Annotated in this window: 106 protein-coding genes (2 of these 106 only partly in view); 36 read left to right on the top strand and 70 right to left on the bottom strand. The window is 38.3% G+C overall.

The window, feature by feature from the left end; all coding sequences use genetic code 11:
* The 5 genes in view from GYM62_RS07895 to GYM62_RS07875 are tightly spaced (at most 45 nt apart) and all read right to left on the bottom strand, a layout consistent with a single transcriptional unit that may run on beyond the window.
* On the bottom strand, positions 1-869 hold the 5' portion of the coding sequence (locus GYM62_RS07895; protein ID WP_219959008.1) for a competence/damage-inducible protein A. 388 nt of this gene lie to the left of the window's left edge; the window shows 869 of its 1,257 coding nt (coding positions 1-869); its start codon is at positions 867-869; its stop codon lies beyond the left edge, outside the window.
* A gap of 4 nt (positions 870-873) precedes the next feature.
* Entirely contained in the window at positions 874-1,662 is a 789-nt protein-coding gene (locus GYM62_RS07890; RefSeq protein WP_091650362.1) for an SDR family oxidoreductase, read from the bottom strand.
* Positions 1,655-2,161, bottom strand: a complete 507-nt coding sequence (locus GYM62_RS07885; RefSeq protein ID WP_219959007.1) for a dihydrofolate reductase — start codon at positions 2,159-2,161, stop codon at positions 1,655-1,657. Before GYM62_RS07885 ends, GYM62_RS07890 begins: the two co-directional genes overlap by 8 nt.
* A 45-nt stretch (positions 2,162-2,206) precedes the next feature.
* Positions 2,207-3,133: a methionyl-tRNA formyltransferase gene (gene fmt / locus GYM62_RS07880; RefSeq protein WP_217643087.1), complete on the bottom strand. Its 927-nt coding sequence runs from the start codon at positions 3,131-3,133 to the stop codon at positions 2,207-2,209.
* 31 nt (positions 3,134-3,164) lie between these two features.
* The gene (locus GYM62_RS07875) at positions 3,165-4,346 is read right to left on the bottom strand and encodes an exo-beta-N-acetylmuramidase NamZ domain-containing protein (RefSeq protein ID WP_219959006.1); all 1,182 of its coding nucleotides are present in this window, start codon (positions 4,344-4,346) and stop codon (positions 3,165-3,167) included.
* A gap of 39 nt (positions 4,347-4,385) precedes the next feature.
* Between GYM62_RS07875 and GYM62_RS07870 the strand changes: the two genes are divergently transcribed.
* Complete coding sequence (locus GYM62_RS07870; RefSeq protein WP_219959005.1) at positions 4,386-5,600, top strand: FtsX-like permease family protein; 1,215 nt, start codon at positions 4,386-4,388, stop codon at positions 5,598-5,600.
* Here the strand turns inward: GYM62_RS07870 and GYM62_RS07865 are convergent.
* Positions 5,551-6,330 (bottom strand): polyprenol monophosphomannose synthase, encoded by a 780-nt coding sequence (locus GYM62_RS07865; protein ID WP_219959004.1) that lies wholly within the window; start codon positions 6,328-6,330, stop codon positions 5,551-5,553. The two genes, GYM62_RS07870 and GYM62_RS07865, sit on opposite strands and share 50 nt — an antisense overlap.
* A 95-nt stretch (positions 6,331-6,425) precedes the next feature.
* Here GYM62_RS07865 and GYM62_RS07860 point away from each other — a divergent pair, with 95 nt between their 5' ends.
* Positions 6,426-7,304, top strand: coding sequence for a RimK family alpha-L-glutamate ligase (locus tag GYM62_RS07860; RefSeq protein ID WP_219959003.1), 879 nt, complete (start codon positions 6,426-6,428; stop codon positions 7,302-7,304).
* Here GYM62_RS07860 and GYM62_RS07855 read toward each other — a convergent pair.
* The 12 genes from GYM62_RS07855 to rocF form a co-directional block, all read right to left on the bottom strand.
* Positions 7,301-8,098 (bottom strand): tetratricopeptide repeat protein, encoded by a 798-nt coding sequence (locus GYM62_RS07855; protein ID WP_091650379.1) that lies wholly within the window; start codon positions 8,096-8,098, stop codon positions 7,301-7,303. The two genes, GYM62_RS07860 and GYM62_RS07855, sit on opposite strands and share 4 nt — an antisense overlap.
* 85 nt (positions 8,099-8,183) lie before the next feature.
* Entirely contained in the window at positions 8,184-9,281 is a 1,098-nt protein-coding gene (gene hisB / locus GYM62_RS07850; RefSeq protein WP_219959002.1) for a bifunctional histidinol-phosphatase/imidazoleglycerol-phosphate dehydratase HisB, read from the bottom strand.
* Between the two features lie 7 nt (positions 9,282-9,288).
* Complete coding sequence (gene hisC / locus GYM62_RS07845) at positions 9,289-10,341, bottom strand: histidinol-phosphate transaminase (RefSeq protein ID WP_219959001.1); 1,053 nt, start codon at positions 10,339-10,341, stop codon at positions 9,289-9,291.
* Positions 10,338-11,633 (bottom strand): histidinol dehydrogenase, encoded by a 1,296-nt coding sequence (gene hisD, locus GYM62_RS07840; protein ID WP_219959000.1) that lies wholly within the window; start codon positions 11,631-11,633, stop codon positions 10,338-10,340. Before hisD ends, hisC begins: the two co-directional genes overlap by 4 nt.
* Before the next feature lie 21 nt (positions 11,634-11,654).
* Positions 11,655-12,515, bottom strand: coding sequence for an ATP phosphoribosyltransferase (gene hisG, locus GYM62_RS07835; protein ID WP_219958999.1), 861 nt, complete (start codon positions 12,513-12,515; stop codon positions 11,655-11,657).
* A 254-nt stretch (positions 12,516-12,769) separates the two neighbouring features.
* Positions 12,770-14,038, bottom strand: coding sequence for a serine hydrolase (locus tag GYM62_RS07830; RefSeq protein WP_219958998.1), 1,269 nt, complete (start codon positions 14,036-14,038; stop codon positions 12,770-12,772).
* Positions 14,039-14,125: 87 nt separating this feature from the next.
* A complete protein-coding gene (locus GYM62_RS07825) occupies positions 14,126-14,479 on the bottom strand; it encodes a translation initiation factor (protein ID WP_144602435.1) in 354 nt (117 codons plus the stop codon).
* A 47-nt stretch (positions 14,480-14,526) separates the two neighbouring features.
* Positions 14,527-15,378, bottom strand: a complete 852-nt coding sequence (locus GYM62_RS07820; protein WP_091650395.1) for a universal stress protein — start codon at positions 15,376-15,378, stop codon at positions 14,527-14,529.
* A 74-nt stretch (positions 15,379-15,452) separates the two neighbouring features.
* Positions 15,453-16,361 carry a 1,4-dihydroxy-2-naphthoate polyprenyltransferase gene (locus tag GYM62_RS07815; protein WP_219958997.1) on the bottom strand — a complete coding sequence of 303 codons (909 nt, stop codon included), beginning with the start codon at positions 16,359-16,361 and terminating at the stop codon, positions 15,453-15,455.
* Positions 16,362-16,370: 9 nt separating this feature from the next.
* Positions 16,371-16,961, bottom strand: coding sequence for a glutathione peroxidase (locus GYM62_RS07810; protein WP_219958996.1), 591 nt, complete (start codon positions 16,959-16,961; stop codon positions 16,371-16,373).
* A gap of 1 nt (position 16,962) precedes the next feature.
* The gene (gene argS, locus GYM62_RS07805) at positions 16,963-18,753 is read right to left on the bottom strand and encodes an arginine--tRNA ligase (protein WP_219958995.1); all 1,791 of its coding nucleotides are present in this window, start codon (positions 18,751-18,753) and stop codon (positions 16,963-16,965) included.
* Positions 18,754-18,994: 241 nt separating this feature from the next.
* Positions 18,995-19,945: an arginase gene (gene rocF / locus GYM62_RS07800; RefSeq protein WP_219958994.1), complete on the bottom strand. Its 951-nt coding sequence runs from the start codon at positions 19,943-19,945 to the stop codon at positions 18,995-18,997.
* A gap of 291 nt (positions 19,946-20,236) precedes the next feature.
* On the opposite strand from rocF, the gene GYM62_RS07795 reads away from it, so the two are divergent.
* The 4 genes from GYM62_RS07795 to GYM62_RS07780 all read left to right on the top strand — a co-directional run bounded on the left by GYM62_RS07795 (position 20,237) and on the right by GYM62_RS07780 (position 25,153).
* Entirely contained in the window at positions 20,237-21,640 is a 1,404-nt protein-coding gene (locus GYM62_RS07795) for an arginine decarboxylase (RefSeq protein ID WP_219958993.1), read from the top strand.
* A gap of 264 nt (positions 21,641-21,904) precedes the next feature.
* Entirely contained in the window at positions 21,905-23,848 is a 1,944-nt protein-coding gene (locus tag GYM62_RS07790; RefSeq protein ID WP_219958992.1) for a hypothetical protein, read from the top strand.
* Between the two features lies 1 nt (position 23,849).
* Positions 23,850-24,674: a DUF2490 domain-containing protein gene (locus tag GYM62_RS07785; RefSeq protein ID WP_219958991.1), complete on the top strand. Its 825-nt coding sequence runs from the start codon at positions 23,850-23,852 to the stop codon at positions 24,672-24,674.
* A gap of 11 nt (positions 24,675-24,685) precedes the next feature.
* Positions 24,686-25,153 carry a hypothetical protein gene (locus tag GYM62_RS07780; protein WP_219958990.1) on the top strand — a complete coding sequence of 156 codons (468 nt, stop codon included), beginning with the start codon at positions 24,686-24,688 and terminating at the stop codon, positions 25,151-25,153.
* Positions 25,154-25,161: 8 nt separating this feature from the next.
* Here GYM62_RS07780 and GYM62_RS07775 read toward each other — a convergent pair whose 3' ends face one another.
* From GYM62_RS07775 to GYM62_RS07765, 3 genes are all read right to left on the bottom strand, one after another.
* Positions 25,162-25,551, bottom strand: a complete 390-nt coding sequence (locus GYM62_RS07775) for a response regulator (RefSeq protein ID WP_144602414.1) — start codon at positions 25,549-25,551, stop codon at positions 25,162-25,164.
* Between the two features lie 3 nt (positions 25,552-25,554).
* Positions 25,555-28,146, bottom strand: a complete 2,592-nt coding sequence (locus GYM62_RS07770; protein WP_219958989.1) for a PAS domain S-box protein — start codon at positions 28,144-28,146, stop codon at positions 25,555-25,557.
* A gap of 176 nt (positions 28,147-28,322) precedes the next feature.
* Entirely contained in the window at positions 28,323-29,432 is a 1,110-nt protein-coding gene (locus tag GYM62_RS07765) for an alanine racemase (protein ID WP_219958988.1), read from the bottom strand.
* Positions 29,433-29,803: 371 nt separating this feature from the next.
* Here GYM62_RS07765 and alaS point away from each other — a divergent pair, with 371 nt between their 5' ends.
* Genes alaS through GYM62_RS07750 form a run of 3 tightly spaced genes read left to right on the top strand, consistent with a single transcriptional unit; the run spans position 29,804 to position 35,020 of the window.
* Complete coding sequence (gene alaS / locus GYM62_RS07760) at positions 29,804-32,428, top strand: alanine--tRNA ligase (protein WP_219958987.1); 2,625 nt, start codon at positions 29,804-29,806, stop codon at positions 32,426-32,428.
* Between the two features lie 17 nt (positions 32,429-32,445).
* The gene (gene gatB / locus GYM62_RS07755; protein ID WP_219958986.1) at positions 32,446-33,906 is read left to right on the top strand and encodes an Asp-tRNA(Asn)/Glu-tRNA(Gln) amidotransferase subunit GatB; all 1,461 of its coding nucleotides are present in this window, start codon (positions 32,446-32,448) and stop codon (positions 33,904-33,906) included.
* A 1-nt stretch (position 33,907) separates the two neighbouring features.
* Entirely contained in the window at positions 33,908-35,020 is a 1,113-nt protein-coding gene (locus tag GYM62_RS07750) for a TlpA disulfide reductase family protein (RefSeq protein WP_091650446.1), read from the top strand.
* Between the two features lie 424 nt (positions 35,021-35,444).
* Here the strand turns inward: GYM62_RS07750 and proC are convergent, their stop codons facing one another.
* Positions 35,445-36,248, bottom strand: coding sequence for a pyrroline-5-carboxylate reductase (gene proC / locus GYM62_RS07745; RefSeq protein ID WP_219958985.1), 804 nt, complete (start codon positions 36,246-36,248; stop codon positions 35,445-35,447).
* A 258-nt stretch (positions 36,249-36,506) separates the two neighbouring features.
* Here proC and GYM62_RS07740 point away from each other — a divergent pair, with 258 nt between their 5' ends.
* The 3 genes from GYM62_RS07740 to rfbB are packed head-to-tail and all read left to right on the top strand — an operon-like array spanning position 36,507 to position 39,816.
* The gene (locus tag GYM62_RS07740; protein ID WP_219958984.1) at positions 36,507-37,667 is read left to right on the top strand and encodes a glycosyltransferase family 4 protein; all 1,161 of its coding nucleotides are present in this window, start codon (positions 36,507-36,509) and stop codon (positions 37,665-37,667) included.
* Between the two features lie 42 nt (positions 37,668-37,709).
* Positions 37,710-38,774, top strand: a complete 1,065-nt coding sequence (locus GYM62_RS07735) for an NAD-dependent epimerase (RefSeq protein ID WP_219958983.1) — start codon at positions 37,710-37,712, stop codon at positions 38,772-38,774.
* Positions 38,767-39,816: a dTDP-glucose 4,6-dehydratase gene (gene rfbB, locus GYM62_RS07730; RefSeq protein WP_219958982.1), complete on the top strand. Its 1,050-nt coding sequence runs from the start codon at positions 38,767-38,769 to the stop codon at positions 39,814-39,816. The genes GYM62_RS07735 and rfbB overlap by 8 nt, the downstream gene beginning before the upstream one ends.
* Here rfbB and GYM62_RS07725 read toward each other — a convergent pair.
* The 3 genes from GYM62_RS07725 to GYM62_RS07715 all read right to left on the bottom strand — a co-directional run bounded on the left by GYM62_RS07725 (position 39,810) and on the right by GYM62_RS07715 (position 45,536).
* On the bottom strand, positions 39,810-41,105 hold the full coding sequence (locus GYM62_RS07725) for an APC family permease (RefSeq protein ID WP_219958981.1): 1,296 nt from the start codon (positions 41,103-41,105) through the stop codon (positions 39,810-39,812). The two genes, rfbB and GYM62_RS07725, sit on opposite strands and share 7 nt — an antisense overlap.
* 12 nt (positions 41,106-41,117) lie before the next feature.
* On the bottom strand, positions 41,118-42,284 hold the full coding sequence (locus GYM62_RS07720) for a galactokinase (protein WP_219958980.1): 1,167 nt from the start codon (positions 42,282-42,284) through the stop codon (positions 41,118-41,120).
* Positions 42,285-42,407: 123 nt separating this feature from the next.
* A complete protein-coding gene (locus tag GYM62_RS07715; protein WP_219958979.1) occupies positions 42,408-45,536 on the bottom strand; it encodes a hypothetical protein in 3,129 nt (1,042 codons plus the stop codon).
* A gap of 273 nt (positions 45,537-45,809) precedes the next feature.
* Between GYM62_RS07715 and GYM62_RS07710 the strand changes: the two genes are divergently transcribed.
* A complete protein-coding gene (locus GYM62_RS07710; RefSeq protein WP_219958978.1) occupies positions 45,810-47,654 on the top strand; it encodes a M1 family metallopeptidase in 1,845 nt (614 codons plus the stop codon).
* A gap of 67 nt (positions 47,655-47,721) precedes the next feature.
* Here GYM62_RS07710 and GYM62_RS07705 read toward each other — a convergent pair whose 3' ends face one another.
* Positions 47,722-47,898 carry a histone H1 gene (locus GYM62_RS07705; protein ID WP_091650478.1) on the bottom strand — a complete coding sequence of 59 codons (177 nt, stop codon included), beginning with the start codon at positions 47,896-47,898 and terminating at the stop codon, positions 47,722-47,724.
* Between the two features lie 102 nt (positions 47,899-48,000).
* A complete protein-coding gene (locus GYM62_RS07700; RefSeq protein ID WP_219958977.1) occupies positions 48,001-49,251 on the bottom strand; it encodes an aminotransferase class I/II-fold pyridoxal phosphate-dependent enzyme in 1,251 nt (416 codons plus the stop codon).
* Positions 49,252-49,436: 185 nt separating this feature from the next.
* Between GYM62_RS07700 and accC the strand changes: the two genes are divergently transcribed.
* The 3 genes from accC to GYM62_RS07685 are packed head-to-tail and all read left to right on the top strand — an operon-like array spanning position 49,437 to position 52,807.
* On the top strand, positions 49,437-50,939 hold the full coding sequence (accC, locus tag GYM62_RS07695) for an acetyl-CoA carboxylase biotin carboxylase subunit (RefSeq protein ID WP_219958976.1): 1,503 nt from the start codon (positions 49,437-49,439) through the stop codon (positions 50,937-50,939).
* A gap of 1 nt (position 50,940) precedes the next feature.
* Positions 50,941-52,272: a DUF1015 domain-containing protein gene (locus tag GYM62_RS07690; RefSeq protein ID WP_219958975.1), complete on the top strand. Its 1,332-nt coding sequence runs from the start codon at positions 50,941-50,943 to the stop codon at positions 52,270-52,272.
* Complete coding sequence (locus GYM62_RS07685; protein ID WP_255590618.1) at positions 52,232-52,807, top strand: Maf family nucleotide pyrophosphatase; 576 nt, start codon at positions 52,232-52,234, stop codon at positions 52,805-52,807. The genes GYM62_RS07690 and GYM62_RS07685 overlap by 41 nt, the downstream gene beginning before the upstream one ends.
* A 2-nt stretch (positions 52,808-52,809) precedes the next feature.
* Here GYM62_RS07685 and GYM62_RS07680 read toward each other — a convergent pair whose 3' ends face one another.
* From GYM62_RS07680 to GYM62_RS07660, 5 genes are all read right to left on the bottom strand, one after another.
* A complete protein-coding gene (locus tag GYM62_RS07680; RefSeq protein ID WP_091650938.1) occupies positions 52,810-53,829 on the bottom strand; it encodes a hypothetical protein in 1,020 nt (339 codons plus the stop codon).
* Position 53,830: 1 nt separating this feature from the next.
* Positions 53,831-54,151, bottom strand: coding sequence for a DUF3817 domain-containing protein (locus GYM62_RS07675; RefSeq protein ID WP_091650489.1), 321 nt, complete (start codon positions 54,149-54,151; stop codon positions 53,831-53,833).
* Positions 54,148-54,732 carry a hypothetical protein gene (locus GYM62_RS07670; RefSeq protein ID WP_219958974.1) on the bottom strand — a complete coding sequence of 195 codons (585 nt, stop codon included), beginning with the start codon at positions 54,730-54,732 and terminating at the stop codon, positions 54,148-54,150. The genes GYM62_RS07675 and GYM62_RS07670 overlap by 4 nt, the downstream gene beginning before the upstream one ends.
* A 67-nt stretch (positions 54,733-54,799) precedes the next feature.
* Positions 54,800-55,327 carry an acyl-CoA thioesterase gene (locus tag GYM62_RS07665; protein WP_091650494.1) on the bottom strand — a complete coding sequence of 176 codons (528 nt, stop codon included), beginning with the start codon at positions 55,325-55,327 and terminating at the stop codon, positions 54,800-54,802.
* Between the two features lie 93 nt (positions 55,328-55,420).
* A complete protein-coding gene (locus GYM62_RS07660) occupies positions 55,421-56,077 on the bottom strand; it encodes a protein-L-isoaspartate(D-aspartate) O-methyltransferase (RefSeq protein ID WP_219959426.1) in 657 nt (218 codons plus the stop codon).
* 109 nt (positions 56,078-56,186) lie between these two features.
* Here GYM62_RS07660 and GYM62_RS07655 point away from each other — a divergent pair, with 109 nt between their 5' ends.
* Positions 56,187-56,783 carry a riboflavin synthase gene (locus tag GYM62_RS07655; protein WP_219958973.1) on the top strand — a complete coding sequence of 199 codons (597 nt, stop codon included), beginning with the start codon at positions 56,187-56,189 and terminating at the stop codon, positions 56,781-56,783.
* Here the strand turns inward: GYM62_RS07655 and GYM62_RS07650 are convergent.
* The 7 genes from GYM62_RS07650 to GYM62_RS07620 all read right to left on the bottom strand — a co-directional run bounded on the left by GYM62_RS07650 (position 56,780) and on the right by GYM62_RS07620 (position 64,138).
* Positions 56,780-57,871, bottom strand: coding sequence for a lipase family protein (locus GYM62_RS07650; protein WP_219958972.1), 1,092 nt, complete (start codon positions 57,869-57,871; stop codon positions 56,780-56,782). The two genes, GYM62_RS07655 and GYM62_RS07650, sit on opposite strands and share 4 nt — an antisense overlap.
* A 55-nt stretch (positions 57,872-57,926) precedes the next feature.
* Positions 57,927-59,024 carry a formylglycine-generating enzyme family protein gene (locus tag GYM62_RS07645; protein WP_219958971.1) on the bottom strand — a complete coding sequence of 366 codons (1,098 nt, stop codon included), beginning with the start codon at positions 59,022-59,024 and terminating at the stop codon, positions 57,927-57,929.
* A gap of 270 nt (positions 59,025-59,294) precedes the next feature.
* Positions 59,295-60,263 (bottom strand): helix-turn-helix transcriptional regulator, encoded by a 969-nt coding sequence (locus tag GYM62_RS07640; RefSeq protein WP_255590616.1) that lies wholly within the window; start codon positions 60,261-60,263, stop codon positions 59,295-59,297.
* 185 nt (positions 60,264-60,448) lie between these two features.
* Positions 60,449-61,090, bottom strand: coding sequence for a hypothetical protein (locus tag GYM62_RS07635; protein WP_219958969.1), 642 nt, complete (start codon positions 61,088-61,090; stop codon positions 60,449-60,451).
* A gap of 4 nt (positions 61,091-61,094) precedes the next feature.
* Complete coding sequence (locus GYM62_RS07630) at positions 61,095-61,715, bottom strand: sterol desaturase family protein (protein WP_219958968.1); 621 nt, start codon at positions 61,713-61,715, stop codon at positions 61,095-61,097.
* A gap of 323 nt (positions 61,716-62,038) precedes the next feature.
* Positions 62,039-62,581: a ferritin gene (locus tag GYM62_RS07625; RefSeq protein ID WP_091650506.1), complete on the bottom strand. Its 543-nt coding sequence runs from the start codon at positions 62,579-62,581 to the stop codon at positions 62,039-62,041.
* 210 nt (positions 62,582-62,791) lie between these two features.
* Positions 62,792-64,138, bottom strand: a complete 1,347-nt coding sequence (locus GYM62_RS07620; RefSeq protein WP_219958967.1) for a M28 family metallopeptidase — start codon at positions 64,136-64,138, stop codon at positions 62,792-62,794.
* A 67-nt stretch (positions 64,139-64,205) separates the two neighbouring features.
* Between GYM62_RS07620 and GYM62_RS07615 the strand changes: the two genes are divergently transcribed.
* The 4 genes from GYM62_RS07615 (at position 64,206) to GYM62_RS07600 (ending at position 67,780) form a co-directional block, all read left to right on the top strand.
* Entirely contained in the window at positions 64,206-64,721 is a 516-nt protein-coding gene (locus GYM62_RS07615) for a DinB family protein (RefSeq protein ID WP_091650513.1), read from the top strand.
* A complete protein-coding gene (locus GYM62_RS07610; protein ID WP_219958966.1) occupies positions 64,721-65,515 on the top strand; it encodes a PhzF family phenazine biosynthesis protein in 795 nt (264 codons plus the stop codon). Before GYM62_RS07615 ends, GYM62_RS07610 begins: the two co-directional genes overlap by 1 nt.
* Positions 65,515-66,228 carry a potassium channel family protein gene (locus GYM62_RS07605; protein WP_219958965.1) on the top strand — a complete coding sequence of 238 codons (714 nt, stop codon included), beginning with the start codon at positions 65,515-65,517 and terminating at the stop codon, positions 66,226-66,228. The genes GYM62_RS07610 and GYM62_RS07605 overlap by 1 nt, the downstream gene beginning before the upstream one ends.
* A 70-nt stretch (positions 66,229-66,298) precedes the next feature.
* Complete coding sequence (locus tag GYM62_RS07600) at positions 66,299-67,780, top strand: S10 family peptidase (protein ID WP_219958964.1); 1,482 nt, start codon at positions 66,299-66,301, stop codon at positions 67,778-67,780.
* A gap of 178 nt (positions 67,781-67,958) precedes the next feature.
* Here GYM62_RS07600 and GYM62_RS07595 read toward each other — a convergent pair whose 3' ends face one another.
* Entirely contained in the window at positions 67,959-68,828 is an 870-nt protein-coding gene (locus tag GYM62_RS07595) for a glutamate--tRNA ligase family protein (protein ID WP_219958963.1), read from the bottom strand.
* Between the two features lie 35 nt (positions 68,829-68,863).
* Between GYM62_RS07595 and GYM62_RS07590 the strand changes: the two genes are divergently transcribed.
* Both GYM62_RS07590 and GYM62_RS07585 read left to right on the top strand, forming a co-directional pair.
* On the top strand, positions 68,864-69,523 hold the full coding sequence (locus GYM62_RS07590) for a DUF6503 family protein (RefSeq protein ID WP_219958962.1): 660 nt from the start codon (positions 68,864-68,866) through the stop codon (positions 69,521-69,523).
* 61 nt (positions 69,524-69,584) lie between these two features.
* Entirely contained in the window at positions 69,585-70,316 is a 732-nt protein-coding gene (locus GYM62_RS07585; RefSeq protein WP_219958961.1) for a hypothetical protein, read from the top strand.
* On the opposite strand, the gene GYM62_RS07580 is transcribed toward GYM62_RS07585, so the two are convergent.
* A complete protein-coding gene (locus tag GYM62_RS07580) occupies positions 70,313-70,819 on the bottom strand; it encodes a DUF4442 domain-containing protein (protein ID WP_219958960.1) in 507 nt (168 codons plus the stop codon). The genes GYM62_RS07585 and GYM62_RS07580 overlap by 4 nt on opposite strands.
* A 93-nt stretch (positions 70,820-70,912) precedes the next feature.
* On the opposite strand from GYM62_RS07580, the gene GYM62_RS07575 reads away from it, so the two are divergent.
* Positions 70,913-71,701 carry a M48 family metallopeptidase gene (locus GYM62_RS07575; protein ID WP_219958959.1) on the top strand — a complete coding sequence of 263 codons (789 nt, stop codon included), beginning with the start codon at positions 70,913-70,915 and terminating at the stop codon, positions 71,699-71,701.
* Positions 71,702-71,755: 54 nt separating this feature from the next.
* Here GYM62_RS07575 and GYM62_RS07570 read toward each other — a convergent pair whose 3' ends face one another.
* Together GYM62_RS07570 and murC are read right to left on the bottom strand one after the other, a co-directional pair.
* A complete protein-coding gene (locus tag GYM62_RS07570) occupies positions 71,756-72,562 on the bottom strand; it encodes a 3'-5' exonuclease (RefSeq protein ID WP_091650943.1) in 807 nt (268 codons plus the stop codon).
* 1 nt (position 72,563) lies between these two features.
* Complete coding sequence (murC, locus tag GYM62_RS07565; RefSeq protein WP_219958958.1) at positions 72,564-73,919, bottom strand: UDP-N-acetylmuramate--L-alanine ligase; 1,356 nt, start codon at positions 73,917-73,919, stop codon at positions 72,564-72,566.
* A 132-nt stretch (positions 73,920-74,051) separates the two neighbouring features.
* Here murC and GYM62_RS07560 point away from each other — a divergent pair, with 132 nt between their 5' ends.
* The 3 genes from GYM62_RS07560 to GYM62_RS07550 all read left to right on the top strand — a co-directional run bounded on the left by GYM62_RS07560 (position 74,052) and on the right by GYM62_RS07550 (position 77,404).
* Positions 74,052-74,741 carry a lycopene cyclase domain-containing protein gene (locus tag GYM62_RS07560; protein ID WP_219958957.1) on the top strand — a complete coding sequence of 230 codons (690 nt, stop codon included), beginning with the start codon at positions 74,052-74,054 and terminating at the stop codon, positions 74,739-74,741.
* Positions 74,742-74,822: 81 nt separating this feature from the next.
* A complete protein-coding gene (gene dnaB, locus GYM62_RS07555; protein ID WP_091650541.1) occupies positions 74,823-76,403 on the top strand; it encodes a replicative DNA helicase in 1,581 nt (526 codons plus the stop codon).
* Between the two features lie 2 nt (positions 76,404-76,405).
* A complete protein-coding gene (locus GYM62_RS07550) occupies positions 76,406-77,404 on the top strand; it encodes a zinc-binding dehydrogenase (protein ID WP_219958956.1) in 999 nt (332 codons plus the stop codon).
* Here the strand turns inward: GYM62_RS07550 and GYM62_RS07545 are convergent.
* Together GYM62_RS07545 and GYM62_RS07540 are read right to left on the bottom strand one after the other, a co-directional pair.
* Positions 77,401-77,889, bottom strand: a complete 489-nt coding sequence (locus GYM62_RS07545) for a hypothetical protein (protein WP_219958955.1) — start codon at positions 77,887-77,889, stop codon at positions 77,401-77,403. The two genes, GYM62_RS07550 and GYM62_RS07545, sit on opposite strands and share 4 nt — an antisense overlap.
* Before the next feature lie 128 nt (positions 77,890-78,017).
* Positions 78,018-78,359, bottom strand: coding sequence for a tetratricopeptide repeat protein (locus tag GYM62_RS07540; protein WP_219958954.1), 342 nt, complete (start codon positions 78,357-78,359; stop codon positions 78,018-78,020).
* A 74-nt stretch (positions 78,360-78,433) separates the two neighbouring features.
* Here GYM62_RS07540 and GYM62_RS07535 point away from each other — a divergent pair, with 74 nt between their 5' ends.
* From GYM62_RS07535 to GYM62_RS07520, 4 genes are all read left to right on the top strand, one after another.
* Positions 78,434-79,171, top strand: coding sequence for an electron transfer flavoprotein subunit beta/FixA family protein (locus GYM62_RS07535; RefSeq protein WP_144602324.1), 738 nt, complete (start codon positions 78,434-78,436; stop codon positions 79,169-79,171).
* Between the two features lie 35 nt (positions 79,172-79,206).
* Positions 79,207-80,175 (top strand): electron transfer flavoprotein subunit alpha/FixB family protein, encoded by a 969-nt coding sequence (locus GYM62_RS07530; protein WP_219958953.1) that lies wholly within the window; start codon positions 79,207-79,209, stop codon positions 80,173-80,175.
* A 6-nt stretch (positions 80,176-80,181) separates the two neighbouring features.
* Positions 80,182-80,778 (top strand): bifunctional nuclease family protein, encoded by a 597-nt coding sequence (locus GYM62_RS07525; RefSeq protein ID WP_091650554.1) that lies wholly within the window; start codon positions 80,182-80,184, stop codon positions 80,776-80,778.
* Positions 80,779-80,863: 85 nt separating this feature from the next.
* A complete protein-coding gene (locus GYM62_RS07520; RefSeq protein WP_091650557.1) occupies positions 80,864-82,147 on the top strand; it encodes a NupC/NupG family nucleoside CNT transporter in 1,284 nt (427 codons plus the stop codon).
* 268 nt (positions 82,148-82,415) lie between these two features.
* Here GYM62_RS07520 and GYM62_RS07515 read toward each other — a convergent pair whose 3' ends face one another.
* From GYM62_RS07515 to mnmA, 3 genes are read right to left on the bottom strand one after another with little or no spacing between them, the layout of a single operon-like run.
* Positions 82,416-83,888 (bottom strand): M28 family peptidase, encoded by a 1,473-nt coding sequence (locus tag GYM62_RS07515; RefSeq protein WP_219958952.1) that lies wholly within the window; start codon positions 83,886-83,888, stop codon positions 82,416-82,418.
* A gap of 58 nt (positions 83,889-83,946) precedes the next feature.
* On the bottom strand, positions 83,947-84,654 hold the full coding sequence (locus GYM62_RS07510) for a pseudouridine synthase (RefSeq protein ID WP_219958951.1): 708 nt from the start codon (positions 84,652-84,654) through the stop codon (positions 83,947-83,949).
* A 32-nt stretch (positions 84,655-84,686) separates the two neighbouring features.
* Complete coding sequence (mnmA, locus tag GYM62_RS07505) at positions 84,687-85,898, bottom strand: tRNA 2-thiouridine(34) synthase MnmA (RefSeq protein ID WP_219958950.1); 1,212 nt, start codon at positions 85,896-85,898, stop codon at positions 84,687-84,689.
* A 222-nt stretch (positions 85,899-86,120) separates the two neighbouring features.
* Here mnmA and GYM62_RS07500 point away from each other — a divergent pair, with 222 nt between their 5' ends.
* A complete protein-coding gene (locus tag GYM62_RS07500; protein WP_219958949.1) occupies positions 86,121-87,500 on the top strand; it encodes an MATE family efflux transporter in 1,380 nt (459 codons plus the stop codon).
* A 42-nt stretch (positions 87,501-87,542) separates the two neighbouring features.
* On the opposite strand, the gene GYM62_RS07495 is transcribed toward GYM62_RS07500, so the two are convergent.
* From GYM62_RS07495 to GYM62_RS07445, 11 genes are all read right to left on the bottom strand, one after another.
* A complete protein-coding gene (locus GYM62_RS07495; protein ID WP_144605735.1) occupies positions 87,543-88,295 on the bottom strand; it encodes a hypothetical protein in 753 nt (250 codons plus the stop codon).
* A 78-nt stretch (positions 88,296-88,373) separates the two neighbouring features.
* A complete protein-coding gene (locus tag GYM62_RS07490) occupies positions 88,374-89,045 on the bottom strand; it encodes a CAP domain-containing protein (protein WP_219958948.1) in 672 nt (223 codons plus the stop codon).
* An 87-nt stretch (positions 89,046-89,132) separates the two neighbouring features.
* The gene (locus tag GYM62_RS07485) at positions 89,133-89,381 is read right to left on the bottom strand and encodes an acyl carrier protein (RefSeq protein ID WP_144605737.1); all 249 of its coding nucleotides are present in this window, start codon (positions 89,379-89,381) and stop codon (positions 89,133-89,135) included.
* A gap of 322 nt (positions 89,382-89,703) precedes the next feature.
* The gene (locus GYM62_RS07480; protein ID WP_219958947.1) at positions 89,704-91,572 is read right to left on the bottom strand and encodes a monovalent cation:proton antiporter-2 (CPA2) family protein; all 1,869 of its coding nucleotides are present in this window, start codon (positions 91,570-91,572) and stop codon (positions 89,704-89,706) included.
* A gap of 3 nt (positions 91,573-91,575) precedes the next feature.
* Entirely contained in the window at positions 91,576-92,142 is a 567-nt protein-coding gene (locus GYM62_RS07475; RefSeq protein WP_219958946.1) for an NAD(P)H-dependent oxidoreductase, read from the bottom strand.
* An 8-nt stretch (positions 92,143-92,150) separates the two neighbouring features.
* Entirely contained in the window at positions 92,151-92,585 is a 435-nt protein-coding gene (locus GYM62_RS07470; RefSeq protein WP_219958945.1) for a (4Fe-4S)-binding protein, read from the bottom strand.
* A 188-nt stretch (positions 92,586-92,773) separates the two neighbouring features.
* On the bottom strand, positions 92,774-94,423 hold the full coding sequence (locus GYM62_RS07465; protein WP_219958944.1) for a sodium:calcium symporter: 1,650 nt from the start codon (positions 94,421-94,423) through the stop codon (positions 92,774-92,776).
* Positions 94,424-94,464: 41 nt separating this feature from the next.
* Positions 94,465-94,959: a hypothetical protein gene (locus tag GYM62_RS07460; protein WP_219958943.1), complete on the bottom strand. Its 495-nt coding sequence runs from the start codon at positions 94,957-94,959 to the stop codon at positions 94,465-94,467.
* A 57-nt stretch (positions 94,960-95,016) separates the two neighbouring features.
* Positions 95,017-95,364, bottom strand: coding sequence for a hypothetical protein (locus tag GYM62_RS07455; RefSeq protein ID WP_219958942.1), 348 nt, complete (start codon positions 95,362-95,364; stop codon positions 95,017-95,019).
* Positions 95,365-95,427: 63 nt separating this feature from the next.
* Complete coding sequence (locus GYM62_RS07450) at positions 95,428-96,918, bottom strand: glycoside hydrolase family 32 protein (protein WP_219958941.1); 1,491 nt, start codon at positions 96,916-96,918, stop codon at positions 95,428-95,430.
* Positions 96,919-96,927: 9 nt separating this feature from the next.
* Positions 96,928-98,196 carry a glycosyltransferase gene (locus GYM62_RS07445; protein WP_219958940.1) on the bottom strand — a complete coding sequence of 423 codons (1,269 nt, stop codon included), beginning with the start codon at positions 98,194-98,196 and terminating at the stop codon, positions 96,928-96,930.
* Positions 98,197-98,391: 195 nt separating this feature from the next.
* Here GYM62_RS07445 and rfbA point away from each other — a divergent pair, with 195 nt between their 5' ends.
* The 4 genes from rfbA to GYM62_RS07425 all read left to right on the top strand — a co-directional run bounded on the left by rfbA (position 98,392) and on the right by GYM62_RS07425 (position 101,923).
* A complete protein-coding gene (gene rfbA, locus GYM62_RS07440) occupies positions 98,392-99,252 on the top strand; it encodes a glucose-1-phosphate thymidylyltransferase RfbA (protein WP_219958939.1) in 861 nt (286 codons plus the stop codon).
* A gap of 160 nt (positions 99,253-99,412) precedes the next feature.
* Positions 99,413-100,186, top strand: coding sequence for an ABC transporter permease (locus GYM62_RS07435; RefSeq protein ID WP_219958938.1), 774 nt, complete (start codon positions 99,413-99,415; stop codon positions 100,184-100,186).
* 13 nt (positions 100,187-100,199) lie between these two features.
* Positions 100,200-100,931, top strand: a complete 732-nt coding sequence (locus GYM62_RS07430; RefSeq protein ID WP_219958937.1) for an ABC transporter ATP-binding protein — start codon at positions 100,200-100,202, stop codon at positions 100,929-100,931.
* Between the two features lie 2 nt (positions 100,932-100,933).
* On the top strand, positions 100,934-101,923 hold the full coding sequence (locus tag GYM62_RS07425; RefSeq protein WP_219958936.1) for an MlaD family protein: 990 nt from the start codon (positions 100,934-100,936) through the stop codon (positions 101,921-101,923).
* Between the two features lie 498 nt (positions 101,924-102,421).
* Here the strand turns inward: GYM62_RS07425 and GYM62_RS07420 are convergent, their stop codons facing one another.
* From GYM62_RS07420 to mnmE, 11 genes are all read right to left on the bottom strand, one after another.
* Positions 102,422-103,096: an ROK family protein gene (locus GYM62_RS07420; RefSeq protein ID WP_219958935.1), complete on the bottom strand. Its 675-nt coding sequence runs from the start codon at positions 103,094-103,096 to the stop codon at positions 102,422-102,424.
* Positions 103,097-103,248: 152 nt separating this feature from the next.
* Complete coding sequence (locus GYM62_RS07415) at positions 103,249-103,866, bottom strand: NADPH-dependent F420 reductase (protein WP_091650619.1); 618 nt, start codon at positions 103,864-103,866, stop codon at positions 103,249-103,251.
* A gap of 418 nt (positions 103,867-104,284) precedes the next feature.
* Positions 104,285-104,740, bottom strand: a complete 456-nt coding sequence (locus GYM62_RS07410; RefSeq protein WP_219958934.1) for a preprotein translocase subunit SecB — start codon at positions 104,738-104,740, stop codon at positions 104,285-104,287.
* Positions 104,737-105,219: a helix-turn-helix domain-containing protein gene (locus GYM62_RS07405; protein ID WP_219958933.1), complete on the bottom strand. Its 483-nt coding sequence runs from the start codon at positions 105,217-105,219 to the stop codon at positions 104,737-104,739. The genes GYM62_RS07410 and GYM62_RS07405 overlap by 4 nt, the downstream gene beginning before the upstream one ends.
* 4 nt (positions 105,220-105,223) lie before the next feature.
* A complete protein-coding gene (locus tag GYM62_RS07400) occupies positions 105,224-105,766 on the bottom strand; it encodes a hypothetical protein (RefSeq protein WP_219958932.1) in 543 nt (180 codons plus the stop codon).
* Positions 105,767-105,837: 71 nt separating this feature from the next.
* The gene (locus tag GYM62_RS07395) at positions 105,838-106,557 is read right to left on the bottom strand and encodes a hypothetical protein (protein ID WP_219958931.1); all 720 of its coding nucleotides are present in this window, start codon (positions 106,555-106,557) and stop codon (positions 105,838-105,840) included.
* 11 nt (positions 106,558-106,568) lie between these two features.
* Positions 106,569-109,079: a DUF4268 domain-containing protein gene (locus GYM62_RS07390; RefSeq protein ID WP_219958930.1), complete on the bottom strand. Its 2,511-nt coding sequence runs from the start codon at positions 109,077-109,079 to the stop codon at positions 106,569-106,571.
* A 9-nt stretch (positions 109,080-109,088) separates the two neighbouring features.
* A complete protein-coding gene (locus GYM62_RS07385; protein ID WP_219958929.1) occupies positions 109,089-109,382 on the bottom strand; it encodes a hypothetical protein in 294 nt (97 codons plus the stop codon).
* Positions 109,383-109,387: 5 nt separating this feature from the next.
* Complete coding sequence (locus GYM62_RS07380) at positions 109,388-110,278, bottom strand: toll/interleukin-1 receptor domain-containing protein (RefSeq protein WP_219958928.1); 891 nt, start codon at positions 110,276-110,278, stop codon at positions 109,388-109,390.
* Positions 110,275-114,132: an Eco57I restriction-modification methylase domain-containing protein gene (locus tag GYM62_RS07375; RefSeq protein ID WP_219958927.1), complete on the bottom strand. Its 3,858-nt coding sequence runs from the start codon at positions 114,130-114,132 to the stop codon at positions 110,275-110,277. Before GYM62_RS07375 ends, GYM62_RS07380 begins: the two co-directional genes overlap by 4 nt.
* 185 nt (positions 114,133-114,317) lie before the next feature.
* Positions 114,318-115,343, bottom strand: partial view of a tRNA uridine-5-carboxymethylaminomethyl(34) synthesis GTPase MnmE gene (gene mnmE / locus GYM62_RS07370; RefSeq protein WP_219958926.1) — the 3' portion only. Its footprint extends 357 nt past the window's final position; 1,026 of the gene's 1,383 nt are visible here — the last part of the coding sequence; the start codon falls outside the window, past its right edge; its stop codon occupies positions 114,318-114,320.

The raw sequence follows: 115,343 nt of genomic DNA, 5'->3' as shown, positions 1-115,343 counted from the left end.
TGGGAAATATATCCTCCCGAACAGCTCTCAGCCAAAGCTAGGGTTTTCCCGGCTTTCTTCAAAAGCTTGCCGATAGCAGTTTCCAGAGTTTCTTCATTAAACCCGTATACGTACTTTTCAATTTTAGGTAATACTAGCTGGATTTGATTTTCCACTTCTTTCTGGATTTGAATCAAATCCTTGCCAAAACCTGTTAACCTCAGTTTCACATGTCCCAGCGAAGGAAGGTAAGCTAATCTGATATGCTCAGGCAACGCATTTTCCCAATCAGCTATCAAATCAGCCAACCAGCTTTCGCCAATACCGGCGGTTTTTATAACCTTGTGATAGATTACTGGCAGCTCAAACAGGCTTGGTAATTTGGGTAAAACAAAGTCATTCATGAGCCTCTTCATCTCATGAGGTACACCTGGCATGGACATCCAATAAGTTTCATTCTGATCAAACCACATGCCCGGCGCAGTTCCCACTGGATTAGGAACGTATTCACAACAGGAAGGCAAATGTCCCTGTAAGACATTCAAAGGGGTCATTTCTCGGCCTCTTCTTTTGAAAAATTCCGTAATTGCTGTGACAGCCTCTGGAACTTCAATTACAGGGCAATTGAAATACTCAGCCAATAAGGGTTTGGTCAAGTCATCCTGAGTTGGGCCTAGCCCACCTGTAATAAGCACTAAATCCGCCCTTTTTTCAGCCTCTGAAAAAGCCTTTAAAATATCATCTCTATTATCTCCGACGGTAGTTTTTCTTACCACCTTTACACCTTTTAGGTCTAATTGCTGGGAAATCCAGTGACTATTGGTGTCCATGATTTGTCCATATAGCAATTCGTCTCCTATGGCTATGATTTCTGCTTTTACTAGCTTCATTTACTTATCTGACTTTGGCTTTTGTTAGGAATTTGGCGAAAATACCAGGGAAGAACCTTTTCAGGTAAACTCCCATTGTTTCTTTTCCTCCAATCAATACTTCCCGTTTTTGTTTGGTTATAGCTTGAAAAATTTGATTAGCACACTCTTCTGGACTCATTCCGTTTGCCTGTGCATCATCCATTAAGTTTAAGGGACTTCCATCCGAAGTTAAAGCATTGACAGAAACCTGGGTTTTGATAAAGCCTGGACAGATCAAGGTAACTTGAATTTGATCCTGATGATGCTCTGCTCTCAATGTATCGAAAAAACCATGTAGAGCGTGTTTAGAGGCGGCGTAAGATGATCTAAATGGGGTGCCAAATTTCCCTACCAAACTAGTCACTACCCCAAAATGCCCCTTTTTTCGGTGGATAAAATGGGGTAAAAGGGCTTTGGTCAAAGTGATGGTCCCAAAATAATTTACTTCCATCAAGCGTCGGTCTACATCTAAAGCTGTCTCGTGAATAAGAGAGCGCTGACTGATTCCTCCATTATGTAAAAGCACATCAACATGACCAAAAAGTCCAATTGCCTTTTGTACCAATTCATCCACATTTCCTAGTTCAGCAAGATCTAGAGGAAGTATTTGACTGTTTTCCGGGTAGTTAAGGGAGCTTTGAACTCTGGTCAACTCTTTTTTATTTCTGGCAGATAGGATAACTCGATACCCTTCTTGATTGAATTTTTTACAGCAGGCCTCGCCGATTCCTGAGGATGCACCGGTTATCCAAATCACTTTGTTTTCACTCATAGTGACTCTTTTTTTCGTAATCTACAAAGGAAAAAGCATAAGCATGCTTTTCATCTGCCGGATGGAATTCTCTGAAAGTTTCCTTCCAGTTACTCTTATCGAATTCAGGGAAAAAAGTATCTCCTTCAGGTGAGGCTTCTACTTCAGTCAAAAGCATCTTATCAGCCATTTTTAGTGTCTGTGTATAAATCTCTCCACCTCCAATGACAAAGAGCTTATCTAAATCCAGTTTCTTGCAGAAAGTAAATGCTTTCTCAAAGCTTGTGAACTGATAATGTCCCTCGGGTACTTGGTAATTTGGGTCACGGGTAATTACTAGATGCGTTCTATTGGGCAATGGTTTTCCCAAGGACTCAAAGGTTTTACGTCCCATCAAAAGGTAATTGCCGGTGGTGATGGCTTTGAACCTTTTAAAATCAGCAGGTAGTTTCCAAAGCAATTCATTGTCTTTGCCCAAAACTCTATTTTTCCCTATTGCGGCTATTAATATTAATTCCATAAAAGATTACTTGACCGATTTAAAACGTTTTAGCCTTATTGACTCCTATTCAAATTTATATCCTCTTAGAAAGTCCTCGACTTTCATTCGTTTTTTTCCTTCAATTTGTAGCTCCAGTATGCCCAGTTGTCCTTTTGAAGTTCCTATTCTCAAATAAGTTTTTCCGTCGGTATAAAGCTTCCCAGGTTCAGAATTACTTGAAGAGGACAGCAACTCCGTTTGATAGATTTTGCAAAATTTACCATCTAACTCTGTCCAAGCTGCAGGGTAGGGAGAAAGTCCCCTTACCAGGTTGTGAATGTCTTCCGCCGTATTTTCCCAATTTATTTTGCAGGTTTCCTTGAAAATTTTCGGAGCATGATGAATGGCTTTACTTTCATCTTGTGGTAGAGCTTTCACTTCATCTTTAGCAATATCTTCGACAGTTTTTAGAACTAAGTCAGAGCCTATATTCATCAACTTTTCGTACACATCTCCCAAGTTTTCTTCCGGAAGAATTGGGACCTTTTCTTGATAAATTATGCTCCCGGTATCGATCTCGTGTTTGAGAAAAAAAGTAGTGACTCCCGTTTCGGTTTCTCCGTTGATAATGGCCCAGTTGATAGGAGCTGCCCCACGATAATTTGGAAGTAATGAGGCATGAAGGTTAAAAGTGCCTAAGGGGGGCATACTCCAAACTGATTCAGGCAACATTCTAAAAGCCACCACAATTTGAAGGTCAGCTTTCAAGCTTTTTAGTTCTTCCTGAAACTCCTCACTTTTGAGATTTTTTGGTTGTAGTATATTCAAGCCAAGTTTTTCTGCAGCTTGCTTAACAGGTGAGCCTACCAGCTTTTGCCCACGTCCTTGAGGTTTATCAGGAGCTGTAATTACACCTACGACATTCCAACCTGCTTCTACTAATTTTTCCAATGCTGGCACCGCAAATTCAGGAGTGCCCATGTATACTATTCTAAGATTTTTATTACTCATGAAGTTGGTTTGTACATTCTAAATTATGGGATCACTTATACAGTAAGTAGTTAAGCCTAAGTTTGTTGAAACTCTCCAGCTCTGATTGCCATGAGGCCTCTATTTCAGATGCTGATTTGCCGGCTAGAATCATTTTTTTGATTTGATCTGTACCTGCTAAAGTATTGAAATAGTTATTGAAGAATTTTTCCTTCATTCCAGACTTTTGGTATGCTTCAACGAGATATTCCAAGGTAAATCGATGGTCCAAAGATTCTTTTCGCAAGTCTCTACCATAGCATAACTTATCCTGATGGGGAGGGGTTTTGGACATTCCATCAATACTCACTGGCGTAAAGGTAAATTCTCCGAATTTGGAATCGGGATATCCATAAACCTGAAATGGAAAATAAGTTCCTCGGCCCAATGAGACCACTGTACCTTCAAAGAAACAGGTGCTAGGATATAATTTTACAGACAGGTCGTTGGGAAGGTTGGGAGAGGGCTTGACTGGTAAACTGTAAATACTAGAATGGCTCCAACCATTCATAGGGATGACCTTGATTTGACAGGTTAATCCACCTTTCAACCATTTTTCCCCATTGATCATCTGCGCTAATTCTCCTACAGTAAGCCCATGAACAACAGGAATCGGATGCATTCCCACAAAGCTTTCAAAGCCTTTTTTCAAAACTGGGCCGGCCACATAATTTCCATTTGGGTTAGGCCTGTCAAATATGATAACTTCTTTACCATTTTCAGCCGCTGCCTCCATGATGTAATGCATAGTAGAGATATAGGTATAAAACCTGACTCCAACATCCTGCAAATCAAAAATGATTACATCCAGATCTTTAATTTGATCAGCCGAAGGCTTTTTATTATTTCCATAAAGAGAAATAATTGGGAGCCCTGTTTTTTGGTCCACACTATTGTCTACTTTCTCCCCTGCATCTGCAGTACCTCTAAATCCATGTTCAGGGACAAAAACCTTCTTTAGATTTACGTTTTGACTCAAGAGGTAATCTACGATATGTTGATTGGAGGATTGAGGCATGATAGAAGTCTGATTGGCCACGATCCCTACTTTTTTCCCCTGAAGATGAGTGAGATATAGGTCTGGCCTTTCGGAGCCCATCAAAATCTGTCCAAATGATTGGTTGGGTGAAAAAGGGAAAAGGAAACAAATACTTGTCAAAAAAAGTATGAGAAATAAGTTTTTCGTGTGCTTCATGCTATTTTGCGCTGTGTTTAGACAAATTAAATCACTCCATTGAACCTTTCCTATTTCATTGCTAAAAGAATCAGTTTTCGCCGTGCAGGCGGCTTCTCTGCAACCATTCATGGGATAGCAGTGGGAAGTTTGGCATTGGGGGTGGCTGTTTCCATCCTTGCCTTTATGGTTTTGGGAGGGTTCCAAAAAACTGTCGCTGATAAGGTTTATGGCTTTACAGGCCATTATCAGGTACAACGTTTTACCATGAGCAATGCTTTTGAGGAGGCTCCTTTTTCACTGGAAAGTGATTTTGCAAAGAATTATCATAATCTGGACTTCGTAGAGAGAATTCAGTCCTTTGCTCATAAGGCAGCACTCATTAAAGGCGATCAGGAAGTAGAAGGGATTTTGATGAAAGGAGTGGGACAAGACTTTGATACACTCACTTTTAAAAAGTATTTGGTATCTGGAAGGCTTATCAAAATTCCTGAAGAAGGAACTTCCAATGAAGTAATGCTTAGCCGTCTGATTGCCAATAGATTGCTTTTAAATGTAGGCGATAAAATCATCCTCTATTTTGTGCAAGATCCACCACGATATAGAAGGGTAGAGGTAGTTGGAATTTATGAGACTTTTCTGGAAAATTTTGATGAAAAAATTGTAATCGGTGAGCTTCAGACGATTAGAAATTTGAATGGCTGGAAGCCTGAGCAGGTTGGTGGTTTGGAAGTATTTGTTAAAGAGCAACCCAATTCTCAACAAGTATCTGAGATGGAAAATATCCTGGATTTGGATTTAAAATTGATCAATTCTCAAGATAAGTACCTAGAGATTTTTGACTGGCTTAAGTTACTGGATACCAATGTATATGTCTTTATCACTTTAATTGGTTTTGTAGCTGTTTTCAATATGGGAGCCATTCTCTTTATTCTCATTATGGAAAGAACTCAGATGATTGGTTTGCTGAAAGCCCTGGGTGCTAAAAATGCGCAGATTAGAAGAATATTTTTCTGGAATGGAATTCGCATTTTGGGAAGAGGCCTACTGATCGGAAATGCGGTTGGCTTGGGTGTAGGTTTTCTTCAATCCACTTTCAACTTGATTCCTTTAGATGCGGAAAGTTATTATATGAGTTATGTGCCTATTGACTGGAATTGGCCTGTTTTTATAGCCATCAATTTGGGCATTACTATTTTGACAGCTGCAGTTTTATGGATTCCTGTTATTGTGATTTCTCGGGTAAATCCAATCCAGTCAATACGTTTTGATTAAGGCGGTAAGGAGAAAAAATACTTTTGATTTTCATCCAAATTACTCCAAAAACGGCTTCCTGGAATATTCCAGAGCTCATTTTTGAAGTGCCTTTAGTTCTGTCAGTAAATATGATCGGAACCTCCTTAATCTTAAATCCTAGCTTCCAGGCAGTGAATTTCATTTCAATTTGGAATGCATAACCAATAAATCTGATTTCATCCAAATTGATTCCTGCTAGAACGGACCTATGATAACATTTAAAGCCTGCAGTGGCATCTTTGATAGGTAACCCAGTGATGAATTTCACATAAACTGAAGCAAAATAAGACATCAATACTCTTCCGATTGGCCAGTTGACTACATTCACACCTGTGATATATCGAGAACCTATACACAGGTCGAATCCTTGTACCGCGCAAGCTTCATAAAGTCGAATCAAATCTTTGGGATTGTGAGAAAAATCTGCATCCATTTCAAAAATGTAGTCGTAGCCATTTTTCAAAGCCCATTTGAATCCAGTGATATAGGCTGTGCCTAATCCCAGCTTTCCTTTTCGTTCAATCAAATGTAGTCTTTCTGGAAATGAGGCCTGAAGACTTTTCACTGCCTCAGCTGTTCCGTCAGGTGATTGATCGTCTATGATTAAAAGTTCAAAATCTCCCTCCAAATCCATGACCTTCGAAATCATTGCAGGAATGTTTTCGATTTCATTGTAGGTGGGGATGATGACTAATTTTTGGTGCTTCATTTTTTCCGAAAATCAAAAGTAAGGTTTACTAACGGTTTTTGAAGAATGGTATTTACAAATTTTCCTAAAAGACTACTTTTGCCAAAAAATAAGATATGAATCAGTCTGTTGCTATAGTCAGTTATTTTTCCACCGGAGCTTACGATACAAATACCGTCAATGAAGACGAGATTTTGTCTGGAATATTAAATGATTTGGGGGTTCCCAATCGGATAGTTGCCTGGTCTGATCCAAGTGTAAACTGGGAAGATTTTTCATTCCTACTGATTAAATCTGTTTGGGACTATTTTGACTATTATCCTGAATTTCTCAATTGGATTGAAAAAATTAAGGAATTGGGAATTCCTGTTTTAAACGATTTGGATACCATTCGATGGAACAGTAATAAGGCCTATTTGCTGGAAATCGAAGAAAGAGGCTTTCCGGTAATTGCGGGAAAGCTACTGGAGAAAGGGAGTAAAGCTTCATTAACTGAAATTCAAAAAGCAATGTCTTCGGATATTGTAGTCGTTAAACCATTGATCAGTGGTGGTGCGAAAAACACCTTGAAAATTCCCCTGAAAGATTGGGAGAATTACAGTGAAAAAGTAGATCACTTACTTGAAAATGAGTCTTTTTTGGTTCAACCATTTATCAAGGAAGTGGCTGAAGTGGGAGAGTATTCCATGATATTTTTCAATGGAAAATTGTCTCATGCTGTTTTGAAAACTCCAGCAAAAGAAGATTTCCGTGTACAGCATTATTTCGGGGGAACAATTCAAGTAATAGAGCCGAGTCCCGAGATGTTGGAATCGGGCAAATCATTTGTAAGAGAATTTGCTTCGAATTCACTTTACGCCCGAGTAGATGGTGTGATGGTAGAAGGTAAATTTCACCTGATGGAGTTAGAGCTTATCGAGCCTTATTTATTCTTAGCTCTTACACCTCAAGCCATACCAAATTACATTCAAGCCTTGAGCGAAAGGTTGCTTTAAGAACAAATATCTAAATTACTTTGGGCATAATCTGAGCCTTTTCTGGCTGCTTGCTGTATATAAATACATCCATCAGAATTACCCATTTTAGCCATACAGATTCCCTTTTTTGCGAGGGCTTCTGTGTGGTTAGGATTAAACTTTAAAACTTGTTCAAAGTCCTCTAGGGCATATTCCAAGTAACCTAAATGGAGGTATGCAAAACCTCTGTTGTACACAGCCACGGCGTTGTTCGGTTCTTTTTGAACGTAAGTATTAAAGGAAGCCGCACAGCCTAATGGGTCACCTATATAGGCTCGGGCCATTCCTTGATAAAAATAGAGCTTGGCATCCTTTGGATTGATTTCTTTTGCTCTGTCAAAGAATTTATTGGCTGTTTTGTAATCTTCGGTCATCATTAGAGCCCTGCCCACCAAATAAAGGATTTCGTAATCAACCGGATCCAGCTTAGCTGCTTTTAAAAGTGCTAATTCTGCATCCTTATACTTTTCCTGTTCAAATAAAATCTTCCCAATTCCTGCAAAAGCTTGAGCATAATCAGGTTTGATAGATATTATTCGTTCATAGTCTTGAATCGCTTCATCTGTCTTGTCCAACTCCTCATAGGACCTGGCTCTTAGATGCAAAGCTTTAATATCAGTGATATGCAAGAAAAGATATTTATTCAGTTCCGAAATGGCTTCCTCATATTGTTTTTTGTAAAACAGCTGCTCTGCCTGAAAAAGATCTGAGGAACAAGATGAAAGAATCAGGAGCAAAAATAGAACAGTTGGTTTATGTATTTTTCGTAGCATACCTAAATAAACAAAAAATAAAGGGTTAAAAAACAATTCAATAAAAATTATTTTTCAACCCTTTGAGAATGTTGAGCTTGTAAGCCTACAAAACCCCTTTAGTACTTGGTAATTGATTGATATTTCTAGGATCTCTTGTCACCGCCATTTTGATAGCTCGGGCCAATCCTTTGAAAATTGCCTCAATTTTATGGTGCTCATTATCTCCTTCAACCTTGATGTTCAGATTACACTTAGAGGTATCTGAAAATGATTTGAAGAAATGATAAAAGAGCTCTGTCGGCATGTCTCCGACCTTTTCTCTTTTGAATTCCGCATCCCAAACTATCCAAGGTCTTCCACCAAAATCAATGGCCACCTGAGCCAAAGCATCATCCATAGGTAAAAGAAAGCCATATCGATAAATGCCTTTTTTATCGCCCAAAGCCTTTAAATAAGCTTCGCCTAAAGCTAAAGCCGTATCTTCTATGGTATGATGTTCATCGATGTGAAGATCTCCTTTCACCTTGATTTCTAAGTCCGTGGATCCATGTTTTCCGAGTTGCTCCAGCATGTGATCAAAGAAGTGAAGGCCAGTGGAGATATCGCATTTTCCGCTGCCATCTAAATTCAGGCGAATCAAAATATCTGTTTCTGAAGTCTTCCTTTTTACTTCAGCGGACCTAGATGGCATTTTCAGGAATTCATAGATTTCATCCCAATTTTCCGTGCTTAAGGCTGCTTTTTCCTGCTCTTTTCCAATGAAAATAGCTTTAGCTCCTAGGTTTTCCGCCAATAGAACATCAGTCAATCGATCCCCAATTACATAAGAGTTAGCCAGATCGTATTCCTCAGAAAAATATTCGGTTAATAGGCCTGTTCGAGGCTTTCGGGTTGGAGCATTCTCATGCTCAAATGTCTTGTCAATATGAATGGCCTTGAAGAAAATATTTTCCTGCTCTAAAGTCTTCAACATTTTAAATTGAGCAGGCCAAAAGTCCTTTTCTGGAAATGAATCGGTGCCCAATCCATCTTGGTTGGTCACCATAACCAATTCGTAATCAGTCTCCTCTGCTATTTTTCTTAAGTTTGAGATCGCTTTGGGAATAAATTCTAATTTCTCTAAACTATCTACCTGAAAATCAGTAGGTGGCTCCTTGATGATGGTTCCATCACGATCTATAAACAATACTTTCTTTTTCATAAGTAAATTAATCTAATATGGCTTTCAAGGCCTTGATAAAGGCTTGGTTTTCATCCCTGGTTCCAACTGAAATCCGTAGGCAATTCTCACAAAGTTGAACCTTTGCGCGATTCCTCACAATTATTTTATTTTCGATCAATTGCTCGTACACCTGATTGGCTGCAGGCACTTTTACAAGAAGGAAGTTTGCTTGAGAGGGATGGATTTTTTGAACTGCATCAATTTCCAATAAGTGCTTTTCAAGAAAGTCCCTTTCATCTAATATTTTTTGGATCATGGATTCTACCTTCTCCTGCTTATCAATTGCTGCAAGGACAGTTTCCTGAGTCAGTCCTGAAATATTATAAGGAGGCTTTATTCTGTTTAGGATTTTGATGAGTTCCTCAGAAGCGAATGCCATTCCAAGTCTTAAAGAGGCTAAACCCCATGCCTTGGAAAATGTCTGCATGACCAGGAGGTTCGGGAAATCCTTCAAATGATTGGTAAAACTCGGTTCATCATTGAAGTCAATATAAGCCTCGTCCACTACAACCAAGCCCTTGAAGTGCTTAAGAAGCAGCAGTACATCTGACCTTTTTACCTTATTACCACTTGGATTATTCGGGCTACAGACAAAAATTATTTTCGTTTTATTATTGATAGCTTCGAAAATCAAATCAGTCTGCAACTGGAAGTCAGCCGTTAGGGGTACTTTTTTAACTGCTACATCATTAATTGAAGCGCTAACTTCATACATTCCATAGGTAGGGGGCAAAAGTATTACATTGTCCACTCCGGGATTACAAAAGGCCCTAAAAAGCAAATCAATAGCTTCATCTGACCCATTTCCCAAGAAAATCTGACTTGGTTTTACATCTTTAATAGCAGCTATCTTCTCTTTCAGTTCAGATTGGTAGGGGTCTGGATATCGATTGAAATCCTGATCCGTTATAGACCCGTAAGGATTTTCATTCGCATCCAAAAAGACTCCTTCCTTGCCTGTATACTCGTCACGAGCCGAAGTGTAAGGCTGTAAATTTACAATATGCGGCCTTAAAAGTGAGTTTAAGTCAAAACTCATAGTTTATTCTTTTTCAAATAGTTAAGACGAATAGTTACGGCATTTTTGTGAGCATCAAGCAACTCATTAGCAGCCATAATCTCTACTGTAGGCCCAAGGTTTTTTAATCCTTCTTCGGTAATCTTTTGATAGGTTATTTTTTTCACAAAACTATCTAAGGAGACACCGCTGTAGTTTTTGGCATAGCCATAGGTAGGCAGTGTGTGGTTGGTGCCACTGGCATAATCACCTGCGGATTCTGGTGTGTAATTCCCAATAAATACAGATCCTGCATTGATAATTCCTGCAACTACTTCTTCTTCATTTTCAACAGCAATGATCAAATGCTCAGGAGCGTAGGCATTAATTAAGGCCAATGCACTTTCCTGATCTTCTAAGACTACTGCAACCGAATTATTGAGAGCTTTTTTAGCAATATCTTTTCGGGACAAGTCTCGCAACTGAGAGTCAACTTCCTTCAAGACTTTTTTGGCAAACTTCTCGGAATGAGTTACCAAAACTACCTGAGAATCTACGCCGTGCTCAGCCTGAGATAGTAAATCAGCTGCAACAAAGGCTGGGATAGCCGATTCGTCAGCATAAACCAATACTTCAGAAGGGCCGGCAGGCATATCTATGGCAACTCCGTATTTGGTAGCCAATTGTTTGGCTGCGGTAACAAATTGATTTCCTGGACCAAATATTTTATCAACAGCCGGTACTGATTCTGTACCAAAAGTTAAGGCAGCAATCGCTTGAGCTCCGCCTACCTTTACAATTTTATCAATACCTATCAGTTCGGCGGTAAAGAGTATAGCTGGATGCACTTTTCCTTCTCGATTAGGAGGGGTACACAATACTATTTCTTTACAGCCAGCTAATTTAGCAGGTACTCCCAGCATGAGAACTGTACTAAAAAGGGGGGCTGTTCCTCCCGGGATATATAGGCCAACTTTTTGAATAGGTACGCTTTTTCTTTTACAAATCACGCCTGGCATTACTTCCTCTACTAACTCAGGGCTGAATTGGGCCGCATGAAAGCGTTCAATATTGGCTTTTGCGGTTTGTATAGCCTCTCTGAGCTCTGGCGCCAAGGCAGCAGCAGCTGCTTTTATTTCTGTATCATCTACCAATAAAGAATCCAGATCAACATGATCGTATTCATGTGCGAACTTATAGAGAGATTTGTCTCCACTACGTTTTACCTTTCTTAGGATAGGCTTGACGATTTTATTGATTTCTTTGGTTTTAAAAACCGGTCTGGCAAGTTCTTTTTTCCAAGAAGATGGACCAGGATTGACCAATATTTTCATGTTATTCGCGTTAAGAGCAATTTAAATCACCATTTTTTCAATTGGCACTACTAAGATTCCCTCTGCACCAGCGGCACGTAATTCCTCGATATTTTCCCAAAATTGATCCTCATTCAATACCGAGTGAACAGATGACCAGCCTTCTTGAGCTAAAGGAAGAATGGTAGGACTTCTCATACCTGGGATTAAGCTGACAATTTTTTCCAAAGACTCGTTTGGAGCATTCAGAAGTACATATTTATTGCTTTTTCCTTTTTGAACAGCGTTCATCCTGAAAAGCAATTTGTCTACGATTTGCTTTTTGGATTCTTCCAAATCTTTATTGGCAATCAAAACTGCCTCTGATCTGAATATTTCTTCCACTTCTTTCAGACCGTTCATCATCAAGGTGGAACCTGAACTGACGATATCACAAATTCCTTCTGCCAAACCTATACTTGGAGCAATTTCCACTGAACCGGAAATTTCATGGATAGATGCCTGTATTTTTTTGGATTCAAGGTAATCTCCAAGAATTTTCGGGTAGGAGGTAGCAATATTTTTCCCCTGAAAATATTCTATTCCGGAATACTCCTGACCTTTTGGGATGGCCAGGGAAAGTCTACACTTTGAGAATCCTAATTTTTTTAGGGTAGTGACGTCTTTGTCTTTTTCTACTAATTCGTTTTCCCCGACGATTCCCAAATCAGCCACTCCATCGGATACATAGCCTGGAATATCGTCATCTCTTAAAAAGAGGAATTCGATCGGAAAGTTGGTGGATGTGGACTTGAGTTTCCCCGTTCCATTGTAAAATTTGATGCCACATTCTTTGATGAGGCTTAATGAATCGTCTGAAAGTCTACCGCTTTTTTGAACGGCAATACGGATAATTTTTTCCATGGTAGCAAGTTACGCTAAGAAATAAAAGGCTTGTAATAAATTTTGGTGAAAGGCCGAATCCCTGTCATCGGCGTCACCGGGTGGGTGTGTAAAATAATTCCTCTCAAGAGGAATGATGGAAATGATGCAACAAATGGCTCATATGGCCTGCTGCTCTAAAAGTACAATATGTGGTTTGGATGATCATTTCTGATGGCAAAGTTAAGCACGGAATTAAAACATCCAAACCTGAAGATAGTTTTCGTTTTTTTGAATTAATTCGGGGCTTTGTATGGCCCATAAACTGCATCTCTGAACTTTTTATGTAAACCTATTCCATCATACGGGAAAAGTTGCACAAATAGGACTGCGGTTATTTCATTGACAGGATCTACCCAAAACAGGGTACTTGCAGCTCCGTCCCAAAAGAATTCTCCTACCACGCCATTATTTTCCTTTTCATCGGAAGGTGGTGCTTTTCTTACTGCAAAATCAATCCCAAACCCTACATTTCCTTTGCTTGGAAGCCAAGATTTCTCAGTAATTGAATCTGGTAAGTGGTCAGTACTCATCAATTTGATCGTCTCTGGTTTCAGAATTTGCACCCCTTTATAGCTTCCGTTATTTACCAGCATCTGAGCAAATTTCATGTAGTCATCCAATGTGCTGGTCAATCCAAACCCTCCTGGAGTAAGCGGCCATTGTTTAAAATTAAACTCATGGGCTGTAGAATCTGGTACTCGTTCCAATTGCCCTTCTCCAGTTCGATTATACATTGCGGCCACTCTATTTCTGAGATTTTCAGGGACGTAATATTGTGTTTCATTCATTCCCAGAGGATCCAGAATAGTTTGTTGAACATATTCCTTGTATGGAACTCCTGCTATTTTTTCCACCAAATATGCCTGCACATCCACAGATAGACCGTATTCCCATTGGGTTCCAGGGTGAAACCATAAAGGTGTGCTACCCATTTTTTGAGCCATACTGGCCAGGGTATTATTAAAACTTCTCGCATCTTTTTCAGCCATGACCTCACTTAGACCTGGGATATCATTTCTATTAGGAAAGCCTGCAGTATGACGGGTGATATCCCTGATGCTGATAGGTCTTTCCGCATCCACCAAGATCATTTTTCCATCTTTATCAACCCCTTGATAAACCTTCATATCTGAAAATTCCGGTAAATACATTTCAAGCGGATCATCCAACTGAAATTTTCCTTCTTCATACAGAGACATTAAAGCTACTCCAGTGACAGGCTTGGTCATAGAATATATCTTCACGATGGTGTTTCTGTCCATAGGAACACCTGCCTCTCTATCGGCATACCCAAATGCGTTGAAATAGACTTCCTCGCCTTTTTCATAAACCAAAGCTGAAATTCCTGCTACATTTCCAGACTCCACAAAGCTATTGAGCGTAGAGTCAATTCGATTTTTGACGGTCTGGTCAACCCAGAATTCTATTTTCGTTTCTTCTTTGGGACTACAGAAAGATAAAAGAAGAAGGATGATAACTAGGGGAGAAAGGGATGTTTTCATGATTTGGGTTATTGCTAGGTAGGTAGTGAGGTATATGTAGGTCTGAGTTTTTTGCTCAGTTATTTTATAAGATGTTAAATTCAATAATCAGCCACCGGATCTTTTTGCTTTGTATCCGGCACTTTGTAAAACTTGTACAACTTTGTCTCTGTGGTCACCTTGGATTAAGATTTCTCCATCTTTTGCAGAGCCCCCGACACCACATTTGGTCTTGAGCATTTTCCCTAAATCCTTTAGATCATCCTCAGTTCCAATAAACCCTTCAATCAGAGTAACCTGTTTTCCTCCACGTGCTTTTTTATCCAACATTACCTTCAGGTTTTGTTGAGCAGGAGGGAGCGTTTCCTGTGCTCCATCTTCTTCATAATTGTAATCAAAGTTGTCGCTTGTGGAGTATACTACTCCGTCTCTTTTTTTCCAATCGTTGTTTTTTCTTCCCATAATTCAATAAAAAAGCCTGCTTTTATGCAGGCAATTTACTTGTTTTTTTACTCAGCTCGAAATGTCCAAACTGGTCTTTTAGCGTGATTGACCACGTCTTCTGCTATGCTTCCGGTGATTAAATGCAAGAAACCTGTTCTTCCATGAGTTGCCATTGCAATCAAATCCGCATCGATGTCTTCGGCAAACTCAATGATTCCTGACTCCTCAGATGAAGAGTTGTAGATCTCAGCTTTGACGTTTTCGAAATCATATTTCTTTACGTAATGCTTGATTCTAGCGATTGATTCTCTGGTAGTTTCAAAGCTGCCAGGTGTATTCACATTGACCAAGTAAAGTTCAGCTCCAAACAATTTTTGCAGTCTTTTGATTCTTGCCGCAACTTCATCTGAATTTTCTCTGAAATCACTAGCAAAAACAATTTTTTTCAAATCCTTAGGATCAACTGGAGATTTGATAGTGACTACAGGGCATTTGGCATTTCTTACCACTTTTTCGGTATTCGATCCCACCAAGACCTCCTCCAAGCCGGAAGAGCCTTTTGACCCCATCACAACTAGATCTGGTTTTTCTTCATTGATGGATTCACTGATTGCCTGAAAGGCATTTCCAAGTTTTAACTTGGTTTTGAATTCAAATTTTTGGGATTTGAATTTCTCTTCCAGTTCTTTCATTTGTTTTTTCCTTCGTTCCGTCAATTCCACGAAGAAAATCTGGTTTTCAATTTCAGGCATCATTTCACCTCCACCCATTGTACCAAGGCTGGTGTTGGTTGGGATTTCGAGAACGTGAAGCACTTCCACAGTAATATTGTCCAATTTTGAGGCAAGATTAGTGGTGAAATCCAGTGCATATTGGGCTTGTTCTGAGAAGTCGTAGGGTACGAGTACTTTTGTCATGGTCAAAAAGAGTTATTGTGTTATGCCAAATTAGCATAAAATCGAGACCATAAAAGGACTTTTGTCAGCTTTTCCTAAAAAAGTAGCCCAATCCCAAAAAGAACTACCCAAAATAGGGTACTAATTGCCATTTTTTTGAGATAAGGGTCAGTTTCCTGAGCTGATTGAGCTACTTGAACTCCTCGGGCTACCTTGATCATTAAGATACTTGCTAAAAGTGCGATGAGTGAAAACCATTCACTGGAATAAATTACAAACCAAAGAAGAGCAAGATTCCCTAATATGATCAAAGACCAATTGTACTTAACTGCATTGCTTCTCCCGATTCTGACAGGAATTGATTTTTTACCCGCAAGCTTATCGGAATCTATATCCCTGATATTATTAATATTCAAAACTGCTGTACTGAAAAAACCCAAGGCTACCGCAATCAATACAGCTAAATTATTGCTACTATAGGTATGGAGAAAATACGTCCCGAGTACCCCTAATAAGCCAAAAAATATAAATACTGAAAGATCTCCCAGACCAGCATAGCCATATGGGTTTTTACCGGAAGTATAAGTGATGGACGCCCAAATTGCTGCCAAACCCAAACCCAGGAAAAGCAAGAAAATCTGCAAATCCTGAACGGCCAAATACAGAAGGGAAAGGCCTGAAATCAATGATAAAGCTCCAAATAGATACATTGCTTTTTTCATTTCAGGCAGGGTGATTAGCCCAGATTGGACCGCTCTAACCGGTCCTTGACGGTCGATCGAGTCTGCGCCATGCACAGAATCTCCGTAATCATTGGAGAGGTTAGATAGGATTTGGAGAAATACGGTGGTTAAGGAAGCTAAGACTAGTATTTCCCAACGAAATGAGTTTTGCCATGCGGCAATAAAAGAACCTGCGAAAATGCTCGCAAGCGCTAAGGGTAAAGTACGAAGCCTGACTGCATGCAGCCAGGCTTCTTTTTTTGTGTTAATTTCTCTTTTCACCAATCTAGATTATGCTTCTACCAATGAAATGATTTCTTCATCTAAAGGATTCACGGAAGATGGAAAAAACTTCATTAATTCTCCCTGCTCATTGATGTAGTATTTACAGAAATTCCATGTCGGTTCCTGATTATTCCATCCGTTTAGTTTTTCGTCAGAAAGCCATCTGTACAAAGGGTGTTTATCGAAACCTTTTACAGATATTTTTTCAAAAACAGGGAAACTGACTCCATAATTGGTTGTACAAAACTCCTTGATTTCCTCATTAGATCCAGGTTCTTGTCCACCAAAATTATTAGCCGGAAAAGCCAGAATTGCGATTTTATCTCCGAATTTTTCGTGTAATTCCTGCAATGACTCATACTGAGGAGTATAGCCGCATTTAGAAGCCACATTGACAATCAATACTTTTTTGCCCTTGTATTGACTGAAGTCAACCTCTTTTCCGTCAATATTTTTGAGTTTAAAACCATAGAATGAATTTTCCATAGAGGTATTGTTTAGTGTCATCATTCCTGCTTTCAAATGCTCAGGTCTTTCTAATGTTTTCCCACAGGAAAGTAGGACTAAAGCTAAGAGAAGGTAGAAGATGCTTTTCATGTTACATTCGATCCGGTACTGCTATGCCTAGCAAACTCATTCCTTTTTTGATTGTTTGAGCAGTTAGCGAAGAAAGGGCTACTCTAAACGTAAGAATGTTTGCGTCATCCTCATTAAAAATAGGAAGATCTGCATAAAATCGGTTATACTCCTTGGCCAAATCAAAAAGGTATTGGGCCAAAATGGATGGAGCGTAATCTTCACCAGCCTGCTTAATTTTCTTTTCAAAATCATTCAATAAGAATATCAAAGCAGATTCTGATTCTTCAATCTTACTCACGCTACTAAAATCAGGGTTTTGATAATTTACTCCAAGCTGATCTGCTTTTCTTAAAATAGATGCAATTCTTGCATGTGAATATTGAATGAATGGGCCAGTATTTCCCTGAAATTCGATGGACTCTTGAGGGTTGAAGAGCATTCGTTTTTTAGGATCCACTTTCAATAGAAAATATTTCAAAGCGCCAAGTCCCAATATCTCATACAGTTCAGCTGCTTGCTCGCTAGTAAACCCTTCAATTTTCCCTAATTCCTTGGTATGAGATTCTGCAGTGTCAATCATTTCTTGCATCAAGTCATCGGCATCCACTACTGTACCTTCTCGAGATTTCATTTTACCTGTAGGCAGATCTACCATCCCGTAGGAAAGGTGATAAAGCCCTGGCCCATAAGGTCTGCCCAGTTTACGCATGATTTTGAACAATACATCAAAGTGATAATCTTGCTCATTTCCAACCACATATACCGATTTATCTATTTGAAAATCATTGTACTTCAAGTCTGCTGTACCCATGTCTTGAGTAATATAAACGGAAGTTCCGTCACCTCTCAAAACAAGCTTTTCATCCAAGCCTTCATCAGTCAAATCAACCCAAACAGAGCCATTTTCTTTTTTGAAGAACACACCCTTTTTTAGTCCTTCTTCGACAATATCTTTCCCTAATAAATAGGTGTCGGATTCATAGTAGAATTTATCAAAGTCAACCCCCATTTTGGTGTAGGTGGCGTCGAACCCTGCATAAACCCAGGCATTCATTTGCTTCCAAAGACTAACGACATCAGGATCATTAGCTTCCCACTTTCTAAGCATTTCCTGGGCTTCCAATAAGATTGGGGCGTTCTTCTTTGCCTCTTCTTCATTTTGACCTTGCTCTATCAAAACTTTGATCTGGGATTTGTATTCTTTATCAAAAAGCACATAGTATTTCCCAGCCAAATGATCTCCCTTTAACCCTGAGGTTTCAGGACTCTCTCCATTTCCAAAATGCAGGTAAGCCACCATGGACTTACAAATATGAATTCCCCGATCATTGACCAAGTTGGCTTTGATCACCTGGTAGCCATTTGCTTTGAGGATTTCCGCAACCGAAAAGCCTAAAAAGTTATTTCTGAGATGACCCAAATGAAGTGGTTTATTGGTGTTGGGAGAGGAGTACTCCACCATTACTTTCTGCCCATTGGCAGGAAGCTGCCCCAAATTTGGATTGGAATAAATTTTTTGAAAAATATCCAGCCATGAATTTTCATTCAAAACTAAGTTCAGGAATCCTTTGACCACATTGAAATCAGCGACCTCACTGACATTTGCCTTAAGATATTCACCAATTTGGTTGGCTGTGTTTTCAGGAGTCGTTTGGCTGATTTTCAGAAATGGGAAAACCACAAATGTGTAAGTTCCTTCAAATTCCTTTCTGGTGGGTGCCAAACTCAGTTGATCTACTGTTAGATCGTGATTGAAGATATTTTGAAAGGCTTGTTGTATGCCTGAGAGGATATTTTCTTGAATATTCATGATTTTGTTAACCTTACAACAAAGAACGCGAAGGTACGCAAAGATTTTTTTTAGAACGTATGTTAAGCTATAGCAAATGCCAAACAGCAAACTTTAAATTAAATGCTATCCGAAATCAACTGAGCATCTAATGATTTGAAGATTGAAAATAAAGGCATCAAAATGACGATTTGGCATAATCGATTTTAGCCATTTATTATTCCTACTAGTTTTACTCTTCTTCCCTAGTGGTTCAACTCATTTAAAAGTTTTCAACCAGAGATTTGGTGGTAACTTCGAGTACTTCAAAGGCGTTTTCTGCCATGGTATTTTCCGTATCAAGTGTAGGGTTGACCTCTACAATTTCCCAGCAACACACTCTTTTGTCCTTGATTAATTCTGCGTTTAGCTGAATGGCTTCTTCGACAGTTAGACCGTCTGGAACTGGAGTACCTGTGCCTACAGAAATGGAGCTATCCAAACTATCCACATCAAATGAAATGTAGATTTGATCGCAATCTTTGAGAATCTCTAAGGTTTCGTTGGCAATTTGACTTATGCCTTTTTCTCTGACCTCACTGGTTTTGAAGTTTCGGATTTCATGCTTTTTGATCAGGAAATCCTCCGGGGATTCTGTATCTCTTACCGAGATGAAGACAATATCTTTTGGGTTAATTTTAGGCTGATCGCCACCGATTTTTTTGATTCTTTCCCAATACATCAAAGTGTCATCATCTGGATGATTGACCTGACATTCTTTATTGTCTAATTGAGAAACCATGGCCAAAGGCATCCCGTGCATGTTTCCTGAAGGTGTGGTGTAGGGAGTATGAAGATCTGCATGAGCATCAATCCAAACCACTCCTAATCTTAACTCAGGATTGGCAGCTTTGATGCCCATGATAGTTCCGGCTGCAGTAGAGTGGTCTCCTGCCAATACAATTGGGAATTTTTTTTCCAGGCGAAGAGATTCTATTGAGCTGTAAACATTTTTGAGGACCTGATACACCCCATCAATGTATTTGGCGTGAGGGAACTTATTTCCTTTCCAAAGGTAATTATTAGCATCAGCCACATTAATGGGCTCGAATTGGGTAAAAAAATCTGATTTTTTATCCAAAGAAGCGATTTTGAGAGCATCTATTCCCAAACTTGCACCCCGGGTGCCGGCTGCAATTTCAGAACGAACTTCTACTAGTTTGATATTTCTCATTTTCTCAAAAATTTATCGGGTTTATGCCGGCAAAGCTACTTAATACCCCCGATTTAATCCATTTAATTCAGGGATAAAGTGGTTTTCGGAAATAAGGATGGTTTTATTATTTATTTGGATGAAAACAAGTAGCCTAAACAGGTGGTTTTAAATATATGTGAAGAGAAAATTTGAACTCCTTTATAAAGATGAAGTCCTAGAGCTTTTTCCGGGATTTATGGGCTTTTAATTTGAATTCCATATTTATTGTCCAATTTTGTAAGCGTATTATAAAACATTCAACTTAGGCAAATGAATCGATATACTGATCTGATCCAACAGACTTTTGACTTTCCAACCAAAGAATTCCATGTTGAAAATAATGAGTTATTTTTTAATGGTGTGAACTTGATGGAGATCATCCAAACTTACGGCACACCTTTAAAATTAACCTATTTGCCCAAAATTTCTGAAAGTATTCAGAATGCCAAAACCTACTTCAACAATGCGATTCAAACGCATAACTATAAAGGAAAATATACCTACTGCTATTGTACAAAATCTTCTCATTTCAGCTTCGTATTGAATGAAGCCTTGAAAAACGACATCCATATAGAGACTTCCTCAACCTTCGATATTCCTTTGGTGAGAAGTCTTTATGCAGAAGGAAAAATAACCAAGGATACCTTTATTATTTGCAATGGGTTCAAAAGAGAGTTGTACAAGCAATACATTTCCGAATTGCTAAATGACGGGTTTAAAAACTGTGTTCCTATTCTAGATAATTTAAGTGAGATTGATTACTACTTGGAGCATGTGAAAGTTCCATTCCAAGTGGGTATTCGTATCGCTGCTGATGAAGAACCAAAGTTTGGATTTTATACATCTAGACTGGGAGTACGTTATAATGATATTATCAGCTTGTATGAGGAAAAAATCAAGGATAATCCTCAAGTAAGCTTGAAAATGCTCCATTTCTTTATCAATTCAGGAATTAAGGATACTGCCTATTACTGGTCTGAGTTGACTCGCTTTATCCAAAAATATGTGGACCTGAAGAAGGTAGCTCCAAGCTTGGATACCATGGATATTGGAGGGGGATGGCCTATCAAAACAAACGTGTTTTTTGACTACGACTACCAATATATGGCGGATCAAATTGTCAAAAATATCAAATGGATGTGCGCTAAAAACCACACCGATGAGCCCAATATTTTTACTGAATTTGGAAGTTACACAGTGGGAGAGAGCGGTGCTGTTCTTTACAGTATTTTGGATGAAAAACTCCAAAATGACAAAGAGCTTTGGTACATGATTGATGGATCTTTCATTACTCAATTGCCAGATAGCTGGGGTTTGAATCAGAAATATATCATGCTAGCTGTAAACAACTGGGATGAGGAATATCACAATATTTCTTTGGGAGGTTTGACTTGTGATAGCATGGATTATTACAACTCCGAAGCTCACCAATTCAATATCTACTTGCCTAAAGTGGAGCAAGGTAAAAAACAATACATCGGCTTTTTCCACACAGGTGCTTATCAGGAATCTTTGGGAGGGTATGGAGGAATCCAACATTGCTTGATTCCGGCTCCCAAGCATGTGTTGATAGACAGGGATGAAACCGGTAGCATTGTTCATAAATTATTTGCGAAAGATCAAACTGAGGAAAGTATGCTCAAAACATTGGGCTATTCCCCAGTTGAGAAGTGATAAATTGAGGAGAAAGTCTACACTTTGTAGATTTTCTCCTTTTTTTGGTTATCAAACCATGAAAGGTGTAGTTTTTCACATTCAGTAATTTAAGATTATTTAAAAAGTGCTTCTCCCATAATAAATTTGCAGTTTAGATGCACTGGGGGAATTATATAACCCTTTTTTAAAGGAACACGAAAAAAATAATAAGCAGGAACTAATTGAGTTTGCTGAGGTTTTTTAAAAGTTAGTTTCTGGTGATATTCTTGATTCAATTGGCCTATGAAGTTTTCAAGATGCTTTCTTGTTTTAGCCCTTTTATACAGTAATGACATTTGGGGACAGGAAAAAAAGATTTATAGCGGTGCTTATTCATGGAGAGGATTCGAGGGAAAAGCTGACTTTGAATTTTATTCTTTCGATAAAGATTCTGTGGTTTTAGATGGAGATTTTAAATTCCAATCTAAAAAGTTGCCTCAAAAGGATGAGCTCTTAAAGGTGCTGGTGGAAGGCGCCTATGATAGAAATAAGAAAGCCCAGAAATGGAATTACCTCACAGAAGATTATAAAGTCACTATAAGGGATGTAAAGGACCTTGAGCTTGTGGCTGATTTAAGTGGAACTCTGATTGAATTAAAGGCTAATTACGAAGGAGGGGTGCCCTCAGGAAATTGGGTGTATGAGGAATATTCAGTAGACGGCCCAAGAAAGGTAAGAAGGGCATTTTCTGATCAATTACTTTTTAAAACAGGAGATCTTTCCGAAAAACTTGAAATTCAGTTTAGAAACAATGGCAGGGCCGAGTTTATAAGAGGTAAACTGCTTGAAAACGGTGTGATGGACGGGGAATGGGTAATTGTCTACCGAGAAGGGGAGAAGCTCATTTCAGAAGTCCGAAATTATTTAAACGGCTTTTTAATCGGAATGGTCAAGAGGGACTTGAAGACTGACCAACTGATCATGGATAAGGTTTATTTTGAAACCATAGATAAGCTTAATTTATTGGATCAAGGGAAAAATACTGGATTTAGAGTTGCAGATAGGGTTTTTAATCTGGATTACCGAGATGGATTTTTAAGTGACTCAGAAGAGGCTAAATCTCAGAACGCAGGAAATCAATTCATAAAAGAATTCCTAAGTAAACTTTTAAAGTTTGAATCCTCCTATGTGAATGCAGCAGGGCAATTGATTGATTACCCAATGCATACCAGAAGGATGGTGTATGAATTTAACCGCACTCAGCAGAGGCTGATAGAGACCATTCCGGGAAGCTATAAAAGTCTCATCTCCAATATTCAAACCTATCTCTATGATGATTCCTTTGTGTTGAATAAAAACTCTTCAGAGTCTATGGCTTATGCTTATCAAATTCACAGTGATTTCGAAAATAGACTGAAAGGATTGGAAGAGTTGGTCAACCTTCTGGAAACAAAGGATATTCAATATCATGATGTGTCATTATTGGAAAAATCTCTGGAAAATAAGTTCCCTAAGGAAATCCCAATCAAATTCACTTATGGCGGAGAAAGTGTTAACAGATCCTTGTCTTTTTCTAAAGAAGAATTTTCTAAAGGCTTTTTTAGAGGATTAGACTCCTGGTTGACACAGATATCAGAATTGATTGATCAACAGCAAGATTTGGTAGATGAATCATTATTTGTAATTAGGCAAGATTCTGAACTCCTTGACTTGGAAAAGCAAATTGCTCAAAAGTCTGAGGCAACCAGAAATCTATATCAGGAGGACTTTGCTAATGAATATGTCAAAGCAGTCTATGAGCAATTATATACTCAAACATTACAAAAGCTGACGGGTGATTTTGCGAAGGAGCAGGAATTTGATAAGAAGAAGGCAATAGGTCAAAACATACTGGACTTGCTTTCTACCCTTATTTCTAATTACCCTGAATTATTGGAGTTGGATAGCTACTCACAGCAGGTTGACGAGCTTTATCAAGAAGAGGTATTTAATCCATTTACTTATAGCCGCTACAATCAAAGAATTAAGCCCAAATTATACGATGCATACGAACGCCTGATGGAATATTACCAAGGACAATTGATGCAGGAAAGGAATCCTAAACAGCTCCCAGTTTGGATTCAGAAAATTCAAACGCTCTCCTCCAAGATGGTTGCCTTAGTGGATCAAGACACCAAAAGCATAGAAAGGAGCATCAACAAGAGAGCTTCCATTTCAAAATTAGAACAATCACTAGGGCTTCAATAAAATGAAAAGATTGATCAATAGGGTCCATCAGTTAAGTCTGATCCTGATATTCTTTGTAACCTCTTTTGGTTTGGCTTTAGCTCAAAGTCCTCCTGTGACGGAGCCTCAAGGTTTACCCGCCACAACTGAACTCTGGAATGGATTGTACCTTAAACTGAGGCTATCGGAAAAGTGGTGGTGGTATCAAGAAAATCACTATCGAAGAAGGAGCAGTATTGATAACAGAAGTGATTTTGTGGGTAGAATGGGACAGGTTTATAACCGTTTCGGAATGACCTATTTATTCACAGACAATTTCGAAGTTACTTTCGGTCCGACCTTAGTTTGGAATTACACACCTGAACCTGGAAATCCGGAATTTGAGACCTCTGTCTTAGAACCTAGAATTTGGCATCAATGGTTGCTTACTCAGGGAGTTGGCAGGGTAAAGGTTCTTCATCAATTTAGATTTGAGCATAGATTCAAGCGTTTAAATAACGTAGGTGATGACTATGATTTTACCAATAGATATCGCTATAAAATCACTGCTTATGTTCCATTGAATAAGCCGAAAATGGAAAATAAGACCTTTTTTATTGCTCCGTCCAATGAGATATTCTTCGAAACCGGCAAGACTAAGCTGAATATTTTTGAAGAAAACCGTCTTTACACGGCAATTGGTTATACCTACAACAACCTCATGTTTTTTGGTGGACATATGTGGACTTATGGTCCGACATCCACTTTGGGTATTTACCGAAACAGACATATTATTCGCTTGAATATTATGTACACATTTGATTTTAGAGGTAACCGAAAACCATTGACCAGAGACTTCCAATTTTAAGGTTAAAAATCATGAAGAAATTTGGCTTATTGCTGATCGCAATTACTTTATCCATGAGCGTTCATGCTCAATATCAAAAGCAGTGGAGGATATCCCAGGGCTATGATTTTCGATTTCAACCTGGGTTTTTTGCGATGAATATATCGGGTGAATATTTCCCCATTCATTATTTATCTGTTAGTCCCAGTGTATCTGTATATCTCCCAGCAACAGGAAAAGCGACTGGAGTAAATTTAGATGCACGGTATTATTTGACGGAAAAAAAATATCAATGGTACGCTTCTTCAGGATACGGGTATTATAAGAGAGTATTTGAGTTGAGTGAGAATCCACCTGTAAATCTCCACATATTCAATGTGGGTACTGGACTCCAATGGAAACTACTCGATCAATTGGGTTTGAATCCTGAGATTCAAAGGCAGTTTGGACAGAGGAGTACTTGGACTGTAAAGCTTGGGGTAGTTTATTTTATCAATTGACAGATTTCTTAATCCATCATGTCAAATATTTCTGTCACCATATTGGCAGTGATTGGTTTAATTCTAAAATAATCCTGCATCCCATACTTTTGAGCTTTAAGTTCATCCTGACTGTCAATAGAGCTTGTCAGAATGAAAATGTAAATCTTTTTTTCAATGGCTAACTTCGTGAACTCCTCCAAAAATTGCCATCCATCCCAAATAGGCATATTTAGATCCAATAGGATTAATTCAGGTAAAGGTATTTTTTTCTCGAACTTTTCTCTGAGTGCAAAATATGCTTCCTCTCCATTAGCATAGCGGATGAGTTCCTTCACTTTTCCACTGGCACCCAAAAATTTTTCTGTTAGGAAGACATGAATAGGATCATCCTCAATTAAGCAAGCTAGGTCAATCATGATTTAATTCTTATTTAAAAAAACTTTAAAAATTGTTCCTACTGTAACTTTACTCTCTACTTCGATTTTTCCACCCATAGCTTCGATCTGGTTTTTAGTGATATAAAGTCCTACGCCCCTCGAATCATCATGTTTGTGAAAAGTCTTGTACATTCCAAATAAAGAATTCGAATATCTCTCCAAATCTATCCCCAGACCATTGTCTTCAAACTGAATTTCTATGTTTTCTGAGTGGTTAATTGTTTTGACTTTTACGAAACTATCCTTTTCAGGATCTTGGTATTTTATGCCATTGGTAAGAAAATTCAGCACTATACTATCCAAATATGCAGGAATTGCCATTACTTTCAAAGCGGGATCTACTTCATTAATCAGTTTCACGCTTGACTTTTGACTTGCCATTTGTAGGCTTTGTAAGGCTTTTTCCACCACATCATACAAATTGAGCGCTTTTTTTGGATAGGAGGATTGTAAGTTTACATTGACTATTTGGGTTAAATGTTCAATAGTCTCTTTAAGATTGTCGGATGCTTGTTTGAGCAATTTGACCAATTCATTTTGAAAATATTCCGGACTTTCTATTTCTAAAAACTCCAGAAGTTGTACCATTCCACCACTGTGGGAACGAAGATTATGAGATACGATATGGGCAAAATTCTTTAAACGCTCGTTTTGGTCTTCACTGGTCTGTAATAACTTTTCTATTTGAGCTTGTGCATGCTTTAAATCAGTAATATCTATGATCTGAGAAATAAAATAAAGTAATTTATCCTCGGTATCTCTTACTGCTGATACTGAAAGCAGTGCATGGATTTCTTCCCCGTTTTTATGAAAATATCTTTTTTCAATCTGATACGTTTGTCGCTCTCCTCTTATGGTTTCATACAACAATTCTAAATCTGCATTGAGATCTTCGGGATGGGTGATGTCCTGAAAGGTCAGCTTCAAAAGTTCTTCACGACTGTATCCTATCATTTCGCAAAGTCTGTCGTTGACATTTTTCCATTTTCCTTCGGTAGACACTATAGCCATCCCAATCCCCGCATTCTCAAAATTTCTTTGAAAAGCAGACATGGAAATTTTCAGTTGCTCAGCTGTTTCTTTGACTTTCGTGATATCCTGGGTGTAAATCAATGCACCACCAATATTCCCCTGTTTATTATACCATGGTTTGCACTCCCATTTGATCCATTGAATTTCCCCGTTTTCATAAACTAACTTTTCCTCGTCTTTTTTTCGGGAATTGCCTTTTAAGCTATCCTCAAAAATTTCCTGCCAGTTTTGATTTGATTTCGGGAAAGTTTTAAAAAAGGAATTACCGATGATTTTTTTACCGGTTAGTCCATAGTCTCTAATCCATTTAGAAGAAGCGGAGAGGTAGTTCATTTCTTTGTCAAACATCGCAATAGATGTCGGTGCCTGCTGAATAAAAATGGCTTGTTGCTCAATTTCATTTTTGGTTTCAGTTATATCCTGATGAGTTCCAAACATCATCAACGGCTTGCCTTCCTCAGTCCATGAAAACACCTTTCCTCTATCATACACCCAAACCCAATGCCCGTCTTTATGCTTCATTCTGGCCTCACATTCGTAAAAATCTGTTTTTTTCTCAAAACAGTCTTGAAGCTTTTTAGAGGAAACTTCAAGGTCTTCAGGATGAGCCAATTTTGTCCAAGTCTCTATAGAAATTGGGGCTAATTCGGCCAGCGTGTATCCTGTGATTTCGGCCCACCTTTCATTAAACACAGCCTCGCCCGTTTGAACATTCCATTCCCAGGTTCCAAGATTAGTCCCCTCAATAGCGTTTTTAAACTTTGCCTGCTCAGCTTGGAGTTTAAGTCTATTGATTTTGCGTTGGTGGATGTCTTGAAAAGTCCCGTATAACCTAATACATTTTCCATCGGCAAATTCCGGAAGTCCAATGGCCCGAACCCACTTTTCTTTTTTATTATATGTTAAAAGGATAAGTTCGACATCATAAGGTTCTCCCTTTTCAAGAGCATTTTTTATGACTCGTTGGATTAATTCTTTACTATGCCCATCCTTATAAAAATCTATCGCAGTTTCCAGGTCAGGTTGAAAATCATCAGGTACTTCATGTATCAATCTGGTTACTCGGCTCCAATAGGGCTTTTGGGTTTCTAAATCAATGTTCCAGTATCCGATTTTTGAAGCTAAGTTGCATTGAAAAGTAAAGTCCTCCTGCTCAATTTTCGCAGTTTGGTCTTTGATGAAAAATAACAAATCCGTAGAGTCTGCTTTTAATCTCTGTCCAATAAGTTGGAGATGAAGACGTTTGCCATTTGCATGTTTGGCTCGGAGTATAAAATTTATTTTCCCTCCTCTTTCAGAAGAAATTTTTCCTACTGCATCCAAAAATGCCGTGAGATCTGAAGGCTGAACGAGATTAAAAAAACCGGGATAATTCTTTCCAATAGGAAAGCCTAAAAGATTTTTAAGCGATATATTGCTTTTTTCCTCCCAATCCGAATTTTGTGTGAGTTGTAAAATCCCATCGCATAATTCAGTTTCAATCAGGTTGAGGATGTTTTTTGAAGAGGAAAATTCTTCAAAAAGAGGTGAAATGCTGCTCATTAATACATTTTTATTTCTAGCCTTTATTAATAGGCTATCATGTAGAGAATTAAGGAATTAGGAAGGAGGAAGTTGACCCAACAGTCTTCATTCACAATTCAATCATAATGATAACTCATAATCGTAAAATTGGTTTTGATTGATTTTTTAGGTCATTTGATTATCAAATAACTGCATTAGCAGACTCCCTCAGCATGATCTATTGTCTGACCATCCAAACTCAAATATGAAGCCATAGCATCTGCTGTCATACAGGAATGAACAGGAAGTATTCCTATCACATCTCCAATTTTCACCTTTTGAAGAAAGCTTTCTGAAGCCTTAATAATACCATGCTCCTGAGAAATACTTTTCAAATAAGACCTTTCGCTTGGTTCAGAAATTTTCCAACCAGATTCTTCCAGTTGGACCACTTCGCCGAAATTATTTGTGCCATCAGGCTCTTTCAACACATCTTTGGCCAAATGAACCCCACCACCATGAACAAGCACTTCTTTTCTCTCTTTATTAATATCAACTACTGGAACTGCAAGAGCAACAGCTATCTCTTCTTTTGAACAACCTCCGAGATTGGCCTGCATTAGGTCAAAAAAGACAAAATTTCCAGGTCCCATTTCATCGATATCTCCGAAATCTTCCATCACTGCACAACCGGGAGTGTCTCCTGTTCGAGTAACTAGTTGGGGATATTCAGATCGATACTTGGCCTTCAGCATGCCTAATGCATTTCTTGTTTGCTCATATAGTTCTGGAATGTCTGGCTTATAATAGGAATGGCCTGCGTGGATATAAAAACCTTTGAAATATAGCTTTTTGGACTTCTTAGCTGTTCTCAAGATTTCTTCTATCAGGCCAAAATCTGAAACTTTGACGCCTGTTCTGCCATATCCAGCATCTATTTCTATGAAGAAACCTACTTTTTCAGACAATTGGTCTACTAATTTTTGAGTAGTGATTGGGTTTACCAATTGAACAGAAAGGCTTTGATTTTTGGCTAATTCATTCAGCTTTTTTATCTCCAATGGATTAAAAGGAAAAGCTATATGGATATTTTCCCATCCTTGACCACATAAATAAGCAGCCATCTTGATTGAGGAAGCTGTTATTTCCTTGATTCCAAAATCCTTTGCCCAAGTCCCAATAACTCTAGATTGAGCAGTCTTCCAGTGTGGAGCAAGTTTCATTTCATGCCGAGCAGCTTTATCTGCCATTCGTTTGATATTTGCCCGGCATTTTTTCTCATCGATCAACAGAGTAGGGGAAGTGATTTTTGATAGGTAGGTCATTGAGGTTTGATAGCATTAAAATTTACCTGAAAGTAAAAAAGATTTTTGAGCTTGGAAATGAATAATTCATGAATTACTGCTATCCAATAAGCATTGGAGACCAAAATTAGAGATTGATTGAAATACTGATTTTGACTATTTCTTTCGTGATTTTGTACTTCGGAAGGATTGAACAAAACTAGTATCCTGTTTATTTCATTTTTTTGAGTTGGATTTTGGAATTTTAGCCTCCGATTTTGAAACAATTGTAGAATTTGTCCGCACCCTTAGCGATAGCCCGCCAATTGTACTAATTTTGTGTCCCAAAATAAAAGGCCGATTTTAGCGGACTTGTATCCAATATTCAACACCTTAAGCGCAGTCTAAACTTCATGGAAGCAAAAAAAATCCGAAGTACATTCATTGAGTTTTTCCAGTCTAAACAGCATCAGTTTGTTCCTTCTTCTCCAATAGTTGTTAAAAATGATCCTACCCTGATGTTTACAAACGCAGGGATGAATCAATTTAAAGATGCTTTTTTAGGGAATGAGCAACCTAAATACGCCCGTGTAGCCAATTCACAAAAATGTCTTCGTGTTAGTGGAAAGCACAACGACTTGGAAGAAGTCGGAGTGGACACTTACCACCACACCATGTTTGAAATGCTGGGCAATTGGTCATTTGGAGATTATTTCAAAAAAGAAGCTATTGAATGGGCTTGGGAATTATTGACTGAGGTGTATCAATTACCAAAAGACAGACTATATGTTTCTGTTTTTGAAGGTGACCAAGATGACAATTTACAAATGGATCAAGAGGCCTATGATTTCTGGAAAAAAATTGTTCCAGAAGATAGAATCATCATGGGCTCCAAAAAGGATAATTTTTGGGAAATGGGAGATACAGGTCCTTGTGGTCCTTGTTCAGAAATCCACATTGATTTGCGCTCTGAGGAAGAAAGAAAGCAAGTTGCCGGGAAGGATCTGGTAAATAATGATCACCCTCAAGTCATTGAAATATGGAACTTGGTGTTTATGCAGTACAACAGACTTTCTGATGGAAGTCTAAAAGAATTGCCTGCCAAGCATGTTGATACTGGAATGGGCTTCGAGCGACTTGTAAGAGCAATACAGCATAAATCGTCCAATTATGACACTGATTTGTTTATGCCTTTCATTTCTTTTTTGGAAGGTAAATCTGGGAAAAAGTATGGGCAAGATGAGCAAACTGACATTGCATTTAGGGTTATCGTCGACCATATAAGAGCAATTTCTTTTACTATAGCAGATGGGCAATTGCCATCCAATAATAAAGCTGGCTATGTGATCAGAAGAATTCTTAGAAGAGCTGTGAGGTATGGATATACTTTCTTGGATTTTCAGGAGCCATTTTTATATGAATTGAGCCCATTGATCTCAGCCAACTTTGGGGAGATTTTTCCAGAGGTAAAACAACAGCAGGAGTTTATTGCAAAAGTGATTCAGGAAGAGGAAACATCTTTTCTGAGAACCTTGGATAAAGGCTTAAAGATGCTGGATCAAATCAAGGCAGACTTGAGAGCTCAAAATGAAACCGTGATTTCAGGAAAAACTGCCTTTGAATTATATGATACCTATGGTTTTCCATTGGACTTAACTTCTTTAATTGCAAGAGAAGGTGGCTTTTCACTGGATGAAAAAGGCTTTGCTTCTGAGATGGAAAAACAAAAAAATCGATCTAGAGCAGCTTCAGAATCCGAGACCGGAGATTGGGTTTCAGTGCATGATGATGAAGGTGTGGACTTTATAGGTTATGATTTTACTGAGGCTTATTCCCACATCATCAAATACAGGGTAGTAAAGGATAAAAAAGGAGATAAGTATCAGTTAGTGCTGGACAAAACTCCATTTTATGCTGAAAGTGGCGGTCAGGTAGGAGATACCGGCTACTTGATATCTGAATCGGAAAAAATAAGAGTAGTAGACACCAAAAAGGAAAATGATCTGATTGTTCATTTCGTTGAAAAACTGCCAACGGATCCAAGTTTGAGGTTTTCAGCTGAGGTGGATAAGCGAAAGCGATCCTTAACCATGAATAATCATACTGCTACTCATTTGTTGCAGTCTGCTCTAAAGCAGGTGTTAGGAGATCATGTACAGCAAAGAGGTTCCTTGGTGAATGATCAAGTCCTGAGATTTGATTTCTCCCACTTTGCTAAGATGACTGAAGAAGAAATCTCTCAGGTTGAAGACATAGTCAATTCCAAGATCCGGGAAAATATCCCGCTTTTGGAAAAAAGAAATGTCCCTATTGAAGAAGCTAAGCAAATGGGCGCAACTGCTTTGTTTGGTGAAAAATATGGGGATTATGTGAGAGTAATCACCTTTGATCCAAACTTCTCAGTCGAACTTTGTGGTGGTACACATGTTCCTTCCACAGCACAAATTGGGCTATTCAAGATTCTTTCAGAGGGATCTGTAGCTTCAGGGGTTCGAAGGATAGAAGCTATTACTTCTTTGGAAGCAGAGAAATATCTGAAAGCTCAGGAAAATCTCTTGAAAGAACTTCAGGACCTGTTAAAGAATCCTAAAGATTTGAAGAAAGCAGTGGAATCATTGTTGCAGGAAAAAGCTGAATTGAAGAGCGAGCTGGATAAATTATATCAAGAGAAAGCCTCAGGAGTTAAAGCTGATCTTTTGAAGCAATTTGTAGAAAAGGATGGAGCAAAAATTCTTTTGGCTCAAATTAGCCTTCCGAATGCAGACTCCTTGAAGAAATTGGCTTATGAATTGAAAAATGAAGTAGCTGATGCATTTGTAATTCTTGCAGCAGAAATCGAAGGAAAACCGCAAATAGCTGTTATTTTGGACGAAAATTTGATCTCGTCTAAAAACTTGAATGCGGGTCAAATTGTCCGTGAATTAGCCAAGGAGATTCAGGGTGGAGGAGGAGGTCAACCTTTCTTTGCTACTGCAGGTGGTAAGAAACTGGAAGGCCTTCCAGACGTGATTAGCAAGGCAAAGCAAATGTTTTTATAAGCGCTGAATAAGTAAATATGATTAGCGAAGATTTAAGAAATAAATATCAGTTGGTAATTGGGCTGGAGGTTCATGCCCAATTGCAGACTGTGAGTAAAATATTTTCAGCCGATTCTACTGAATACGGTAATCTTCCTAATACCCAAATATCTGTAATTACCCTAGGGCATCCAGGCACATTACCGAAGATCAATAAAAAGGTGGTAGAGTATGCAGTGAAAATGGGGTTAGCCTGTAATTCTGAAATCACGCGATTTAATATTTTCTCCCGAAAAAATTATTTCTATCCAGACTTGCCTAAGGGCTATCAAATTACCCAAGATAAAGGGCCTATTTGCGTGGGTGGAACAGTACCTATTCAGCTTTCAGACGGAACCAAAAGAGATATCCGACTCAATCGGGTACATATGGAAGAGGACGCCGGTAAATCAATTCACTTGGCAGGTGAAACAGATACTTTGGTGGATTTTAACAGAGCAGGTACTCCATTAATTGAAATCGTTTCTGAACCGGATATGCATAGCCCGGAAGAGGCTTATGCTTTTTTGACTGAGATTAAAAAGCTCGTTGAATATTTAGAAATATGTGATGGAAACATGGAGGAGGGATCTCTTCGATGCGATGCTAACGTATCTGTCATGCTCAAGGGCGCCAAAGAACTTGGAAAAAAAGTTGAAGTGAAGAACATGAATTCTTTCAGAAATGTCTTTCGGGCTATTGAGCACGAGCATGAAAGAATAATCGGGCTGTTGGAAGAAGGCAAGGAAATTGTCTCTGAAACAAGAACTTTTGATGCCAATTCGGGTACTACTGCCAGCATGCGTACCAAGGAAGATTTAAATGATTACAGGTATTTTCCTGAGCCTGACTTGAGTCCGGTGGTGATTTCTGAAGAATGGTTGAGCTCCATTCAAGAACAGATGCCAGAGCTTCCTCGTGAACTGCAATCCAGGTTTGTCAATGACTACGGGCTTCCAGATTATGATGCAGGTTTCTTGACAGAATCAAGGTCCATTGCCTTATGGTTTGATAATCTTTGTAAAATCACTTCTAATTATAAAGCGGCATCCAACTGGATGATGGGACCGATTAAGTCCTATTTGAATGAAAGTGGAGCCTCAATTTCAGATTTTCCGATTCCGGCTTCCAAGTTGGGAGAATTGATTGCGATGATTGATGAGGGGCATGTTAGCTTCACAGCTGCTCAGCAAAAAATTTATCCTGAAATGCTTAATCAATCTGAAGAAAGTCCTCTTCAAATTGCTCAGCGGTTAAATTTGATCCAGGAAAGCGATGAAGATTCTTTGTTGCCTATAGTCGAAAGTGTGATCAGTGAAAATGCTTCTAAGGTAAAGGAGTATAAATCAGGTAAAAAGGGATTAATGGGGATGTTTATGGGACAGGTGATGAAAAAGTCTCAAGGAAAGGCAGATCCAAAAGTCGCCACTAAATTATTGACAAAAATTCTAGACAATTAATATGAAAAAAATACTCAGCTTAAGTTTTCTGGCTGTTTTCACAATATTGGTTTCCTGTGGAAGCAGACAGTCTAATACGGATGGAAAAGTCCTTGTTTCGGGGAAAGTTGAAAATGCTCCGGCAGGAGTGGTGGTTCTTTCTCAGTTTACAGAATCAAGACCAAAGGTTTTAGATACCTTGGAGGTTAACTCCAAAGGGGAATTTGAATATGAGGTGGCTGTTGATTCTCCTACCTTTTATGAATTGAATCTTTATGGTCAACGCTCAGTAAGGCTAGCTCTTTTGGATGAAAATGTGCAGGTTTATTATGATTTCTCCAAACCAGAGGAAATTAAAATCGAGGGTTCTCAAGACTCTCAGGAGATGCTCAAACTGGAAAAGCTGATGAATGATTATCAAGCTGAAGTGAATAAGCTAAACGAAGCTTATTATGAAGCCATGAGTAGTAATAACTCAGATGCGATCCGAAGTATCCAAGAGCAGGCAATGGAATTGGAAGCTCAGCAATCTGAAAAAGTAAAAGCGACTATAGAAAGTATGGGAGATAGCTTTGCCTCTCTTGCTGCGGTAGGCTTATTAAATCCAAAAAATGATTTTCCATTTTTGGATCAATTGGTTTCTGATCTGAATGAAAACTACCCTAACACGAAATCAATCCTTCAGTTAAAACAGCAACTGGATGAAATGAGAAAGTTATCTGTAGGGCAACCTGCCCCTGAAATTGAATTACCTAATCCTCAAGGGGAAATGGTAAAGCTTTCTGATATGAAAGGGAAGTACGTGCTGATTGATTTTTGGGCTGCTTGGTGTAAGCCTTGTCGTCAGGAAAATCCTAATCTTGTAAGAATGTACAATCTTTATAAAGATAAAGGCTTTGAAGTATTTGGAGTCTCTTTAGACAGAACCAAAGAAGACTGGTTGAAAGCCATTGAAGACGATGGTCTGACTTGGACTCATGTTTCAGATCTTCAGTATTTTAATTCCAAAGCTGCAGAGACCTATCAAATCAATGCCATTCCAGCTACTTATATGCTGGATCCTGATGGGAAAATCATCGCTAAAGATTTACGCGGACCTAGTCTTGAAAATAAGCTTGCAGAGATTTTTGATTAATATTTCTGACCAAAAATGAAGAACCCTGTCACCAAAAATGACAGGGTTTTTTTATGAAAAAAACCTTCGTTTTAGCGAAGGTTTTCAGAGCAGAAATTCTATTTCATAAAAGGAAGGAGGAAAAAGTACCAAACAGTCCTTCCTTTAAAAATTGGTTCTTTTAAAAAGGAATAGCAAAAGTTGTTTATCACCCGCGACAAATCTAATAAAAATATTCAAAAGAAAAACACATCAAAAATTCTTTCTTTTTCAATAAATATAAATATTCATAGAAATGATTGTTTTTTAATACAAGAAGTATGGCTGGTGTGCTCCAAACGGCATTTTTATTTTTTCGGTTATTTTTTGATTAATTTCAGTTTGACAAAAATTGACATAAAAAAAACCGAAGATTTTCTTCGGTTTCTTTTTAAAGCGTGATTTTTTAGTGTTTTTCAATCTTTTCATAGCTGGCGATTACGCCCCGAACCATTGCCGAACTGAAACCTTGATGTTCCATTTCATTCAGTCCCACGATTGTACATCCTTTCGGCGTGGTCACTTTATCTATTGCTGCTTCAGGATGCATATTCTTCTGTATCATCAATTCGGCAGCACCCTTTACAGTTTGATTTACAATTTTACTGGCAGTCACAGAGTCAAACCCAATTTGAATACCTCCTTGAATCATAGCTCTCATAAAGCGTAAAACATAAGCAATTCCACATGCACCCAAGACAGTAGCTGCTTCCATTAAATTTTCATCGATGGTTTGAGTAAATCCAATCGAATTAAAGAGCTTTTCAATCAATTCAATTTGTTCTGGATTTGCATTTTTTTGACAAATACAGGTTATCGATTCTTGAATATCTGCTGCAATATTGGGCATAGCACGGAAACATACTGTTTGAGAGTCCAGCGTTTTATACATTTCCTCAAGGCTAATTCCAGTTGCCAAGGAAATAATGATTTGTTTTCTGGGGTTCAGAACCTCATTGATTTCATTTAATATAGGAGTGACATTGTAGGGTTTCACCCCTAAAATCACCAAATCAGCCTCCTGAGCAGCAGTTATATTGTCAGTGCGGATAGTGACTCCCAATTTGGAATAGGAAGATAGACTACCGATTGACCTCTTCGTCAAAGTTAGATTCTTTGCAACGAAGCCTTGGGTGTTCAATAGACCATTGGCGATAGAAGTCCCTAAATTCCCACAACCTATGATTGCTATTTTTTTATCCGTGATCATGAATTTTTTAATTTTTAGCAAATAATCTTCATTAAAGGTAATTAAATGCGCTATTTATTAATAGATACTTAAGAAAAAGCTGAAAATGATATCAATTACTTTTTTCACAAGATTAATAAAAGCTAGTAAAGCTCAAAAATTGAATCCACCGCTCAAATGGTAGAATATTCCATTAACATGACTATTTTTGGTTTTAAAATTGAGATGATCATTGTCCGTTTATTTCCCCAAAGACTCAGTTGAATATCCAAACAACAAATGCCTAAGCTTATCCGAATAACCACTGTCCCTCTTTCATTAAAATTATTACTCAAGGGACAAATGAAATTTATGAAAAATCAAGGTTGGGAAGTCTTGATGGTAAGTGCTGATGGTAAAGAGAAAGCTCAGGTTGAATTAAAAGAAGAAGTTAGACACGAAGTAATTCCGTTTACAAGAGAAATTACTCCATTTCAGGATCTTTACTGTCTTTATAAGCTTATTATCCTTTTCATAAAAGAAAAACCAGACATTGTACATACTCATACTCCTAAAGCTGGATTATTAGGCATGATGGCTGCTTATATAACTGGGGTGAAAATCAGAGTTCATACATTGGCTGGCTTTCCGTTTATGGCAGCTTTAGGAAATCGCAAAAGATTTTTAGAATCAATTGAAAAATTCACTTTTCGCTTCGCTACTAATATATGGCCAAATTCATTTGGATTGAAAGAGATGATTATTTCGAAGAATTTGTGCAGTGAAGATAAAGTGATGGTAGTTGGAAGGGGGAGCTCGAATGGTGTGGATTTAGAAAAATTTAACAGAGGATCTTTGCTTGAAAATCATTTGATTGCCGCGATAATTCGAATGACTGTCGTTAAAGATGAGTTTATAGTTCTTTTTGTCGGGAGGTTGGTAAAGGATAAGGGAATTGAAGAGTTGGTGAAAGCATTCAAACAATTCAAGCATAATTCTAAATCTAAGCTGGTATTATTAGGAAGCTTTGAACAACATTTAAGTCCGATCTCTGAGGAAACCATAAAAACCATTTCAGATAGTTCAAATATAATTCAAATCGATTGGACAGATCATGTGGAGCACTATATGGCATTGTCTGATGTTTTAGTCCATTCGTCTCATCGCGAAGGTTTTCCCAATGTACTTTTGGAAGCAGGAGCCATGGAACTTCCAATAATCTGTTCGGATATAATTGGCAATAATGAGATAGTTGAAAATGAAAAAACAGGACTTATATTTCCCGTTAAGGATACACAAAAATTGCTTTCTTGTTTGGAGTTTGCATTCGAAAACAGAGTTAAAATGCAGGATTTTGCCACTAATCTGAATCAAAAGGTGAAAACTTTTTATGAAAGAAGTCAGATTCACAACACTATATTTTTTCAGTATAATCAGCTTCTAAATGAAGCTAAACATTAAGAAAGGCCTATATTTGATCTCTTTTAAATCATTAAATTATTTATGAAATACCTTGTAACCGGTACAGCCGGTTTTATTGGATTCCATGTTGCAAAAAAACTGATTGAAAGGGGAGAACAGGTAGTAGGCCTGGATTCGATCAATGACTACTATGATATCAATCTAAAATACGCTCGTTTGGAGCATATGGGCATTGAAAAGGAAAAGCTTAACTATGGAAAAGTACTTCAGTCTAATAAGTATCCAGAATATTCATTTATACAGCTTGATTTAACGGAGAAAGAGAAGTTATCCCAACTTTTTATAGCTGAAAAATTTGATGTTGTAATCCATCTTGCGGCACAGGCAGGTGTAAGATATTCCCTAACTAACCCAGAAGTATACATTCAAAGTAATATCATTGCTTTCCTGAATATTTTGGAGTGCAGTCGCTACAATCCAGTCAAACACTTGGTTTATGCATCTTCGAGTTCAGTTTATGGTGCAAATGAAAAATTACCTTTTTCAACCTCTGATTCAGTAGATCATCCTATCTCTTTGTATGCAGCCTCAAAGAAATCCAACGAATTGATGGCTCATACCTATAGTCACTTGTTTGGAATACCAACTACAGGTCTGCGCTTCTTTACAGTTTATGGTCCTTGGGGTAGACCAGATATGGCTTTATTTCTTTTTACTGAGGCAATTTTGAAAGGGGAACCTATCAAAGTCTTTAATCACGGAGAGATGAAAAGGGACTTCACCTATATTGATGATATAGTGGAAGGAATTCTTAAAGTAGCTGATAGGCCTTCAAGACCCAACCCTGATTTTGACCCTCAAAACCCAGATCCAGGAAGTGGGAGAGCCCCTTATAAAGTGTATAATATTGGTAATTCCTCTCCTGTATTGTTAATGGATTACATCAAGGCAATAGAGAAGGGACTAGGCAAAAAGGCGAAAATGGAACTTTTACCTTTGCAGCCTGGTGATGTTCCTGCTTCACACGCAGAAGTTTCTGACTTGATCAGAGATACCGGATATAAACCTGATACAAGAATTGAAGATGGCGTTCAGGCATTTACTGATTGGTACTTAGATTATTATAAAAAAACTATAAATGAGTAAATCAATTTTAATTACAGGCGGAGCCGGATTTATTGGTTCCCATGTGGTACAACTTTTTGTAGAGAAATATCCTTCTTATAAAATTGTGAATTTGGATGCCCTCACGTATGCCGGGAATCTTGAAAATCTTAAGGCTGTAGAAAATGCTTCCAATTATTACTTTGAGAAGGTTGATATTCAAGATGCTTTGGAATTGGAAAAAGTATTTGAAAAACACGCCATTACCGATGTAATCCATCTTGCAGCAGAATCTCATGTAGACAGGTCAATATCTGATCCTTTGGCATTTGTCAAAACCAATGTTTTTGGAACAGTTAATCTATTGAATGCTGCTAAAAAAGCCTGGGAAGGCGAATTGGATCAGCACTTATTTTACCATGTTTCCACAGATGAAGTTTATGGATCACTGCATGATGGAGGGTATTTTGTAGAAACCACACCTTACGATCCTCAATCTCCTTATTCGGCTTCCAAAGCAGCTTCTGATCATTTTGTGAGGGCCTATGCAAATACCTACAAAATGAAAACGGTTGTTTCAAATTGTTCTAACAATTATGGACCAAATCATTTTCCTGAGAAACTGATCCCACTTTGCATCAACAATATCAAGAATATGAAACCGCTTCCAGTTTATGGAAAAGGGGAAAATGTCAGAGATTGGCTGTTTGTGAAGGATCATGCTAGGGCGATTGATACAGTTTTTCATAAAGGGAAAGCCGGAGAAACGTATAATATTGGCGGATTCAATGAATGGAAAAATATTGATATTGTTCGTCTGCTTTGTAAGAAAATGGATGAAAAGCTAGGTAGGGAAGAAGGTACCTCTGAGAAGCTGATCACATTTGTGAAAGATAGAGCTGGTCATGATTTGAGGTATGCCATTGACTCATCCAAAATCAAAAACGAGCTAGGTTGGGAGCCAAGTTTGCAGTTTGATGAGGGAATAGATATCACCATTGATTGGTACCTGGCCAATGAGGAATGGCTAGACCATGTGACCTCGGGAGCTTACCAAGATTACTACCAACAACATTATCATTGATCTATAACCGGCCTAGTGCCGGTTTTTTTATCGACTTTATACAGAATTAAACCTGCTAGAATTAGGATCAACCCGGCAAGACTTTCTTTTGGTTTCTCCCAGAAAATATATCCTGAAACAAACAAACTAAAGACGATATAGCAATACTGAAGAAGGGGTTTGAAAGGAGAGCGAAAACCCTTGGATTTAGAAACCTTTAAAGAAGAGTAAACTGTGATGGTTCCCATTATTTGTAGAATAAATCCAGCGTAGATCATTACCTGCTCAAAAGAACCGCTTAAAAAAAGGATTAGACTGAAAAATGTATTGATTAAAATAGCTCTAACGGGAATTCCTTTTGAGTTTGTTTTGGATAAAGGCTTCCAGATTTTAAAATCCTTAGCCATGGCATAAGTAACTCTCGGTCCAACCCAAGCATATCCTGATATTGTGGCAATTAATTGAATCCCTATTAAGATGCTTACCCACATGGCTCCAGATTCACCAAAGATATTTTTAAAAGAAATCTCAGCCACTTCAACTTGACCCAGCAATTGCTCTTGGTTAGCATGTTTGAGAAAAACCAATTGCATTAAAACATATAGAACTAATACCAAGCTTGTTGCAGCTAAAAGGGCTTTTGGAAGATTTTTCTCGGGATTTTCTATTTCTTCTACAATATATGCAGCTGAATTCCAGCCTGTGTAGGCATAAAATACATAAACCAGAGAAACTGCAAATCCAGGCAGAAACACCTCATTTTTCCAAGTTCCTGAGAAATCCAAAGCAGATGTGGAAATTTGATTTGAAAGACTTAAACCTATTCCAATTAATCCCAGAATAAATAGAATCTTGATTAGGGTGAAGAGATTTTGAAACTGTGAAGAGCGCTTGATAGAGAAAATATGTGTAAGCGGAATAAAAAGTAAAAATGCCAATCCTGGATAGATTCCTGCTCGAATGATAGGGTTTAAATAGTTATTCATTGCCATGGCAGCTATAGCGATAGGAGCAGAAAATCCTACAGTTAAAGAAACCCAAGCATATAAATAGCCGATGGAAGGATGCAGGGTTTCCGATAAAAAAATATAGTCACCTCCACTTTTCTTAAAATGAGTTCCCAACTCAGCATATATCAAAGCACCGATTAAGGCCATGATACCTCCAATTACCCACAAAAGAATGATTGACCAGGTATTTTGAACCTGAAGGAGTTGAAAGCCAAGACTTGTGAATACCCCAGTTCCGATCATGTTGGCCATCACTAGGCCCGCGGCGGTTTTCCAGGAAATTTTAGCTGTATCTGGCATTTTTCATTTTAATTATAGGATCACTTCTGAGCTTCCTTCTCCAATATTGACCTGATAGAATTCAGGTTCGATGCCAAATTGTTTGAAATATGCTTCTGTAAGCTCCTTTTGAAAAGATTGGGCAGATTTCCGCTCAATGAGATTGATGGTACATCCTCCAAATCCACCTCCCATCATCCTAGATCCTAAAAGACCTTCAAAGCCTTTTGAAAAATTGACCATAAAATCCAATTCCTCACAGCTCACTTCATATAAGTGTTGCAATCCTTGGTGTGATTCGTAAAGCAATTTACCCAGCTCACGAAAATCTTTATTTTTTAGTGCCTTACTCGCTACCTGAACTCTGTTTATTTCTCCCAGTACAAAGCTGACTCTTTTAGCTTGTGTCTCATTGATCAATGAAGAATAGGTATCGAGATCTTCAATCGTCAAATTTCTAAAGCTTTTTTCAACTCCTTTAGCATCGGATAAAACTTCGAGGGCGGTTTCACATTCCCTTCTTCGAGTATTATATTCTGAATCACCCAAGCTGTGTTTTACTAATGTATTGGCGAGAATCAAGGTGTACTCTCCAAGTTCACAGGGAAAATATTCATATTCCAATGTGTCGCAATCCAGCCTGATTACTTGGTTTTCTCTGGAAAAAACTGAGGCAAATTGATCCATGATACCGCAATTGACCCCCACAAAATTATTTTCGGCTGCTTGAGAAATTAGCGCAATCTCTTTTCTGGAAAGATTTAATTCAAAATACTCATTGATTGCAAATGCAGTGGCACATTCCAAAGCCGCAGATGAGGATAGTCCCGATCCGAAGGGAACGTTTCCGTCTATTGTAGCGTCAAATGCAGGGATTTTTTTTCCGACTTTTATCAATTCATCTATAACTCCAATCACATATTTCGCCCAGCCTGATGGGATGGAATTGTAAGTAGACAGGGTAAAAGAAACCTCCTCTTGTTGGTTTAATGAGAAAATCCGAAAGGTGTCAGTTTCATTTTTTGAAATACAAAAGGTGACTTCTTTGTCAATCCCCGCTGGCATTACCCAGCCGTTATTGTAATCTATATGCTCTCCAATCAAATTGATTCTTCCGGGAGAACGAAAAACTCTTGGCTTCTTTTGGTATCTATTTTGGAATTCTTGAATGGCTTTTTGGCTAAAATTCGAAGCGAACATGAATGAATATTGGCTAATAGGTTTAAGGACCTGAATATAAATATTGTGCTTAAATTTGTGCTTCTTAGAATAAAGAAAGGCTGACTAAAAATAGCCAGCCTTTCATTTTTTCTAGGTTTGAATTTATTTTTCTTTCACACCTTCAAAAAGGTTTACAGGAGTGTTTTTTACTTTCTCTTCGAAAGCTTTCCACTCTCCACTCATAAACTCTTCAAGTACTTTAAAGGCCTCTTCTGCGGACTCTTTTGCATGTTGGTAGAGTCTTTCTTCAGTTTCTCCCGGCGCTCCGTAGGATGAGCCTACATACCTTCTAGGTGCAAACTGCATAGTCATGGTAGTAGGGTAGAGGTTTCTCACGATTCCCTGACCTTCTCGGGTTGGTCCATTAAAGGCCTCTTTAACTGTTTCCAGTTTTTTCTTGATTTCCTTGGCTGCTTTTGCCAATTCTTTTGCCTCCTCTGAATCCAGGTCCTTGGTCATATCTTCCACCTTCTTGATAGCTTTTTCCGCTTCACTCATTTGATTGGTAGCTGTGCTCATTTCTGTCTGCAAAGCTTCCAACTTCTTAGTGAAGTCTTCTCTGGCTTTTAGGTTTGCTAGTTGAATCTCGATTCTTGGATCTGCATACACATTAATAGAAGTTTCAGCTTTTTCCTCACCATATACAAACTCTACTTTGTAAGTTCCAGGAAGTGCATCTCCACCGCTAGGTTCGTAGAATCCATTTCTTCGTCCACGGTTTCCTCCGGCATTTTCTGCTGTAGATTTTCTGTCTAGACCCCAGTTAACTCTATTTACCCCTTTTTGAGGTGCAGTTTTCAAGGTTCTGATTTGTTCTCCTGCTTGATTATAAATATTCACAGTGACTGTATCCAACTTTTCTTTGTCATCATTGATGATAAAGCTTAGTCTTCCTCCTGTTTCTCTATTTTCTCCAGCATATTTTCCATCAGCCGGGAATCGCTCACCATGTGGCTGTTGAATTTCTACTTGATAAGCATCAGGAGCTGGAACAGCGGTTATTTTTGTTGCCGGAGCTTTTCCTCCATTAGCTGCAAAAATTCTTAAAGGTCTAATATCATCCAAGACCCACATGGATCTTCCGAAGGTGCCTATTACCAAGTCAGCCTCTCTTTCCTGAATGGTCATATCGTATGTAGAGACAGCTTTCGGATAGCCATGTTCCCATTTGTTCCAGGTTTTTGCCTTATCGAACGAAACGTACAATCCATACTCAGTTCCTAGGAAAACTAGATTAGGCTGCTCTACATCTTGCTTAATGGATAAGGCATATCCCCAAACCTTGGAATCATCTGCTATTCTGGTAAATGTTTTTCCAAAGTCTTTGCTATGGTAGGCATAAGCTGAAAAGTCATTGTTTCTATAATTATTAGCAATGACCCACACTTCTCCTGCTTCGTAGGTAGAAGCTTGAACTTGAGGAATCCAGCTTGCTTTTGGAAGTCCCGTTAACTTAGAAGCCACATTGTTCCAGGTTTTTCCACCATCTTGGGTTACTTGCAAGTTGCCGTCATCCGTACCCACCCAAATAACATTAGGATCAACTGGACTCGGAGCTATAGCAATAATCGTAGTATGATTTTCTGCTCCTGTGATATCAAAGGTCAAACCTCCTGTTTGTTGCTGTCTTTGCTTAGTTGAATCATTGGTTGTCAAATCTGGAGAAATAATTTCCCAAGTTTCCCCGCTATCAGTGGACTTATGTAAAAACTGCGAACCGTAATATACGGTATTATCATCATGCGGATCTTGTGCAATTGCAGCATTCCAGTTGAATCTCAAGAACACGTCTTTATCCGGATGTGTAGGCTTGATGAATCGGTTGTGACCTGTCAATTTATCAAAGCGGGTCACATTCCCACCCTGAGACATGGTATACCCATATCTGGAATCTGCTGGATGGGGAACAACGTCAAATCCATCACCAAATGATACTTCTTGCCAATATGTATTTCTAATTCCATCTCTTCTCCAGATATAGGCTGGGCCTACCCAAGAGCCATTGTCTTGCATGCCTCCATAGATATTATATGGAAGCTCATTATCAACATTGACGTGATAGAATTGGCCTACAGGTAACTTTTCTGCGAAATACCAAGTTTTACCTCCGTCACGAGAAATATTCAAGCCACCGTCATTTCCATCAATAAGAAGTTTTGGATCATTTGGGTTGATATACCATGCGTGATGGTCCGGGTGAACTCCTGCATATTGTAAGATTTGCTTAAAAGATTTACCACCATCTTCACTCATTCCAACCCTTGAATACAAGGTGTAAATCCTGTTTTCATTCTTAGGATCTGCATGGATTTCAAAATAATAGAAAGGTCTATCTCCAATATCATCACCACTGTTGATCATGCTAAAATTGGAACCTCCATCTTCAGATACATAAAGTGCATTTTTCTTTGACTCAACCAAAGCATAAACCTTATTACTATTTGCAGCAGAAATAGCTAGTCCCATACGTCCTAAGTCTCCTTTTGGTAATCCGTTTTTATCACCCAGCTTTGTCCAATTGTCTCCTCCATCATAAGTCACATACAAGCCACTAGATGCTCCTCCAGATTCAAAAAACCATGGATATCTTCTGTGTTGCCACATGTTGACAAAGATCTTGTTTGGGTTATTTGGATCCATGATCATTTCACCCACACCAGTTTTTGTATCTACATACAAGATTTTTTTCCAGGTTTTTCCTCCATCGGTAGTTCTGTAGACACCTCTTTCTTCTTGTTCTCCCCACGGAGAGCCTATTGCTCCTACGTAAACTGTATTAGGGTCTTCAGGGTGAACGATGATTCTGTGGATAGCTCTTGTTTTTTCCAAGCCCATCATTTCCCAGGTCTTACCTGCATCAAGTGAGCGGTAAACTCCATAACCTAGGTTTAGAGAGTTTCTTGGATTTCCTTCCCCTGTACCTACCCAGATTACGGAAGGATTTTTTTGGTAAATGGAAATAGCTCCGATAGAATGAACTTTTTGGTCATCAAAAATAGGCTCCCAATGGATGCCTCCTGAAGTGGATTTCCAAAGTCCGCCAGATGCAGAACCAGCATAAATAATGGTGGGATCATCGTCAACTGCATCAATAGCAGTAATTCGACCACTCATACCTGCCGGTCCCACATTTCTTGTTTTCATGGATTTAAATAAATCCATATTGACCTGTTGGGCCTGAAGGTTGAATCCCATCATGGCCACTAAAATCAAAATGTAGAGTTTTTTCATGTGTTTTAAATTTGTTTTCTCACTATTCACATGGAATCGTGCCTTTAGAGATAAATACCCAAAGTACTTAAGTCTTTCAGCTCGATTTCGCAAGGGTGTTGGATTGGTAATTTTTTCTGAAACTAAAGGAAATGATTCAAACCTTTTTCGAAAATTATTTCAATGGAGTAGATAGCTATTTGAGCATCAAACTTACTCTTCTAAGTAAAATTTGATAGTTGGTTTGCCCAGCCTATTCATTTTGATTTTCTTTAGAAAAAAAAAATTAAATCTATGCTCACTAAGTACATGAAGCCTTTTGCGGGGCTTTTTCTTTGCTTAATTACGGGTACGGGTGTTTTTGCACAAACAGGTAGATTCCAACAAGCGGTGGATTACCAAATGGAAGTATCCATGGATGTGAAAACCAATCGATATACCGGTACTCAAGTTCTCACATACACCAACAATTCACCAGATACCCTAAATAGGGTTTTTTATCATTTGTATTATAATGCATTCCAACCAGGAAGCATGATGGATGTAAGGTCCCGTACCATTGCTGATCCGGATAGAAGAGTAGGAGACAGAATCTCTTTACTAACTCCGGAAGAAATCGGTTATCTGCATGTCAAATCCTTGACTAAAGACGGAAAGGCTGTAAAATTCAATGAAGAAGAAACAATCTTGGTTGTGGATTTGGATCAGCCGATTTTGCCTAATTCCAAGGCTACCTTTAAAATGGCATTTGAAGGTCAAGTTCCTGTACAAATCAGGAGATCGGGAAGGGACTCAGAAGAGGGTGTTCGCTACTCCATGTCCCAATGGTATCCTAAGATGGCCAATTATGATGAACAAGGTTGGCATGCAAATCCTTACATAGGTCGTGAGTTTTATGGAATCTGGGGTGATTTTGATGTTAAAATCACCATTGATAAAACCTACACCATTGGGGGAACAGGTTACCTGCAGAATCCAAATGAAATTGGTCATGGCTATGAAGATGCAGGAGTGAAAGTGCCCCAGCCAAAAGGGAATACTTTGACTTGGCATTTTAAAGCTCCGATGGTTCACGATTTTATGTGGGGAGCTGATCCGAAGTACCAGCATGATAAGGTTCAAATGGACAATGGAATAACAGTTCACCATTTTTTTATTCCAGGAGAGAATACCTCTGAGAACTGGGAAAAATTGAAAGAATATACTCCTAAGGCTATAGAATATATGTCCAAGAATTTTGGGCAATATCCTTATAAGCAATTTTCAGTGGTACAAGGAGGAGATGGTGGAATGGAATATGCCATGTCTACTTTAATCACCGGAGAAAGAAGCTTAGGTAGCTTGGTAGGAGTGATGGTTCACGAATTGGCTCATAGCTGGTATCATGGAGTTCTGGCAAGCAATGAATCTTTGTATCCTTGGATGGACGAAGGGTTCACGAGTTATGCCACCAATCTGACTATGGGTGAAATTTTTAGAGAAGGAGTAGAGAATGTTCATGCAGGAAGTTATCGTGGCTACATCAGTTTAGCGAAATCAGGCTTGGAAGAGCCCATGTCTACGCATTCAGACCATTATCATACCAATAGGGCATATGGTTCTGCGGCTTATTCAAAAGGTGCGGTATTTATGGAGCAATTAGGTTATGTAATTGGTAAGGAAGTAAGAGATCGAGGCTTATTGAGATATTTCAATACTTGGAAATTTAAGCATCCAAATGCCAATGATTTGATCAGAATTATGGAGAAGGAAAGCGGAATCGAATTGGATTGGTATAAGGAATATTTTGTTTATACAACAAAGACCATTGACTATGCTATAGGTCCTGTAGAAGCTAGGGGAGATCAAACAGCAGTAACTTTCCAAAGAATTGGTTTAATGCCAATGCCTCTTGATATAGTGGTCACGTATAAGGATGGTGCGCAGGAGCAAATTTATATGCCTTTGGTAATCATGAGAGGTGAAAAAGCCAATGAAGAAGGAATGCCAAAAAGAGTGTATACAGAGGATTGGCCGTGGGTCAATTTAGAAAAGACTATCGTGTTGGATAGAAAATTGGAGGATATTCAATCAATTGAGATTGACCCAAGTAAAAGAATGGCTGATGTAATGCCTGAAAACAATAAAGTGGAGTTTTAAGGCTCCACTTTATGAAAATCCAGTTAAAAAAAAGGTGGCTTTTGGGCCACCTTTTATTTTTTACGGATCAACCGGCGTTTTTCTTGTCTTGAACTTCCTTACGGATGTCCTGTGCCAAGTTTTTCAAATCTTGCATCCCTTTTCTTACTCGGGTTCCGGCTGCTTGATTACCTTTCTCGTAGAATTTTTCGAAATCGCCCTCAAGGCCCATTACAAGATCTTTAACTTCACTAAATCTGCTCATAGTAAAAGTGTGTTTTTTAGGTTGATGATAAGTTTATTTGAATCCAATATAGCCCAAATACTTGCTATTTCAATCCTGAGGGCATTTTTTTTGAATTTTTTTTTATTCTCCGAAGGAAACTGCTATCTCAGAATTTCTGTATTGACCGCTAGTAAGCTTGTCCTTTACAGCTGCAAAGGCCTGAACAGTTTCTTTTACATCTTCCAAAGTGTGAACAGCAGTAGGGATTAAACGCAAGATAATCATGCCTTTAGGTACTACTGGGTAAATCACTACTGAACAGAAGATGTTATAATTTTCTCTCAGGTCATAAGAAAGAGCTGCAGCTTCTCCTACTGTTCCGTTCAAGACCACTGGGGTAACTGGAGAATTTGATTTTCCTGTGCTAAAACCGTTTTCATGTAGCCCACTTCTCAATGCATTGACTACTTTCCAAAGATTTGCCTTCAATTCTGGTTGGGTTTTAAGAAGCTCCAAACGCTTCAAAGCACCTTCTACCAAAAGCATAGGCAAAGACTTTGCAAAGATTTGAGATCTCATATTGAACCTCAAATAGTGAATTACTTTTTCTTCTCCTGCAATGAAAGCACCAATAGATGCCATAGATTTTGCGAATGTGGAGAAATAAAGGTCTACCTCTTCGATGACTCCCTGCTCTTCATGAGTTCCGGCACCGGTTTGTCCCATAGTTCCGAAACCATGAGCATCGTCAACCAATAAACGGAATTCAAATTTCTTTTTGAGTTCGCAGATTTCTTTGAGTTTTCCCTGATCACCTGTCATACCGAATACACCTTCCGTAATCACAAGGATACCTCCACCTGTTTCAGCGGCAAGTTTGGTCGCTCTTTCCAACTGCTTTTCGCAGTTTTCAATATCATTATGAGGGAAAACATATCTTTTTCCCATGTGCATTCTCAATGCATCAATAATACAAGCGTGACATTCCGAGTCGTATACGACAACATCTTTTCTGTCCAATAGAGCATCAATTACAGACATGATGCCTTGATAGCCATAATTCAGTAAGTAGGCTTTCTCTTTGCCTACGAATTCAGCCAATTCATCCTCTAATTTTTCATGCAGTGAGGTTTGGCCTGACATCATTCTAGCTCCCATTGGGTATGCTGCACCCCATTTGGCTGCTGCATCAGCATCAGTTTTCCTTACTTCAAGATGATTGGCCAGACCCAAATAATTATTCAGAGACCAAGTCAATACTTCTCTTCCCTGAAATTTCATACGGGGAGCAATCTCGCCCTCTAATTTAGGGAACATGTAATAGCCATCTGAAAACTGAGAGTGTTTGCCCAGCGGGCCCAGATTGGTGTGTAGTTTTGCAAATAGATCCAAAGCTTATTGAATTTAAGTGATAAAGATTTTGCAATGATTTATTCATTCAAAATCCGCCAAAAATAAAACTTAAATGCCTACCAAGCAAAAATCCCTTGTCATACTGCTGCTTTCTTAACATTCCTCAAAATAATTTCCTTAATTCGCTTTTGACTTTGTACAATACCCAAATTAGATTAGAGATCATGTCAAGTATTAAAAAATTGCTGGTAGCCAATAGAGGGGAAATTGCCCTTAGAATTATGCGCTCAGCAAAGGAAATGGGAATTAAAACCGTTGCAGTTTATTCAGAAGCCGATAGATTATCCCCCCATGTCAAATTTGCTGATGAGGCTATTTGCTTAGGACCGCCACCTTCTAATCAGTCTTATTTATTGGCAGATAAAATAATTGAAGCATGTAAAGAATTAGGAGTAGATGCCATTCATCCTGGATATGGGTTTTTATCAGAAAATGCGGGTTTTTCCCAAAAAGTCAGTGATGCAGGGATCATTTTTGTAGGGCCTTCCCCTGAATCTATTGAGGTTATGGGAAGTAAATTGGCAGCTAAGCAGGCGGTTTCTAAGTATGATATTCCATTGGTTCCGGGGACAGAAGAGGCCATTTCAGATATTGCGGCTGCTAAATCGAAGGCTCAAGAAATCGGATATCCAATCCTGATCAAGGCGAGCGCAGGAGGAGGAGGAAAGGGAATGCGGATTGTAGAATCTGAAGCGGAATTTGAGGAGCAGATGCAAAGGGCTGTTTCTGAGGCACAATCTGCTTTTGGAGATGGGGCTGTATTTATTGAAAAATTCATCACTTCTCCACGACATATAGAAATTCAAATTTTGGGCGATCAGCATGGAAATATTGTTTATCTATTTGAAAGAGAGTGTTCTATTCAGAGAAGACACCAAAAAGTAATTGAAGAAGCGCCTTCAGCCGTAGTGACTCCAGAAATGAGAAAAGCCATGGGAGAGGCAGCTGTGGGAGTAGCTAAGGCATGTAATTATTATGGTGCCGGAACAGTGGAATTCATTGTGGACGATAAATTGAACTTTTATTTCCTTGAGATGAATACCCGCCTTCAGGTAGAGCATCCTGTGACAGAGATGATTACAGGAAAGGATTTGGTAAAAGAGCAAATCTGGGTGGCTGAAGGGAAAAAATTGAACTTTGTTCAAGAGGATTTAAAAATCAACGGACATTCACTGGAGGTTCGTGTTTATGCCGAAGATCCGAGAAACAACTTTTTACCGGATATTGGAAAATTAATTACCTATAGAAGACCTCAAGGACCTGGAATTCGTGTGGATGATGGGTTTGAAGAAGGTATGGATATTCCAATTTATTATGATCCAATGATTGCCAAACTAATCACGTATGCAGAATCTAGAGAGGCTGCAATAGACAGAATGTTGAGGGCAATTAAGGATTATGAGATCACTGGAATTCAAACCACATTGGATTTTTGTCGTTTTGCTTTAGAGCATGAGGCCTTCGTCAGTGGAAATTTCGATACCAAATTCGTGGAAAGGTACTTTACTCCTGAAGTTTTGGATCAGAAGCTCTCTCCTGTAGAAGAAGAAATGTTGGCTGCTTTGGCAGTCGAATTTTTCAATGCTCAAAAATCAAAATCAACAAACAAAACTACCGAGTCTAACCCTTCCCAATCAACTAGCATGTGGAGGAATAGATTAAAATAATATGGCTGAAATACTACCATTAAGAGCTTGGAGGTATGCTGAGAAGTTTAGCTCCAAGTTGGAAGAACTTACTGCCCCACTTTTTGATGTGGTTTCTGAAAAGCAGAGAGAACAACTTTACCAAAATCCTTTAAATAGTATACACCTTTCTGTACCGAAAGGTCCCGAGCCTATAGAAAGAGTGAAGAATACTGTTCTAGAATGGAAAAAGGAGGGGATTATCTCACAGGACATGCTTCCCGGAATTTATGTCTATTATCAATATTTCAGGCTCCCGGGAGAGCATGATGAGCGATGTAGAAAAGGGTTTATAGCTCAGATTAAAGCCTATAATTGGGATGAAAAACAAATTCTAAGGCATGAGAACACGATAGTCTCTGCAGTAAATGATAGAGTAGATCTTTTGAAGGCATCTAAAATCCAGGCAAGTCCCACTCATGGATTGTATGAGGACGAGGAATTCCAATTGGAGAAATACATGGATGCAGCTATTGAGTCCCCATTGTATGAATTGGAAGATTATCAGGGAGTAAGGGAAGTTTTAGCTGTAATCCACGATGCAGAAGTCATTCAAAAGTTTTTGAATCTGATTCAAAAAAAGCAAATCATATTAGCAGATGGCCACCATCGCTTAGAAGGAGCTATTTCTTATCGCAATTCGATGAATGGTGAATTTCAGGATAAGAAGTGGAAGGCTCATGATTATCATTTGATGTATTTAACCAATGCATTAGCAAATGATCTGAAAATTCTTCCCACTCATCGGCTTTTTTATGATATGGAAATCGAACAATCCACATTAATGAATAAGTTGGAGGATTGGTTTCTAGTCAAAAAATTCCCAGATCCGGATGAATTAGGTAATTATGCTTTTCATAAATCCCATACTTATGGTTTGGTCATAGGAGAGGAGTCCTACTTTTTGGAGTTAAAGGAAGAGAAGTTTGAAAATTTAAATTTGAACTTAGCGCCTGCTTTGAAAAACTTGGACCTAGTAGCTTTGCACGAAGTCCTGTTTAACCAGATTTTAGGAATCCCTTCAGAAGAACAAAGAAAATCACCCAAAATTGCCTACGAAAGAAATTTTGCGCGTTGTATCAGAGAAGTAAGATCCGGAAAAGCAACCTTCGCTCTAATTACCAGAGAATTAGAGATGGAGCAAGTATTGGAGGTTTGTAAATCCGGAGAAATGATGCCGCAGAAATCTACTTATTTTTATCCTAAAGCTCTCGGAGGATTGATTTTTGCGAGTATTGATCAAGACGAATTTGACTATGAATATGACGCCTTTTTTGAAAAAACTGAAGGACAAAAAGCTCATCTTAGCATCTAACTCTCCGAGAAGACAAGAGCTTCTTAAAGGGTTAGAGTTGGAATTTGAGATTAAAGTCAACCCTGTGGATGAGACCATCCCTGCAGATATTCCTGCGGAATACGTGGCGGCTTATCTCTCTAGGTTGAAATCAGAATCTTATCCTGAGGAACTTAAAGAAAATGAAATCCTCATCACTTCTGATACTGTTGTCATCGAAAAGGGCCATGTTCTAGGCAAACCCAATTCAGAACAACAGGCTTTCGACATGATCAAAAGTTTATCCGGTGCTACGCATACTGTGATGACAGCTGTTACAATCAAGGATAAAAACAAGAGGATTACTCTTGAAGATGAAACAAAAGTTACCTTTCGATTTTTGGAAGAAGAAGAGATTTGGCATTATATCCGAGAATATAAGCCTTTCGACAAAGCGGGAGCTTATGGAATCCAGGAATGGATTGGATTTATAGGAGTAGCAAGTATTGAAGGGTCTTACTTCAATGTAATGGGATTTCCCTTGCACTTGGTTTATGAGCAATTGAAAAAGTGGTAATGCTATTTGAGTAACTGCTCTAGACTTACTTTAAGTATTTGTCCCATATTTTGGCAAGACATGAACTTTTGGTTCTTATAATGTCTTGCCAATTCTTTTCTAAGGCTATCCACATTCTGCAAAGGAGCAATATGATCCTTTTCCATAGCGTTTAAAATTCCTTCGATTTCATGATAGGAAGACTTCAATCTTGTGGCGATCAAGGCTCTTTCTTCTCGTTGATACTGTCTCATGGATTCAGGAGTGATGTATTTCATTCCCAATTGAATTAAGACATTGTTTTCCTTGAAATATTGAGGCAAATAGATGGACTTTTTACCTTCATAGGTTTGCTGATCGAAATCAATCGCTCTGATTCTATAATGCGTCTCTTCGAAATCAGGTGTGACATCAATGACAAAATTAGAGGAGTGCATATCTCCTAAAAGTCTTACAAAGCAACGTTCATTGAATTTGACGAACTCTTTGGCGAGTCGAATAGGGTTCAGATGTGGATCTGCCATATGCAGACGCATAAATTTATCCCCTGGAATACCTGCTATATGTTCTTCAATTAAGGTGTTTTGATGAACAAGGTAACTGATTCTATTGGGAGAAAGTAAATGCTCTAGTTCCAATCCATATACTCTGGAGGCGTCTGCATTTTTGATATAGAAATAGTCAAAATTATCATTGATCCGATTCACTATCCTTACCCGAAATGGCTGCGTGTTTCCATAGATACAGAGATCAATTCTGTCTACATACAGGTGATCCATCACAGACATATCTCCTCCGGCTTTCAGGATAGCATAGATCTTTTTGACATTTAAATGGATCTCTTCTCGATCTGATTGATCATAAAATACTGTCTCCCAAAATGTGTCCTGTTCCTTTGAATCGTATAAAGCAATCGAATCAGTATATCTCAATAGCTCATGATAATGAATAGGAATATCCACCTCTCTTGAATATTCCAAGAGGTAGCTCCTCAACTCGGAGCTGATTTTGTATACTTTTTTCTTCTTGCTGATCAATGCCATTTCAAAAATCAACTTGTTGGCTTTTCTTCAGATTTCTGTCAAATATAAATGGGCCAAATGGTAATACAGAAGCTATCAAGGCAAATAGAGTTCGGCTGAAATTCCATTTTAGCTTTGAAGCTGTAGGGAAAACGGTGTAGATATAAATAATGAAAAGAAGTCCATGAATCCAGCCTACGACTGTTACGGCCTGAGGCATATCCATCATGTATTTCAATGGCATAGCAATAAATAAGAGCACCAAAAAAGATATTCCTTCAATCAAACTGATCCATTTAAATCGTTTGGCCCACAGGCTTTGCTCTGGAGTTAATTTTTTCATTTGGAAATATTAAAGAGAAGTTTCAAAGCATTCCAGGTCTTAACTTTTAAATTTTTATCTTCTGAAATGGCTGTGAGAGAGTCTGCGAACAAATACTCTGTTTCCTCCTCTGTGTGAATTTGATAGTCGTGGATTGGAAGCGCATTGATTGGGTATTTGATTTTGCCAAACTTTAGCACAATATGCGCATTGATAGCCTGAAATTCTTCTAGACTTTTTCCATGAAGTTCTTCTGAACTTACTAATCCAACTTCGCTCATACTATGCCCTACTGCCTGTATCATTTTCACAAGCATATCCATCACAGCATCACTGAGCGCTGCCTCCTCATGTAAAATCAGAATCCCTTTTTCAAACTTGCCACGAACTTTAATAGGTTCTATTTCAATCTCTTCAGTCTCAGGCTTTAATTCATCAGATTTGATTGGTTCTTCATGAGGAGTAGGGGATACCTCATTTTTCTTGACAAGCTCTGATTTATTCTCTGAAACCTGATTTTTCAATTCAGATTGATCTTCCTCGAAAAGATAAATCGGTTCTTGAAGTATGTATTTTAATTCACCCAGTGATAAATTTTCCATGTCTGAAAATTGCTCAAAAAATCCCCTTAAGCCAAAAAAAGGGAAGACTTTGTGCCTTCCCTGATCATTATTTTGTTATGTCTAGATTGAATATGGATTTCAACTCCACTGCATCTTCAGGTTTCATTCTTTTTGCCAATACCAATCTCAATTGTCTTCTCCTCAATGCTCCTTCGAAAAGTTCCTCTTCTTCTGCTGTCTCAGGTACTACCTCAGGCACTTCTATGGGTTTCCCGTTTTGGTCTACCGCAACAAATGTAAAGAAAGCTCTATGCGTAGTTATTTTTGTGCTAGCTGGGATATCTTCGGCAGTCACTTCAATATAAACCTCCATTGAGGAATTGAAAGCCCGGGTTACTTTGGATTCCAATGTGACCACATTGCCAAGTTTAATGGGCTGCTTGAATGAAATGCTATCAGCTGAAGCTGTGACTACAATTCGGTTGGAATGCTTCTGAGCAGCGATGGCTGCAACCACATCCATCCAATGCATCAGTCTTCCCCCCATGAGATTATTCAGTGTATTTGTGTCATTAGGTAGCACCATTTCTGTCATAATGGTAGCTGATTCCCTTGCAAATTTTTTCTTAGCCATAATCTTTAATTTCAACAAAAATAAAAATTAAATTTTTTAAAGCATGATATGAAATTATATTTTCAAAATATTATTCTGAAAAACTCCGTAATTCTATTTCCATCCATCTTTTCCCAATAAGGGTACAAAAGCGAAGTAATCAAATTCTTCCCTTTCTAATTTTCCTCCTGCCTTCTTGGTGATTTTTACCATAGCTTGTTTACTTCTATCCCCAACAGGAATGACTAAAACTCCTCCAACCTTCAATTGTTGGGTTAGAGCTTCAGGTACTACCGGTGCTCCAGCAGTCACGATAATCTTATCGTAAGGGGCGAATTGAGGAAGACCTCCTGTACCATCTCCATAAAACAGGTTCATTTCTATTCCAAGTCTTTTCAAAAATTTCTGGGTGCCCTCAAAAAGCTTTTTTTGATACTCAATAGTATAAACTTCTGCCCCTAAAAGATGCAGGATGCTTGCTTGGTAACCCGAACCAGTACCTATTTCTAAAACTTTATCGCCTTGCTGAATATCCAACAGTTCTGTTTGAAAGGCTACTGTATAAGGTTGTGAGATTGTTTGACCTTCACCAATTGGAAAAGCTTTGTCTTCATAGGCATGAGATATCAAGGCAGAGTCAAAGAAAAAATGCCTAGGTAAGGTGTTGATTGCTTCCAAAACACGTTGACTTTGTATTCCTTTCTTTTTGAGTTCAGCTACAAGTGCTTTTCTTTTTCCTTTGTGGAGGTAAGTATCTTCTAATTTAAGCAGTGGCATTGAATATGGAGTTTCAGTCGAAGTTAAAGGATATTTTGGCTTAATTTGAAACCTCAAGAGGCAAAAATTGCTTATTCACTGAAAGCCAGTTCAAAGAAAATATATGTTTACAGGAATCATCGAATCATTCGGAGTCATTCAAAATATTACCAAAGAAGGTTCAAATGTTCATTTTGACTTAGAGTCAGAAATTTGTTCTGAATTAAAAATTGATCAATCGGTCGCTCATGATGGGGTATGTTTAACTGTAGTAAGAACAGACCCCAAAGCTTACAGGGTAACGGCGATTGATGAAACTATTCAAAAAACCAATCTAGCTGCTTGGAAGGTGGGTAAAAAGGTGAATTTAGAAAGATGTATGCCGGCTAATGGAAGGTTTGATGGGCATATAGTTCAAGGTCATGTGGATCAAACCGGAGTAGTGAAAAATATCAAAGATCAAGATGGTTCTTGGGTTTTTGATTTAGAATTTGACCCTGCAACGGGCAATGTGACTGTTGAAAAAGGATCCATCACTATCAATGGAACTAGTCTGACATGCTTTAATTCAGGACCAGGAAGATTTTCAGTTGCAATTATCCCTTATACCTACGAGCACACAAATTTCCATCAATTAGAAATAGGGGATTTTGTCAATTTGGAATTTGACATTGTTGGCAAATACATTCAAAGAATCTTAAGGGGATATCCGAATCCTTAATCCAAATACTGTTTTTTGAAAAGAAAATAATATGGGTTAAACATATGATGTTTAAAAATTCTCCCTTCTTCATCAGGGTACTTAATTTTGTACTCCTCATCAGGTAAAAGCACAATGAAATTACCTACTCGCACGAAGTGATTGCTTGGGAAAAAAGCGGGAGATTCATAATCAGGGAATAGTTTCAATACCTGCTTTCCTGCATACTTCCCAAGAAATTTTTGGAAATTTTTCGTGGATTTTTTGGTTGGCTTATCCAGTTTCTTGTAAACCTTCTTGAAAATTAGGTTTCTTGGAAATTTCTGGGCCTTGATGATTCCTGAAACATCGGAGAAGGGATTTGTGCTGTTGAAATCATCAACTGTCTGGACTGAAAAAGGAACTTCAGGCACCCAGTCTGAAGCATTGACAACATTAAAGGCCCAACCGCCTTGATTCATGTACTCATAATCATAGGCGAAGTATAAATTACCCGGTTTAGGGGCGGCAGAGCAGTAAGTTTTAACTCTAATTTTTGAGGGCCAACTCCCTGATTGGTTTTTAACATTGAGCATTGCGCTAACCAAATATGCTATGGCACCACCTTGAGAATGGCCTGCTATTATAAAGTCTTGATATCCATTGGCAATCAGTGAATCTATTTTGGGTGTCATTGTTTCGGACAAAGCTGCAGTTGCAAAAGTCCAACCTACATGAACCGCGGCTTTGGGATTTTTCGCAAAATCATATTTGAAGGTGTAATCATCTCGTATTTTCATGGATCCAGATGCAGGGATCATTGCAGCGTAGAAGTTTGCCAGCCAACTCGTAGGACTCTGAACTGTTCCTCTAATAGCTATTACAGCAATTTTCTCAGACTCTTGGATCCAAAGACTCCATTTGTTTTCGAGTCCTACCACGGGTGAATCATATAATTTTTCAAAATCCTTTGGGGAAGGTATACCTACTTTCGTGCTGTCTGGTAGCCCATGGGTAAAAACACCCAGAATTTGCAAGTATTCTTCAGCTTCAAAACCAGGTTTTAATTGAGCAAAGGCTTGGGATGCGAACAAAACCGTTAAAATCAGGCTTATGGATAGTTTTTTCATAAAAAAGAAAGCTCCTCTAAAATAAGGAGCTTTTATTAATTTTTGGAATGTAAGTTTAATTCATACTAAGAGTTTTAGTATCCACATCTTTGACCAATCTAAATCCAACATTGGATGTGCCTGAATCAAAAGCCTGACCTTGTCTTGCTGAGGGCCTGTAGTTGACACAATAATTTTCTGCACATAAAAAAGAGCCCCCTTTAATCACTCTTTCTTGTGCAAAGGGATTGTCTGGATTATAACACGGGTTCATTCCGGCATCTAGTTTGGGTGCTTTTCCTGCAATTCTGGCAAACTTGAGTGCATCATACCAGTCACTGGTTAGTTCCCACACATTCCCGATCATATCGTAAAGGCCAAAGCCATTTGGAGCAAAGGATTTTACAGGTGAAGTGCCTATGAAACCGTCCTTTCCTAAATTTTCATTGGGGAAGCTTCCTTGGAATGTATTGGCTAAATATTGCCCATTGGGCATTAATTCATCACCCCAAGCGAATCGCTTCCCATTGATTCCTCCTCTAGCCGCAAATTCCCATTCCACTTCTGTAGGTAGTCTTTTTCCAGCCCATTCAGCAAAAGCTACTGCATCTTCATATGCGATATGAACTACAGGATGATTTTCTCTGCCTTCAAGATTGCTATCTGGCCCTTCCGGATGTTGCCAGTTGGCTCCATTGACCCAGCTCCACCAAAGGGAAATATCTTGAAGCGGTACAGGAAAGGGAGGAGGGGTGAAAACCATTGAACCGGGCACTAAGACAGAGTCATCCGGTTTTGGGGTTCCTGGGGGAAGTTGCTTTTTCAGCTCCTCCCAATCAATTGGTCTTTCGGCTACAGTTAGGTAGCCAGTTTCATTTGTAAACTTCTGAAATTCCTGATTAGTGACTTCGTGCTCATCCATCCAAAAACTTTGTACTTCGATTTGAACTGCTGGTTTTTCAGCATCATAAGCATCTGCATCATTGGTACCCATGGTGAATTTTCCGCCAGGAACCCAAACCATTCCATCTGGTGTGTTTTCGGGTGCTACAGATTGGTTTAAGATTGTTTCTTGATCTATACCGCTTATTTCAGTATTTCTCGTCGAGCAAGAATTACTTAAAAGAATGAGTTTAATTAGGAAAACACTAGATAGTGCTTTATAAATCTTCATAATTCTAGAGAATTGAATTTCTTTTTAATTATCACTTTTTCAAAAACTTGAATTTTAATCCACTTTTAAAGCAGCAATTATTCCGAGGATTGTGAAAGTAGAAGAAGGCCTATTTCAAATAGATATCAACTCCAAATCGTATTGCTTTGATAAAGTAAAGCTTCTTGGAGTACATTCATTCAAATGATTGAAAAGAATATAATCGTGTGTTTGATTGGACGTGTAAAATAATGAGAATTAAGCAAGTGGTAAAACAAATGATTTTTATTTTCACTTGACATTTAATTGATCCATTCTATTTGTGACTTTTTTTCGGAGTTTATTGAAAAATTGGTGCCTTTCCTTTTCCCCAACTTGGCTTATTTGAGTGGATTTTTTAATCAGGTTTTCAAGGTTTCTGAACATACCTTCATTAAATAATGGATCAGAAGTTCCAATAAAAAATATAACGCTGTAATTCAGATAGGTAATTTTTATATCGTCGAGTTGGACAAAAAACGTATTGTCGCCTAATACAAATTCATTGACTAAAAAGTTGTAATCAGAATTCTCAGAACTGGGTAGCTGTCCTGGCAGGAATTTCTTCCCATATTCTGCCATTTTAGATAAATGATCTATTACTTCAAGCACGCACTGATAAAGCTTCAAAGTGTCCTTTGAAGAGGGAATTACTCCCATATCATGATACAAATCTATCTGTCTTAAAGTAGTATTAATTCCCTCTAAATTCCATATTTCAGTAGTAGGGATTTTATTATATGTTTTTAGTATTCTCTGAGTCAAATCAGAATATTCCGTGTTATCAATTCGATCCAGAGAAAACTGTTGATTTTTAAAATTCTCATTAAAAAGGATGGACTTTTGCCAGAAGAAAAACTTGAATGAAGCCAATTCGGAATGATAGTAATGGTACCAAGGAGGCATATCCTTAAGTAAAAAGTAAATATGCTTTTCTTTGAATGAATTCACCATCTCTAATTGCGCCAACACATCTACCATCCAGGAATGGAAATTTTCTTCTCCAAAATTATTTTGCTTACCCTGGAATACGATTGTATTGGATTGAGAGCTGATCAGTTTATCAATAGAGACATTGTATTTTTTACACAGTAAGTATATCTCTTCAAAGTCCAGCAGTTTTTCACCTCTAATTCTTCTGTAAGCACTATCAATGCTGACATTTAGAACTTCCGCCACTTCATCCACCAAAGAGGAATAGGAGGGGATTGAGTTCTTCAAGTTTTGAAAAAATAAAACTTGAGTGAAATTAGGTTGATTTGGATCATTCATTGAAATAATCTTTTTAAATAATCATGATAGATTATTTAGATTTTATGAATTTAGCTAAAAATAAAATAATATTCTGCAAAGAGCTTTTTAAAAAAGATCCTCCATTTATTGAAAAATGGAGGATTATCTGTACATCATGGAATTTGGTTTTTTGGGATTAAAAAGAATGAAAACCCTAAAGAGAACTGTCCAACTGAACCATTACTAATGATTCTACCATACTCTGCCCGCCAAGCATATTTTTTGAAATCTTTACTAGCTGACAAACCAAAGTTTGTGGCAAAATTTCCAGAACAGTCCTCGCAAATGTTTAACAGATATTTGGGCGCAACGGTAAATTCTAAACGATCCTTTACAATAGGTTGAGTGAAAAAAACTGTTGGATGAATTTGCCAAAAATCCAGTTCACCTTCTTGAAGCATGGCACCTGCTGGAAGGAAAAATGCCAATCTATCAGGGATTAGGGAAAATTTAGGGCCGATTCCCAAAATTGTGACGGCGGTATTTTCTTCTTCATTCAACCAATTTGATTCATATTTCGCTCTGATATCTATTTTATCACTTAGACCCACTCCGATATTTCCACCAAAATGAGAAGCTCCTTTATCTTCATTATTTAATCCTGTTATGGTGTAATACGGAGTCGCTTCTACTTGTCCTTTTCCTAAAGTTCTTGCACTCTGAAGATCGGAAAATACAGGTACACATGAGATTGAAATTAGTGGCAAGCTGACAGCTGCAAATAATTTTTTTGAGATTTGATTTAGAGTTTTCATAGGATTATGGGTTTTGTTTTATGGTTTGTAAATCTTGGAAGTAGAATTCCATCATTTTTTTTGTGACTATGTCAGATTTGGGAGGTAAAGTGTTGAAGAGCCAATCCCATAGGACAGTACTAAAACTAAAGCCGTGATTTGGACGAATAGAATGGTGGAGTATGTGATTTCTTTGAACTCTAGGTAATAGTACACCTCCAATTGGCCTGTGTAGTAGGTAGTGCAGAAAAGTGTAATTAGATAGTCCAACTAGGAATCCCAGTAGATTCATCATAAATCCACCTATTTGAAAAGCGAAAAATGCTACTATTGAAATAATTAGGAGTATGAAAAGTCTGTGCTTTAGATTGATTTTGATATCCTGAGGATTTCTATGATGATAGCGGTGATTGATGATATCCTTTTTTGCTTGCGGAACAATCAATTCGTGCATAAAGAATCTGTGAACTGAGTATTCAAAAAAAGTCCAGAAAAACCAACCTGAAGAAAATAAGAGACTATTGCTTAAAAATTGGTTTTCCGATAACAAGAAACCAATACCTGAAATTGAAAAGACAATCAAAAATCCAATGATAAGGCATGGGCCTATGGATATTGCTTTGGGAGCTTTGAGATAAGTATTCATAATTTTTTTTATGAAAATTATCTCTCATTTAGTCCTTCGTGAAACAGAAATTAAGTACAATGACTGGCTATTTTGGCAAAAAATGCAAATGGTTCTAAAGTTGATATTTAAGATTATTTGTTTTTACTAGAGCTATATTTTGAACCTTCTAAAAAAATGAATTTTATTAAAAATATTGGCTTAAAAAGCGAAGAAACAATGTTTTACTAGGGGTTTATTAGTCTTATGTATTTATTTAAAATTAAATATGGCTTTTAAATATGCCTTGCTTAATAAAAAAAAAGCGACCATTGGGTCGCTTTTATCTTTTTATCAGTGATTAATTACTCACCCGCATGCGCTGCTGCGTGAAGTTTTCCCAGTTCTTGATCAATGGTCCACAAACCAATTCCTTCCTCTCCAATAATATCGAATAGCTCTAATGCTCTTCTGGACATGGTTTCTTCTTCTCTTTGCTCAGTTACGTACCATTGCATAAAGCTGAAAGTGGCGAAGTCTTTAGCAGAAAAGGCATGATCTACAATCGAATTGATAGATTTGGTCACTTTGATTTCATGTTCCAAAATCAATTCGAAGATTTCTCTCAAGGAATTGAAATGATTTCTGATTCCAGTAATCTCGGGTTGGATAGCATGTCCTCCTGCCTCATTCACATATTGAAAGATTTTCATCATGTGCAATCTTTCTTCATCAGCATGGGTATAAAGATACTTTGCAGCATTCTCGTAACCCATCATATGACACCAAGATGCCATTGATAGATAGTAGGCAGAGGATTTACCCTCCATCTCAATCTGCTTGTTCAGTAATGCTTCTGTGTCGTGCAGCAAGGAACGCTGCAATGTGACTATTTCCTTTTGTTTCATCTGTTTATAATTTGTTTTTTAGAGGTCAGATGGAATGCCATGTTTTATCATCCACCTGAGCTAGAAGATATTATCATGGGCATTTCATAGCGATGTTATTTATACCAAATTAACCATTTCTAGGTACCAAGGTTCCAAAATTGCTTTTTGTACAAGAAATTTAGAATTGATTTAATTAAATAGGTTTTATATCGCATTTAAATTTTCCCTCTATCTGGTCAAAGGAGAAGGAAATACGGGTAACCCTTCAGCACCTTTTTCGGAAACAGACTGAACAGCGAAGAAATAATTATCCTTGGAGTATGGTAATGTTAGGTTGGTATCTGTGGTGAAAAATTTCTTTTCCCAAACGGGGGAGGAGGTTTCACGCATCAAGACATAATAACCCTTAACTTTACCAACTTTCGGAGCTTCCCAAACCAAGATGGAATGGTTACTCAATCCTCTCACATCAATTCTCACATTTTCTGGTTTTCCGGCTGAATGGGCCAAGGTTGCTAAGGACGCTAAATTAACTCCTGAAACCTTTCTTAAATATTCAAAATCCATAAACTCAGGCAAATCACCATATTGTATACCATCTTCAACACGGACATTTTCATGCTGATAGTAGAAGTTTTCATTCATTTCCGACATTCTAACAGCGGTAAAACCGTTTCTGGCAAAAGCTGTCTGATCTCCACCTCTTAAGAATCTATCGGCTCTGTAAATCAATTTAACTTCAAATTGGTCCACATATCTTTCACCAAGCTCCTTGATATATCTTGCTAGAAGTCTGGAGTCAGAGTCATTATCCGAACCAGTATATCTTCTGATGGAAGCTTCTCTTTCAGTTTCAGCCACCGGAATAGTTTCTGAAAAAACTCTCATTTTGAGATTGTCTTTGATCAATGTTCCGGATGATTCACTATTCCCTACAATATCATTATTGAGTACTGCAGAGATATTCCAACCTTCTTCTTTGGCTTTATCCGACATGTAGGTTGCACCCTTAAGACCTTGCTCTTCCCCTGTAAATGCCACAAATTTGATGGTGGTAGGAAAAGAATGTGAAGCCATGATTCTTGCCAATTCAATCACAGCCGCAGTACCGCTTCCATCATCATTGGCTCCAGGAGCCTGATTATCGGGATCCATCACATTTTTATTTCGTGAATCCATATGGGCGGAGATGATAAATATCCTGTTATCGTTTGGATCTGTGCCTTTTATTGTAGCCACCACATTAGCAGCAGGGGAGTCCTTTTCTATTCTTCTTCCATCAGCAGGAATTGTAAAACGCTCGATTTCTGCACTCATTCTACCTGATGAGTTTTTGGCAAATTGATTAAATTTAGAAAGTACCCAGTTCTGAGCAGCAGGCATTCCATTTACAGCATCGGTATTTAATGTATGTCTAGAATTAAATGAAGCCAGTTTTCTCACATAGGATTCCAAAGTATCCGAAGAAATTTCCTGAACCATTTGGTCTATTTCAGGATTTCGGATGATTAATGTTTGTGCAATGATCTGCTGGGAAAAAATCCCCAACAGTAGGGTGTATAAAATTTTACGCATGGTAAGGTTGATTAATTGCTTAAGCCTAAATTTACCCTCAGACTTTAAAATAACAGTATAATTTTACATGAACACCTTCTTACTTCCCAACAAAGGCGAATACCCTGCTTATTATTCTACCTATATGGACTTGGTTCCGGAAACTCCTTTTTGCGAGTTGGTGGAAAGCCAAATTGAAGACTTGAAAAGCTTATTTGCATCCAAACCTGAAAATTGGTCTGACCATCCTTACCAAAGTGGAAAATGGTCACCCAAGGAAGTCTTGGGTCATGTGATAGATACAGAAAGAATTATGACTTTCCGTGCATTGTGTTTTGCGAGAGGTGAAAAATCGGCTTTACCTGGCTTTGATCAGGATCCGTATGTTTTGAATGCCCGCTTTGGTTCGGTTCAGTCTGACTTACTAATCAAAGACTTTGAAGCTCAGAGAAAAGCCTTGATGACCTTAATCCAAACACTTCGTGAAGATGTTTTGGATTTTAAAGGGGAAGCCAATGGAAACACCATCACTCCGAGAGCCCTGTTTTGGATTATTCCTGGACATTTCATTCACCATTTGAATATTCTAAAAGAAAGATACTGATGAGATTAGAGATAGCTGTTGTAGACGCATTTACTGAAAAAGCTTTTTCAGGCAATCCAGCGGGTGTATGCTTGCTGGATGAACCATTAGAAAAAGAGTTGATGCAGTCCATAGCGATGGAGATGAATCTGAGTGAAACTGCCTTCGTGCAAAAAACTGAGAATCCCAATCATTTTTCCCTACGCTGGTTTACTCCTACTTTGGAAATTGATCTTTGTGGGCACGCTACATTGGCATCTTCATTTTGGATGCTTCAAAAAGGTTGGGCCCAGGCAGGAGAAACGATTCATTTTCACACCTTAAGTGGTGAATTGAGAGTAATAGGAAATGAGGATGGATTGGAAATGAATTTCCCTTTGATCCCCACTTTTGAAGATCTGCATCCACATTTTAAAAGTGAACTATTCGGAGAAAAGATCATATCGGCTGCACAATTGAGAAAGAACTGGATTTTTGAACTGGAGTCAGCAGAGGCTGTAAAAAGACTCAAGCCTGATTTTATGGAGATTGCAGCTCACAGCGAGGAAGGCTTTATCATTACCGCCGCAGGGAATGGAGACTTTGACATTGTTTCCAGGTTTTTTGGACCCAACGTGGGAGTACCTGAGGATCCTGTAACTGGCTTTGCACACTGCGGATTGATGGATTTTTGGTATCAAAAAACTGGTAAGATGCAGTTGAAAGCATATCAGGCTAGTAAAAGAGGCGGGAAATTATTTTTGGAAAAACACGATGATCGAGTGATATTACGGGGAAAAGCAGTTGCTGTTCTTCAGGGATTTATTGAAGTGTAATGGAGGAAAGTTTTCAGGAAGTCAAAGATTTCAAAAAAAGAACTCTAAAAAGAGTATTTACCAATTTTACCGAATATTGGTTGACTGACGGTAGTTTTGGCTTGCTTTTGCTGATTCTACTGTTTACCATTTTCATTCTCCCCATATTAATAGAATATGGTCATGTGGAGATGATCTTTGTGAACTTGGTTTTTCTTTTCTTGTTTTTTACAGGAATTTGGTCTTCTACGCAGCGCTTCTTAATAATTTTTACAGCCTTATTATTCTTCACTCAATTAACGCTCAGGATTCTCAGATTTTCGGACCTACCAGTTCAATTTTACCTGACAGAAAGAATTGTAGGTATACTGAATATGTCCATATTTATATTTCTGAACCTCAGGCTCTTATTTAGGGATAGGGAGATTAATGTTTATAGAGTCATTGGTGCAATTAATGTGTATTTGTGTGTAGCCTTACTAGGGGCTTTTGTTTTTGAAATTATCCATTTGACTTTAGGAAACAGTATTTCGGGAGAGCTGGACTTGAAAGGCTTAGATGATGATTATGCTCAGTACATTTATTTCAGTTTAGTTTCTCTCACCACTGTCGGCTTTGGAGACCTTTACCCAGTAAACATCATGTCTAAAATGCTTTCTGTGTTTTTGAGCACAGTAGGGATTTTATATCCCGCAGTGGTCATCGCAAAATTGGTTAGTGAAAGTAAAAGATGAGTCCACTGGTGTAAAAGGCCCTGCTTTATTTTATCATTCCCCTTAGCTTTCTTTCTAAATCACTAAACTCATGAGAAAAATATACCTTTCATTGGCATTGATGCTTTGCTATTCCCTGACGATGGCTCAGGAGACACGCAAACTGCCTGTTGAAACCTCTGTAGAAAAAACACATGAAGTCACCATCAAAGGAAAAAGGGTGCCATATAAATCCACTGCGGGTACTCAGCCTGTATGGGACGATAATGGAGAGCCTATAGCTTCCTTATTTTACACCTATTACGAGCGAACTGATATCACCAACAAAGCGACCCGCCCTTTGGTGATCTCGTTTAATGGTGGTCCTGGCTCAGCGTCAATCTGGATGCATTTGGCTTATACAGGGCCTGTATTATTGAATATTGATGATGAGGGTTATCCAGTGCAACCTTATGGTACAAGATCCAATCCTCATTCGATCTTGGATGTAGCCGACATAGTCTATGTAGACCCGGTTAATACAGGATATTCCCGAATTTTGAACTCTGAGACTCCAAGATCTACCTTTTTTGGAATCAACTCTGACATCAAGTATTTAGCTGATTGGGTAAATACGTTTGTGACTAGACAAAACAGATGGGCCTCTCCCAAGTATTTGATAGGAGAGAGCTATGGAACTACTCGTGTAGCTGGCTTGGTTTCTCAATTACAAAATGCTCATTGGATGTATTTCAATGGAGTGATTCTGGTTTCACCTACTGATATGGGGATTGACAGAGGAGGGCCGGTGAAAATGGCTAACTATCTTCCTTATTATGCAGCAACCGCTTGGTATCATGGTCAGCTTCCTGCTGAACTTCAGAGCAAAGATTTAGATGAGATTTTGCCGGAAGTAGAAAAGTATACCATCGAAAAAGTACTTCCAGCTATGGTGAAAGGAGGTAGTCTATCTGCACAAGAAAGAGATGCAATTGCCACACAAATGTCTCGTTATTCAGGTTTGAGCAAAGAAGTAATTCTTGACCATAATTTGATGGTTCCAACCAGCTTCTTCTGGAAAGAACTATTGAGAGATGAAGGAATGACTGTCGGTAGATTAGATAGTAGATATAAAGGTTTTGACAGAATGGAAGCGGGTGATCGCTACGATTTTGATCCTGCCTTGACTAGCTGGAATCATGCTTTTGCACCTGCATTTAATATTTATGCAAGAAACGTATTGGGTTTCAAGTCAGACCTTACTTATAATCTTTTCGGGCCTGTTCATCCTTGGGACAGATCTAATGAAAATACAGGCTATGATCTAGGCCAGGCAATGCGTCAAAATCCTTATTTGCACGTGATGGTTCAATCCGGATATTTTGATGGGGGAACCGATTTCTTTAATGCAAAATATAGCCTTTGGCATATAGACCCTAATGGCAAGATGTCAGATAGACTCTCTTTTAAAGGCTATAGATCTGGACATATGATGTACTTGAGAGCTGAGGATTTGGCTACTTCCAATGAAGATATCCGCCAATTCATTCAAAAATCTATGGTAGCACCGAATATGCCTGCTAAATACAAATAATTGAAAAGAGGCTGAAGGATAAGTGAAAATCGAAAAAGTGTAAGTTTCCATCCATGAGTTCAGGTGCATTGCCCTCGCTTCATCAAAGAAATATTACTTACATGATTGATCTAATCGGAATATCCTAAAGTCTTTATTTTGGCTTCTAAGAATTCAATCTCCTGGATGTTGATGACGTTTAGGAGATTGTTTTTTTGATGTCATCGTAATTTTGAAAAGGTTTGCCCAGATAGTCTCCAATTATTTCTATTACCTGATTGAGTGACTTTCCATCCTCTCTAAGCTGTTTAATAGATGTAGCTCCATCGGTTTTAGAAAGCTTTTTCTTTTTGGGTCCTTTCATTAACTCATGATGAAAAAATCGACTCTCTTGAAAAGCGGATAGATTCAATTGCTCTGCTAAATAGGTTTGAGCGATACTGGACGAATACAAGTCTTTTCCCCTAACAATCAGAGTAACTCCAAAATGGATGTCATCAATTAAAGAAGTTAATTGATAGGAGGGAAGTCGGTCTTTTTTTCTAACAACAAAGAAGGCTACATCTTCTGGAATCACCTCGAAATGCATGCGCTCGTGAATGTCTTTTAATTTGATCAGATCAGCGTCTAAGGTATCTAGTCGCCAGGCTACTTCAGGTCTTTGTAAAGGTATCTTTCGATCCAGGCAATGTCCCAAATAATAACCGGAGGAATCTAATTGGCTGATTTTCTTTCTGGAACAAGTGCAGGCAAAGACTTTTTTGTCCACTCTCAAATTTTCCAATGCTTGCTCATAAAGCCCAAATCGGTGAATTTGTGACCATTCTTGATGAAAATCTTGCAAGTTCCTAGGCCCTTGATCAATATTGATTTCCAAAAAGTCCAAGCAATCAAAAATATCCTGAACGTATTCTTCTCTGAATCGATCTCTATCCAAGTCATCAATTCTCAAGAGGATTTTTGCTCCAAATTTCTCAGCAATTGCCTTCGTGACTAAAAAAGAATAGGCATTTCCTAAATGCAAATACCCACTTGGAGTTGGTGCTATTCTGGTCAAAAGCTGATTCATCTCACCAAAATAAGTAGATTAGTAAAAAAAAGGTCATGCGGTTTTTATTCTCCTTCATATTTATCATTTCTATTTCTTCTTGTAATACAAAGAGTGATTTGGAATTAACTGGAAATGAATTGATTAAGAAAAGTATTGAGTTTCATGATCCTAAGGATCAATGGAAAAATTTTAAGGGCACTTTAGTGATTCAGGATAGCCTTCCTGTAGGAAGAGACTCCAGGTTTTATGAAGTATCCTTCGAGAATAACTTATCCAAAATGGTTTACCGAATAGAAGGGCTTCATTATTTGGTTTGGAATGATTCAATTCAGGTATTTGAAGGACAGATTGAAGCTGAAAGAGCTTTCCGTATGAGAAATTATTATACTTATTTGTGGGGATTACCTATGAAATTGCAAGACCCTGGAACACAAATCGATGATAAGGTTACGCAAGAAGAATCGAATGGTAAATCTTATCTGGTAGTGAGGGTTCCTTATGAAAAGGACGTTTGGTATTTCTACCTAGACCCTCAAAATTATGCCATGGAAGCGTATAAGTTCTATAAGGATGAGGCAACAAAAAAAGGAGAAATCATTTATTTGGAAAGACTTACTGAATACGATGGTTTGAAAATCCCAACCAACAGATCCTGGTACAGAACGGAAACCCCGGAATTTTTGGGAACAGACATGTTACTGGAAATTAAGTAAGGATTAAGGACTTTTAACCCTCAATTTTTCAGAAATCGATAGCGCCTATTTACTTTTCAAGGTGAGAATTTTATCCCTTCTTTTCTTTCTGTTGCTAAGCTTTTCGGTAAGCGCACAAATCACCTATTCAGGTAATATCCTGGACAGCAATGATAAGGCCTATTTAGAGGGCGTGAAAGTAGAGGTTATGGGTAAAGATCATAACTCACTTTCAAATTCAAGAGGTTACTTTTCAGTGAAGGCATTTCCGGGTGATTCCATATTGATAAGTTTTCCCGGATTTATCAGTCAAAAAAAGGTGCTTTCAGCTGAGCGTTATTTCTTGATTGAGTTACAGGATAAAGCCCGTTTTCTTCCGACTTTTGAAGTAAAGGAGAAGCCATATTCTTATCGCTTCAAAGATGGAAGGTTGGTATTAAGAGATGAAAATGAAGAGGAATTGCCTTCTAGAAAAGGAGAGGTTCTCGTGGGAACAAAAAGCGATGATCCAAATGGTGGAATTACCATCAGTGGACCAATTTCATATTTTACCAAAAAGGCGCGGTTGGCAAGGGAATATGAGCAAAAAAAAATATGGCATGCCAGAAGGGCAGGGTATTATGAGATTATTGAATCTGATTCAATTAAGCAGGAATTGAAAATCAAATATAATTTGGATTCGGCTTCATGGGATCAAATGATTATCAAATTCAACCAGTTTCATCAAGCCCATGAATTTTTAGACTGGTCCAAAGATCGGGTGCAAAGAAGCCTTTTTGAATTTTTTGAGGTGGAGTCTATGCTTTCTTATTAGGCTTTTCGCTTGAAAGACCAAGTGACATAAAACCTGGCAACCTCATCCCCATTTTGGTTTTTACCTTTGGAGATCATGGTAAGTTGATCGGTTTCACCTACGCCCATTTTTTCAATTAAATCAAACAACTCTAATCCTTGATCACATGTAAAAGTGATCTTGGTATCTGCTTTTTTACTGTATTCAGCTCTAAAATCTACTACCAGCATGCTGAATTTACCTTTCCCAGCAAGGGCTAATTGACATAATGCACCTGTACTTAGTTCAGCTGCTCCAGCCAAGGCTGCAAAATAAATGGATCGAAAAGGATTCTGACTTCTCCAGAAAAAAGGAATAGTAACTTCACATTTTTCAACTGTCAATGTCTTGATTTTTAATCTCCAAAAAACAGCTGAAGGGAGTTTGACCAACATTGCAAACCAAAAGATGATAGGGTTGGTCATTTTTCTTTGGTATTCCAAAGCCTCTTTGTGTAGATTAGCAGCAGTACTCACAGTTTCCATGATGTAAATTTTCACTTAAAGTACTAATTTTTACCATTGATTTAAACCTTGGTATCCTTTTTGAATTTTATTGTAAAGCTTAAACTAATACTTATGAAAAAACTACTAGTCATTTTTCTTTTAGGGTTCTTTGTCTACTCCTGTGCCAAAGTACCAATTACGGGCAGAAGGCAATTGGCTGCGGTTTCTCATGAAGAAATTATGCCTTTGGTTAATGAACAATATGAACAAGTAAAAAAAGAGAGCAAGCTCCTTACAAATACCAAAGATGGTCAGTTGATCGTGAAAGTTGGAAATAGAGTCGCAAAAGCTGTAGAGGCCTTTTTGATTCAAGAGGGATATCAAGAATTGGTTAATGATTTTGAATGGGAATTCAATCTGATCGAATCTGATCAAGTAAATGCTTGGTGTATGCCTGGAGGAAAAGTAGCTTACTACACAGGGATTTTACCTATAACTCAAGACGAATTAGGAATTGCCGTAGTAATGGGCCATGAAGTGGCACATGCTGTTGCTTCTCATGCGCGAGAGCGTATGTCCAATGCAATGGTTGCCAATTTAGGTTTGAGTGTCTTTTCAGCAGCTATGGGACAGAATCCTACTTTGATGCAACAGATTTTTCTACAATCTGTAGGTATAGGAAGTCAGTTGGGAATGTTGAAATTCTCCAGAAAACATGAATTGGAAGCAGATGAATTGGGCTTGATATTCATGGCAATGGCGGGATATGATCCAAGAGAGGCACCGGTATTCTGGGAAAGAATGGCAGCTGCCGGAGGAGAAGCTCCACCAGAATTTCTATCAACTCACCCTGGACCAGATAGAAGGATAGAGCGATTAAACGCGAATATGCCTAAAGCCTTAGAGTACTATAATAAATAGATAAAAAAAGGTAGTGAGTTTTCATCTTTGGAACTCACTACCTTTTTTTGAAACTTATTTTGCACCAAAACCCCTCAATTTCACCTGAGTAAGTTTTCGCTTGGTATCTAATGGAAAATCTCCTCGCATCATCCAATCATAATAGCCAGGTTCTTCTTTTAGCACTTGCTCAATTGTTTTGCCTTTGTGCTTTCCGAAATTGAATATTTCAACTCCTTCCGAATTAAAAATAAACCTTCCGGCAAGATCTACCATTTTTTCATTCACTAAGTCGTGAATTTTTTTCATGTCATTTTCAAAGACACCCAGCTTATTTCCTTGCAAGTCTTCTACTTCCTCACCGGCATATCTTTCTACTTGCGCTCGGAATACGTCCAGGGTAGCAAGTGTATCTGCCTCAGCGCTATGCGCATTTTCCAGCTTTCTTCCACAATAGAATTTATAAGCAGCAGTCAGATTACGCTTTTCCATCAGGTGAAAAATCTTCTGCGCATCCAAGAGATTTCTTTTATCCAAATCGAAATCTATACCTGCTCTCAGAAACTCTTCCACTAACAAAGGAATGTCATACTTTAGAACGTTAAAGCCGGCTAAGTCTGAATGTCCTATAAACTGATGTATGTCTTTGGCTAATTCCTTAAAAGAAGGTTCCCCTTTGACATCTTTGTCATAAATCCCATGAATGAGAGAAGATTCCAAAGGAATTGGAATTCCTGGATTGACGATTTTAGTGTAAATATCCTGGCCACCGTTGGGGTGTACTTTAACAATTGAGATTTCAACGATACGATCGGTTCCTACATTGGTTCCCGTAGCTTCCAGATCAAAAAAAGCAATTGAGTTTTTTAAGTTTAAATTCATTTTAATCAAATTTTGCCTTGATTCCTTCCAAGTCCATGTTGTCATAATTTCCCGAACTCATCAAAAGCAGGTTGGTATTCTTATAATCAAGACTCAAAAGGTACGATTTTAACTCCTGACTATCGGTAAATAATCGTAAATCCTGCCTTTTAAATCCATTTCTCAGGGTTTCTTCATCCATCAACTTCAGCTTTTTGAGGGCTACCGCATGTGGATTTAAATAGATAATTGCCTCATCAGCTGTGTCCATTGTATGAGCATAATTCGGTAAAAAGTCCTGATTTAAAGAAGAATAGGTGTGTAATTCCTGAACTGCAATCAATCTTCTTTCAGGAAATTGATTTTTTACTGCGCTGGCAGTTGCTTTTAATTTGGATGGAGCATGAGCAAAATCTCTGTACATGGCTCTGTCTTCTTTCTCTTTGACCAATTCCATTCTTTTGGCTGCTCCTTTGAAGAGAGGAATGGATTGATAAAACTGCAGCTCACTGATTCCTAATGACTCGCATACCTTTTTAGCACCATGGAGATTTTGAAGATTGTGCTCACCGAAAATCTTAACAGGAACAGGTCCTCCCAGGGTCTCTAAATAGGTTTTTCCCAGCTCAATTTTAGCTGGATGCGCAGCGTATGGGGTTTTCTTTCCCAGAATTGAACTGCTTTCTACTGCTTCATTGACCAATGGATCAGCAATACAATAGATCAATTCACCATCTGCCGGAGTGAGATAAATGAGCTGTTTAAACTGGTCTTTATATTCTTCAAAATCTGGGAAGACATTGAAATGATCCCAAGCAATACCAGAAAGCAATGCGATATCATGCTTGTAATGGAAAAACTTTGGCCTTCTATCCAATGGTGAGGTAAGATATTCATCGCCTTCAATGATGATGATTGGAGCATCAGAGAGTTGAACCATTAGGTCGAAACCCTCAATTTGTGCACCGACCAAATAATCAAATTCTACTCCCTGATCTTTGAGTACATGCAGGATGATGGAAGTGATAGAGGTTTTGCCGTGAGACCCTGCAATCACTACCCGTTTTTTATCTTTGCTTTGATTGTATATAAACTCAGGGAAAGAAAAAACTGGAATGCCCAATTCTTTCGCCTTAACCAATTCAGGGTTATCTATTCTGGCATGCATTCCAAGAATGATTCCATCCAGTCCAGAATGAATTTTTTCAGGGAACCAACCATATTCTTGGGGTAATATCCCGGCCTTTGCTAATCTGCTTTTGGAAGGCTCATAAATTTCATCATCCGAACCCGTTACTTGGTATCCCTTCTTTACTAGAGCTAAAGCCAAATTGTGCATTACAGCTCCTCCAATGGCTATAAAATGATAGTTCTTCATGCTGTTGGTTTAGTGTTAAAAATTCAAACTTAAAGGATTTTGAAAGGAAAAGCTTTATAAAGTTAATGCATCCTTGATTTTTTTGAGCTATTAAGTTTTTGGTTAATTTCGCGCCTCAATAAGATTGTGAAAATGCTCGAGGACCGATTTGCCTATTTGTCAATGTCATTGCTGTATATGCTTGCATGGGCTTTCGTTTATTGGAAAAGTCCCTGGAAAAGAGGGATGGTTCAAGTTGGATTTATCGGCGGAATCATGGGTGTGATCGCTGAAGTTTGGTATTTCAGGGATTATTGGAGACCTCCAACTCTCATGGGTGAAGGGATAGCGAGCATAGAAGACTTCATCATTGGCTTTGCCCTATTTGGAGTTGGAGGTTATATACATTCAGCCTTTACCAATAGAGAAGTAGATACGGAAAAATTTAGCCCTCCCAAAAACCGGGACTTGTTTATCCTTTTTATTCTAGGTTGCTCCAGTCTAACCTTTTTCAGCATTGGACTTGGAATTCATTCAGGCTATGTAACCTTCTTGACCTTCTTTTGTCTGTCTGTCTATATTTGGACTCAAAGACCAGATTTGATAAGGATATCCATCATTTCAGCTTTTGCCACTTTGGGGATTTCATTTTTGATTTATTTGATCAATTTCAAATTATTATTCCCTCATTTCTGGGATACTTATGGGATGCTGAATGAACCTATTTTAGGTTTCCGAATCTTTAATATCCCACTTTCCGAAATGCTTTGGCATTTTTCCTGGGCCTTGCTCTGCAGTATGTTCCGGGGATATAGAAATGGTGTTCATTTTAAAGAGCGCTGATATTCAATCGGATTGATTTTTGTTGATAAGTATTGGAAAACTTGTTCAAAACTCTTGAACTAAAGCGAATACATTTGTTCTATGACCGAAAAGCCGAATAACCCTAGAATCACCCGAAAAAAGCCAAGTTTCGATAATCCAAATAACCTGGGAAAAGTACCTCCTCAGGCTGTGGATTTGGAAGAAGCTGTTTTGGGAGCCTTGATGTTGGAAAAGGATGCCTTAACCAATGTGATTGACATCCTGAAAGTTGAATCTTTTTACAAGGATGCTCATAAGGTTATTTTTCAGGCGATTTTGGACCTATTCACCGATTCTCAGCCAATCGACTTATTGACTGTCACGTCTCAATTGAGAAAGAATGGGGCCCTGGAAATAGCAGGAGGTGCTTTTTATGTGACAGAATTAACCTCAAAAGTAGCCTCAGCGGCCAATATTGAATACCATGCGAGGATTATCACTGAGCAGGCTATCAAGCGTGAATTGATCAGTATAGCTTCAGAGATCCAAAAAGATGCTTTCGAAGATACCACCGACGTCTTTGAATTGCTGGATAAAATGGAGCAATCTCTTTTCGAAATTTCAGAGAAAAATATCCGAAAAAACTATTCGGATATGAAGTCCATCATGCGGGAAGCAATCGCTGAAATGGAGTCTAAGAAACATCAAAAGGATGGTTTGACGGGGGTTCCTTCCGGGTTTACAGCATTGGACAGGGTTACTTCAGGATGGCAAAAATCTGATTTGGTAATTATCGCGGCTCGTCCAGCAATGGGTAAAACAGCTTTCGTTCTATCTGTTCTAAGAAATGCCGCAGTAGACCATAGTCGTCCAGTAGCCATCTTCTCTCTGGAAATGTCATCTGTTCAATTGGTAAATCGTCTGATAGCTTCAGAAGCTGAATTGGACTCCGAAAAAATCAAAAAAGGATCATTGGCTGAGCATGAATGGGCTCAGTTGGTTCACAAAACAGCCAAGCTCTCAAAAGCTCCCTTATTTGTAGACGACACTCCGGCTCTTTCCATCTTGGAATTAAGAGCAAAATGCCGAAAGCTGAAAGCACAACATGACATTCAAATGATTGTAATTGATTACTTGCAATTGATGTCAGGTGACTCCAAAGGAGGCGGAAATGGCGGAAACCGTGAACAGGAGATTGCGAGTATTTCCCGAGCCTTGAAGAAGATTGCTAAAGAGCTCGCTATTCCTGTAATTGCACTTTCCCAGTTGTCTAGAGCGGTAGAAACACGTGGTGGAGATAAACGACCACAATTATCAGATTTGAGGGAATCTGGAGCTATCGAGCAGGATGCAGATATGGTAATGTTCCTTTACCGACCGGAATATTATGGCATCACTGAAGATGAAGGAATGTCAACCCAAGGGGTAGGTGAGGTAATTATTGCCAAGCATAGAAATGGTTCTTTGGATACAGTGAAACTCAGATTCATTGGCAAATACACCAAGTTCACAGACTTAGAGAATTTTGGAAATTTTGATCCTGGGCAAATGCCGGCAGAACCGATGTATGGTAATAAATTCTCTTCTCAATCAACAGGTGCGGGAGAATTTGATTCGGGTAGAACCATCAAGCTTCAGAGTAAAGCAAATGATGATATTGACGATTTGCTGAATAAGGATTCTAAACCCACTGATTTTTAATAATGAAAGGAATTGTACTCATTAGAGAATTAGAGGATAAAATTGAATTAAAAAGTCTGAACTCCCTAAGTCCTAGACCAGGAGAGGTAAAAATCCAGATTAAGGCAGCTGCTTTGAATCATCGGGATGAATGGTGCAGACAAGGACTTTATCCTAATTTAAAAAACGGAGTAGTCTTGGGTTCTGATGGAGCCGGAGTTATTTCGGAATTGGGAGCTGGAGTTTCGGGCCTTGAAGTGGGGCAGGAGGTGATCATTAATCCAGCTTTGAATTGGGGTCAAAATCAAAAAGTTCAATCCAAAGACTTTCAAATCTTGGGAATGCCCGGAAATGGAACACTTGCCGAAGAATTGCTTGTACCAGCAGATAGAGTGCATTCAAAGCCTTCTCACTTGTCTTTTGAATCAGCTGCGGCCTTGCCTTTGGCAGGATTAACAGCCTTTAGGGCATTGACTTATCAAGGAAACTGCCAAGCAGGTGAAAAAGTGTTGATTACCGGATTTGGAGGAGGCGTAGCACAATTTGCGGCACAGTTTGCAATAGGTCTTCAAGCAGAGGTGTATGTGAGTAGTAGCAGTGAAGATAAGATTCAAAAAGCTTTGGGTTTAGGCGTAAAGGCAGGTTTCAATTACAAAAATGAAAACTGGACTGATCAGGCCTTAGAACAGGCTGGTGGATTTGATTTGATCGTTGATGGTGCCGCCGGTGATAGTTTGAATGATCTGATTAAAGTGGCTAATCCTGGAGGGAGAATAGTTTTTTATGGTGCGACTTTAGGAAATCCCGGAAAACTGGAAGCCAGAAGGATTTTTTGGAATCAACTGAAAATCATGGGTAGTACCATGGGTTCAGATCAGGATTTTGAGCAAATGTTGGCATTTGTAAATGAAAAATCCATTGAACCAATTGTAGACCAAGTTTTCTCTTTTGAAAAAGCAGTCGAAGCTTTTGATCGAATGAAGGCTGGTAAGCAAATGGGAAAAATTGTGTTAAAGCCCTAAACCGCCTTGTAGGTCTCCAAGAACTCTTTTTGAGCAATTCTATAAAAGCCTGAATCATCACTGGAGAGAACTATGAAATCACCTCTGAGGGCCTTCATGGTGTTTTGCCATGGAGTTTCAAATTCAAATTCAGAATCTATCCCTAAATCAGTTAAATGCCTGGTTTCAAGTTGGATAGCCTGTATTGGAAAGTTGGACTGGTATACAGCCCAGCCCTTATCTAGGGCTTGTTTCATTTGATAACGCTTCTCAAATTTATCCCCTTTCATCAAGTAAACTTCTCCGGTGCTTGTTTGATTTTCAATCAATAAATCTCCTTTGGTTGCTTTGCATTTAATTTCAACTCCATCTGAAGTCCTTGTAATTACTTCTTGACCTGGTTCGGCTAATTTGGCTTTGACCAGACTTGTCTTTCGATATTTTTTTCCTGACTCTTTCAAGAGGGGAAAAAAGTAGTCGTATATTTTTTCATGAGAAACAGCCATTGCACCATCAGATTGCTTTGTATAAATATCTGATTGATAAGTTATTAATACAAATTTGGAAATATGATTTTAGTCAGTCTTGGTATGTTTTTCTAAACTTTAAACAATCTTTCCCTGCATCAATTTTTTTAAATCTCCTCATCCAAATCATTTTCGAACAAGAAATTTTGGTAAGCATTTTTCAGCTCTTTGATTGCCTTTTGATCTTGTTGGCGTGTCGCCAAGTTTATGCCTTCTTCAAAAGTTTTTTTAGCCTGATCTAGCAAACCAAGGGAATCGAAAAGAAAAGCTGCCTGGTAATAGGTAGGTAAATAGTCAGGAAATTCCTGCAATAATTTTTCAAAAATCAATTTTGCTTCTTCTGGCTCATTTTGTTGTAGCTCCAAGGCCAATGCATACCAATTGAAGGGATTTTTAGGTTCTTCGGAAATATATTGTTTTAAAAGGCTTTTCCTGTCTAAATAGGGCATGAATTGTTTTTTTAATTAAGGTCTGACTGTTATTTTCACGGCAAATAAATCTAAAATAATCTAATCCTAAACCAATGAAGATTCTTGTTTGTATCACTCATGTGCCGGATACGACTTCCAAGATTCAGTTTACTGCCGATAATACCAAGTTTGACACCACAGGAGTTCAGTTCATCATCGGACCCTATGATGACTATGCTTTAGCGCGAGCGGTTGAATTAAGAGATCAAACCGGAGGTAAGTTAACAGTTTTGAATGTAGGGGAGGCTGAAACTGAGCCAACTTTGAGAAAGGCTTTGGCAATTGGTGCCGATGATGCCATTCGTGTCAATTCAAATCCAAAAGACTCCTTTTTTGTAGCCAAACAAATCGCTCATTATGCAAAAGAAGGTGGATATGACCTGATTTTGATGGGTAGAGAATCAATCGATTTCAATGGTGGAATGGTTCACGGTATGGTAGGAGAGCTTTTGGGAATGCCTTCTTTCTCTCCTGTCATGAAATTAGATGTGGAAGGAACCACTGTAAAAATGGCTAGAGAAATTGAGGGTGGGAAAGAAATGCTTGAAGCTCAATTGCCACTCATTGCAGGATGTCAGGAGCCAATTGCAGAATGGAAAATCCCTAATATGAGAGGAATCATGTCAGCGAGAACAAAACCATTGAATGTGGTGGATCCAGTGACTGAAGAAACTCAGGCCGAAACTCAAAAGTATCAATTACCACCTGCTAAAGGTGCTGTAAAATTGGTTGACAAAGACAATGTAGCCGAGTTGGTGAAATTGTTGAAAAACGATGCCAAGGTACTTTAAGTAATTATTTTTAACTTACATTAAATCAGTAAATTATGTCAGTATTAGTATATATAGAGCAGGCAGAAGGTAAAATCAAAAAAACTAGTCTTGAGGCTGTTTCATTTGCAAGTGCCTTAGCTGCTAAAACAGGAGAAGGGGAAGTAATCGCTGTGGCATTAGGTTCAGTCGATCAGGCTGAATTGGCTTCAGTGGGGAAAGCAGGTGCAACCAAAGTACTTCATGCATCGGATAGCAGATTGGATGCAGGGGTGATTCAGGCTCATGCTACTGCTGTGGCCCAGGCATTTGAGAAAACAGGGTCTAAAACCGTGGTTTTGGCGAAATCATCATTAGGAGACGCTGTTGCTGCCAGATTGGCCATTAAGGTCAATGCAGGATTAGTTTCTAATGTAGTAGAATTGCCAAATACAGATTCCGGTTATATAGTTAAAAGAAGTATTTATACAGGTAAGGCATTTGCTGAAACTAGCTTAACTACTGCAAACAAAATTTTAGCTATTAAGAAAAATGCCATTGACCTTAAAATTGATGGAGCAGATGCGGCTGTTGAATCTTTGGAAGTGAATATTCCGGATTCTGATTTTGGTTCCAAGATTACTGCTACTGAAAGAGCTACAGGTGAGGTATTACTTCCTGAAGCTGACATCGTAGTTTCCGGTGGAAGAGGAATGAAAGGTCCTGAAAACTGGGGTATGATTGAAGATTTAGCTAAAACGCTTGGTGCTGCTACAGGATGTTCTAAGCCAGTTTCTGATATTGGTTGGAGACCTCACCATGAGCACGTAGGGCAAACAGGAGTAAAAGTTGCACCTTCTTTATACGTTGCAATAGGAATTTCAGGAGCGATTCAACATCTTGCAGGAGTAAATTCCTCCAAGTGTATTGTAGTTATCAATAAAGATCCAGAAGCTCCTTTCTTTAAAGCTGCGGATTATGGGATAGTTGGAGATGCATTTGAGGTCGTTCCTAAATTAAACGAAGCACTTAAAGCAGAACTTTAAATTTTTGTGGAGAAACTCATAGAACTTGAGATTTTGGGCCTTTCGTCCAATCATTCCCAATCAGGCTCCTTTACCCTGGTCTTGGGAGAGGTAGGTGGTATAAGAAGGCTTCCTATCGTGATTGGTATGTTTGAAGCTCAGGCCATAGCCTTGGAAATTGAAAAAATCATTCCCAACAGGCCAATGACTCATGATCTTTTCAAGTCTTTTGCTCATGGTTTTAATTTTGACATTGATAGAATAGTCATAACAGACATGAAGGAAGGCGTATTTTATGCCAAAATTCAGTGTAAAAGTGACTTGATAGACGCCGAAATTGATGCCCGACCATCAGATGCCATTGCTATTGCTATTCGATTTGGAAGCCCTATTTACTGTAGTGAAAAGGCCATGTCTGAAGGCGCAGTGGAGCATTTTGAAGTTGAGGAAAAGGAAAGCAGTTCTCCGCAAAAAAAACCAACCCAAAAATTCACCTCCAAAAAAGAGCCTTCGTTGAAGGATTTTAGTTTGGATAAGTTGAATCAGATGCTAGAAAAAGCTATTAATAATGAAGATTATGAAAAAGCAGCCAGAATCAGGGATGAAATAAATAAAAGAAATTAAGCAAATTGAAAGTCCTGAGAAATCAGGACTTTTTTCTTGCCTCTGACTTACCTATTTTTAGCCCTTGATTTGATAATTAGATCGCATGGATTACATCAGAGGAGTCTTCGGACTATTGGTCATTGTATTGGTGGCCTTTATTTTTTCAAATAATAAGAAGAAAATAGACTGGAGGTTAGTCGGTATAGGTATCATCCTGCAGTTGATTTTTGGTTTTTTGATTACCAAAGTACCAATCGTTGCTAGTGGCTTTGCCTTGCTTTCGGAAGGTTTCGTAAAGTTTCTTAGTTTCTCGGAAGATGGGGCAAGATTCATTTTCGGTGATCTAGCAGGAGATAGCTTCGGGTTTATTTTTGCATTCAAAGTACTTCCTACCATCATATTCTTTTCTACTGTATCAGCAGGGCTTTATTATTTAGGAATTCTCCAAAAAATTGTATTCGGCATTGCTTGGGTGATGGCCCGCACTATGAGGCTTTCGGGTCCCGAGAGTCTGTCAGCTGCCGGAAATATTTTCCTGGGACAAACAGAGGCTCCATTACTAGTCAGACCTTTTATTCCTCATATGAGTAAATCTGAGCTAATGTGCTTGATGACAGGAGGTATGGCAACTATTGCCGGAGGGGTTTTGGCAGGTTATGTAGCCTTCTTAGGAGGAGATAGCTTAGAAGAGCAAAGTAAGTTTGCTGCTTATCTTTTAGGAGCAAGTATCATGAATGCGCCTGCAGCCATAGTGTTATCCAAGATCTTTATTCCTGAAACAGAAAAGGAGTTGGTTCAAGATAAATTGGAAGTGAATGAGGAAAGTATGGGAGTCAATTTGATAGATGCCATGTCTATTGGAGCATCGGAGGGATTAAAACTCGCTCTGAATGTAGGTGCCATGCTATTGGCTTTTATTGCCGTGATTGCAGCAGTCAACTATTTACTGACTGGATTACTTGGAGAATATACAGGTCTGAATTCCTTCGTGGCAAGCTCAACTGGTGGACAGTTTCAAGGGTTTTCTCTGGAATATATCTTTGGCCAGATCTTCCGGGTTTTTGCTTGGGTGATAGGTGTGGAATGGTCTGATACCTTGCAGGTGGGAAGTTTGCTTGGACAAAAAACAGTGATCAATGAATTCGTGGCTTATCTTTCTCTCTCAGAAATGAAGGAAATGGGTTCTCTTTCCTCTAAATCAATTGTCATTGCTACTTATGCCCTTTGTGGCTTTTCCAACTTTAGTTCAATAGCCATTCAATTGGGAGGTATTTCTATCATTGCTCCAAACCAGCAAGGAAATTTAAGCCGGTTAGGGTTGAAATCCTTAATGGCAGCTTCACTTGCCTGTTTGATGACTGCCACAATCGCGGGCATGTTATTTTAAAACTAAAAAGACTCCTTTGTACGAGGACAAAAAAAGCCCGAATTCAACTTGAATTCGGGCTTTTTTTTAGAATTAAATTTTAATTAAAATATTGAATAATATGGATATCCGCTTTCTTACCAGTATTGACAAAAATACGGCTTATTGTCTGCTATAAGGATCAGAATCCGGAAGCTTCGGTCTTCGGTCATCGGTCTTCCAAACGGTCAAGCAAAGAAAATAAGGCAATTGGTATGATTGCGGATAATCAGATTGAATAATTAAAGGATCAATTTCCATATAAGTCTTTTCCCGCTTTTTCATATTTATCACCAGCCACCCAAACTGGCTTAGAAGAATCATTGGCAATTAGCTGTGCCGCCAAAATGTAGGACTTCCAATACTTGATGGCATAATCCAAATCAAAATTCTCCACATGATCTCCAGGCTTGTGATAGTACTTTTGAATTTCATCATCAAAGGCTTGAAAACCCAAAGAGAAGGTAGGAGCGGGGATACCCTTTCTGGCAAAGTTCACATTATCGGAACGGTCATAAAGTCCTTGCTCTGGAGCAGGATCAGGTATTGCTTTTAATCCAAATTCACTGACTGCTTTTGAAATTTGATCATCTCCTGTAGTTCTCCCTAGACCAATTACAGTGATGACTGAAGTATCATTATAACCTCCGTTGTCAATATTCAGATTGAAAATCACCTGATTAAGTGGGATTAATGGATTTTCTGCAAAATAAGCAGAACCGAGCAGGCCTTTTTCCTCAGCTGTCCAAAGGGCTAGGAGAATGGACCGTTTTGGAGGATTTTTTGCAAAGAATCTTGCGGCATTCATTACTGCTACGGTTCCAACAGCATTGTCTCTTGCTCCATTATAAATTGAATCACCTTCAGCATCAGGTCTTCCTACACCCACATGGTCATAATGTGCGGAAAGCAATACATATTCATTTTTTAATTGAGGATCTGTACCTTCAATCCAAGCTACAACATTTTTCCCGTCAATATTTTTATTGGTTTTACCAGATATCATCAAGTCAGCTTTAGAGATGCTCTGATCTGCCATAGCTGAACGAACTCCATTGTCCATGTCTTTTATCCAGATATAGGTGAGCTCAGAGCTTTCGCCTTGATCTACTCCCAGAGTTGGTCTATTTAGGAAATTGGAAACCAGTTGCCATGGTACGCTCGGTACATTAAATCTCTCAATTAAGGCAATTGCACCACTTTCTTGAGCTCTGGCAGTTTTTTCTCTACCCAAGGCGAATAAATCAGCAGGACCTAATCTATCAGGCGCGCCAACATTGGAAACTGCTATTTTTCCTTTTAAATCTTTTCCTTGAAAATCCTCTTCAAGACCAAAACCGACATCAACCAATTCATAGGATCCAGAAATGGACTTCCCGTCTAGGACCAATAAATCTTTACCTTGTTCAAATGTATTCTTGCCCAATTTGATCTGTCCGGTACTTGGAGGAGAAGACATTCTAAATGGAATATTCTGGAAATAGCCATTAGCCCCAGGGATCATTTTTGCTCCTGCTTTTTTAAGTTCTGAAGCAATGTAGTTATAGGCAAGTTCAATCTCCGGCCTTACAGGATCTCGCCCCATTAACTCATCTGAAGCTAAATACCTGAAATCCTCTAATGCAGATTGATTATTAAATGCTTTTTCAATAGCTACTTTTTGGGAAAAAAGAGGATTGGCCAGCAGTAATGCTAAACCAAATCCCAAGAGTTTTTTATTCATAGGGTGTAATTTTATTCTTCCAAAATAAGGGAAATCGGAGAAAAGATATCTGAGAATGCTACAATACTTGATCACTCAGATTCAAATCTTTCAAAATAGTTCGAAAGTGTACAGGTATTTCAGCTTTCAGAGTAATTTTTTCATTGCTGATTGGGTGATTGAACTCAAGCTTGTGTGCATGAAGCAATAAATTTTGAAGCCCAAACTGCTTTTCAAAAAAGCTGTTTTGTTTATTGTTTCCATGCTTTTTATCTCCTAAAATATAATGCCTTTTATGGGCTAGGTGCCTTCGTATCTGATGGGTTCTACCTGTTTCTGGTTTGGCTAAAAGTAAAGAATATCTACTGGTTGGATATCGTCCAGTAGTGTCATAAGGAATTTCCGAGCTATCTAAGACTTGAAAATGGGTTACAGCATCCTGAATCTTGCCTGATCTTTCGTTTTTCAAGCCTTGATCAACCGTAAAAGTCTTTTCAGCCGGAATACCTCTAACTATAGCGAGGTAAGATTTATGAACTGTCTTATTTTCAAATTGCTTTTTTAGCAAAGGCAATACTTCTTCTTTTTTTGAAAATAATAAGATGCCGCTGGTAGGTCGGTCCAGTCTATGGGCCGGATAAACTCTTTGACCGATTTGATCTCTTAAGATTTGTACTGCAAATTCTTTTTTCTCGGACGCGGCTAATGCCGTTCTATGAACCAAAAGCCCAGATAGTTTATTGATTGCGATGATGTCATCGTCCTCTAAAATTATTTCTAAATGCATAAAAAAAACCGGCTATAAAACCGGCCGTGAAGTTAGAAAATTGTACCTGAACCAATACATTCATCCGCATTGTACCAGGCAACAAATTGTCCTGAAGCTATCCCTTTCTGAGCTTGATCAAAAATGACATAAAGTCCTTTCTCTCTTCTTATCAAGGTTGCTTCTGTCAAAGGCTGTCTGTACCTGATCCTTGCTTGATATTTTGCTGATTGACCCGGGGTCAATACAAGATCTTCCCTAATCCAGTGAATATCCTTTTCTTTAACGAAAAGTGCATTTCTCAATAATCCTGGATGATCATCGCCTAATCCTGTATAGATATTATTCTCTTTAGTATCTGTGGCGATTACAAATAAGGGTTTGCCGGTTCCGCCTACTTGCAAGCCTTTTCTTTGCCCAACAGTGAAATAATGAGCTCCATTATGCTCTCCCAAGACTTTTCCCTGGTTAGCCTGATAGTGAACAGGAAGGGCTAAAGCATCCAATTCATCAGTATCTAAATCCTCCAATGTTACTCCTGCAGGAATTTTTAAACGATTGAATACCGCTAGATTATCAGGGATTTGAATGATTTTTCCTTTTTTGGGTTTCAATTGTTGCTGAAGAAATTCAGGAAGTCTCACTTTACCGATAAAGCATAAGCCTTGAGAGTCTTTCTTTTCGGCTGTGATAAGATCCAAATTTTTAGCGATGGCCCTAACTTCTGACTTTTGAAGATGTCCTATCGGGAATAATGCCTTTGCTAACTGCTCCTGAGAAAGCTGACAAAGAAAATAACTTTGATCTTTATTGGGATCTGCACCTGCCAATAGTTGATAAACAGGTTTTCCATCAACTTCAACACTTCCTTTTTGACAATAATGTCCAGTAGCAACGAAGTCTGCTTTCAGTTTTTGAGCTGCTTTTAAGAAAATGTCAAACTTGATCTCTCGGTTACAAAGGATGTCCGGATTGGGAGTTCGGCCTGCTTCGTATTCGGCAAACATGTAATCCACAATTCTTTCCCGATATTCTTCGCTGAGGTCAATGGCTTGAAATGGGATTCCTAACTTTTCAGCAACAAGCATTGCGTCTGTGGAATCTTCCATCCAAGGACATTCATTGGAGATGGTGACTGATTCATCGTGCCAGTTTTTCATAAACATGCCGATGACTTCATAACCCTGCTCTAGCAGCAGGTAGGCCGCCACTGAACTATCCACACCTCCGGATAAGCCGACGACTACTCTTGGTTTTTTATTCATAGCTGCATCAATTAATGGATTCAAGGTCCATTCGATTACAAGTGACAAATAAACTGATGCATTGAATGTTCAGTTCATTTTCAAACAAAAATACTTTGTTTTCTCCATAAAGAAGTGAAGTCTAAATTTTTGAAAATTCAATTGAAGATGTCCTAACATGAATCTGCTTTGAATTGAATCCTCTATTTTTGCTTTTCTTTCAATTTCTCGAGGCAAATTTCCATGAATTTTCAGTTGATCAAAGACGCAATTTTGGGTAAAGAGCAAGATTTTACCGTTTTGCCTCTCAAAACCGCAATAATGGTTCTAGCTATTCCGATGATATTGGAAATGATGATGGAGTCCTTGTTTGCGGTAGTGGATATCTTTTTTGTGGCCAAACTCGGTGAAAGTGCCATTGCAACAGTTGGATTGACTGAGTCTGTTATCGTTTTGGTTTATGCTGTTGGGTTTGGAATCAGCATGGCTGCCACAGCACTTATTTCACGGAGATTTGGAGAGAAGGAGTATGAAAAAGCAGGGGACGCAGCGTTTCAATTACTGGTTGTTGGAGTCATGATTTCTTTGATTTTGGGGATTCTGGGCTGGATCTTTGCCAAAGAAGTACTGATGCTCATGGGAGCTGAAGAAGAAGTCATTCGGACTGGAGCCAATTATGCCCGAATAATTTTTATCGGAAATAGTGCCATCATGCTTTTATTCTTGATCAATGGAGCTTTTCGTGGTGCTGGACAAGCTCACCATGCCATGAGATCTTTGTGGATTGCCAATGGTTTTAATATCATCCTGGATCCCTTATTTATTTTTGGAATTGGTTCATGGGATGGGTTAGGACTTGAAGGAGCTGCAATAGCGACCACTATGGGAAGAAGTTTTGGCGTGCTTTACCAATTATATCACCTCTTCAACGGGAAACACAGGCTACACATTCTTTCCAGAAATATTAAAATCAAATGGAAGACTATTCGAAAAATTCTGGATATCGCAGCAGGAGGGATGGGTCAATTTTTGATTGACTCAGTATCTTGGTTGGCTTTGACCAGGATGAATGCTGAATTTGGGTCAACGGCCTTGGCAGGGTATACCATAGCCATGAGAGTATTGATTTTTACCATCTTACCTGCATGGGGACTTTCCGGAGCAGCAGCTACTTTAGTAGGTCAAAATTTAGGTGCCAAAGAAATTGGAAGAGCTGAACAAGCAGTATGGTTGACAACTCGATATTGCGTAATATTTATGGCCTCAGTGACTGGAATCTATTTAATTTTTTCAAAGGAACTGGCAGGCCTTTTTACGGATATACCGGAAGTTCAAAGCATAGCAGCACAAGGCTTATGGGTGATTGTTCTGGGTTATGTGTTTTTTGCAGTTGGGATGGTATTAACTCAAGCTTTCAATGGAGCTGGTGACACCAAAACTCCCGCATATATCAATATTGGAGTGCTCTGGTTTTTGGAAATTCCCTTAGCCTGGTTCTTGGCTTTCCCGATGGGATTAGAATATTTGGGGATTTTTATTGCCATTGCATTCGCGCATTCCTTCCATGCTGTGGTTTCATGGTTTTTATTTAAAAAGGGGAATTGGAAAAAAGTGGCTGTTTAAAGACCTGCCGGGACTTATTGCCCCGACAGGTCTTTTGAGTACTTAATTTAAGGTAACAAACTTGCTGTCAACAGTTTCGTTGATGAAGTAGATTTTTTTACCTCCTATGGTTCTGCTTTCACTATTATAAGCAGCTACTTGAATGATTCCTTGGCCGGTGGTTTTCATGCCTGATAATTCTGAAGTGGAAAAGGTAATTGAAGTAGCCCTGCTTTCTTTGGTAACAACCTTACTGCCATCTGAAATCACCCAAAGTATGTTGTCAACTCCTGAAGGAACTGATTGGATGGAAAGTGTGACTGAGCTAGAGATACTAATTGTTTCGCTTTGATTACTCGCAAACTTTACCACCCCCGGCATTACCTTGGCGGTCGTGTGAGTAAAGCCATCAAAACCATTTGCTCCAGCCACTTTCCAGCCATTGGCTTGGCCTGAATTTATTCCCAAAGTGATATCTGTGAAATTATTGATATAAGTATTTCCGCTGATATTTTGAAGTTTGAAATCGTTCAACATGACCTCGCCAACATTCACCAAAGAGCTGCCTCCCGAAGTACTGTAAAAGTTAGCGGATGCAACATCCAATAAAATATCAGGCATACCAGGAACAGAGGGAGTGCCTGAAGGGGTATTGGATTTTGCTTTGATAGCTGCCATTACTCCGTCCGCATCACCCGGTTGAGGTACAGGATTGCTTTGCTGTTGTTCTAATGGATTTTCTGAGTCTCCGTCGCAGGAAGAAAAAAACGATAATCCTGCTACTAGGATGATAAAAGATAAGGCTTTGAATTTCATAGCTTGAAAGTTTAAATGTGTATTCAAAGCTCATTCTTTCCTAATATAAACGCCATACGACATTTGGCGTATCTATGCCTAGCGCCCGCTAAAGCATTGCACGTTCATGAAGTAAGGCATATTGTAAAAACTCCTTTCGGGATAAACCGCTGATCCTGCTGCCATGTATATAAATCCTGGATTTAAAATATTAGCTCGATGTCCGGGAGAGTCCATCCAAAGTTGCAGAATAGCTTTGGCATAACTCAGGTAAGTATGATTGGGAATTACTTCTCTTTTGTTGGACATATATGTGAAGATTCCGGGACTTTGTGGCCGATTTACTTTTCTTCCATATTCATATTGGATAGCAGCCGTGCTACTGATATTCTCTGCAATTCCTGATGGATTTAATCCAACAATCTGAAATCTGTCCCTCAATGTCCGCTTATTTCTTATTTTACTAAAATGGCCATAGAAATTATACTTCACCATATCCGCTGCATGATCGGCAGAAAGTCTTTCTATTCTATCTGAGTAAATAAAAGGCTTCAAGCGATTTCTCTCCCTAAATTCATTGCTCACATAAAAAATAGCTGCATGTAATAAAGGGTAATCTATATCGGAAAGATTTAGCTCTTGATGAGCGGTTGATAGTTTGTAAAATGATTTCCAATCAAATTTTGAGTAATCTGCTGAGGACCAGCTTTGAGCGAAAGTAGAAATCAAGGAAAGGTAAAAGCAACAGGAGAGAAGAAAATATTTAGGCATGAATCAGAATACTTATCAGGGCTGATTTATTCACGATTAAAAAGTGGATTTAGTATAAATTGAAATAAAAAAACAGGCCGAAGCCTTTTAGTTTTCTTGTGGTATTTCCAAAAATAGCCGAATCAATTCTTTAGGAGTACATGCAGTTCTCAGTTTTTCTTCCTGAATGTAAACTTGAAGCTGATATTCCAATTCAAAAATCAACCCATTAATAAAAATGGGGTCCATGTTTAGCTTTTGAATGAAATGATCATTCTTTCTAGGGCCATGGAGACTGATGCCATAAGAATGAAATACCTCCGCAGCTTTTTTTAGAATTTTAAATTGTTGGTTCATTAGTTCTTATATGTAGATCTGAAAAATCTAAGAAATGATCGTCAGGCGATTTTCACACATGACGTAGCAACTTATTCATATGCTACTTCGAACGGTGAAAACTCAATAATCTTATTATTAGATCATTGTAATAAATCAATTTCGACTAGAAATAGTTTACTTTAAATTCAAAGCTTTAAATTTTTTTAAGAAAAGGACAAAAAAAAATGCTTCCTTATCAGACGATAGATAAATACTATGATTCGATCGTTATATATTTATAAAAGATTAAAAATCAATTAATTAGTAACTTTAATCTAGAAAATGATTTAATTTATTTTTATCATCTATTTTTCATCGGTTCGCTATCCCAGGCCTGATCATTCAAGGAGAATTTTTTGCTCAATTCGCCTGATAATAAAAGTTCCTGTTGCTCGATTTGCTTTTTTACTTTGGATATGTATTCTTCCCGGTCATTTTTATACTGGAATAATACTTTCAAGGCATCTTCATCGTATTTTCGGAATTGGCTTGCCAAGCGATGTATGGTATGAGCTCTAAACCCTAGCTTTTTTAAGACATCTTCACCCATTCGAATGGAAGTATCCAAATGCTCTCTATAGATATGTTCAACGCCCATTTCCATCATTTCATAAGCATCATTTCTGTTTTTAGCCCGAATCATGACTTCCAAATGAGGAAAATGTTCCTGACAAAGCTCCACCAACTTCCTGTTGGTTTCACTGGAATTAATCGCTGAAATCAGAATTTGCGCTTCTTCTGCACCTGCTGAATGAAGAAGATCTAGTCTTGTAGCATCTCCATAAAATACCTTAAAGCCCATTTTTCTCAACAAGTCCACTTGATCAGGATTAAAATCCAAAACAGTGGCTTCTATGCCATTTGCCCTAAGAAATCTTCCGAGTGTTGATCCGAAATGAGCAAATCCTACAAGGATGACCTTATTTTTTTCAGAGAAGGTATCGGCTTCCCGTTCATTTTTACTTTCTTTTTCCCGAAGCTTAGGAATGATTAATTTATCAATCACTAACATCACAATGGGCGTCAGGGTCATGGTCAATGCTGTAACCGCTATCAAAAAATCAGATGTAGAAGCTGCAAAAATCCCCAATTGCAAGGCAAATGCATAGGTTACGAAAGAAAACTCGGAAACTTGAGCCAATCCAAACGCAAAGCTGAGATTTTCAGGAATACTCAAACCTCTCACTTTTCCAATGACCAAAAGCACTAAAGCTTTCAACAGCATCACACCCAAAGTCAAGGAAATAATGACTGAGGCATTACTTGAAATCAATTCAAAATTGATAGTTGCTCCCACAGCCATAAAGAATAATCCCAATAGTAATCCTTTAAAAGGGTCTAAATCAGATTCTAATGCATGTTTATAAGGTGAATTGGCTAAGATTACACCTGCCAGGAATGTTCCGAGTGCAGGAGAAAGCCCTACTAACTCCATCAAAAATGCAATTCCCACAACAATGAGCAATGCAGATGCTGTAAATAATTCCCGAAGCTTGGTTTTGGATACCCAGTTTAGAATAGGGCCAAAGCCATATCTTCCCATCAGAATCACTAAACCTATAGCGGCAAAAATCATCAAGGTTTGAACCCAGCCCGGTTGATGTTCCAAGAATCCTCCATGCCCCGAGTCTGCGCTCTTTTCGGCTCCTGCCACTACCAATAAGGGCAATACGGCTAAAATTGGGATAACTGCAATGTCTTGCATGAGCAAAACACCAAAAGACATCCTCCCAGAATTACTGTCCATTTGATGTTTTTCTTTCAAAGACTGCAAAACAATAGCAGTGGATGAAAGTGCCATAGAAAGTCCAACTGCCAAACCAACACGCCAATTGACGCCAATCAGGATCGAGATTCCAAAAATTAGGGCCGCAGTGATTAATACTTGTGAAAGACCGACTTTTAGAATCAGGTCTTTCATTTTCCATAGGTTTTTGGGTTCCAACTCTAACCCAATCAAAAATAGCATCATCACTACCCCAAACTCGGTGGTATGCATGATGTCCTGACCTTGATTTCCATCTTCAATAAAGCCCAATAAGTAGGGGCCAATTAAAATCCCTGCGATCAGATAGCCCAAGACTGAGCCCATTCCCAATCTTTTAGCAATAGGAACGCAGATTATGGCAGCTACGATAAAAATGATAGCATTGATCAAAAATCCATTCATAGCCTAGGTTTTTTGTAAATAAGGAATGCTTATTTCTTTCTCATCTCTTAATTGTAGCACAAGCTCTCTATAGGCTCTTGCCTTCCTCTGCAATTCATCGACTTGGATTTGATGTGTACCTCCTATGTGGAAAGGGGGCAAATATCGCATCCAACATAAATAGGCAGTTTGCTCAAATGGTCTCAAAAACTCCTCTAGCGTAAACCTGTTTCTACCCTCATGACTATACACTTCCTGAGATCCTCCGGATGTGATGGCGTTCAGTAAATATTTATTTTTCAAATAAACACCACCTGGTCCATAAGCCCATCCAAACTCTAATACAAGGTCAATCCATTGCTTCAACAAGGGAGGGCAGGAATACCAATAAAAAGGGTGTTGGAAGATTACCACTTCATTTTCAAACAGTATTTCTTGCTCTTCTTGAATGTTGATGTTAAAGTCAGGATATAACTCGTACAAATCCCTGATTGTAACATTTTCAAGATCCTTTACTGCATTGATTAACTGAAAGTTAATATCTGAGTGTTCAAATTTAGGATGAGCAAAAATAATTAATACCTTTCGCATGGATTTCCTCAGCCTTTGAAATCAATTTTCTTATGCGTTCCGTCACAAAATGGTTTATTCTGACTTCCGCCACACCTGCAAAAAGCCGAGACTTTATGTTGTTTTTTGGTGGTTCCATCCGCCATTTTGACGGTCATATTTCCATACACCATCAGTGGACCGTCTCTCATGACTTCGACAATTTGCTCTTTGTCTACTTCCACATTTCCTTTGGAAGATTCATTTTCAAAATAGTAACCCAGAGCACCCGAGGGACACTTTTGAACTTGTTCCACAATTTTTTCTGTACTAGATCCTTCGGGATCTATCCAGGGTTTTTTGGTATTGTCAAAAACTGAAGGTAAGCCATTCACACAGTTGGCAGAATGGATACATTTATGGGGCTCCCAAGTGATGGTTACCTCTCCATTGGAATATTCCTTTTTGAGTTGCTTCTCAGACATGGAAAAATCAATTTGGTAATACGAATATCATATTACCAAAAAGAACTGAAAATTCAGCTAGCAACCAAAGTAAATTTTGAATTTGACTTATTTACTATTAGGTTTTTTTAGTATCAGATAAAAGCAAAATCCTGTCACAAAAAGAATACTTCCCTGGGTCAGAATGGCTAGAATTAGAGCTTCAGGATTCATTTTTTTAATCTTTTACGGTGAGAAACATAGACAAATCCAATGATTGTTAAGAATAAAAGAACCAACTGAATTCTCGCTGTATTTGAAAACAGCTTGATTTTTTCAATCTTTTCCAGGTTTTCAGGATGGGCTTGTAATTCTATATCCAAGTTTTCATGAGAGAGCTTACTGATAATTGAGCTAGGATCAAGATTCCATGAATTTCCTGAAAAAAGATTTTGAAGTGCGGTAGACCAATCATTGTTTTCCGGTGTAAATAAGGCCCCTACAAACACAATCAAAAGTAAAGCAGGAGTAATAAACTTCATGATAAACTTGTAGACAGTCGGAATTTTGATATCCGCACCTGTGGTTAGTTCTTTCCATCCCTTATCCATTCCAAAGACCCATACAAACAAAATGGTTTCCAGTAAGGCAAATACTACCAAACTGACTGTTCCGGCCCAGTAATCGAATTCGTCGAAATAACCATATTTATAAAATAGTACGGTAGGAATTCCCATTATCATGACCATGATTCCAAAAGATAAAGCTCCTTTTACCTTACTCCATCCAAACTCATCTTGCATAAAGCCCATCCAAGGTGTACCCATGGCTAGGGAAGAGGTAATTCCTGCAAAGAACAATAAGCCAAACCAACAAAGCCCAGCTAAAACTCCAAATAATTCACCCCATTGCTGAAATAAGTAAGGCATAGTTTGAAATGCCATGCCAAAGCCTGCATTTTCCAAAACCCAATCCAAACCTAAGAAACCTGCTGCAATAGGAATTACGATAGCACTTCCTAAAACTACTTCGACAAATTCATTGGTAAACCCAGCAGTAACCGAGTTAAGAGCGATATCTTCATTTGCTTTCAGGTAAGAAGCGTAGCACTGAATGGACCCCATTCCGACCGATAATGTGAAGAATATCTGACCAGCTGCTGCCATCCAAACCTTTGGATCCAAAAGGCTGCCGTATTGAGGTGTCCACAAGAAATTGATTCCATCCCATGCATTTGCATCAGGAAAGGCATCACTTGCATAGTTACTTCCCATGGTCCAACCTTTAAATGCTAGTATAGCTCCAAATGCAATCAAAAGAGGCATTCCTATCTTTGCCACCTTTTCAATCCCACCCAAACCAGTTGAAAGAATATACACGTTGATTCCCAATACTAAAAGGTAAATCCACAGTGGGAGCAGGGGAATTCCGAAATCAGAACCTTCCAAATTGACATACAGCAGAAAGAAATCATTGATTTGTTCTTTGGTCAAATCAGTAAATGAACCAATAACTGTATGGATTACATACATAAAGGTCCAGGATTCTATGTAGGTGTAATAGGCTACAACAGCGATATTAGTGAAGATTCCAAATACTCCAATGTACTTCCATATTGGTTTGGAACTCATGGAGTCCAAGATGTAGGGTGTACTGTGATTACCGGATTTTCCCCCAAATCTTCCTATAGACCATTCCACGAAAAGGAGTGGAATACCCATCAGGAAAAAACAAACCAAGTAAGGAATAATAAAGGCACCGCCTCCATTTTGTACTGCCTGAACGGGAAATCGCAGGAAATTACCCAAACCTACTGCATTTCCTGCCATGGCAAGTATCAGTCCGGTTCTGGACCCCCAAGAATCAATTGCTTTAGCCATTAATCGTAAAATAAGGAGGGGAATCCCCCTCCCGAATTGAATTATGAATGAATTGTTTTTTCCAATAGGGTTTTCCAGTTACCAGCTAATACTCTTTCGCCAGCTAAGTCTGAAAACAACTCCCCATCGTAGATTTCCAAGGATTTTGTTGGATGATTTGGATCCTTATAGTGAAATTGAAGTGCTAGGTAATCGATGATAACCCGCTTTTCCTTTTTCACCTGAACCATGTGGTTTTTTTCATCCAAGGTGACTTTTGAAATCCCGGATAAGTCAATGATACTTTGGCTTGGATAGGCGCCGTATCTATGATAAATGAGTTTTTTGGATTTAGGGTCCAAGCCTAATTGGTAATGATTTCTCCATCTTTCCTGAATTTCAGGCTGGATTCCGTTTTGCTGAGCCATCTCAAGAAAGCTCTTTTGAAGAAGACTTTCTGATGACTTCACTTTAAAATTTTGGTAGGCAAGAGGAGCTATAAATGCACCCATGCAAATTGCGGACACAATAAGTGTCACTGGATCTATGTCGATCATGATTTTTTTGGTTTTGTAAATTCTGAATTTGTAAAAAGGGCGATTATTCAGAATCTACTACCAAGTGTAGAAAAAATGCAGAAAGGTTTTTTTGACGTCAAATAGGGGGCTGCTTTTTTCTGGAAGTCCTTTCTCGGACGGAGAAGAAAGCAGGGATTTGACTTGAATATGGACTCCTGAAGCATTCAATTTTCCATAAAGCTTCCAGTCAACTTTGAAGCTAGGCACTTCAACTTGAACTGATTGAGCTAAAGAGTTATCGAAATTGGAATCCGAAAGGGGATAAGCATAAATCTCTTGCTTTGAATGAGAGGATTCAGCTTGTACTGGTTGGAACTGAAAAAAGGCTAACAGCCCGAAAATCCAACTCAGGAAAATCATAGACGCTGCAAGCCTTTTGTTCATATATCTTAGAATACTTCGCAAATGTTCAACAATAAATATCGCATCTGCAATAGCTAAGCCAACTTATTTTTTCAAATCATATATTTTAACATTTTCCAACCCTTGGATGCCTTCCACATTTTTCCAAGGAGAGTTAGGTAATACCAAGGTAGTCATTGCAATTTCCCCATTATTGATAAATAGCTCAATAGAATGCGCATCTATAAAAATCCTAATTGACTTGGCTTCCCAACTCATTGGCGCCGAAAAAGTCTTTGCAAAATCCGGATGGAAATTCACTTTTCCTGAATTACTGCGGTCTATATTAATCAACCCCATTTCTTGGTTTATCACTACTTTTTCTCCTAATTCATTGCTTAAGGTTAGGCTGAATGATTCAGGATTTTCGATCTCAGCTGTTATCTCTGTTGCTACTGAAGGGAGGGCAGATTCCGAGGAGGAAATAGAGTAAGATTTTTTCCTCAAGGACTCTAATTCTTTTGCCGGTTGTGATTGAACCAAAAGTTTGTCTCCAACCTGAAATAAATTCAACTCTCGTGGGATAGTCATAGAGGATCTCCATTTTTCTGTTGGAACGACCTGAGCATATAGCCAATTACTCATCCAACCTATAAATAGAGGATCTTTCCTTTCTGAAGGAATATTTGACCAGGTAACCCCCGCATAATTGTCAGGCCCATAATCCAGCCAACGAATCAATTCATCATCTGGAATGAATTCTCCATTTTTGAAATCTCCGATGAAATATTGAGTTGCAGAACCCTGTTGTGGTCCGCCAGGATTGATACTCACCAAAAGCACGTACTTTTCTTGACCTGAGGGGGTTTTCATGGGGATTAAATCCGGGCATTCCCAAACTCCTCCATGTGCTCCTAGGCTCTGACCAAATTCGCTTAAAAGCGTCCAGGATTTCAAATCACTTGACTCAAAAAATTGGATTCTGTCCAATACAGCCAAAGTCATCAACCACTTCCAATTGCCTGCTGAATCTTGAATTCTACTAACTTTTGGGTCTCTAAAATCCTTAATTCCCTGATTAGGAAGCACAGGATTTCCTTCATATTTAGTCCAAGTTTTCCCATTGTCCAAAGAGTAGGCAATCCCTTGAGATTGATATTCTAATTCCCCCGCTTTTTCTTTTTCCATATCATGGTAGGTAAAGATTGCTACTAAGGGAGGATTTGACTCAGTTCCAAATCCTGAGCTATTTGATTCGTCCAACACCGCGCTACCTGAGAAAATATACCCCAAACTATCAGGATAGAGAGCTATTCCCTCGTCCTTCCAAGAGAGGAGATCAGCTGAAGTCGCATGTCCCCAGTGCATAGGACCCCAAACAGTACTATCTGGATAATATTGATAAAATAGATGATAGGTACCATTTTGATATACCATACCATTGGGATCATTCATCCATCCAGATGGGGGAATAAAATGATATTCAGGCTCATATTGTGACAAGCTGGAAGGCTCAAATGTAATGGGAGAACTGAAGTCGCAAGATTGTATACTTACTGCCAAGAGAATACTCGGGATTAAGGGATGGATTTTCATTTAGAAAAGTCATTTTGGAAATGCCAAATCTATCAAATTATTCTCATTTGCCTCGTTTTTCATTTTTTCAGCAACATGCTTAGCATTCAACTTGTAAACTTGATTTTGGTAGAAATCCAAAAGCTTTTCTTCCAGTTTTTGTTGAGAAAATTGATGAATTGAGATTCCTAAAGGCCCTAATCCTTTGCTTTGAATGACCTTGTTCCAAAAAAATTGATCCATGATGTGCGGAATGATCAATTGAACACAAGCATTGATGGCGGATTGGTGGGTAGTGCCTGATCCACCATGATGAATAACCCCATACATTTTTGGGAAGATCCAATCATAAGGGATATGGTTGACAAAAAATATGGAATCCGGTGTACCTGTAAGCTCGGTCAAACCTCCCCATGAACAATTGATGATTGCTGGAATTTTAAGTTTGACAAGAGCTTCTATAAATTGTTGAGTAAAAAATTCAGGTTTAGGGTTGGTCATTGAGCCAAATGTCAGAAAAACAGGTTTTGGGTATTTTGCTAGCCATGCCAACAACCTTGAATCTGCTTGATAAACGGATTCTTGATTTCTTTTGAAATACCCAACTATCTGAGCAGAATCTGACCAATCAACGGGTCTTGGAAATAAGGTTGGAGATAAAGCATAAAATGTTTTTAGCTCCTTGAGCTCAAATTCACGAAGCTGACCCGTAGTCAATTTTGATAATCCCAATTCTTTCAGCTCGTTTTTCATGGTGAGCTTCATGACAAAATACCTGGCTTGATTGACCCAATTGTATGATATTCGGATAAATCGTTTAGGGATATTCCATTTTGCCAAACCCATATGAGGATATTCATCTGAGGGATGAACAATACATGGAATAGGAGAGACCAAGATATATTTTTTGGGTTCTAAGCGCGCTATGAGATAATAATAGAGTGCTTTGGGATGGAAAAAAACCAGATCTGGAGCTACTTGGGCTAGACTGGTTTTCTGTTGATTCAATAATGTTTTTTGGAGCGAGATGGATTCTTTGGCAAGCTTAAAGTAGTTTTTTAGCTGAGACCAAGCAGATTTTCCACCGCCCATTAAGTCTTTGCCAGTTGGGCTTTCGATTAGTTCAAGAAACCTTCGATCAAATGCTAAAAATTTATAACCAAGTTCTTGAACCTCTGATTTGAACTGCTCTGGAAAAAGGCAGGTAACCTCGATATTTCTTTTCGAGAAAACCTCAGCTAAAGCGAGAAATGGTTCAATATCGCCTCGAGTACCTAAAGAAATCAGCAGGATTTTCATTGATAATTTTATTATCAGAACAGCTAATTGTAGCTTTATGCCTCAATCTAGTTTGTATTTCCAATAATCCTTCTTGATCAGAAGGTTTTTTATTTGTCATAATTCATAAACTGAAATCTGTTTCGAGGAAAATCAAATTGAAGTGCTCTTTTTCCAAAAGCTTGATTTCAACCTATTTGAAAATAATTTGTAGCTATGAAAGGAATTATTTTGGCCGGTGGGTCAGGAACTCGACTTTATCCTTTGACAATCTCTGTGAGTAAGCAGCTGATGCCTGTTTATGATAAACCCATGATCTACTATCCTTTGTCAGTTCTGATGATGGCCGGTATCCGGGAAATCTTAATTATCACCACTCCTGATGATTCCGAGGCTTTCCAAAAATTATTGGGTGATGGTTCTCAGGTAGGTTGCCGATTTGAATATGCAGTTCAGCCTTCTCCAGATGGATTAGCGCAGGCATTTATCATTGGTGAGGTGTTTATTGGAAATGAAAAAGTGGCCTTGATTCTGGGGGATAATATATTTTATGGCTCGGGCTTGCATAAAACTTTACAGGAAAATACCAATCCTGATGGAGGTGTTGTTTTTGCCTATCATGTCAATGATCCGGAAAGATATGGAGTGGTGGAATTTGATGAAAATAACAAAGCCATCAGTATAGAAGAAAAACCAGCAAAGCCTAAATCGAAATTTGCGGTACCTGGCCTATACTTTTATGATAACAAAGTGGTTGAAATTGCCAAAAACATCAAACCTAGCCCAAGAGGGGAGTTGGAGATCACTGATATCAATAATGAATACCTCAAAATGGGAGCTCTTCAAGTAGCCATCTTGAATAGGGGAACGGCCTGGTTGGATACAGGGACCCATCAATCTCTACTTCAAGCTGCGCAATTTGTGGAAGTTATTGAAGAACGTCAGGGATTAAAAATCGGATGTATTGAAGAGATTGCCTATAGACAAGGGTTTATCGGCAAAGAAGAGCTTTTAAAAGCTGCTGATAAATTGGGAAAAAGCGGCTACGGGCAATACCTGAGACGGTTATTGAATTGAGTTCAATAGATTTTCTTGCTCAATAAACTCTCAAAATCAGAGACTTCCGTGTTTAGGGTTTTATTTGCAAATATGATAAAGATCATGCTTTCACTTGAGATCATTGTATTGATCTTAGTCAGATTTTCGCCAAATTGGAGAAGGACTGAAGGTGGGAACTGTGAAACTACTGAAGCAAATTGATAATGCATTTTTTAGGGAAGTGGGTGAAATTGCCCAGTTCACGGCACGCTTTTTTCAAACTGTAACCAAGCCCAAACAAGAATGGGAGGAGTTTATAAACCAATGTTTTTGGGTTGGTTATAAAACATTGACCCTGGTTGGAATTACCGCGTTTATCATGGGTTTGGTGCTCACGATTCAATCTAGGCCTACTTTGGTAGAGTTTGGAGCTGAAACTCTTTTACCTTCCATGGTCTCTGTATCTCTTGTTCGCGAAATTTCACCTGTCATTACGGCCTTGATTTGCGCTGGGAAAATTGGCTCTGGAATGGGCGCTGAACTGGGTTCCATGCGAGTTACGGAGCAGATTGATGCCATGGAAGTTTCCGGGACAAATCCCTTTAAATATCTCGTGGTAACCAGAGTACTTGCTTCCACAGTGATGGTACCTATTCTTTCCAGTGTTGGAATAGCCATTGGGCTTTGTGGAGGATATCTTGGGGTTAACATTAGAGGACATATAAGCTGGAATTTATTTTGGCATCAGGCCTTCGAAGCTTTGAGTTTTGGGGATCTAATTCCATCCTTGATCAAGACCTTTTTCTTTGGATTTGCCATTGGAATCATAGGCTGTTACAAAGGATATAATTCTAAAAAGGGAACCGAAGGGGTAGGCCAATCTGCTACAACTGCAGTGATTGTAGCTTCTTTGGTTGTATTTGTTTTGGATTTGATTGCTGTTCAAGTCACTGATTTGTTGGGACTTACTTAATTCAGTTAACAAGATGGAACCAGTGATTCAAATAAAAGATCTCAATAAATCATTCGGTGATAGTCATGTTCTCCGCAATTTCAACATGGCTATCAACGCCGGAGAAAATCTCGCAATTCTTGGAAAATCAGGTTCCGGAAAGTCAGTTTTAATTAAGTGCATCATCAGCCTCATGGAAGTTGATTCAGGGGAAATGATAGTGCTAGGAAAGGATATTCAGCTGTTAAATTCGGATGAATTAGACAGTCTTCGGGCTGAGGTAGGATTTCTTTTCCAAAGCAATGCATTGTATGATTCCATGACAATCAGGGAAAACCTGGAATTTCCTCTAAGGAGACATTGGAGTAAAGAAGAAAGAAAAAAAGGTGCTGATGCTGCTGTAAAAGAGGCATTGGAAGATGTTGGGTTATCTCATACCATAGATATGATGCCAGCCGAACTTTCAGGTGGAATGAGAAAGCGAATTGCTCTGGCTAGGGCTTTAATTCTCAGACCCAAGGTAATTATGTACGATGAACCTACAACCGGGCTAGACCCGATTACTTCTCGTGAAATCAGTAATTTGATGCTGAGTGTTCAGAAAAAATATAAATCTGCGGCCCTGATCATTTCTCATGATTTGAATTGTATCAAAATGACTTCCAATCGAGTAATTATGCTCATCGAGGGAACAAGGTACGCAGAGGATACTTACGAAAATTTAAGGAAATCCGAAGATCCAAAGATCAAGGAATTCTTTGACTGATTATGAAAAGAAAAAAGAAAATAGAACACACCAAATTAGGCGCGCTAGTCATTGCAGGAGTGCTATTCTTGGTTTTTGCGCTCTATATGATAGGCAAAAACCAAAATATTTTCGGCACTTCAATCACCTTGTTGACAGTGGTGGAAAATGTCAATGGCTTAGTTCCTGGAAATAATGTGAGGTTTCAGGGTATGGATGTAGGCACAGTCAAATCAATCGATATGGCTAACGATTCAACCATAGAAGTTAGCCTTTTGATTAAAAGAAAAATGCAGGAGCACATTAAGAAAAATGCGGCTACCATCATTTCTACCGATGGATTGATGGGGAATAAAATTCTGCACATTGTTCCACAAGATGGGGAAGCAGGCCCAATTGAAGAAGGAGATGTACTTTTTGCCATGGAACAGGTAGGCACTGAAGATATGCTTAAAAAGCTTGATATGAGTGGAGATTACCTTCAAAAGACCCTTGTCAATCTTGCGGATATTACTAACAAATTGAATAAAAGTCAGGCTATTTGGAGCCTGTTGAGGGATACAATGTTGGTGGAAAATATCAATTTGGCAGTAGATGAATTCCGCTTAGCTGGTAGAAAAGCCACTGAGATGGCCCAAGCAGGAAACAGGCTACTGAGAACATTAGAAGAAGGCGAGGGCCTAGTCGATCAAGTGTTCACTGATACAGTTTTAAGCGCAAATTTTTCAAAATCAATCGATCAAATATTAAAAACCGGGGAAGAAGCCGAAAGGGTACTTTTGGAGGCAAGAACTATTTTGAATGAAATTCAAGAAGGAAAAGGAGCTGCTGGAGCTTTGTTGAATGATACCTTGGTAAGGGAATCTCTATTGAATACAATTCAAAATATAGAAAGTAGCACTGAAAGCTTTAACCAGAATATGGAAGCTCTGAAGCATAACTTTCTGTTGCGGGGTTATTTTAAGCGATTAGAGAAAAGAAAAGCCAAGGAGCTGGAGGAATTAGAAAAATAAAGAAGAGGCTGTCTCAAAAGTGCAAATTGTCAAATTGAGAGTCCCGACAATTGAACGGGATCGAAATGTAGGCCACAACGGTAAATACGGTCTTCGACTCTGCTCCCAATGACAGTTAAAATTAAATTCCGAAATTTCACTTATTTCGGAATTTAATCCTTTGTTATGGAAAGTAAGCTTTAGCTAACTTAAAATCCTTTTTCTTCTATTATGCATTTTCTTTTTTCTCATCGTTCTTTTGCCTTGAAGCAAAAGAACCAAAAATTCAAGACGCAGCAAAGCTCCAACCGCACTTGGCCGGACGCTGGCCCGCTGCTGCGTCAGCCCACCGCGCCCTAACTAAAAAAATTTTTTCTAAAAGGAATAGATATCATTTGCGAAAGGACGAGAAACGAATCCATTTTGGACGAACCTGTCATCATCTTTTTTGTATGTTCGAAGAATATTTAAGACTCAGGCAGACACTAGAGCTAATAATGAGACAGCCTCTTCGAAATATTAAATAAAGAAATCTTCCTCCCAGATTCTAAAGCCTCCCTTAAAGGCATTTTGGTTAGTTCCTAGGCGACAACCTTCAGGGACTTCATTGAGAAGCTTGGAATTTCCTCCCCCCAATACAATGTCCTCTGGTTGGAAGGCATCTGAGAAGATTTCAACAGCCTTGTGAACGTGTTTTTCCCATCTTTTTTGTCCATTCTTGAAGAGATATGGCTTGCCTATATAACTTTCAAAAGTGGTCTTTTTATAAGGCAAATGGCCGCCTTCGATAGGGATGATAGTTTTGTTTAAAACCATAGCCGTGCCGAGTCCCGTTCCAAGGCCCAAGAAGAGGAGTTTCTTTCCTTCGAAACTTCCCAATGCTTGCATTGCTGCGTCATTGATTATTTTCAATGGACAGCCGAAAGCCTCTTGAAAGTCAAAACCAGCCCAACCCGAACCCATATTTACAGGTTCATTGACAATTTTATTATGCTTTACTACTCCGGGAAAACCTATCGTTATTACATCATATTTCCAATTTGCGGCATGTTCTCTGACTAAGGGAATCATTTGTTCAGGAGTAAACTCTGCTCCAGATGGAATTTTGATACGTTCAGGCTGTCCCGTTGCTAGAATTTTCACATTGGAACCACCTATATCGATTACGAGGATTTTCTTGTTGAATTTTTTCATTCGGTAAGCAAAACCACCAAAGGGGTTTATCAAAATTGGGTTTTTAAAGATGTTGATTCGAAACTATAAAATTTAAGGCAAAAAGCGTGTCGCTAATTGCCTTAAATATTAGAAAAATCGGAAAATAGAAGATTTTAGTAAATAGGTGACATCTAAAAGGAGACTAGTTTAAAATGGTAGTTATTTCTTTCATTTTTATTCCAGGTGATTTCTTTGGATAGGTGATAAAAGGCTTCCAAAAGAAATGCATTGGACATTTTTCCTGCATCAATTGCTTTAAAACCAATGAGTTCTATCAGTCTTTTAACTCTGATTTTTTCCGGAACATCATCTCCACAGTAATAGGTTTCTTTGACTATTCCCATTTCATCATTTAAAGGGTACTCCACGCCAAGATTGTTAAAGGCTTTGAATAAGTGAGCCTTGGGAGCTGCTTTCTTTAAAAGAGATGTATGAGAATTGGAGAGTTTCTTGATAAAGGAGGCATTTGTACAATCAATGATGATTTTATCCTCAGTATCTGAATTTTTTAATGCACACCAAATTTCTGGAAGGTATCCGTTTTCAGAGCAGATCAAAATGATTTCTGCCTGTATAATAGCTGATTCATAAGGGCAAATTCTGTGATGGAATTTATTGAGGACCTTCCATTCCTCATCTTCAACCTCAAAATCGGAGCGGACTCCAAATACAACATTGATACCTGCTTCAATGTATTTTTTTCCTAAAGTTTTGGCTAGCGAGGTGCCGCCTAGTATTCCAATTTTCATAGAGTTTGTCAGTTTTATGAAAGAAACCGTGGGTGAAAGGAAGAATTATCTTCTTCCAAAAACTCACATAAAACATTGAAAACTAGGATATTGAAAAGGATTATCAAAATTTTATTTCGAAAAAAATCGATTTACAATGCACAAAGCATATTTCAGAATACTAAGTCCAAATATTGTATTTTGAAATACACGACCAAAAAAGGTGAGTAAATGTGATTTTACGTGGATGACTTACTTTCCGATATAGAAAGTGTATCTAATTGATAAAAATATAATCTGAATATCCGCAAACTTGACACTTACCATATTTTCTTTGCTTGAGCTTTTTCAAATTGGGTAAATTTCGATGGCCAATTGACTGAACTGTCAAGAATTTCTTGACAGTTTTTAAGAAATTTAATTTTTAATTAAAAAAGGTTTATTCTGACTCCTGTTCTTCAGCCTTATCATTTAGCAGTTTAGTGATGTCAATCGGAGGTAGGAGATACCCGCCCATAGGGCCGAGATTTGTTATTTGATAGATGATATTACGAAGGTTATTGATCATCATATTCAAAGTCGAAAACTTCAAGAGGTTGTTTTTTAAGCCTTCAGCAATTTCTTCTGTTTCATTGAGTTTGAATGTTCCGCCACCTTCTACCATAATCTTATAGCCAGCATCTATACTTTCTCCTCCTAAATTAACCTCTATCAAGGTAACCAGCTGAACTTCTCCATTTTCATCTATTGGGCTCATATCAAAATCTATTTCGACATGGTAAGCACCAAATAACTCTTTGGGATCTAACTCATCATCCTTAGGAATGATAAATTCATAATGTGATTCCAAAAGCTTGAAATCCAATAATTGTAATGGTGAAAATTTTGCTTTCATCCTGCTAAAGCATATTCATCCTCGGTGGTAGACTCAACAGCCATCACAGTTTGAGGATCTGATTTTTGATTTTTTAATGCAAAATATTGCTGAGTCATCATCCATTTTCTATGATAATCAGTAACACCTTGATTCACTCTTTCCTGAATCATTTCTTCTGACATTACAAATTCACCATCAGCCAAGATTGCTTGTAACTGAATTCCCAATGCTTTTTCTAACTGAGTTATGGTTGAAAGCTTGAAATCATTCTGTCCCTTTACCAATTTGCTTACCTGCTGTCGAGTTACCCCTAGTTCTTTTGCCAAGTCAGTTTGGTTCCAGCGCTTTTCATCCAAAGCATCCAAAACTCGCAAAGCTATTCTTGAGGACTTTTTGAGCCAAGCCTTGTTTTCTTTTCTAAAGGCAACTTTTTCCTTCCAATTGGAAGTTGGATTTTCTGATGCTAATTTTTTTATTTTCTCTTCCGTAATGCTCATTGTCTTAAATGTCTAAGTAAACGAACTCCCCATCTTCACCATTCTCTTTGAGATAATCTCTTACCAAATTGAGTTTATACAGCTCAACTTTCGTGTGCTTCCGATCCTTCATCTGATCAGTCAACTTGATTGCCCCACCTGTAATTACATAAGATGTGCCATACCGTATAGCGTAAACGCGCAAAAATGAATTACTGAGCGTTCCATAAGCTTTTAGCAGTTGTAGTTCGTAAGATTTTCCAGCTTCTTTATTGTGTAAAGGTTTAAAAAATTCGCTCAGATGTTTTCCTGATTCATCTTCAGCCAATTCGAATAAGGTTTCAAATAATGTGTCTGCATCCTCAATTGCTTTCTCAACGATGGAACTGATTTTTGCTTTCCCATAATAGTTTTCATAATCCTTCTGAAATTTTTTGAAAAACTTTCGTAATTCTTCTGGATCATCCCAGAACCTTTGAAGTAATTCTAATGCGTCCAACTCACTCTCATCATACTTTACAGCATAAAGACAGTCCTTTGAACGCTCAAATATACTAACAATCTTCATAGTGTCAACCTACAGGTTTACATTTTAGTTCATTATTTTGATTTATATACTCTTCCAAATCCAAAGTTTACCTATCTCAAATTATTTGACTCTTGGTCAAAAAAGAAATCAGAATCAATTTTTTTCCGATACTTTCCTAATCCTGCCTTGTGTAGAATAGGCTTTTTCAGCTCTTGAATGGGTAAAATATACAATTCCGCTGGACTGGATGGCTTACCGCCTATTCCCAAAGCAATAAAAACCGGGTAGTTTTCTTGTTGGGCAAATGCTTTATATCGCTCCAATTGTCCATCTTTGGCAAACCGGATGAAGTTACCATTGGGTTCAGATCTCCATTTGCATTCTACAGCAAGAGGGTAGGACTGACCACGAAGAATCAGCGATAGTTGGATATCTGGCTGAGTGGTGGTATCAGCATATCGGCCGTCCACAAACTTGTCACCTGCCCAATTTCGGATTTTGAAATATTTCTTGTCAAACTTCTGAACCACAAACTTCTCGAAATCCAATCCTGCTTTTTGGTTGACATCAATTAATTCCGTCTCAGAATCCTCTTCCGATTCTTCCAAATCTCTACGGATCTTAGCGATAGTAGCATTTCCATCTTTTCCTTCAATTTTAGCGATCTCAAGAATTAACTTTTCTTCCTTTGGAGTCAAAATACCGTCTGCTTTCACCGCGGCAATGGCTTGAGTCAGCGACTCGTTCTTTATTGACTTTGATTTAACCAAAAGTACAATTCCGGAAATCAATAAAATTCCGCCGAGGATGATTAAGGAGATTGGGAGCATGCGGGGCATTCTTATTTCAGTTCCTTCAAAAATGGATCAAAAGCATTTTTGAAATTGGGCAGTATTTCTACAAAATATTCATTCCTAGTGTTCCAGTCGTCTTGGCTGTTAAAATCAACACATTCTAGCTCAGCTTTTATTCTGCACATCTTTTTATCTACTAGCTCCTGCCATTCGATTGTGTTACCAAATGCATTCTCAATAGCTTCTTTGTTAGAAAAGAGTTTCTTGAAATAAGATTTATTCAAATCCTTACTCGATGTTACTATTCCTAATTCAATTCGGCAGCAAGTTCGTGTATTTGCTAAAGTGTATTGTAGTCCAGGGATTCCAGTTCCGCAGCTTAGCCATTGATCTTTTGATGAACTTATGTTTTCAAAAATCTTTTTCTCCTGGAGAAGTGGTAAAAGCTGTTGCCAAAACTTACGATGTAAATTGGCTTTACTTGGTTCACCATTGTTAACTGGACCAGTTTGGTACTTTATTATCAACTCTTCCTCCATTTCATAAAGCGAGAGCAGTTTTTTAAGAATACTGAATTTGGAATTGCTGTCAATGTTTGATTCGAAATACCAACCATTTTCCAGTTCTTTCGCCTCTCTGAAATCAGATTGATTTCTGCTGATTTTCAAAATGGTTTGTCCACTGACCATTACTTCAGAATTTTTTCTGAAAAGAGCGCGCAAAACATAAAAGTACATCTGTGCGATTGCTTCTTCCTCGACTTTATTATTCTCAAAAATGAAATATTCCAGCTTTTTGAAAGTAGGCTTTTCTGCGTCAAAAATATTCAGTTCCTTATCATCTTGTTCCTCAAAGACCAAAACTTCCGGGAGCTTCCAGATTTTAAGAAACCGATCGTAAATAATTTCAAACCGCTCCTCGAGGTGTGGAATCGTCCATTCTTCGATTTTTTGAAGGTAAGAGTTTAGCCAAAGTCTGCTGTGGATATATCCTTGCTCGTTGCCATCTTGATTCATAGTTTTCTTTTCAAGAAAGGATCGGTTGCTAAGTGCTCCGTTATTTCCGGAAAGCGTAAGGTTGGCAATGGTATTCAAATACTTGTCTTTGAATTCAGAAAACTGTTCTCTGGAAAGTTGTTTTTTCCATTCTTCCGTAGGCGTTTTTGGAAAAATATGCTCTATGGTAATTGCCTCATTCGAGGTATCGACATATTCTTTGTTATTATGGTTTTCCAGCAATTCAAAAAAGTAGGATCGGTTTTTAGGTTGGATATTGTAGAGATCCTTATCCTTCAAAGCTAACCTGATTTCCTCGTTGGTCGGGAATTTGGAGTTTCCTCCTTTTTTCATCAACGCCTTTTCAATTGACTCCACATATTCTTCGGTGTCGATTTCAGAATACAAAGTCATAAAGACTTTATTCAGGGAATTGGTTGGTAAGCCTACAATAAATCTTCTCCAGGCAAAGCTTTGTATTAGTTTAAGTATCGAAACCAAATCTGAGGTTTCGATTAATCCATTTTCCAAATCTTCAAATACCTGCAGAAGGAAAGGGTAGGCCACGTTGATTTCCAGTCGATTGATATATTCCAGTTCTTTCCGAACCTGTTTATCTTTGACTGTTGTGGGATTGACAAGTTTTTTGTAGTGAAAAGAAAGTGACTTGATATCCTCCAATTCCTGATTAAAACCCGCTTCATCCTTCTCCTGAAAGAGAATCTTGAATTCTTGATAAACCTTGTTCTTATTTGGAATTTTCTTGTTTCGCAGCGTCAGGTAATCTCGAATAAAATCGGAAACCAAAGAGGTTCTTTTAGAGAGGTCCTTAGCGTTTTCCTCAATCGGGCTCCAAATGGTTTCAAAGATTTTGTCTTGATCAGCAGGAGGAAGATCCATCAAAATGAAATTTCGAATCAGATCAGACTGAGAAAGATCTAGCCCTGTAGAGTTCAAGCTTTCAAAGATCCGCTGTGGATCGTCTTTGCCTCTTTCCAGTGAAATTTCCACAAATATCAATCGGTTCAACCCCTCTAGAATGACTGGGAAAGTTTCGGCGTTAATCTCAGATCGGAAAAAGGTATAATTCTCTTTGACATTGGTGTACTCAGTGATTGACTTTTCATTACCAAGTAGAATGGCTTTGAAAGCAATCGCATTTCGATCTGTTTGTTTCAGTTTAAGCTTGTAAGCTTCTTTTTGGACATATTGATTGACCAAAAACATATTGTAAAGTCGCTCCGATTCTTGGGATGGCAGATTCTCTTTGGCAAAGCGATATAGAGCTGCAATCAATATATTGATAGTAGTCAATCGCTGTTGCCCATCGATGATCACCAATTCTTTTACTTCATTGCTTGTACTGTAAACGCCGTCATGGATAAAGACGATGCTACCGATAAAGTGTGAGACCCGACCTTCATCGGCAACCTGGATTATATCTTTGAGCAATTCCCGACATTCCGTAATGGTCCAATCGTAATTCCTTTGGTAGATGGGAATAACAAATTGTACATCAGGAGATTTTAAAAATTTGACTATTTGGAGTTCGTTGGCTTTCATTAAATAATTTTATAGACTTTTCTTAATTAAGTTTTTTTCTATAATGAAATCAATAAAGTTTCCTAAATCGAGTAGCTTGTGGTAATAATCACTAACTATTTTATTTCTAAAATCTTCTTCCCATTTCTTTTCCTCTTTGAAAGCAGAATGAAGTTCATCTTCAGTAATCCATTCTCCATTTAGTTTTAAAGATAAAACAAAGTCATAAAATCGATCCATATCAAAACCATGATAACTTTCTGGATAATTTTTAATCCATTTTAAGAATTTGTCTTGAGTTTGTTTATTTTTAAATTTTTTCATGATTTCTATATTAATCCTTTTTCAATTTCCATTACAAATTCTTTTACATTTTCAGAATATTTAATAGCAAGTTTATCTCTAAGCCAAGGGTATTCTTTTAAATCATCCAAGTCTATATCTAACCAAATTGGAATAATTACTTTCTTTTTTTCGTAAACTTGTTTGTTAACAAGTGATTGAAGCTCGAATCTGACCCAGCCTTCGTTTTTCAGAAATGATTTACTTATAAAAAGTAATCCGTTATCGCATTGATTTAAACCTTCTGATATTTTTTCATATATCGAATCACCAGGTTTAATGGAAAATTTATCAAACCAAACATTGAACATCCTTCTCGATAATTCTGCGTTTACTTTTGAAACAATTTCTTTATCATTGAAATCATGACAAAGAAATATGTTCTTTAAACTTGTTTTATCCATTTTTTCATAATCTTCAGTAGTTCTAATTGAAAAATATAAGGGAGTATTGTTATAAGTGAAATTTAAGTTGTCAATATGTTTGTATAATATTTCACGTTTAGATGTTATTCTATTACATTCTATGTATATCCGTCCAGTAAAAAGCAAGTTTTTTCCACTATATGATCTTGAAGGATCAATTGGGTCTTTTACTTCTATTATCATATTTTTATATTCTTCTTTATTCAAATACCTTGTTAATATCTCTGGTATTTGAAAAAGTTCTCTTTCGCCAAAATCATTAAATATTATAGCTACTTGTTTGTATAATTTAAATATATTGAATGCAGTTGCAACTTTGAATTTAAATTCCTTTTTACCAAATTGATTTTCTTCAAATAAAGTGTAGTCATGGTTTGTTACCATAACATGACCCTCTTTTTCTACTTTAAAAATATAATCTGAGAATCTATCGTGAATTTCCTGTAACGTCATACTTTCCTCCCTTCCACTATCCCAATCTCATCCTCACTCAACCCATAAAGCTCATAAACCAATTGGTCAATTTCAGCTTCGAGAGTCGAGGTGTCAGATGTTGGATTTTGCTTTTTTGCTTCAAGGATTTGTTCTACTAGTAAATCTATTCTTCCAGTTTCATCTTTAAGTATGGGGAAATCTTTGAAGTACAAATAACTAGGCTCCAAAAAGCCTCCTCTCAATTTTGGCAGGATCTGTTCAAACAAGAAATAGGTAATTTTGCTATTTAAGATTCCTAAGAAGCCAAAATCAAAGTGGGAAATAATAAAGCATTTCTGATTCGTATATTTTGATGAATCATCAAATGCAAATTCTGGACGTTTACAAATATTTGGATAAATGATCTTCTCCTTCTCAAACTCTTCATAGTAATCCACAGCATCCTGAATTTCATACCATTTGTAGCTTCCGGGTTTTCGGCCTGGCCAGTTGGTTCCCTTGAAATCTTTTGGTTTGGGCTCCAAGCTTTTGCGGAAGCCTTCGAGATAGGAGAGGATGGCAGGATAGTTTTCAATTTCAATTCCACGTCTCGTGAAAATCAAAAACTTATCACTTTTCGGCTGCTGATACCGCTTGATATCCCTTCCCGCCAAGAATGGCTTAATGATTTCTTCACTTTTGGGATCCTCCGCCATCAGACGGTCTTTGGTTTCTTGATCTATCACAAAGGCTTCATTTAGGCCTGTAAGTACTCCTCGAAAAATCTTTCCATCTACATACTCAGAAAGCGGTACTCCCTGTGATTTAAGTTTCGATATAAGTTTTTGAGCCTTACTATCTGTCAGTGTCCATCCGTCATCAGCAAGCCCTTCCTCTAAAACTTCTATTCTGTTTTCAGCTAGGTAACTTTCCATTCCTAGGGGAAAATCCAATGTTTCCAGATTTACAGCGGTAAACTTGTCAATAGGAATGTTTTTTTCAAGTCCAATTATAAGTGGGTAAGTAGTCGCTTCTTCAAAAACCTGTAAATCACCAAAATCCAAAATTTCCTGAATTGAAAAGCCTTTGACATAGTTTCGCATGGCTTTACCGTAACCAGCCCGCATCCATTTATTAGGAATGATAAAGACAAAATTGCCTGTGTCCTTGAGCAAGTTCATGCTCAATTCCACAAAATAGACATAGAGATCTGCTGTCCCCGCATAAGTTTGATATCTTCCCTGCAAATACGGTTTAAGGCTAGAAAATTCTTCCTGCCGGATATAAGGCGGATTCCCGATTACCACATCAAAACCCACAAAATCCCCTTCAACATTTAGTACTTCAGGAAATTCAAATCGCCATTCAAAAGCATTTTCAAAAATCTGGTTGGCTTTGATTTCTTCGATTTCTGTTTCCAGTTTTTCCAGTTCCTTGCTGACTTTATCGATTTTAGCGAGGCGAGCTTTTTTCTCTTTGGCTGACTCTTCGAAAAGCCCTGTCTGCATGGTCAGGTTATAGAGTTCACCGCCCAGTTTGGCTTTCCGCTTAACCTTAGGATCGTTATTGGCTATTTCAGATCGGAAATCGGATTTGATCGCATTGATCAGGTTTTCCATCTCCCGCTTCTCTTCCTTGCTCTCTGCATTTCGATAGCGATCCACTGCGATTCGATATGCATCGATAGAAAATTTACTTTTCTTCAATGCCTGACTGAGATCTTCCTCTAATCCAAATCTTGAAACCAATGAATTTCCGCATTTGATATTGATATCGATATTGGGTAAAGTTTCCAGTTCCCGCTGTCCTTTGAGGTTTTCAGAACCTCGAAGGTCTCTGTATTCATCACGCACTTCATCAGAATCAGCATAACAGACAGGAGAGCTATTGCCAGTTAGGGTAATTGGATCTTTATAATAGGCACTTTTTAACAATTCAATCCAAAGTCGTAGTCGGCAGATTTTAACCGAGTTGGGATTGATATCTACCCCAAAAAGACAGTTCTCAATTATTGTCTGCTTTTCGTGAAATAGTGTTTCCTGAATTCGCTGGGATTCTTTGTTGTTGGGGTGGTATTCAAAAAGTTCTCCATCTTCATCGGTGACGATCAGTTCATCATTGACTACTTCTACCTGATATTCTTTAAGTCTTTTGCCAGATCTATCCTGCAAGATTTTAAGGTCATTTTTGACCGCAATGATTTCATTGAGTGCTGAAACCAAAAAGTGACCGGATCCTACTGCAGGATCACATATTTTTAGAGAGTTGACGAGTTCGTTTGCCTCATTTCTATCGTCGATTTTGTCATAGAGTTGCTCCAGATTTTCCACTTCCCATCCCTTGGCTTCCTTAAACTTCTGAATGACTGCCTTTCGGATCGTTTCCCGGCACATATACATGGTGATAAAGCCAGGAGTAAAGAAAGATCCGTCTTTATAACCATTGATTTTCTCGAATATCAAGCCTAAAACAGAAGCATTGATCAGGGTTTTATTATCCTCCTGAATTTCTTCTGAACCTTCACTGGCAAAATCATAAGCATCCAGAAAGCGGAATAAGTATTCCAAAGTCGTGAGTTCGCCATTCAGCTTTTTTCCATGAACATCCTTCAGAACTGTAGATGAAATCACCGGAATGGTTTTTTCATTCTTTAGAAAATTGACCATGATGGTCTTTTGCTCCAAAAAAGTTGGTTCGAATAGGGAAGAATTCAGGTAGGGGACCTTGGCAAAAATTTCCTTCACATCTTCATTTCTATCTTCAGTTTTTTTAGCAAGAACCTGAAAGAAAAGCGAATTGAGATCATCCCAATCATGGATATTCTTTTTATTAAGGAAAGCAAAGGATTTATCTCCCTTATTGTAGCTGATGAGTTGGGCTTCTAATAGTTTCAGAAAAAGAATCCGATTGATCCAAGTGATGCTTAATTCCAAGCCTACATTGAATAAGCGTTCTTCTAAGGAATTACCATAGTGACTAGGCTTATCCAGCTGACTAATTTTATCGAGGGAATCTAATTGAATGATGGCATCCTCTAGGATACTGCCTGAGTTACGCTTTCCCTTTGCACTTCGCTCGATCAGTTTTTTGCCTCCTTGCTTCGTTTCTGTAAGTCCAATGATATGTAGCAATTCTGAATAGAAGCGCTTGTCTAGACTGTTGCTGTCATTAGCAAAAGGTAGTTTAAGCAAGTGTTCCGGAGAAAGCAGCTTAAATAATGCGATTAATTTCGAGTCATCTTTTTTGTCCTGATTGCGCAGTGGCTTGTTATAATCTCGGATATCAAAATGGGTGAAGGTAATTTGATCCTTTACTTTTTCAATAGCCGGTTCAGCGATGTTTTTATAAAAAAAGTCGGTTTTGATTTCAGCGAGTCTTCCTGATTCAAAATCCTCAAATTGCTTGACTAACCCTTTGTTTTGAGCAAAATGTCTATCAAAAATCTGCGCATCGAAAATAAACCATTCATGAATATTTGTTACCAAAAGATGTTTGACTTCAAGATTTTTTTGAGTGATCCGTTCTCTGAGGTAATATAAAACCAGCTCCTGAAGTGCTTTACTGTTGATATTTTCTCTGCTCAACATTTCCGATTTATTCGTCGGTTTTTTTGTTTCGATGATTACACCAACACTCGATTTAGCTTTTTCTCCTGTGTGGATAACTAGGTCATTTCGCCCTTTGGTATTGATGTAGTGGGAAGGATCGTAATAGGTTTTCTTTAAGAAATCAATGACCAAGTTCTTATGAAACTCTTCTGATTCGGATTCATTGATTCGGTCGACCAATTGAAGAAGGTTAGTTTTAAAACTCTCAATCGCAGATCGATTGGGTTTTACTTTTAAAAAGGCCTTATTAAGAGATTGCTTGGGTTTAAGTATTTGTTCAGGCATTCAACTATCATCTTGAAAAAACTACTTACAAGATGCATAATTTTTGACTAAAAATGCAAGGGTAATTATTTTTGAAAAAAATGTATGCCTATTGGTGTCTAAGATAATTTATTTACCGATACAAAATTTGGAAAAGATACCTGTCTGTCCGACAGGCAGGTTCGCCATAAATCATCTTTTAAAATTTATTTACCGATACAGAATTTGGAGAAGATATTCGCCAATAAATCATCGGTTGTGATCTCACCGGTGATTTCTCCAAGATAATGCAGGGACCTCCTGATGTCCATTGCCAAAAAGTCATTGGTCACTTCCTGATCCAAGCCTCTTAGAACATCTAACAGCGATTCCCTGGTTTTAGTCAATGAATCATAATGCCGAATATTGGTCACCACGGTATTTCCGGTTTTGAATTTATCCAAATTGACCAACTCCAAAATTTTAGCCTTAAGGCCTTCTAAATTTTCTTTTTGACCCGCTGAGATAAAAATGCTGTCCGGATGCTTTTCTTTTAATTCACTGATCAATTGATTATTAGCCTTATCTACCTTATTGGCTACTTTCACGAAAGGAACTCCCAGATTTTCCAGCTTATTGACATCCCGATTGATCTCTACTAAGTCTGTATCACCCAAATCAAAAAGGTATAAAATCATAGAAGCCGTTTTCATTTTCTCCTGAGTTCGGCTTACACCAATTGCTTCAATCGTGTCTGTGGTTTCTCTTAAGCCAGCTGTATCTATGAATCGAAAGATTACCCCGCCAATATTTATTTCATCTTCGATAAAATCCCTAGTAGTTCCGGCAATATCTGATACAATTGCTTTTTCCTCATTGAGCAAGGCATTAAGTAGGGTAGACTTTCCTGCATTAGGTTTTCCTGCTATGACGGTTGGAACCCCGTTTTTGATAACATTCCCGAGGTCAAAGCTGAGAATTAGCTCTTCTACCACTCTCAATAACTTCTCTACTAAGTCTCTCAAGTCATCTCTGCTGGCAAATTCTACGTCTTCCTCGGTAAAATCAAGCTCCAACTCAATCATAGAAGCAAAGTGAATGAGTTTGGATCTCAATTCCTGAATCTCAGAAGAAAATCCACCTCTCATTTGATTCAATGCAGCCTGATGGGAAGCTTCAGAGTCAGAGTGTATCAAATCCGCAACGGCTTCTGCTTGAGCCAAGTCAAATTGCCCATTCAGAAAAGCTCTTTG

This window comes from Algoriphagus sp. NBT04N3 (genome assembly GCF_019443765.1).
Taxonomy (GTDB): domain Bacteria; phylum Bacteroidota; class Bacteroidia; order Cytophagales; family Cyclobacteriaceae; genus Algoriphagus; species Algoriphagus ornithinivorans.
Note: the sequence above shows the minus strand (reverse complement) of the source record. Positions and strands in the feature narration are given on the sequence as shown.

Bases quoted from the DNA above. Each gene is read 5' to 3' on its own strand.
- GYM62_RS07655 (WP_219958973.1), top strand. From the start codon at position 56,187: ATGTTTACAGGAATCATCGAATCATTCGGAGTCATTCAAAATATTACC.
- GYM62_RS07450 (WP_219958941.1), bottom strand. From the start codon at position 96,918: ATGAAAATCCATCCCTTAATCCCGAGTATTCTCTTGGCAGTAAGTATA.
- GYM62_RS07725 (WP_219958981.1), bottom strand. From the start codon at position 41,105: ATGCCAGATACAGCTAAAATTTCCTGGAAAACCGCCGCGGGCCTAGTG.
- GYM62_RS07545 (WP_219958955.1), bottom strand. From the start codon at position 77,889: ATGGCTGTTTCTCATGAAAAAATATACGACTACTTTTTTCCCCTCTTG.
- argS (WP_219958995.1), bottom strand. From the start codon at position 18,753: ATGAATATTCAAGAAAATATCCTCTCAGGCATACAACAAGCCTTTCAA.
- GYM62_RS07875 (WP_219959006.1), bottom strand. From the start codon at position 4,346: ATGAAGCACACGAAAAACTTATTTCTCATACTTTTTTTGACAAGTATT.
- GYM62_RS07610 (WP_219958966.1), top strand. From the start codon at position 64,721: ATGAGATTAGAGATAGCTGTTGTAGACGCATTTACTGAAAAAGCTTTT.
- GYM62_RS07425 (WP_219958936.1), top strand. From the start codon at position 100,934: ATGAAAAGAAAAAAGAAAATAGAACACACCAAATTAGGCGCGCTAGTC.
- GYM62_RS07665 (WP_091650494.1), bottom strand. From the start codon at position 55,327: ATGGCTAAGAAAAAATTTGCAAGGGAATCAGCTACCATTATGACAGAA.
- GYM62_RS07735 (WP_219958983.1), top strand. From the start codon at position 37,710: ATGAAATACCTTGTAACCGGTACAGCCGGTTTTATTGGATTCCATGTT.
- hisG (WP_219958999.1), bottom strand. From the start codon at position 12,515: ATGGAAAAAATTATCCGTATTGCCGTTCAAAAAAGCGGTAGACTTTCA.
- GYM62_RS07825 (WP_144602435.1), bottom strand. From the start codon at position 14,479: ATGGGAAGAAAAAACAACGATTGGAAAAAAAGAGACGGAGTAGTATAC.
- GYM62_RS07510 (WP_219958951.1), bottom strand. From the start codon at position 84,654: ATGCATTTAGAAATAATTTTAGAGGACGATGACATCATCGCAATCAAT.
- GYM62_RS07385 (WP_219958929.1), bottom strand. From the start codon at position 109,382: ATGAAAAAATTTAAAAATAAACAAACTCAAGACAAATTCTTAAAATGG.
- GYM62_RS07465 (WP_219958944.1), bottom strand. From the start codon at position 94,423: ATGGCTAAAGCAATTGATTCTTGGGGGTCCAGAACCGGACTGATACTT.
- GYM62_RS07780 (WP_219958990.1), top strand. From the start codon at position 24,686: ATGAAGAAATTTGGCTTATTGCTGATCGCAATTACTTTATCCATGAGC.
- proC (WP_219958985.1), bottom strand. From the start codon at position 36,248: ATGATCACGGATAAAAAAATAGCAATCATAGGTTGTGGGAATTTAGGG.
- GYM62_RS07785 (WP_219958991.1), top strand. From the start codon at position 23,850: ATGAAAAGATTGATCAATAGGGTCCATCAGTTAAGTCTGATCCTGATA.
- GYM62_RS07390 (WP_219958930.1), bottom strand. From the start codon at position 109,079: ATGAAAGCCAACGAACTCCAAATAGTCAAATTTTTAAAATCTCCTGAT.
- GYM62_RS07630 (WP_219958968.1), bottom strand. From the start codon at position 61,715: ATGAATACTTATCTCAAAGCTCCCAAAGCAATATCCATAGGCCCATGC.
- GYM62_RS07750 (WP_091650446.1), top strand. From the start codon at position 33,908: ATGAAAAAAATACTCAGCTTAAGTTTTCTGGCTGTTTTCACAATATTG.
- GYM62_RS07495 (WP_144605735.1), bottom strand. From the start codon at position 88,295: ATGAAATTCAAAGCCTTATCTTTTATCATCCTAGTAGCAGGATTATCG.
- GYM62_RS07770 (WP_219958989.1), bottom strand. From the start codon at position 28,146: ATGAGCAGCATTTCACCTCTTTTTGAAGAATTTTCCTCTTCAAAAAAC.
- GYM62_RS07625 (WP_091650506.1), bottom strand. From the start codon at position 62,581: ATGAAACAAAAGGAAATAGTCACATTGCAGCGTTCCTTGCTGCACGAC.
- GYM62_RS07790 (WP_219958992.1), top strand. From the start codon at position 21,905: ATGAAGTTTTCAAGATGCTTTCTTGTTTTAGCCCTTTTATACAGTAAT.
- GYM62_RS07860 (WP_219959003.1), top strand. From the start codon at position 6,426: ATGAATCAGTCTGTTGCTATAGTCAGTTATTTTTCCACCGGAGCTTAC.
- GYM62_RS07680 (WP_091650938.1), bottom strand. From the start codon at position 53,829: ATGGCATTGATCAGCAAGAAGAAAAAAGTATACAAAATCAGCTCCGAG.
- GYM62_RS07795 (WP_219958993.1), top strand. From the start codon at position 20,237: ATGAATCGATATACTGATCTGATCCAACAGACTTTTGACTTTCCAACC.
- GYM62_RS07395 (WP_219958931.1), bottom strand. From the start codon at position 106,557: ATGCTCCCAATCTCCTTAATCATCCTCGGCGGAATTTTATTGATTTCC.
- GYM62_RS07650 (WP_219958972.1), bottom strand. From the start codon at position 57,871: ATGAAAAAACTATCCATAAGCCTGATTTTAACGGTTTTGTTCGCATCC.
- GYM62_RS07575 (WP_219958959.1), top strand. From the start codon at position 70,913: ATGAAAAAACTACTAGTCATTTTTCTTTTAGGGTTCTTTGTCTACTCC.
- GYM62_RS07890 (WP_091650362.1), bottom strand. From the start codon at position 1,662: ATGAGTGAAAACAAAGTGATTTGGATAACCGGTGCATCCTCAGGAATC.
- GYM62_RS07540 (WP_219958954.1), bottom strand. From the start codon at position 78,359: ATGCCCTATTTAGACAGGAAAAGCCTTTTAAAACAATATATTTCCGAA.
- GYM62_RS07595 (WP_219958963.1), bottom strand. From the start codon at position 68,828: ATGAATCAGCTTTTGACCAGAATAGCACCAACTCCAAGTGGGTATTTG.
- GYM62_RS07530 (WP_219958953.1), top strand. From the start codon at position 79,207: ATGTCAGTATTAGTATATATAGAGCAGGCAGAAGGTAAAATCAAAAAA.
- GYM62_RS07820 (WP_091650395.1), bottom strand. From the start codon at position 15,378: ATGACAAAAGTACTCGTACCCTACGACTTCTCAGAACAAGCCCAATAT.
- mnmA (WP_219958950.1), bottom strand. From the start codon at position 85,898: ATGAATAAAAAACCAAGAGTAGTCGTCGGCTTATCCGGAGGTGTGGAT.
- GYM62_RS07570 (WP_091650943.1), bottom strand. From the start codon at position 72,562: ATGAATTTAAACTTAAAAAACTCAATTGCTTTTTTTGATCTGGAAGCT.
- murC (WP_219958958.1), bottom strand. From the start codon at position 73,919: ATGAAGAACTATCATTTTATAGCCATTGGAGGAGCTGTAATGCACAAT.
- GYM62_RS07375 (WP_219958927.1), bottom strand. From the start codon at position 114,132: ATGCCTGAACAAATACTTAAACCCAAGCAATCTCTTAATAAGGCCTTT.
- GYM62_RS07715 (WP_219958979.1), bottom strand. From the start codon at position 45,536: ATGAAAAAACTCTACATTTTGATTTTAGTGGCCATGATGGGATTCAAC.
- GYM62_RS07830 (WP_219958998.1), bottom strand. From the start codon at position 14,038: ATGAAAACATCCCTTTCTCCCCTAGTTATCATCCTTCTTCTTTTATCT.
- rfbB (WP_219958982.1), top strand. From the start codon at position 38,767: ATGAGTAAATCAATTTTAATTACAGGCGGAGCCGGATTTATTGGTTCC.
- hisB (WP_219959002.1), bottom strand. From the start codon at position 9,281: ATGAAAAAGAAAGTATTGTTTATAGATCGTGATGGAACCATCATCAAG.
- GYM62_RS07885 (WP_219959007.1), bottom strand. From the start codon at position 2,161: ATGGAATTAATATTAATAGCCGCAATAGGGAAAAATAGAGTTTTGGGC.
- GYM62_RS07600 (WP_219958964.1), top strand. From the start codon at position 66,299: ATGAGAAAAATATACCTTTCATTGGCATTGATGCTTTGCTATTCCCTG.
- GYM62_RS07550 (WP_219958956.1), top strand. From the start codon at position 76,406: ATGAAAGGAATTGTACTCATTAGAGAATTAGAGGATAAAATTGAATTA.
- GYM62_RS07515 (WP_219958952.1), bottom strand. From the start codon at position 83,888: ATGAATAAAAAACTCTTGGGATTTGGTTTAGCATTACTGCTGGCCAAT.
- GYM62_RS07445 (WP_219958940.1), bottom strand. From the start codon at position 98,196: ATGAAAATCCTGCTGATTTCTTTAGGTACTCGAGGCGATATTGAACCA.
- GYM62_RS07810 (WP_219958996.1), bottom strand. From the start codon at position 16,961: ATGAAAAGCATCTTCTACCTTCTCTTAGCTTTAGTCCTACTTTCCTGT.
- gatB (WP_219958986.1), top strand. From the start codon at position 32,446: ATGATTAGCGAAGATTTAAGAAATAAATATCAGTTGGTAATTGGGCTG.
- GYM62_RS07460 (WP_219958943.1), bottom strand. From the start codon at position 94,959: ATGATCGACATAGATCCAGTGACACTTATTGTGTCCGCAATTTGCATG.
- GYM62_RS07710 (WP_219958978.1), top strand. From the start codon at position 45,810: ATGCTCACTAAGTACATGAAGCCTTTTGCGGGGCTTTTTCTTTGCTTA.
- GYM62_RS07635 (WP_219958969.1), bottom strand. From the start codon at position 61,090: ATGAAAACTCTAAATCAAATCTCAAAAAAATTATTTGCAGCTGTCAGC.
- GYM62_RS07775 (WP_144602414.1), bottom strand. From the start codon at position 25,551: ATGATTGACCTAGCTTGCTTAATTGAGGATGATCCTATTCATGTCTTC.
- GYM62_RS07430 (WP_219958937.1), top strand. From the start codon at position 100,200: ATGGAACCAGTGATTCAAATAAAAGATCTCAATAAATCATTCGGTGAT.
- rocF (WP_219958994.1), bottom strand. From the start codon at position 19,945: ATGAGAAATATCAAACTAGTAGAAGTTCGTTCTGAAATTGCAGCCGGC.
- GYM62_RS07865 (WP_219959004.1), bottom strand. From the start codon at position 6,330: ATGAAGCACCAAAAATTAGTCATCATCCCCACCTACAATGAAATCGAA.
- GYM62_RS07485 (WP_144605737.1), bottom strand. From the start codon at position 89,381: ATGAACCAACAATTTAAAATTCTAAAAAAAGCTGCGGAGGTATTTCAT.
- GYM62_RS07500 (WP_219958949.1), top strand. From the start codon at position 86,121: ATGAATTTTCAGTTGATCAAAGACGCAATTTTGGGTAAAGAGCAAGAT.
- alaS (WP_219958987.1), top strand. From the start codon at position 29,804: ATGGAAGCAAAAAAAATCCGAAGTACATTCATTGAGTTTTTCCAGTCT.
- GYM62_RS07615 (WP_091650513.1), top strand. From the start codon at position 64,206: ATGAACACCTTCTTACTTCCCAACAAAGGCGAATACCCTGCTTATTAT.
- GYM62_RS07410 (WP_219958934.1), bottom strand. From the start codon at position 104,740: ATGAAAGCAAAATTTTCACCATTACAATTATTGGATTTCAAGCTTTTG.
- GYM62_RS07690 (WP_219958975.1), top strand. From the start codon at position 50,941: ATGGCTGAAATACTACCATTAAGAGCTTGGAGGTATGCTGAGAAGTTT.
- GYM62_RS07490 (WP_219958948.1), bottom strand. From the start codon at position 89,045: ATGCCTAAATATTTTCTTCTCTCCTGTTGCTTTTACCTTTCCTTGATT.
- GYM62_RS07720 (WP_219958980.1), bottom strand. From the start codon at position 42,284: ATGTTCGCTTCGAATTTTAGCCAAAAAGCCATTCAAGAATTCCAAAAT.
- accC (WP_219958976.1), top strand. From the start codon at position 49,437: ATGTCAAGTATTAAAAAATTGCTGGTAGCCAATAGAGGGGAAATTGCC.
- GYM62_RS07480 (WP_219958947.1), bottom strand. From the start codon at position 91,572: ATGAATGGATTTTTGATCAATGCTATCATTTTTATCGTAGCTGCCATA.
- GYM62_RS07475 (WP_219958946.1), bottom strand. From the start codon at position 92,142: ATGCGAAAGGTATTAATTATTTTTGCTCATCCTAAATTTGAACACTCA.
- GYM62_RS07415 (WP_091650619.1), bottom strand. From the start codon at position 103,866: ATGAAAATTGGAATACTAGGCGGCACCTCGCTAGCCAAAACTTTAGGA.
- GYM62_RS07420 (WP_219958935.1), bottom strand. From the start codon at position 103,096: ATGAAAAAATTCAACAAGAAAATCCTCGTAATCGATATAGGTGGTTCC.
- GYM62_RS07535 (WP_144602324.1), top strand. From the start codon at position 78,434: ATGAAGATTCTTGTTTGTATCACTCATGTGCCGGATACGACTTCCAAG.
- GYM62_RS07705 (WP_091650478.1), bottom strand. From the start codon at position 47,898: ATGAGCAGATTTAGTGAAGTTAAAGATCTTGTAATGGGCCTTGAGGGC.
- GYM62_RS07470 (WP_219958945.1), bottom strand. From the start codon at position 92,585: ATGTCTGAGAAGCAACTCAAAAAGGAATATTCCAATGGAGAGGTAACC.
- GYM62_RS07645 (WP_219958971.1), bottom strand. From the start codon at position 59,024: ATGAAGATTTATAAAGCACTATCTAGTGTTTTCCTAATTAAACTCATT.
- GYM62_RS07580 (WP_219958960.1), bottom strand. From the start codon at position 70,819: ATGGAAACTGTGAGTACTGCTGCTAATCTACACAAAGAGGCTTTGGAA.
- GYM62_RS07400 (WP_219958932.1), bottom strand. From the start codon at position 105,766: ATGAAGATTGTTAGTATATTTGAGCGTTCAAAGGACTGTCTTTATGCT.
- fmt (WP_217643087.1), bottom strand. From the start codon at position 3,133: ATGAGTAATAAAAATCTTAGAATAGTATACATGGGCACTCCTGAATTT.
- GYM62_RS07855 (WP_091650379.1), bottom strand. From the start codon at position 8,098: ATGCTACGAAAAATACATAAACCAACTGTTCTATTTTTGCTCCTGATT.
- hisD (WP_219959000.1), bottom strand. From the start codon at position 11,633: ATGAAAATATTGGTCAATCCTGGTCCATCTTCTTGGAAAAAAGAACTT.
- GYM62_RS07520 (WP_091650557.1), top strand. From the start codon at position 80,864: ATGGATTACATCAGAGGAGTCTTCGGACTATTGGTCATTGTATTGGTG.
- GYM62_RS07455 (WP_219958942.1), bottom strand. From the start codon at position 95,364: ATGAACAAAAGGCTTGCAGCGTCTATGATTTTCCTGAGTTGGATTTTC.
- rfbA (WP_219958939.1), top strand. From the start codon at position 98,392: ATGAAAGGAATTATTTTGGCCGGTGGGTCAGGAACTCGACTTTATCCT.
- GYM62_RS07620 (WP_219958967.1), bottom strand. From the start codon at position 64,138: ATGCGTAAAATTTTATACACCCTACTGTTGGGGATTTTTTCCCAGCAG.
- GYM62_RS07560 (WP_219958957.1), top strand. From the start codon at position 74,052: ATGCTCGAGGACCGATTTGCCTATTTGTCAATGTCATTGCTGTATATG.
- dnaB (WP_091650541.1), top strand. From the start codon at position 74,823: ATGACCGAAAAGCCGAATAACCCTAGAATCACCCGAAAAAAGCCAAGT.
- GYM62_RS07670 (WP_219958974.1), bottom strand. From the start codon at position 54,732: ATGGAAAATTTATCACTGGGTGAATTAAAATACATACTTCAAGAACCG.
- GYM62_RS07405 (WP_219958933.1), bottom strand. From the start codon at position 105,219: ATGAGCATTACGGAAGAGAAAATAAAAAAATTAGCATCAGAAAATCCA.
- hisC (WP_219959001.1), bottom strand. From the start codon at position 10,341: ATGAGTTTTGACTTAAACTCACTTTTAAGGCCGCATATTGTAAATTTA.
- GYM62_RS07740 (WP_219958984.1), top strand. From the start codon at position 36,507: ATGCCTAAGCTTATCCGAATAACCACTGTCCCTCTTTCATTAAAATTA.
- GYM62_RS07675 (WP_091650489.1), bottom strand. From the start codon at position 54,151: ATGAAAAAATTAACTCCAGAGCAAAGCCTGTGGGCCAAACGATTTAAA.
- GYM62_RS07380 (WP_219958928.1), bottom strand. From the start codon at position 110,278: ATGACGTTACAGGAAATTCACGATAGATTCTCAGATTATATTTTTAAA.
- GYM62_RS07765 (WP_219958988.1), bottom strand. From the start codon at position 29,432: ATGACCTACCTATCAAAAATCACTTCCCCTACTCTGTTGATCGATGAG.
- GYM62_RS07590 (WP_219958962.1), top strand. From the start codon at position 68,864: ATGCGGTTTTTATTCTCCTTCATATTTATCATTTCTATTTCTTCTTGT.
- GYM62_RS07605 (WP_219958965.1), top strand. From the start codon at position 65,515: ATGGAGGAAAGTTTTCAGGAAGTCAAAGATTTCAAAAAAAGAACTCTA.